Origin of the sequence: Streptomyces lucensis JCM 4490 (genome assembly GCF_014650035.1) — a bacterium.
Taxonomy (GTDB): domain Bacteria; phylum Actinomycetota; class Actinomycetes; order Streptomycetales; family Streptomycetaceae; genus Streptomyces; species Streptomyces lucensis.
On record NZ_BMUE01000004.1, the window covers coordinates 227,257 to 342,124 of the forward strand.

Genomic DNA, 114,868 nt, shown 5'->3' on the forward strand with positions numbered 1-114,868 from the left:
ATGCGGTGCGAGACGACCGCGCGTGCCGCGACGACGCCGTTGCGGTTGACGGCCTCGACCCAGTCGTTGTCCTTCACGCCGGTCTTGGCCGCGTCCTGCGTGCTCATCCAGATGGTCGGCCCGCCCCGGGACAGGGAGAGCATGAACAGGTTGTCCTGGTACTCGGAGTGGATCGACCACTTGTTGTGCGGGGTGAGGTAGCGCACGGTCACGCCGAGTTCGCCCGTCTCGCCGATGCGGGGCTCGTCGAAGAGCGCGTGCATGTTCAGTGGCGGTCGGTAGACCGGGAGTTGTTCGCCCAGCGCGGTCATCCAGTCGTGGTCGAGGTAGAAGTGCTGCCGCCCGGTGAGGGTGTGCCAGGGCTTGAGACGCTCGACGTTGACGGTGAACGGGGAGTAGCGGCGCCCGCCCGTCTCCGACCCGGACCACTCCGGGGAGGTGATGACCGGCACCGGTGCGGCCTGGGTGTCGGCGAAGGTGATCCGCTTGCCCTCGTGCTCGGCGGCCAGGTCCGCGAGCTGCGTGCCCGTGCGGGCTTCGAGCGTGTGGAAGCCCTGCGTGGCGAGGTGGCCGTTGGTGGTGCCGGACAGCGCGAGGATCGCCTCACAGGCATGCGCGTCGCGGGCGATGGAGGGACGTCCGTCGGCCGCGCCGCCGCGCACGGTGCCGTTCTTGTGCCGCAGGTACTCCAGCTCGCGGTCGACCCTGAAGGTGATGCCCTTGGTGGTCGCGCCCAGGCTGTCGAGCAAGGGGCCGAGGGCGCCCATCTTGTCGGCGACGGCCGCGTAGTCGCGTTCCACCGTCACCAGCTTCGGCATCGTGCGGCCGGGGACCGGCTCGCACTCCCCCGCCTTCCAGTCGAGCACACGGCCGTGCGGGTTCGCCATCTCGTCCGGGGTGTCGTGCTGCAGCGCGGCGGCGACCACGTCCTTGCGGACGCCCAGGTGTTCGGCGGCCTGGCGGCTGAACTCCTTGGCGATGGTGTGGAAGGCGTCCCAGTCGGTGCGGGTCTTCCAGGGCGGGGCGATCGCCGGGTTGAAGGCGTGCACGAAGGGGTGCATGTCCGTGCTGGACAGGTCGTGCTTCTCGTACCAGGTGGCGGCGGGCAGGACGATGTCGGAGAAGACGGTCGTGCTGGTCATCCGGAAGTCGAGGGTGAGCAGCAGGTCGAGCTTGCCCTCGGGTGCCTCTTCCCGCCACACGACGTCGCTGGGGCGTGCGTCCGGTGGCGCCTCGGCCGCCCGGACCGAGTGGTCGGTGCCGAGCAGGTGCTTGAGGAAGTACTCGTTGCCCTTGGCGGAGGAGCCCAGCAGGTTGGCCCGCCAGATGGTCAGTACGCGTGGGAAGTTCTCGGGGGCGTCCGGGTCCTCGCCGGCGAACCGCAGCCGCCCCGCCTTCAGCTCGTCGACGATGTGTGCGGTGACCGGGCGGCCCGCGGTGTCGGCTTCGTCGGCGAGGTCGAGGGGGTTGCGGTCGAAGGTCGGGTAGGACGGCATCCAGCCCATCCGCGCCGACTGCGCGATGACGTCCGCCGTGGTCTTCCCCGCGAACGGGCCGCCCGGGCCCGGACCGGCCGCCGCGAGGGTGTCGGCGGAGAACGGGTCGTAGCGGAACTGGTCGGCGTGCAGGTACCAGTAGGCGGTCTGGATCATCTGGCGGGCCGGCCGGTTCCAGTCGGCGGCGGTCGCGATCGCCGAGTATCCGGTGATCGGGCGGACCTTCTCCTGGCCGACGTAGTGCGCCCAGCCGCCGCCGTTCACGCCCTGGCAGCCGGTCAGTGTGGTCAGCGTCAGAAACGCCCGGTAGATGGTGTCGGAGTGGAACCAGTGGTTCGTCCCCGCCCCCATGATGATCATCGAACGTCCGCCGGACTCCTCGGCGTTGGCGGCGAACTCCCGCGCGATCCGCGCCGCCTTCTGCGCGTCCACTCCGGTGATCGCCGCCTGCCAGGCCGGCGTGTACGGGGCCTCCGCGTCCTCGTACGAGGACGGCCACCGGCCGGGCAGACCGGCACGAGCCACCCCGTACTGAGCGAGCAGCAGGTCGTACACCGTGGTCACCAGCCGCCCGGCCACTCGCCGGACCGGTACTCCGCGCACTTGCCGGTCCGCGCTGCCGTCGGGGGCGTCGAAACGCGGCAGCCCGACCGCGACCGGCGCCTCGCCGCCGCCCTCGGCGGACAGCAGCGGATCGGTGCCGCCGAGGTCGAGGTTCCACCGCCCGGCGCCGGACTCGCCGTAGCGGTCGCCGAGCGTGCCATTGGGCACCACCGGCCTGCCCGTGGCCGCATCCAACAGCACCGTCCGGAACTCCGCGTGCTCGGCCTGCGCGTATGCGCCGCCGAGGTCGGCGGCGGTCAGGAACTTGCCCGGCCGGTAGGTCCCCGGCTCGCTCCCTTCCTCGTCGAGAGCGACCAGGAACGGCAGGTCCGTGTACTTCTTGACGTAGTCGGTGAAGTACGGCGTGGCCCGGTCGACGAAGAACTCCTTGAGGATCACATGCCCCATGGCCATCGCCAGCGCCCCGTCGGTGCCGGGCTGCGCCGCGAGCCACTCGTCGGCGAACTTGACGTTGTCGGCGTAGTCGGGCGACACGGCGACGACCTTCTGGCCCCGGTAGCGGGCCTCCGCCATCCAGTGCGCGTCCGGCGTACGGGTCACCGGGAGATTGGACCCCCACATGATCAGATACCCGGCGTCCCACCAGTCCCCCGACTCCGGTACGTCGGTCTGGTCGCCGAAGACCTGCGGGGAGGCGACCGGCAGGTCGGCGTACCAGTCGTAGAAGGACAGCATCGCCCCGCCGAGCAGCGAGTAGAAGCGGGCCCCGGCCGCGTGGGAGACCATCGACATCGCCGGGATCGGCGAGAAGCCGGCCAGCCGGTCCGGGCCGTACTCCTTGATCGTGTGCACGTGCGCGGCGGCGATCATCTCGACCGCCTCGTCCCAGCTCGCCCGTACCAGGCCGCCCTTGCCGCGGGCCTTCTTGTAGCGGCGGGAGCGCTCGGGGTCGGAGACGATGTCCGCCCAAGCGGCCACCGGGTCACCGAGGCGGGCCTTGGCCTCCCGGTACATCTGAAGCAGCACACCGCGTACATACGGGTAGCGGACCCGGGTGGGCGAATAGGTGTACCAGGAGAAGGCGGCGCCACGGGGGCAGCCGCGCGGCTCGTACTCGGGGCGGTCCGGACCCACGGACGGATAGTCGGTCTGCTGGGCCTCCCACGTGATGATGCCGTCCTTGACGTACACCTTCCACGAGCACGAACCGGTGCAGTTCACGCCGTGCGTGGAGCGCACCACCTTGTCGTGCGACCAACGGTCCCGGTAGAACTCGTCCGCCTGGCGGCCACCGCTCCTGTGCAGGGTCCGCAGGTCGTCGGAGACCTCCGCCCGAGTGAAGAAGCGGCGACTGCGCACCAGCGCCTCCGCCAGATCGCCGTCCATGCCCGCCCGTGTCCGTTGCGGGCTGGTCTCCGTGCTCACCGTGCCACTCCGCTCCGGGCGCCGCCGCCCGTTCGAATCGTGATCGGTCCCGGCTGTTGGCGACTCTACGACCGCTGTCCCCCGGAACGTCAACAGCCACTCCACGAACACCACGCGGCACGGTGAAGATCGTCTGCGTGCGGGGCCGGTCACCCGGATTCACGGGGCCACACGCGCGCCTGCAGGCCCGTGTGCCCCCGCTCGGCTGAACGGGGGCACACGGGCCTACGGGGTCGCTCCCCCTGACGGGGGCGGACTGCGGCCGGTCAGGCAGCCGGCTGGGGCAGGGTGCTGCCCGCCTTGGCGCGCGTGGCCTCGACCGCTTCCCATTCCTCGGTGCTGAGATTCGCGAGGGCGGCCGGGAAGACACCGTCCTGCTCCTTGAGGATGTGATCGCGCAACACGGCCATGGCCTCCACCAGGCGGTCAGGCCAGGTGGGGTCCGCAGGCGTCGCACCGCCGGCGGCCTCGGCCAGCACCGCCTCGATGCGGCGGTGCTCGGCCTCCAGGGCGGCGATCTGGTCGGGGAAGTCGGCGGCCAGAGCCGGGAACAGGCCGTGCTCCTCGACCGCGGTGTGCGGTTCGAGCACTGCGGCGATCTCCCGGGCGACCTCCGCCATCCGGGCCACCCCGCCCTCCTGATGAGCGGGCCGGAGGTGACTGATGAGGCGCACCACCTCGTCGTGCTCCCGGGTCAGCTCATCGATCGACGCCAGCGACTGACACCCGCAGTACTCACACACCGGACTTCTCCTCGTTGCTCGATCCGTCCTGATCCACTCGACCGCCGTCAGACCGCCGCTGTTCCTCGGCCCGGCGTTCTCTTCCGCTCGCCCTTACGCGGTGGTGCCTGCGGTGCGGTGGCCGTGCCGACGGCCGGTGCCCTGCTTGCGCTCGCCGCCTTCGGCTGCGGCGCGGACAGCGGTGAGGGTGAAGGCCAGCGCCGCGGCGGCCACGACCGCGAGCAGGGCCAGACCGGCGGCGTACGTCCCGTACTCGCCGTACAGCGAGCCCATGACCAGCGGCGGCAGGAAGCCGCCCAGGCCGCCGGCGGCGCCGACCACGCCGGTGACGGAGCCGACCTGGTCGGCCGGGGTGCGCAGGGCCACCAGAGCGAAGGTCGCTCCGCTGCCCGCGCCGAGCGCGGCGGCCATGGCCAGGAAGGCGATGGTGCCCACCGGTGCCAGGGCCGGGGTGAACGACTGCACGGCAGCCCCCGCCACCACCACGCTCAGCGAGGCTGCCAGCACCCGCACCGGGCCGAGCCGGTCCGACAGCCAGCCGCCGACCGGGCGCATCGCGACGGCCAGGAGGACGAAGCCGGCCATGCGGTTGGCGGCGTCGGCCTGGGTGAGGCCGTAGCCGGTCTTGAGGTAGGTGGGCAGGTAGACGGAGAAGGCCACGTAACCGCCGAACGCCACCGCGTACAGCGCGGACGCCTGCCAGGTGATGCCCAGCCGGACGGTGGCCGCGAGGCGGCGGGCCAGCGGCTCGGTCGGAACGGTGCGGCCGGGTGCGTCACGCAGCAGCAGCGCGGCGGTCACGCCGTACACGGCCAGAACGACGGCGGTGATCAGGAACGGGGTCGACATGCTGTGCGCGTCGACCAGCTTCACGGTGGTCAGGGCGCTGATGGCGGTGCCGCCCATGCCCGCGCCGAAGACGCCGATCGCCAGCCCGCGCCGCTCGGGCGGGAACCAGGCGTTGACCAGCGGCACTCCGACCGCGAAGGCGGTACCGCCGATGCCGAGGAAGAAGCCTCCGATGAGAAGCGCGGTGAGCGAGGAGTGGCCGGCCAGGCCGAGATAGAGCACCGGCACGATGGTGGCAGCCGACACGATCGGGAACATCACCCGGCCGCCGAACCGGTCGGTCAGCGCGCCGACCGGGATGCGGCCGAGCGATCCGACCACGACCGGAACCGCCACCAGCAGCGACTGCTGGAAGGAGGACAGCTCCAGGCTGTCCTTGAAGCGGGGGCCAAGTGGGCTGAGCAGTGCCCACGCCCAGAAGTTGACGGCGAACCCGATGGTGGCCAGGGCCAGCATCAGCCAGGCCCGGCCGGGCACCGGAGCGCCTGGGCCCGTCCTGTCGCTCTCCCTCGTCGACGACTGGACCATGGTGTCCGTCCTTCCCTCTTGTCCCTCTTACGCTGGTCATGTGACAGCAGGGCCCGCGGGTCTCTCACCTGTCGATCGGCGCCCTCGACCACTGTCCACTTCCGGGCATCCGCGCGGCATGGGCCAAGGGTCCCTGTGGGCGGGCAGACGGTCCCGGGCGGATCATGCCGTCCAGCCCTCCTCGGGACCTGTGCCCCGTACAGCTCGTTCGGTCCTGGGCTGCTGCCGCTGCTGCGCGCCTTTCGCACGCTCGAGTGGCGAACAAGTCCGCCAGGGACCAGAAGGACCTGAGATTGGGCCGGACGGCCCGTACATACAGGCCGTATTCTCACCGTCGACCGGCTTCGCGAAGGCTAGCCTCACCTTACTGACAACGGTGTGGCCGGCGGATCTCGTCCGGCATGGCGTAGCGGAGACGCGGATGAGCGTGGGTGGAAGGGGCGCCGTACAGGCGGGACGCCAAGCGGTTGTGCCGGAGAGCGCGCTGTGTGCCCTGGCCGATCTTGTGCCCGGTGCTCGGGCCACGGTGGTCGAGGTCGTCGCGGACGGTGCGCCGGACACGGCCCGCCGCCTGGGCGCCCTCGGATTCGCACCCGGGACGGTGGTGGAGGTCGTACGCCGTGCCCCGCTGCGTGACCCGGTCGTCTACCGGGTCAAGGACTACGAGGTGTGTCTGCGCCGGGCTCAGGCCGCATGTGTGTTCACGACCGAGGTGGAGCTGTGACCGCCGGCTGCCACGAGCCCGGCGGTGCGGGAGCGGTCGTGGCCGAGGATGCACGTATCGCGCTGGTCGGCAGCCCCAACGCGGGCAAGACCAGCGTCTTCAACGCCCTCACGGGCCTGCACGCCAAGACCGGCAACTATCCCGGCGTGACCGTGTCCCGTTACGTGGGTAGCTGCCGGGCCGGCGGGCGCGGTCATGTGATCGAGGATCTGCCCGGCACGTACAGCCTGGAGCCGATCAGTCCGGACGAGCAGATCACCGTCGATGTCCTGGACGGCCGCCTGGACGGCACACCACGGCCGGACGCGCTGCTCGTCGTCGTGGACGCCACCACCCTGCGCCGGTCGCTGACGCTGGTCGCGCAGGTCCTCTCCCGCGCCCTGCCGACCTGCGTGGTGGTCACCTTCACCGACGAACTGTCCCTGCGCCAAGGCCACCTGGACCCCGATGCACTCTCCCGGGCGCTGGGCCTCCCGGTGCTCCCCGTCGTCGGCCACCGCGGCCTGGGCATCGGGCAGGTGCGCGAGCGGATCGCCGCATGGCGGTCCTGGCCGGTCCCGGCCCTCGCACCGCCCACCGACCCTGCCGAGCTGGACGCCTGGGCGGAGTCGGTTCTCACCTTCGCCGACTACCGCCCCGCCGAGCGCCACAAAGCCACCCAGCGTCTCGACGCCGTGCTGCTGCACCCCGTGTGGGGCACGGCCGTCTTCTTCGCGGTCATGATGGCGTTCTTCCAGACCGTGTTCAATCTCGCGGCGCCGCTCCAGGGCTACGTGGAGTCGTTGTCCGGACGGCTGTCCCACCTGATCGCCGGCCACGTCACCAACCGGTGGCTGTCCGGCCTGCTGGGTGACGCGATCATCGGCGGCGTCGGCGGCGTCCTCGTCTTCGTCCCGCAGATCATGCTGCTGTTCCTTCTCCTCGCCCTGCTCGAAGGCGTCGGCTACCTGTCACGGGCGGCGTTCCTGATGGACCGGGTGATGGCGCGTGCCGGGCTGGAAGGGAGGGCGTTCGTGGCGCTGCTGTCGTCGTTCGCCTGCGCGATCCCCGGCATCCTGGCCACCCGCACCCTGCCCTCGGCCAAGGACCGCCTCGCCACCATGATGGCCGCCCCCCTGATGACCTGCTCCGCGCGCTTGCCGGTTTATGTGCTGCTGATCGGCCTGCTCGTCGAACCGTCCGCCAGGATCGGCCCGTTCGGCGCACAGGGGCTGATCATGTTCGGCCTGTATCTGCTCGGCGCCGTCTCCGCGATGACCGCCGCCTGGGTGATCAAGAAGGTGACCGACCGCGGCGGGGCTGCCATGCCGTTCTTCATGGAGATGCCCCCCTACCGGCTGCCCGCGCCCCGCGCGGTACTGCTGGCCATGTGGTCCTCCGCCCGGGCCTTCCTGCGCAAGTGCTCGACCGTCATCGTCGCCGCCTCCATCGCACTGTGGCTGGCGCTGAACCTGCCGCTGCACTCCCCCGCCCAGCTGCAGGCGGCCGGCGTCGACACCGGCGACTCCGTCGCCGTGTCCGCCTACACCGTCGACCACAGCTACGCAGCCGATCTCGGCCGGCTGGTCTCCCCCGTCTTCGACCCGCTGGGCTTCGACTGGCGCATCAACGTCGGCGTCCTGTCGGCACAGTCGGCCCGCGAGACCTTCGTCGCCACCCTCGGGCAGGTCGCCGCCGCCCAGAGCCCCGACCATCCGACGGACGCCCTGCGGACCATGACCAACCAGGACCGATCCCACGCGGGACAGGTGATCTTCACCGCGCCCACGATCGCGGCACTCCTGGTCTACTTCGCCTACGCGTTGCAGTGCATGGCCACCGTCGCGGTCATCCGGCGGGAGACCGGCACCTGGAAATGGCCGACGATCGCCTTCACCTACCTGACCGTGACGGCCTGGCTCATGGCCTACCTCGCCCACACCATCACCGCCGCTGTGACGGGTGGGTGAAGCACCCGTGGTCCCCCTGCACCCCCAGCCCGTCCCCGACCACCCCGACCGGTTGCGCTGGATCGTCCCCGCCGGTCTCCTCACCTGGACGGGAGCGCCCGCCTCGGTGCCGGCGCCGCTGGCGGCACTGCTCGCGGACGGCACCCTCGCCCACGTCAGCGTCGAACCCGGCGTCGTCGTCACCCGCCTCGGCGAAGGCCGCTCCTGGCGCGCGGACGGGGCCCGGGTCCGCACCGCGTTGCACAACGCCCTGGAAGATCCCACTGGTTGGAGCCCGGCGGCGGACGCCGAAGGGCCCCGCGACGACACGCCGCTCCACACGGCCGCGCTGAACCTCATCGCCGGACCGGTGGGCGAACGGGCCCGCTCGCACGGCGGTGCCATCGAGCTGGTCGGCGTGAGCGACGGCGTTGTCACCGTACGCCTCGTCGGTGCCTGCCACGGCTGTCCCGCCGCCCGGCTCACCCTCCACCACGGACTGGAGCGCCCGCTGCGCCGGCAATGCCCCCAGCTCATCGAGGTCCGGCACGTCGGACCGGGCGGCCGTCGCTCCGACGGCGGCCGGTGAACCAGGTCCGTACGACCGCGGCACCGGTGTTCGGCCCTATCAGAACAGCGCCGGCAGGAGGGCTTCGATCAGATGGGGTCCAGGCTCGGCGAGGGGCTGGTGCAGCTAGGTGGTGAGGTCATCGGCGGTGGTGGCACGCGAGGCCGCGGTCGGCGCACCGGTCGGCGACAACGGCCGTTCAGCGTGCGGGACGGGGCCGTCCATGTTCCTTGGTCGCTCACTCGTGCCACCGTGTTGCTCTCATGGGGTGGCTGCCGATCACAGCAGGCTGCTCCAGTACGACCAGAAGCGGGTGAGGACGAGCAGCACGATCACCCCGTACCAGGCACCGAGCAGCATCCAGTGCGTGTCCTGGAGGAACTCCAGCACGCCACGGGGAAGGGCGATGATTCCTCGTTGCAGGCAGTGCAGGGAGACGTACCAGAAGAGGGCGATGGTGACGGCCCAGACGACGACGCAGTAGGGGCAGAGCTTGCCCAGCTCGTAGAGCGACTGACCGATCAGCCAGTGCACGAACACGACTCCCACCAGGGCCCCGGCGTCCAGCGCGAGCCACAGCCTGCGGTGCAGGCGCGCCCCGGAGAGGACGGCGATGCCGAGGGCGGTCACGGCGGCGAAGGCGCCCAGTCCGAGCAGCATGTTGGGGAAGCCGAACAGGCTGCCCTGCGGGCTGGACATGACGCTGCCGCAGCTCACGACGGGGCTGATGTTGCATGGTGGCTGGTAGCCGGGATCGCGGAGCAGACGCCAGTCGTCCACGGTGAGCTGGAAGGAAGCCAGCCAGCCCAGGACTCCGGCCGCGAGCATCGCCCAACCGGTGCGGCGACTGGCGCCGACCGGGGGCGGACGTCGGCCTGTTGTGGCGTCCGGCACCAGGGCGGGTCCGTGGGTCATGCGGCTCTCCGGGAGCCTGAGGTCGACCGGGGCCGTCCCCCGGCCGTCGGAGCCGGTGCCGGTGTGGCCCGCCTGCGGTAGACGAGATAGGGCCGGGCCAGATAGCCGATGGGCACGCTCCACACGTGCACGAGGCGGGTGAAGGGCCAGCCCGCGAAGAGCAGGCAGGCGGTCAGCGCGTGCAACTGGAACAGCAGCGGGGCACCGGTGATCGCCTCTGGCCGAGGCTGCAGGGTGAAGATGCCGCGGAACCAGACGGAAATGGTCTCCCGGTAGTCGTAGCCCGCGCCGAGGACGTTGTGCGCGGCGGTCGCGGAGATGCCGAGCAGCACTGTGGCGGACAGCAGCGGGAAGAGCACCTTGTCGCTTCGGTCGGTGCCGAGGCGAATGCGGCGGGTGAGCAGCCGTCGGGCGCACAGCATGCCGAGCCCGGTGACCATGGCGACGCCCGCCACCGAGCCCGCCCACACGGCCGTGGTGTGGTAGGTGTGTTCGCTGATGCCGCCCGCCTCGGTCCAGGAGGCGGGCACGGCGAGCCCCACGACGTGCCCGGCGATCACCATGAAGGCGCCGAGGTGGAACAGCGGGCTGCCCCAGCGCAGCCAGCGGTGTTCCAGAAGCTGGCTGGTGTGGGTGGTCCAGCCGAACTGGTCCTGGCGGTAGCGCCAGACGTGCCCGACGACGAACACGGCGAGGCAGATGTAGGGGAAGGCAACCCACAGCAGTAGGTCGGTGCCGCTCGCCGGCGTGGCGGTCGGAGAGGAGAGGGCTGTGGCGTTCATCGACTGCCTTCCCTGCGGGTGGTGGTCGGGGCGGCCGGCTGCACACGGGTCGGTGGGGCGGCCGTCGGCGGCACGAAGGTGCCCGGTGGGGCGAACTCCCCGTCGCCGTATGTCCCGTACGGGTCGAGGCCGACCTCTTCGTTCGGCGGGCCCTCGGCGACGAGCTGGGCCACCGCCGCGCGGTCCGCCTCGGTGGGCGGCGGCAGCAGGGTGAGCAGTGCGGCCAGGATGTGCCGGTACGGCGAGTCGGCGTCGGTCAGGGCGCGGTGGATCAGCTCCAGACCGCGCCGGTGCTGACGCAGCGGTGCTTCTCCGCCGCCCGGGCCCGCCAGGGCGGCGAACTCCAGGACGACCGGGAGGTGGTCGGGCAGTTCACCCCTGTCGGTGTCCCATCCGGCGGCCCGGTAGCGCTGGTTCAGGGTGAGCAGGGCCATGCCGCGGCGGCGGGTGTCGCCGTGCAGGTAGTAGGTGAGGTAGAGGCTGCTCTTGCGGCGCAGGTCGAACATCTCGACGTAGTGGCGTTCCAGCGCCTCGGGGTCCTGTGCGGCGAACCAGTCGGTGAACCGGACGAGGTGTTCCGCCCCGGGCGTGGCCGGCAGGGCCTCCACCACGGTCGTCAAGTCGCCCCTGGCCGCGACCAGTTCCGGGTCGGGGTACTGCAACAACAACGACACGAGCCGCAGTGTCAGCGCGCGGCCCGCCGCCTCCTCGGGTGTGAGCCGGGCCGGGCGGCGTACGGCTGCCCGGACGCGGGTGCGGACGAGGGCGGGAATCGTTGCGGCGAGCGGGCTCACGGACGGCCTCCGGCGGTGGTGTGGCGGCGCAGGGTGGGGATGCCGAGCATGACCTTGCGGGGCTCGGCCTCGCCGGACGTCTCGACCGGGCAGCGGTTCTCCATCGCGGTGAGCGCGGCGGCGTCCTCCTTGTGGGCGGCGGGGACGACGTACCGGTCGGCGTACTTGGCGACGGCGAGCAGCCGGTGCAGGTCCTGCCCCTCGCCGGCGGTCAGGCCGACGGCCTTGAGCACCTTCTCGTCGCCGGCCTCGCCGAGGGTGCGTTCACGCATGTACGAGCGCAGCGCGGTGAGTTTCATCAGCACACCGGCTACGACGTCGGTGTCGCCGGCGGTGAACAGTTCCGCCAGGTACTCCAGCGGGATGCGCAGCCGGGTGACGGCGGCGAACACGTGGTCGGGGTCGTCCTGGTTTCCGCCCGCGGCGTCGACGGAGTCCAGGACCGGGGAGAGGGGCGGCACGTACCAGACCATCGGCAGCGTGCGGTACTCCGGGTGCAGCGGCAGCGCCACCTTGTAGCGCATGACCAGGTCGTACACCGGGGAGCGGCGGGCCGCCTCCAGCCAGTCCTCCGGGATCCCGGACTCCCGTGCGGCCGCGATCACGCCGGGGTCGGACGGGTCGAGGAAGACGCCGCGCTGGGCCTCCAGCAGGTCCCGCTCGTTCGCGGTCGCCGCGGCCTCGCCCACCTTGTCGGCGTCGTACAGCAGCAGCCCGAGGTAGCGCAGCCGGCCGACGCACGTCTCCGAGCAGACCGTGGGCTGCCCCGCCTCGATGCGCGGGAAGCAGAACGTGCACTTCTCGGCCTTGCCGGTGGCGTGGTTGACGTAGACCTTCTTGTACGGGCACGCCGTGACGCACATCCGCCAGCCGCGGCAGCGGTCCTGGTCCACGAGAACGATGCCGTCCTCGACCCGCTTGTACATGGCGCCGGACGGACAGGCCGACACGCAGGCCGGGTTGAGGCAGTGCTCGCACAGCCTGGGGAGGTGGAACAGGAAGGTCTGCTCGAACTCGAACTTCACCTTATCCGCCCATGCACCGGTCAGGTTGGGGTCGGCGCCCGCGTGCTCGGGCGCGCCGCCGAGGCCGTCCTCCCAGTTGGCGCCCCAGGTGATGGCGGTGGGCCTGCCGGTGAGGACCGAGCGGGGGCGGGCGACGGGCATGTCCTTCTGGGCGGGGGCACTGACGAGGTTGTCGTAGTCGTAGGTGACCGGCTCGTAGTAGTCCTCGATGGAGGGCAGGTCGGGGTTGGAGAAGAGGGACAGCAGGCGCTTGACGCGGCCGCCGGAGCGCAGGACGAGGCGTCCGCGCTTGTCGAGCATCCAGCCGCCCTTCCAGTGTTCCTGGTCCTCGTAGCGGCGGGGGTAGCCGACGCCGGGCTTGGTCTCGACGTTGTTGAACCAGGCGTATTCGACGCCGGTGCGGTTGGTCCACGTCTGCTTGCAGGTGACCGAACAGGTGTGGCACCCGATGCACTTGTCGAGGTTCATCACCATCGCGACTTGAGCCATCACTCGCATGTCAGTACTCCACTTGCTGGCTGCGGCGGCGGATGACGGTGACCTCGTCGCGCTGGTTGCCGGTCGGGCCGTAGTAGTTGAAGGCGTAGGTGAACTGGGCGTAGCCGCCGGCGAGATGGGTGGGCTTGAGCAGCAGGCGGGTGAGCGAGTTGTGGATGCCGCCGCGCTTGCCGCTGACCTCGGTCTTCGGCACGTTCACGTTGCGGTCCTGGGCGTGGTACATGTACACCGTGCCCTCGGGCATGCGGTGAGTGACCACGGCGCGGGCGGCGACGACACCGTTGCGGTTGTACGCCTCGATCCACTCGTTGTCCTTGACGCCGATCCGCTCGGCGTCCTCCACGGACATCCAGATCGTGGGACCGCCACGGGACAGGTCGAGCATGTACTTGTTGTCCTGGTAGTTCGAGTGGATGGACCACTTCGAGTGCGGGGTCAGGTAGCGGACCGTGACCTCGGTACGGCCGTTCTCGTGCAGTTGCTCGTCGCCGTAGTGCCTGGGCGTGTTCAGCGGGGGCCGGTAGACGGGGAGTTGTTCACCGAGCTCGGCGATCCAGTCGTGCTGGACGAAGAAGTGCTGCCGGCCGGTGAGGGTGTGCCAGGGCTTCTTGTGCTCGGTGTTGATGACGAACGGCGAGTAGCGACGCCCGCCGGTCTCCGAGCCCGACCACTCGTAGGAGGTCATCACGGCTCGCGGCTGGGTGCGGGTGTCGGCGAAGGTGATCCGCTCGGCCTCGCGTTCGGCGGCGAGTTCCACCAGGCCGTCGCTGCCGGTCTGCCGCTCGAGTTCACGGAAGCCCTCGGTGGCCAGGCGGCCGTTGGTCGTGCCGGACAGGGCGAGGATCGCCTCGCACATGTGGGAGGCGGTGGCCAGGGAGGGCCGTCCCGCGGCGACTCCGTCCCTCACCGTCCCGTTGCGGCGCCGCAGCTCGTCGATCTCCTGGTTCGGGTGGACGGTGACGCCCTTGGTGGTCGTCCCCAGGGTGTCGAGCAGCGGTCCGACGGCGCGCATCTTCTGCGCGACGGCGGCGTAGTCCCGTTCGATGACGGCCAGCTTGGGCATGGTCCGCCCGGGGACCGGCTCGCACTCGCCGGTCTTCCAGTCCCGTACGACTCCGCCGGGCTGGGCGAGTTCGTCGGGGGTGTCGTGCAGCAGCGGTACCGCGAGGACGTCGGTGCGGGTGCCCAGGTGCTCGGCGGCCAGCTCGCTGAACCGGTCGGCGAGGGTCAGGAAGGTGTCGTAGTCGGTGCGGGCCTGCCAGGGCGGGGCGATGGCGGGGGTGAAGGCGTGCACGAAGGGGTGCATGTCCGTGCTGGACAGGTCGTCCTTCTCGTACCACGTCGCGGCCGGCAGGACCACGTCGGACAGCAGGCCGGTGGAGGTCATCCGGAAGTCCATGCAGACCAGCAGGTCGAGCTTGCCCTCCGGGGCCTCCTCCCGCCAGACGACGTCCTTCGGACGGCCCTCATGCGGTGTCTCCTCGGAGCGGACCGCCGCGTCGGTCCCCAGGAGATGGCGCAGGAAGTACTCGCTGCCCTTGCCGGAGGAGCCAAGCAGATTCGCCCGCCACACGGTCAGCACGCGCGGGAAGTTGGCCGGGTCGTCGGGATCCTCAACGGCGAACCGCAGCCTGCCGGACTTCAGTTCGTCGACGATGTGCTCGGCGACCGGCCGGCCGGCTCGTGCCGCTTCGTCCGTCAGGTCCAGCGGGTTGCGGTTGAAACCGGGGTGACCGGGCGTCCAGCCCAGCCGCACGGCCTGCGCCAGGCAGTCCGCGAACGCCTTTCCCTTGAACCGTCCTTCGCCCAACGGGGAGGCCAGCTCGTCGGGTCCGAACGCCTCGTAGCGCCACTGGTCGGAGTTCAGGTACCAGTACGAGGTGCCGGCCATGTGCCGGGTGGGCCGCTGCCAGTCGAACGCGAACGACAGATGCTGCTGCCCGGTGACCGGGCGGACCTTCTCCTGGCCGACGTAGTGCGCCCAGCCACCGCCGTTGACCCCCTGGCAGCCGGTCATGGTCGTCAGCGCCAGGAAGGCACGGTAGATGGTGTCCGAGTGGAACCAGTGGTTGGTACCGGCACCGAGAGCGATCATGGAACGGCCGTTGGTCCGCTCTGCGTTGCGGGCGAACTCCCGGGCGATCCGGGCCGCCTGCTCGGCCGGGACGGAGGTGATCGTCTCCTGCCAGGCCGGGGTGTACGGCTCGGCCGCGTCGTCGTACGAAGACGGCCAGCTGCCCGGCAGACCGGGACGCCCCACCCCGTACTGGGCGAGCATCAGGTCGAAGACGGTGGTGACCAGGCGGCCGCCGATCGTGCGGACCGGGACACCGCGGACCATGGACGAGCCGCCCTCCGTGGCGCCCTCGTCGAAGCGGGGCAGCGCGACCTCGGCGGTGTCCTCGGCCCGGTCCAGCAGGGTCAGCGCGGGCACGGTGTCGCCGAGTCCGAGATTCCAGCGGCGCTGGTCCTCCTTGGCCCAGCGGAAGCCGAGCGAGCCGTTGGGAACGACGGGTTCGCCGGTGACCGCGTCCAGGAGAACGGTCTTGGACTCGGCGTGCTCCGTGCCGTGCCCGAGGTCGGCCGCGGTCAGGAAACCGTCGGGCACCAGGCCGCCCCCGGTGCGCTCGCGCAGGGTCACCAGGAACGGGGCGTCGGTGAACTTGCGCAGGTAGTCCTGGAAGTACGGCACCTCGCGGTCGACGAGGAACTCGCGCAGGATCACATGTCCCATGGCCATCGCCAGCGCGCCGTCCGTGCCGGGGTGCGGAGCCAGCCACTCGTCGGCGTGCTTGACGTTGTCGGCGTAGTCGGGGCTGACCGCGACGACCTTCGTACCGTTGTAGCGGGTCTCGGTCAGGAAGTGCGCGTCCGGGGTGCGGGTCACCGGGATGTTGGAACCCCACATGATCAGGTAGCCGGCGTTCCACCAGTCCGCCGCCTCCGGGACGTCGGTCTGGTCGCCGAAGACCTGCGGGGATGCGATCGGCAGGTCCGCGTACCAGTCGTAGAACGACAGCAGGGTGCCGCCGATCAGCGAGTGGTAGCGGGCACCGGCCGCGAAGGACGCCATCGACATCGCCGGGATGGGTGAGAAGCCCGCGACGCGGTCGGGGCCGTACGTCTTGGTGGTGTGCACCTGGGCGGCGGCGATCAGCTCGCTCACCTCGTCCCAGTCGGCGCGGACCAGACCGCCCTTGCCGCGGGCCCGCTTGTACGCCCGCGTCTTCGCCGGGTCGGAGGTGATCTCCGCCCAGGCCGCCACAGGGTCGCCCAGCCGCTTGCGGGCCTCGCGCCACAGCTTCAGCAGGGCGCCCCGTACGTACGGGTAGCGAACGCGGCTGGGCGAGTAGGTGTACCAGGAGAACGACGCCCCGCGCGGGCAGCCGCGCGGCTCGTACTCGGGGCAGTCCGCGCCGATGGACGGGTAGTCGGTGGCCTGGTGCTCCCACGTGATGATGCCGTCCTTGACGTACACCATCCACGAGCAGGAGCCCGTGCAGTTCACACCGTGCGTGGAACGCACCACCTTGTCGTGGGCCCACCGGTCCCGGTAGAAGCCCTCCCACTTGGGGTCGCCCGTGCCGAACACGGCGCGTCCGTCGGTGGACACCTCGCGGCGGGTGAGCAGCCGCCGGGTGGCCAGCGGCCAGCCCGCGCCGGCACCCGGCACCTGACGCGGTGCGTTCTGATCGTTCTCCATGGCCAGGAACGCTAGGCGGAGCGGCACCTGGCGCGCCTGGGGCCGGCGGTCCCCGCGGGATGCCCCTCCGGCCCCATCCGGCCGGCCGGAAGAGGGACCAATGGCCCATGAACGGGGCCCGGTCGACCGGGTGGTCGGTCGGCACCAAAGCTGCATGCTGGGCATTGATCGAATCGCGGATGCCCATCTGTACGACCGCATTCCGTGCCTGTCAGGCGGCCCATTCCCCCGTCCCGGCCGCCGCAGGTGTAGCGCGTACGGCGCGTGGCGCCCGGTTCGGTCGTGCGTCCGGCCGCGCCCCGCGGCCGGACGCGGCATCCGCCCCGAGAACCGGCACCCGGAATGCCATCCCCACCCGCATCGGCCGGCCGCGCCGGCCCGACCTGCTGGAGACACGACCATGAGCGTGCTCACCCTCGCCTCGGACCCTCAGGACGCCACGGCCCTCGAAGGCGCTGAGGCCCACCACGCCCGCCTGGCCGGAGCACTGGCCGGCCGGGTGAAGATGCTGCTCACCGCCGTGGACCGGGACCCGAGTGCCGCCGGGAAACTCCACGCCGGGCTGGTGGCCTTCTGCGACCGCTCGCTGCTCCCGCACGCCGCGGCCGAGGAATCCGCGCTCTACCCCACCGCCCATCGCATGCCAGAGGCCCGCCTGCTCATCGAGGGTCTGATCGGCGAACACCGCTGCCTCACCGCGCTCGTCGACACCCTGCGCGCCGCGCCCGTCCCGGCGGACGCGGCGGCCGACGCCCGGGCTCTTCAGGTCCTCTTCGAAGAGCACGTGGCCAAGGAGAACGGCCTCGTGCTGCCGCTGCTCGCCATGGCACCCGAGGTCTCCCTCGCCGGGCTGCTCACGGACATGCACCACCGACTTGCCGACGACACGCGCACCAGGGGCGCCGGAGAAGGCCATCACACGGAGGAAGGACACGACATGCGTGAAGATCAGGTCGAGGAGGCCGGCGGCTGCGGCGGCGTGTGCGGCTGTGGAGGGGCGGAGGAGGCCGCCGAACCCGAGCTGGACGTGCGGGAGGTGCCGCACGCCCTGCGCCACGCCACCGTCTTCGGCGCGCTCGACGCCGTTCCGGTGGGCACCGCGATGGTGCTGGTCGCCCCGCACGACCCGCTGCCGCTGCTCGCCCAGATCGAGCAGCGCAACCCCGGGGCCTTCTCGGTGGAGTACCTCGAACGCGGCCCGGAAGCCTGGCGGTTGCGCCTCAGCCACCGCTGACGTGCACCCCCAGGCGAAGCACGAAGCCGGCTCCATCCGTTGTGGAGGCATGGCGAACTCGCACGCTCACAAGGAAAGAGAGAAGAACACGTCATGAACGGACCACACCGGCGTGCCGCCACCCTGCTCGGAACGGTCGGTATCGCCCTGTCGGTCGCCGGACCGGTCATGCTTCTACGCGGGCGCGGCGGCAGGAAGGAGATCCGCACCGAACTGGCTGCCCAGAAGATCACCTTCCCTGGCCACGGGCTGCCCGCCGACCTCGCCCGCCACGCCGGCACCACCGTGGAAACCGGCCCCGCGGCACACGCCTACGCCCGGTTCATCAACGGCAACCTCGCCCACGCCACCGGCGGCCGTACCTACGCCGAGATCACGGCGGAACTGCACGCCGCCGGGGGCGACGACGAAAAGCTCGCTGAACTGCGCCAGACCGCTTTCATGGGGCAGACCCTGCGCGCCTCACTGATGTCCGCATACCAGGCATGGCACCTCACGACCCTCGTCACGGGTCTCGGCGCCGCACTGACCGGTCTGGGCGTCGCACTCGTCGCCACCGCGGACGCCCTGAGGCCCCGCGCCGCGCGCCACCGCTGAACGTACCGCGGCGCAGGGAGCCGGAAGCAGCGGCTCGCTTCCGCCCGGGCACGCGGCCCCGGATCTCCACGCGGCCGGTGCGGCCCATCCGAGTTCTGGACAGTCCGCCAGCTCCCTGAGCCAAGCGTGAACCAGGGACCCTTGCCCCGCCTTCACAGGACCATCGGCCGCCGCGCCGCCCACGGCCCCCGGTGGATGCTGACAGCCGACCGATCCTGGAGGTATCCCGTGTACGACCGTTCCGAACCCCCGCTCGGCCGATCGCGCCGCTGTCGCTCGCGGTGGACGCCGCGCATGGTCCGGCCCGGTCACCGTCCGGCCGCCCGCCTGGTCCGCCCTGGCTCCAGGGCGGCCGGACACAGCCTCCGCGGCCCGGGGAGGGCGGCGCGATGAGCACCACCACCGCCCGGGCGATCCGCCGCCAGCGGCACGAAGCCACCGAGCGGCCCTTCATCGTCATATGGGAGTCGACCCGCGCCTGCCCGCTGGCCTGCCGTCATTGCCGGGCCGAGGCCGTGCCCGACCGCGACCCGCGCGAGCTGGACACGGCCGCCGCCAAGGACCTGCTGGACCAGGTGGCAGCCTTCGGCCGGCCCGCCCCGCTGTTCGTGATAACCGGCGGCGACCCGTTCCAGCGCCCCGACCTGACCGAACTCATCGCGTACGGCAGGGAGACCGGAGTCCGGGTGGCCGTCTCCCCGTCCGGCACTCCGACGCTCACCGAGGAGCGGCTGCGGGCCGTGCACGCCGCGGGCGCGAGCGGACTGTCGCTGGGCCTGGACGGCTCCACCGCCGAACTCCACGACGACTTCCGCGGCGTGCCCGGCGTGTTCCGCTGGACCCTGGACGCCTGGGACGCCGCCCGCGCGCTGGGCATGAAGGTGCAGATCAACACCACCGTCGCCCGGCACAACCTGCACGACCTCCCCGACATCGTCCGTCTGGTCGCCGAGCACGGAGCGATGCTGTGGAGCGCCTTCTTCCTGGTGCCCACCGGCCGTGGCCGCAGCCTCGGCGCGCTGACGCCGGACGAGGTGGAGGACGTCCTCAACTTCGTCTACGACGTGGGCCTGACCGTGCCCGCCAAGACGACCGAGGCCCACCACTTCCGCCGTGTCGCGCTGCAGCGGCAGGTCCTCGCCGCCGCGGGTGACGACCACGCGGCGGTCCTCGGGCTCGGGCCCCTGTACCGGGAGTTGCGCAAGCGGGTCGCCGCCCTGGGTCTCGAATCCGGAGCACGGCGGGTGCGCCGACCGCCGCTGGACGTCAACGCGGCCCGCGGCTTCGTCTTCGTCTCCCACACCGGCACCGTCCACCCCAGCGGCTTCCTCCCGCTGAGCGCGGGAAGCGTGCGTGAGACGCCGCTGACGTCGATCTACCGGACCTCACCGCTGTTCACCGGCCTGCGCGCCGCGGACATGCTGGGCGGCCGCTGCGGGCGGTGCGAGTTCCGGCAGGTCTGCGGCGGCTCGCGGTCACGGGCCTACGGGGTCACCGGCGACCCGTACGCCGAGGAGCCCTGGTGCGGTTACGTCCCCGGTTCCTTCCCCCACCAGCGGGAACTGGCCGCGCTGCTGTCCGGCGGCGCCGAGGCCGCCCCCTTCGCGCACCACCGTTCGGCCGCCGCCCCGGGCGGTGAGGAGCACCGTGTACCGCAAGAACGATGACCACCCGGCCGCCGGAGGTCCCCCGCCCAGCAGGTTCAAGGCGTCCGGTCTGCGCAGCCGTCATCTGGCCGCCCACGTCCTGGTCGCCGCGTGGGCCGTCCTCGCGCTGCTCGCGGCCATGGCCCAGCAGACCCTCCCGGTGGCCCGCTGGCTGGCCGTCCACCTGTTCCTGCTCGGCGCGGCCACCACGGCGATCGTGGTGTGGAGCGAGCACTTCGCCGTCGCCATGCTGCACGCCTCCCGGCCTGACCAACGGTGGGGCAACGCCCGGCTGGCCGCCGTCAACGTCGCGGTCGTCGGGGTGCTCACCGGCGTCTGGGGCGACGTGCCCGCGCTGATCGGTGCCGGATGCGCACTGCTGGTCATCGCGATCACCGCACACCTGGTCGTCCTCGTGCGGCTGGGTCGAGGGGCGCTGGGTGGACGGCTCGCCCCGATCGCCGGCTACTACCGGGCCGCCGCCGGGGCGTTGGTCATGGGCGGTGTGCTGGGCTGGCTGCTGGCCACCGGCAAGGCCGGTCCGCGGTACTACACCGGGCTGAAGCTGGCCCACGTGCACATCACGCTGCTCGGCTGGATCGGGCTGCCCGTGCTGGGCACGATGTTCATGCTGTGGCCCACCGTGCTGGGCGTACGCATGAAGGAGCGGACCACCCGGGTGGCGCGGTGGGTGCTGTGGCTCACCGGCGGCGGACTGCTGCTGGCGGTCGCCGCGCTGACGTTCGGGTGGCGCTGGCCGGCCGCCGCGGGCCTCGCCCTGTACGCGCAGGGAGCGGCCGTCGCCGTCGACCTGCTCATCCGCACCGTACGCGGCGGCAAGCCCGTGTCCGCGGCAGCCGCCTGGATGCTGGCCGCGGCCACCTGCTGGCTGCTCATCGCCGTGACGGCAGACCTGACGCTCCTGGTCACCCGTCCGCTCCCGGCAGCGCAGACCGGCATCGACGCCCTGGTCCCCGTGCTGCTCATCGGTTTCGTCGCCCAAGTGCTCGTCGGCGCCCTCACCTATCTGCTGCCCATCGTGCTCGCCTCCGGCCCCAAGGAACGTGCCGGCCTGCGGGCGGTGCTCGAACGGGGCTGGCCGCACAGGCTGCTGCCGTTCAACGCCGGCGTGGCCCTGCTGGCGCTGCCCCTGCCCGGCCCCGCCGGCACGGCAGGCGCTCTGCTGGCCGCAGCAGCCGTGGTCGCCTTCCTCATGCTGACCGTCGCGGTGATCATCCGCAGCGGCCGGTCACTTCTGAGGGACACCGGCCGGAACGGAGGGGCACGGGGTCCCGTCCTGTGGGGCTCCGTCGCGGGGGCCGTACTGATCGTGCTGGCCGTGCTCGTCGCCGGCAGCGGAGGCGGCACCGGCGGCGAGCCCATCGCCGCAGGAGCCGGAGGTGCGGGAACCGGTACGAGCCGGACGGTCTCCGTCACCCTCGCCGACATGCGGATCCGCCCGGCTCGGATCGAGGTCACGGCGGGCACTCGTCTTCGGCTGAGGGTCACCAACACCGATGCCCAGCGCCACGACCTCAAGGTCCAGGACGGGCCCGCCGCCCCGCTGCTCGGCAAGGGCGAGACCCGCGTACTCGACCTCGGACAGGTCACCAGGAGCCGCGCGGCATGGTGCACGATGCCGGGCCACAAGGCAGCCGGGATGTCCATGGACATCGTCGTGACCGGCGGCACGCACAAGTCGAGCGCACACCCCGGCCATTCCACGACCGCCACCACCGACCGCGGCCTGGACCTCGCCGCCGACTTCTCCACCGGCTGGCAGCCACGCAGCGCCACTCTCTCCCCCGCACCCGGCGGGACGGTCCACAAGCTCGAACTGCACGCCGCACACACCACGGTCGAAGTCGCTCCCGGTGTGAAACAGCAGATGTGGACCTTCGGGGGGACCGCACCCGGCCCCACTCTGCACGGCGCCGTGGGCGACGTCTTCGAGATCACCCTCGTGAACGACGACCACGGCATGGGCCACGGCATCGACTTCCACGCCGGCTCCCTCGCCCCGGACGGGCCCATGCGCACCATCCGGCCCGGCGAGCGCCTGGTCTACCGCTTCCGCGCCGAGAGGGCCGGGGCGTGGCTGTACCACTGCAGCACCGCACCCATGCTGCAGCACATCGGCAACGGCATGTACGGCGCCGTCGTCATCGACCCGCCGGGCCTGGCGAAGGTCGACCACGAATACGTACTGGTTTCCTCCGAGCTCTACCTCGGCGCCCCGGGCAGCACCGCCCAGGTGGCGAAGATGCGCCAGGACACCCCGGACGCCTGGGTGTTCAACGGCGTCGCGAACCAGTACGAGCAGCGTCCCCTGAAGGCGAAGGCCGGCGAGCGGGCCCGCTTCTGGGTGGTCGCCGCAGGCCCCAGCGACGGCGTCGCCTTCCACGTCGTCGGCACCGTCTTCGACACCGTGTACAAGGAAGGCGCCTACTCACTGAAGCCCGGCCATGCGGGCGGCTCGCAGGTGCTGGACCTGGCCGCGGCCCAGGGTGGCTTCGTCGAGACGACGTTCCCCGAGCCCGGCCACTACGCCTTCGTGGACCACGACATGCGCCACGCCGAAGCCGGTGCCCACGGCATGGTGGAGGTGAGCGAGTAGTGGGCACCGTCGGCTGGTGGTCGCTGGTCCGGTTCGCGCACGTCGCGGGCGCCGCCCTGTGGGTCGGCGGCCAGCTGGCCCTCTCCCTGGTGATCCTGCCGCTGGCCCGTCACCTGCTTCCTCCTGAGGCCAAGGACCGCTTCACCTCCGCGGCCGGCCGCCGGTTCGGAATGCTGACCGGGGCAGTGTTCCTGCCCGTGCAGCTGGCCACCGGCTGGGCCATGGCCTGGCACAGGGGAGTCACCTGGGCCTCCCTCACCGAACCAGGCTACGGCCGCACCCTGGCGACCAAACTCGCCCTCTTCGCGGTGGTGATGCTCGCCGCCGCGGGCCATGGAATCGCCCACGCCAAGGGCCGCGCCGACCTGGCCCGTGCCCTGGCGGTCGTCTCCCTCGTCGGCTCACTCGGAGTCGTCCTGCTCGCCACCGCCCTGCCCGCCACATGAACCCCGACCACGACGCAGACACAGGAGGCGTCATGCGCACCCAGGTCCTGCCCGAGCCGGCCACCGTCGAGTCGCTGTTGGCGGCCGCCGTGGCAGCCCCGTCGATCCACAACACCCAGCCGTGGCGCTTCCGCCTGGATCCCGACAACCAGGTGCTGGAGGTCCACTCGGCACGGGAGCGCACGCTGCCACTGGCGGACCCGGTGCACCGCGCCCAGTACCTGTCCGTGGGCGCCGCACTGTTCAACCTCCGCCTTGCCGCAGTCCATCAGGGGTGGCGGCCTGAGGTGACACTGCTGCCGGACACGCGACGGCCAGGGCTGCTGGCCACCGTACAGCTGACCGGCCCCCTCGCCGCGCACGAGCACCCCTCCGACTCCGACCTCTACGAGGCCGTCCAGCGGCGGCACACAAGCCGGATGCCGTTCACCGGCCGCCCCGTGCCCGAGTCGATCGTCGCTGAGATGACGGCGGCCGCACACGCCGCGGGCGCACGGCTGCACGTGCCGGACATCGCGGGGACACGCAGGTTGCTGCACCTGACCGCCACCGCCGAGGACCGCAACCACGCCGACCCGGCCCGCACCGCCGAAACCCGCGCCTGGATCAACGCGCCGGCCTCGAACGCTCCCTACGGCATCCCCGTCACCGCCCTCGGCCCGGCCGACGCGGCCGGACGGATGCCGATGCGCGACTTCACCGGACTGCCCGCCCTGCGCCTGCCCGCCCTGTGGTTCGAACGCCATGTGCAGCTGGCCCTGCTGTGGACCGGCCACGACCGACGACAGGACTGGCTGCGAGCAGGACAGGCCCTGCAGTACGTCCTGCTCACCGCGACCGCCCGCGGCCTGCGGACGTCACTCCTGCACCAGGCCATGGAATGGCCCGACCTGCGGTCGGCCATGGCCCTCCCCCAGCACAAGCGGTGCCATCCGCAGGTGCTGATCCGATTCGGCTACGGCCCTGACGGCGGCCGCACACCGCGAGCGAGCGGTCAGGCCGGGCTCAGCCACCGGAGCCGGCCCGCACCCTTTCCTCGGCGGCCGCCAGCAGCTCCGGGTCGGCCGGCGGAGCAACGTCGGGGTGGCGTTCGGCCCACCTGACGACGTACGGGCAGAGCGGGACCACCGGGACGCCCTCGCGCCCGGCGAGGGCGTACAGCTCGCGGGCGAGGGAACCGGCGATGCCGCGTCCCTCGTGGGCGGGCTCGACGATCGTGTGAACGGGGACCAGGGCGCGTGCCGGAGACTCCAGCACGAAGTACTCGACGTACCCGACGACTTCACCGTCGCCGACGGCTTCGAGGCGGCCCGCCGCCCGGTCGTCGCGGATCTCGGTCTCACTCATGGCGCGTACGCTCCCGGTCCCTGTCCGGCCCGTGGATCAGGCCCCTACGGCCTGCGGGCTGCGCTGCTGGTCGGTGCCGGGCACCGGCTCGGACGGGTCTGCGCCGAGGGACACGATCCGGTTGTCGCCGTCGACGTGCACGACCCGGGGCTCGAGCGCCCGCGCCTCGGCATCGCTGACCTGAGCGTAGCTGATGATGATCACCAGGTCGCCCGGGTGCACGAGATGGGCGGCGGCGCCGTTGATCCCGATCACCCCGGACCCGCGCTCGCCCTCGATGACGTAGGTCTCCAGCCGGGCGCCGTTGTCGATGTCGACGATGTGCACGAGCTCGCCCGGCAGCAGGTCGGCGGCGTCGAGCAGATCGGCGTCGATGGTCACCGATCCCACGTAGTGCAGGTCGGCCTGGGTGACGGTGGCTCGGTGGATCTTGGACTTGAACATGGTTCGCAGCATGGAGTAGCTCCCGGTTTGTCTGCTCCCTGCCTGTCTGCGCAGGTCAAGGGCGGTCTTCGGAGGCTACATCGTTTCGCATGTTCGGTCAGCTGTTGCCAGGTGTTCCAGAACTCACACTGACCCGTTGCCGACTTTTCTGACGCCGCCACAATCGGACGAGCACTCGCTCACGGGCTCTCGGCGCGCTTTCCGTCCAAGCGGCCTACGTCGGTCGACTCCACAGCCGCCAAGTAGGCGGGCAACGCCTCAGTGGCCCGCTCGAAGGAGGTGATCCTTGCTTTCCCTGCGGCTTTGCGAGTCTGTCGCCGGTCAGCGAGCCTGTCGTCCAAGTTCTGCGCAGGCCATCCTCCGCACGATGCCCTCCCGAGCCACTCCGGCACAGTGGATGCGCGTGCGCGCGATCGCGTTCACGGGGGCGGCAGGACGCCGGCAGCGTCGCGCCGGGTGGCCTCGCGGGCACTTCGCGACCGCCTCGGCGTCATCGGCGATCACCTGGGTCACCGCGCGCTCCCGCCGCCGGCGAAGGGGACCTGGGCGGCGGGGGCCACCTGCTGCCCGTACGGGTGCCGCCACAGACCCTGCGCCTGAAGCTTCGGCAGCACGCCCTCGCCGAACCAGTACGCCTCCTCCAGATGCGGATACCCGGAGAAGATGAACTCCTCGATCCCCAACGCGGCGTACTCCTTGATCCGCTCGGCAACCTCTGTGTGACTGCCGACCAGGGCGGTCCCCGCCCCGCCCCGCACCAGCCCGACGCCCGCCCACAGATTGGGGTGGATCTCCAGCCCGTCCCGGTTGCCGCCCCCGTGCAGGGCCAGCATCCGCTGCTGTCCCTCGGACTCACTGCGGGCGAGTCCGGCCTGAACCTGACGCACGGTCTCCGCGTCGAAGCCCGCCAGCAGCCGCTCCGCCTCGGTCCACGCCTGCTCGGAGGTGTCGCGGGTGATGACGTGCAACCGGATTCCGAAGCGGACGCTGCGGCCCTCCTGCGCGGCCAGCTTCCTGATCCAGGCGATTTTCCCGGCGACCTGCGTCGGCGGCTCACCCCACGTGAGGTAGACGTCGACATGCCGCGCGGCCACCTCCCCGGCGATCGGCGAGGAGCCCCCGAAGTACACCTCGGGCACCGGGTCGGGCACCCGGGCCAGCCTGGCGTCCTCAACCCGGAGGTGCTCGCCGGACAGGTCGACGGTCTTGCCCTCCCACAGCCCCCGGACGATTTCCAGGAACTCGCCGGTACGGCGGTACCGCGCCTCCTTGTCCAGGAAGTCCCCGTAGGCCCGCTGCTCGTGGCTCTCACCGCCGGTGACCACGTTGAGCAAGAGCCGTCCGCCGGTCTGCCTCTGGAAGGTGGAGGCCATCTGCGCCGCGAGCGTCGGCGAGACGAAGCCGGGGCGGAAGGCGACGAGGAACTTCAGGCGCTCGGTGTTCTGGCTGACCAGGGCGGTGGTCAGCCACGCGTCCTCGCACCACGCGCCGGTCGGCGTGAGCGCGCCGACGAAGCCCAGGTCCTCGGCGGCGCGGGCGATCTGGCTCAGGTAGGCGACCGTCGGTGGCCGGTCGCGCCCGGACTTCGTGGCGGGGGTGCCGTGGCCGCCGCCGACGACGTGGCGGCTGTCGCCGTTGGTGGGCAGGAACCAGTGGAAGGTGAGGGACACGTGGGGCTCCGATCAGTGGTCGTCAGCGTTCGTCAGAGGAGGCCGTGCCGGGGCGGCTTGGTGCCGTTGAGCACGTATCGGCCGATGTGCTGGACCTTCCAGCGGGCCGGGTCGTGCAGGGTGTGGGTGCGCGCGTCGCGCCAATGGCGGTGCAGGCCCAGGGAGTCGAGCGCCGAGCGGGTGCCGGAAACCTCGAAAAGGGCGCTGGCGACCTCGACGGCGGCCTCGGCCGCCGTCACCTTCGCGGTGGCCACCGCGATCGATGCCTCGGCGGCCGAGTCGTCGGTCAGATCGGCGCGGGCGTCGTCGACTGCGCGGGCGGCCTCGCGAAGCAACGCTTCGGCAGCTCTTTCTCTGATCGCCAGTTCGCCGAACCGCTGGATCAACAGCGGATCCTCCGCGGCGGTCGCGTGCCCTTCGGCGGCGCTCTCGAACCAGGGGCGGCTCTTCGTACGGACGAACTCCACCGCCTCGGTCAGGGCCCCGGAGGCGATCCCGGCGTCGATGGCCGTGTGTAGCAACTGCGCCATGGCACCATGGAGTTGCGGACCCTGGAAGGTGAGGTGGTGGGGCACGACGCGGTCGGCGGGCACGGGCACCGACTCCAGGCGGACGGTTCCGCTGGCGGTGGTGCGCTGTCCCATCCCGTCCCAGTCGTCCACGATCGTGAGGCCGGGCGCGTCGCGCGGGACGTAAGCCACGTGCAGCGTGTCGTCCTCGAAGCGGGCGAGGACGGGGATCCAGTGGGCGAACAGCGCGCCGGTGGAGTAGTGCTTGACGCCGTCGAGGACGTACGCCCCGTCCGGGCGCCGGGCGAGGCGGGTGCGGATGTCCTGGACGTGCTGGGTGCCCGCCTCGGACTGAGCGTTGCCGAACCGCTTGCCGGCCAGTACCTCGCCGAAGAAGAACTCCTGCTGCTCGTCGGTCCCCTGCCGGCGCAGCACGTTGAGATACACGAAGTGGCTCTGCGGGATCTGGGCCAGGCTGGCGTCGGCCGCGGCAAGTAGCCGGAAGATCTCGGCGAGCGTGTCCGCACGGACGTCCGCGCCGCCGAACCGGGCGGGCACGGTCACGGCGAGCAGCCCGGAGGCGGACAGCCGTTCCAGCTCCGCGTGCGGGAGCCTGCGCCGTGCGTCCCGCTCGGCGGCGCCCTTACGGAAGTCCGCGGCCAGTTCCGCAGCCACGGCAAGGGCCTCGGCGTCGTCCGCGATGACGTGCGCGACGCTCATCCGGCGGCCGCCAGCAGCGTCGTCCGCCCGCCCAGCGCGGCCGAGAACTGGTCCGTCACCTGTGCGAGAGCCTCGGCCGATCCCGGCGCGACGGTCAGTGTTCCGTCCTTGCCCACCGTGATGTCCTTGTCGAGCGTGAACCATCCCGGCGTGATGTGCGCAGGGCCCATGGAGGCCAGCACCGGGCGCAGCGCGTAGTCGATGGCCAGGACGTGGGCGGTGGAGCCGCCGGTGGCCAGCGGGAGGACCGTCTTGCCCGCCAGCGCGTACTGCGGGAGCAGGTCCAGCAGCGACTTCAGCAGTCCGGAGTAGGCGGCCTTGTAGACGGGGGTACCGATCACCACCCCGTCCGCCTGCTCGAACAGGGCGGTGGCCCGGACGATCGCCGGGTGACCGAAGTCGGCCCCGAGCAGCGCCTCGGCAGGCAGGGTACGAATATCCAGCGCAATCACCTCGTGCCCCTGCGCGATGAGCCGCTCGTCCAGGTGGCACAGCAGCCGAGCGGTGCGGGAGGCGGCAGAAGGGCTTCCGGAGACGGACAGGACAGTGGCCATGGGAGGACCTTTCGGTTCGTCGTTTCGTGTGCGGGCCGCGGTCAGGCGTGGGCGGCGGCGGGCTCGGACGCGGCTTCCTGTGCCTCCAGTTCGCGCACCAGGGGCAGCACCCGCTTGCCGAAGTACTCCACCTCCTCCAGGTAGTGCAGGAAGCCGAGAAGGAAGAGGTCGACGCCGAGCCTCTTGTAGGCGACGATCCGCTCGGCGATCTGCTCAGGGGTGCCGATCAGACCCGTGCAGAAGCCGTCGTTGTACTGGACGAGGTCCTCGAAGCTCGAGTCCTGCCACATGCCCTTGCCGTCGGCGGTGGACGGACCGGCCTGCTGGACGGCGTCGCGGAAGCCGTGCACGGCCTGCATGTCGGCCTTGGCGACGATCTCGCGGAGCGTGTCGCGGGCTTCGGCTTCGGTGTCGCGGGCGATGAGGAAGCCGTTGAGGCCGAACTTCGGCGGTGTACGGCCCGCTTGGGCGGCTGAGGCACGGACGTCGTTGATCTGCTCGGTGACCCCGCCGAAGTCCTTGCCGTTGGAGAAGTACCAGTCGGAGACGCGGCCGGCCATGGCGCGCGCGGCGGTGGAGTTGCCGCCCTGGAAGATCTCCGGGTGCGGGCGCTCGGGGGTGTTGAGTGGCTTGGGCTTGAGGGAGAAGTCGCGCAACCGGTAGAAGTCACCGGCGAGCTCGGCATGGTCCTCGGTCCAGATCTGCCGCAGGGCGCGGATGAACTCCTCCGAGCGCCGGTAGCGCTCGTCGTGCTCCAGCCAGGGCTCGCCCAGCGCGGTGAACTCGCCCTTGAACCAGCCCGATACGACGTTGACGGCGAAACGGCCGTTCGACAGGTGGTCGGCGGTGGCCCCGAGCTTGGCGAGGACACCCGGGTGCCAGAGGCCGGGATGCACGGCGGCGATGACCTTCAGCCGCTGCGTGGCGAGCAGCAGGGCCAGGCTGAAGCTGGTCGACTCGTGCTGGTACTCGGCGCCGTAGCTCGCCATGTAGCGGACCTGGCTGAGCGCGTAGTCGAAGCCGTTGTTCTCGGCGAGGACGGCGAGTTGGCGGTTGTAGTGGTAGCCCCAGTCGGTGCGCTGCTCGATCTTGCTGGTGACCAGACCGCCACTGACATTCGGCACCCAGTAGGCGAAGCGGACGGGATCGGATCCGGGGTGTTCGGAGGATGCGGGCATGGGAACTCCTGGCAGGAAATGCTGCGCGGGCAGGACGAGTGAGCTCCGCGGAATTCAGGCACGCTGGAGCGGCGTATCAGGGAAAGCCGTCGTCACGACGGAACAAGCCGGGGCGGAATTCACTCAAGGAAGTCACGGAGGGAGGGGGTGGGAGGGTTTCCCTCGGGTGCGCTCAGACCCGACAGCGGCAGAAGGCCCTCGTCCCGCAGTGCGGGCGGACTCCCGCCGCTCCGGGAAGTGGCAGCGGCGGGAGTCGCTGGCGGACCGCCCACGGAAAGCGGTTCAACCGTGGAACTGGTTCGCCGGGACCGGGAGGCCGTAGTGCTCGCGCAGGGTCGTGCCCTCGTACTCCTCGCGGAACAGGCCCTTGCCGCGCAGGATCGGCAGCACATGCTCCACGAAGGCCGCAAGGCCGGACGGCAGGGCGGGCGCCATGATGTTGAACCCGTCCGCGGCACCGCCCTCGAACCAGGCGATGATCGTGTCCGCGATCTGCTCGGGCGTGCCCACGAACTCGAAGTGGCCGCGCCCACCGCCGAGCCGGGAGATGATCTGGCGAACCGTCAGCTGCTCGCGCACCGCGAGATCGATGATCAGGTCGGAACGGCTCTGCGAGCCTTCCAGCTTCGGCCTGGCGAGGATGGAGTCCGGCAGAGGGTCGTCGAGTGCGAAGACCGACGGCTCGGTCTCGAACACGGCGGCCAGCTGGCGCAGTCCGTACTCCGGCACGCGCAGCTCGTCGAACTCCCGTGCAAGCTCCCGGGCCTCCTCCTCGGTGGACCCGATGTACGGGACGATGCCCGGCAGGACGATCACACCGTCCGGGTCGCGTCCCGCGGCCCTGGTGCGGGCCTTGATGTCGGCGTAGAAGGCGGCGGCGCGTTCGTACGTCGTGTGGGCGGTGAAGATCGCCTCGGCGTGGCGGGCCGCGAAGTCCTTACCGTCCTCGGAGGAGCCGGCCTGGACGAGCAGCGGGTAGCCCTGCGGTGGACGCTCCACGTTGAGCGGGCCGGCCACCTTGAAGTACCGGCCCTGGTGGCCGAGCCGGTGCAGCCGCGCGGGGTCGGCGTAGCGTCCCGTGGCCCTGTCCGCGAGGACGGCCTCGGCCTCCCAGCTGTCCCACAGCGCCTTGGCGACCTTCAGGAACTCGTCGGCGCGGGCGTAGCGCTCGGCGTGGCCCGGGCGGGCGTCGAGGCCGAAGTTGGCGGCCTCGTCAGCCCCGGCCGAGGTGACGATGTTCCAGCCGGCGCGGCCTCCGCTGACGTGGTCGACGGACGCGAGCCGGCGGGCGAGGTTGTACGGCTCGTTGTAGGTCGAGGACACGGTCGCGATAAGGCCGATCCTGCTGGTCGCCTGGGACAGGGCGGTGAGCAGGGTCAGCGGTTCGAGCTGGCCCGGCGGCCGGAACTCGCCGGTTCCGATGAGGGCGGGGCCGTCCGCGAGGAACAGCGAGTCGAACTTGGCGCTCTCGGCGAGCCGGGCCAGCTCGATCCAGTGCCGGAGGTCGAAGTCGGCCCGCGGGTTGCTTTCAGGGAGCCGCCATGCTGCTTCATGGTGACCCGCCTCCATGAGGAAGGCGTTGAGGTGGAGCCGCCGTCTCGCGCTCATGAGGTGACCTTCAGCTTGGAGCTGTCGTAGCCGGCCGGGAGGAGGTTGTCGGTGATCGACTTGATGTCGACCTTCTTGGTGATCTGGCCCGCCTCCAGGAAGGCGTCGGCGAGCTTCTGCTCCAGCTCGATGTCCGACCGGTCCACCGGGGTCACCCGGTTCGAGTAGGCGGCCACGGACGCCTTGGCGTCGTCCAGCGGGATGCCCTGCTCCTTCGAGAGCGCCTGCGCATACTTGTCGGGATTCTTGACGGCCCAGGCGAACTCCCGCGAGAGCCTCTTCAGGACGTCCGTGAGAGCCGCGCGTTTGGTCTTGTCCTTCAGGGACGTGTCACTGGCGACGTAGTAGCTGCTCGTCTGGTCGATCGGCGGCAGACCCTTCACCAGGATCCGCGCACCGTTCTTGACCGCGATGGCCGACTGCGGGTTCCAGATCGACCAGGCGTCCACCTTGCCGGTGTTGAACGCCGTCGCGCCTGCCGCCGGGTCGAGGAAGACCAGCTTGGCGTCCTTGGGGGTGAGGCCGACGCTCTTCAGCGCGTTCAGGGCGAGACCGTGGGCCGAACTGCCCTGCGGGACAGCGATCTTCTTGCCCTTGAGGTCGGCCGCCGTCTTCAGCTCCGAGCCCTTCGGCACGATGATGTTCTCCACGGCCTGGTCGGGCGTGAGCGAGCGGTTGACGGCGACGACCTTGAAGCCGTACTCCTTCGCGGCGCCCGTGATCGGTGGGACGTCGCCGACGCTGCCGAGGTCGATGTCGCCCGAGGCGGCGGCCTGCACGAGCGGCGGCCCGTAGGTGAACCGGGCGAACTTCACCTTGTAGGGCGCTTTGTCGAACACGCCGGTCAGCTTCGCCAGCTCCTGGCTGCCGTCACCGCCGTTGTCGCCGATGGTGAAGGTGTACTTGCTCCACTCGGGGTGCTTGGCGTCGCTCGTGTCGGCGGCGTTGCTCAGCGGCGCGTCGGTGTCCGACGACGACGATCCGCAGGCGACCAGGGTGCCCGCCAAGGCGAGCGAGCCGACGGCGCCGATGAGTCTGGTGGTCCTCTTTCGCATGGGTAGTCGTGCTTTCTGTGCTGGGTGAGGGTGTTCGGGGAAGTCAGTGCTGGCTGGCGAGGCCGAGGTCTTCCAGGAGCCGGGCGCGGAGTTCCTCGCGTGCGACGCTCACCTCACGGTCCGCGGCAGGCAGGTGCACGTCGTGCGAGGTGCCGATGCGGCCGTTGCTCATGACGACGATGCGGTCCGCCAGGGCGATCGCTTCGTCGACGTCGTGGGTGACGAGCAGCATGGCGGCGTGGTGCCTGGTCCGCAGCGCGCGTACGAGGTCGTGCATGCGCAGCCGTGTGATGGCGTCGAGGGCCGCGAACGGCTCGTCGAGAAGCACCAGTTCGGGCTCCGAGACCAGTGCTCGCGCGAGCGACACCCGCTGGGCCTCGCCTCCGGAGAGCTCCTTGGGCCATGCCTTCGCACGGCCCGAGAGTCCGACCTCGGCGAGCACGTCGCGGGCCCGCTGGTCGGCGTCGGGTCCGTGCAGGCCGAGCGTGACGTTGCGCAGGACCCGTTGCCACGGCAGCAGCCGGTCGGACTGGAAGACGATCGCACGCCGTGCCGGGACCTCCACGCGCCCTCCGTCGGGCCGGTCCAGTCCGGCGAGCAGACGCAGGAGAGTGCTCTTGCCGCAGCCCGACGGGCCGAGCAGGATCACCAGCTCCTCGTCGGCGATCGTGAGGTCGAGGTGGTCGAGCACCACCCGGTCACCGAACCGACGGACCACCTGCTCGACGGCGACCCCGGTCTGCCGACGGGGCTCGGTCGCGACTGCGCTGCTCATGACGCCTCATAACTGGGTCGCCACCGCAGCAGCACCCGCTCGAGAGCCCGGACGAACTGGTCGGCGAGCAGACCGAGGAGCGAGTAGATCACCAGCCCCACGAAGACCTGGTTGGTCTGGAGATAGGTCTGCCCCTGCGTGATGAGGAAGCCGAGTCCCTTGTCGGCGTTGACCGTTTCGGCGGCGACGAGGCCCAGCACGCTGTACGCGAGGGAGAACCTCAGACCGACCAGGAAGCCCGGCAGGGCTCCGGACACCAGCACCCGCGTCACCAGGCGCCAGGTGCCCGCGCCCGTCGTGCGTGCCATCTCGATCAGCCGCTGGTCGACGCCCCGGATCGCGGCGAACAGGTTGAGATACATCGGGACGCCGGCTCCGAAGGAGATCAGCAGCACCTTCGTGAGCTCGTCGATGCCGAACCACACGATCATCAGCGGCAGCACCGCGAGGAGAGGGATCGTGTTGAGCACCTGCACCAGGCCGTTGAACAGGTACTCACCGCTGCGCAGCAGCCCACCGAGTACGCCGGTGCTGACGCCCACCGTCAGCCCGATGGCGAGACCGGTGCCGGCCCGCTGCAGCGAGATCGCCAGGTCGGGCCCGAGAACGCCCTGCTGCCACAGATCGGCGGCGGACTTCACGATGGAGGTCGGTGCCGGAGCGTAGGTCTTCGCCAGCACTCCGGCCCGGGCGAGCACCTCCCAGGCGATGAGGATCGCGACGGGAGTCGTGTAGATGCCCAGCGGCCAGCGCAGGCGCTCGCGGAGTGTGCTGATTGGCGTTCGACGGCGGGCGTCGCGCGGCAGGAACACCTCGCGTTCCCGCGCGCTCGTCGTCCCGGTGTCCGGGCTCTCGCTGACGGCGGGCGCCTTGAGGCTGAGCTCGGTCATGCCGCCACCTCCAGCACGTTGCTGTAGTGCGAGGCGTCGCCGACGAGTTGCTCGCTGTGGCGTCCGTCGACGCCGACCGGAACGTCTCCGGAGATCGTCACCCGGTTCAGGCGGCGGGGGTGGTCGTCGTAGTTGTCCACCCCGTAGTGCTGGGTGATCCGGTTGTCGAAGATCAGCAGCTGGTTGGGCGCCCAGGCCCAGCGCAGGATGTTCTCCGGACGGGTCACATACGACTGGAAGAGGCGAAGCAGTTCGGCCGACTCGCTGCCCGACAGACCGACGATCTGCTTGGCGAACCCGCCGACGAACAGACCGCGTTCGCCCGTCAGCGGATGTACCCGCACGACCGGGTGCTCCGCTTCGTACGGCGTCGAGACGAAAATCCGGTCGTACTCCTCTCGCTGTGCCGTCTTGGCCGAAGGGCGGGCGTAGTCGTACCGGTTGGTGTGCACGACGCGCAGCGAGTCCGCGAGGACCCGCAGCGGTTCGGGCAGGTCACGGTAGGCCGCGGCAGCGTTCGCGATGAGCGTCTCGCCGCCGTACGGCGTGGTCACGACCGACCGCAGCGTGGTGGCCTGCGGCGGGTTGACCACGAAGGAGACGTCCGTGTGCCACTCGTTGGCCTTGGACGTCTCGCTGTCGACGGCGAGCACGTTCGTCGTACCGTCGGCGGCCGGCACGTTCGGGTGAGCGGTGGTGAGTTCGCCGAACCAACCGGCCACACGTTCCTGACCGGCATGGTCGAGGTTCACGTCGTCGAACACGATCGCCTTGTGCTCGTTGAGGGCGTCACGCAGCGCCGTGACCGTCAAGGGGTCGGGCGGCGCGGTGAGGTCGACGCCCTCGACGACCGCGCCGATGCGGCCGGTGAGTTTGCGGATGGACGGAGGCATGAGGGGGTCCCTCCCGGACAGATCGGCACGCCAAAGGGTGCTGGAAATAGGGGCGTTGGGTATATGGGCTGGCACTGCGCAGGACTGCTCGACCACGTGCGGAACGCTGGGCTGGGCGGACCGGAGAGAAGAGCACCTGGCTGCAGGACCGCTACAGCCGCGTTCTCAGCGACCGCGTCGGCGTGCGCGAACAGGCTCCCGGCTCACACGAGAAGGAGAGGAGAGGGGGAGCCCTCAGGAGGTGGAGACGACGATCCCGCGGAGAGGCATCGCAGTGTCAGCGGCTTTGCACCGCCGCTGCCAGGCACGCGCCATGGGCGCACACCGGCCGCCGCCGGGGAGCACTTCCCGGGTCAGCGACAACAAAACGCGCTGGAGACGTGCGCCAGATCGATGTGGCGCCGCCGGGTCAGGTCCACGCGCGGGTTCATGGTTCGGGAGTTCAGCAGATGTCCACCAGGCTGGTCAAGGAGTTCCCGGGCAGGTCTTGCATTGCGGACACGGAGAACGTCTCCGCCTGCTCGGGACACACTCACGTCACCTTCTGGCAGCAACGAACGTGAGGGCACACCCACGGGGTCGGGCACGATCGCCCCGCAGGTCGCCGGTGTCCTGGCCGCTGCACGAACGGCATGGCGTCTTCCGCCGCACCGGCACCCTCCGCTCGGTTGCCTACCGCCCGGGCGCCCCGGGACCGGACTCCCCGACGGCCGTGGCCCAGGCTCTGCGTGACGCGGCGGCGTTCGAGTGAGCGTCGCCGCCGCGCTGCCGGTGACTGCGCGGAGAGTCAGCTCGGAGCGAAGAGGCGTCCCGTGTTCTGCAGGACGTACCCTGCCACGTTCGTGCCGAGGGTGATCCCCACCTCGTCGGCCGACCGGCTCTTCAAGGAGTCAGGGACGCTCTCCTTCTTCCTTCCCGTGATCTCGTCGTCCGCCATTCGTCATGCGAGCCATGCGGACTCCTTGTGACGCAGGCGTGGGGAGACGTCCGAGTGGCCCGCGACAGCTGACGTGCCCGTGGTGCCGGGTACGGCGGAGTGCCCCAGGTGCCGGTGCACGAAGTGGATGGCCATCGCGCCCTCACCGGCCGCGGAGGCCACCCGCTTCACCGAGCCGCTGCGGACGTCCCCCACCGCGAAGACCCCGGGCAGGCTGGCCTCCAGGGTCATGCACGAGCGCCCGCGGCCGTGCCACACCTCGGGGGAGACGCAGGCTTCCTGGGCCTCCGGCCCGGTGAGGACGAAGCCGCGGGAGTCGAGGGCGATGGTGCCGGCGAGCCACTCGGTGTGAGGTTCGGCGCCGGTGAACACGAACAGGCTCCGTACCGCGAGCCGGCGGTGCCCGCCCGTGCGGTTGTCGACCACGTCGAGCTCCTCCAGCGCTTCCTGGCCGATGACCTCGGTGACCTCGGTGTGCAGCATGACCTCCACCCGCGGATGGCGCTCGACCTGGTCGACCAGGTAGCGGGACATGTTGGCCTCGAGGCCGGCTCCTCGGACCAGGAGGTGCACCTTCGGCGCGTAACCGGCGAGGAACAGCACCGCCTGGCCGGCCGAGTTGCCTCCGCCGACGACGGCCACCGGGTCGGTGCGGCACTGCTGGGCCTCGTAGACGGTCGCCGAGTAGTGCACGCTCGTTCCCTCCAGACGTTCGATGCCGGGCACCTGGAGCCGGCGGTAGCGGGCACCCATGGCCAGGACGACGGCGCGGGCGGCGATCTCGCTGCCGTCGGCGAACGCCACGACATAGTGGTCGTCGTCCTTGGGATGGAGGCCGGTCGCCTCCAGTGGAAGGCTGATCCCGGCGCCGAATTTCTCGGCCTGGAGCACAGCGCGTTCGGTGAGTTCGGCGCCGGAGATGCCGGATGGGAAGCCGAGCAGATTCTCGATGCGGGACGACGTGCCGGCCTGGCCGCCGGTGGCCATCGCCTCCGCCACCGTGGTGCTCAGACCCTCGGAGGCGGCGTACACCGCGGCAGCGAGGCCGGCGGGTCCGGAGCCCACGATGAGGACGTCGCCGTGACGGTTCCCGGCGGGTAGTGACGGCAGGCCGATGAGCCGGGCCAGTTCCGCGTTGCTGGGGTTGCGCAACAGGGTGGTGTCCCGCCAGATGACGAGTGGTGTCTCCGCCGGGCCGACGCCGAACCGGCGCAGCAGCTCCTCGGCCTCCTCGTCGGTCTCCAGGTCGATCCAGCGGTGCGGCAGCCGGTTGCGGACGGCGAACTCGCGCAGCCGCCTGGTGTCGGGCGAGTAGCGGGAGCCGATGATGCGGAAGCCGGCGCCCTGTCCGACGAGCAGCGCGCGACGGCACAGGCAGGCGCGCAGCACGACGTCCCCGATGGTGGGGTCCTGGGACACCAGGTGGCGCAACTGGTCCAAGGAGACAGCGAGGACCTCGCCGGGCTCCCTGGCGACAGCGGTGTAGAAGGCCACCTGTCCGTACAGCAGGCCGAGTTCGCCGATGAAGCGACCGGGGCCGTGCACGCGCAGCACGTGCTCCTCGGGAGTGCCGTGGTCCTCGACGACGGCGACGGTACCGCTGAGGACGACGAAGAACGTCTCGCAGCGCTTCCCTTCCCGGATCAGCACGTCGTTCGGAGCCATGCTCCGGCGTTGCCCGTGCTCCTCCAGACGTGCTGTCTGGTCCTCCGTGAGGCGCGGATACGCGCCGTAGATGTCCGGGGTCTCCCAGAAGGCGGCCTCGTCCGCTTCCTTCGGCACCGGTTCTTCGCCCGGCACCGACCGGTCGCCGGACATCAGACGAACGCCTCGTGCACGAAGCACCAGCGCCAGTCCTCGCCGGGCTGGAACGACTGCACGATCGGATGAGCGTCGGCGGCTGCGTGCCTGCGCGCGTGCTTGTTCGGCGACGAGTCGCAGCAGCCGACGTGGCCGCAGGTCAGGCAGAGCCTCAGGTGGACCCATGGGGAGCCGAGCATCAGACACTCCTGACACCCTTCCGGGGTCAGCGGCTGGACCGGCCGGACGAGCGCGAGGTGGGGGTCTGCGTGCATGGTCATCCGGATCACCCTTTCCGGGCGGTGATCGACTGTTCCACCCACCGGCGCAGAGCGGGGGCGGGCGCCGCCCCCGCCTGCCGGGCGACCGTCTCGCCCCGGTCGAGGATCAGCAGTGTCGGTACGGCCTGGACCTCGAAACGCTGCGACAGTCGCGGGTTCTTGTCGACGTCGACCTTGACGAGTTTGATTCGGCCGGCCAGATCGGTGGCGACCTTCTCCAGTGCGGGGCTGACCATGCGGCAGGGGCCGCACCAGGTGGCCCACAGGTCGACCACGACGGGGACGTCGGCCCGCTCGGCGACCTCGGCGAAGTCGTCGTCGCCCGCGTCCACCGTCCACGGTAGGGGCTGCTTGCAGTGGCCGCACTTGGGGCGGCCCTCCGCGGCCACGGGCACCCGGTTGGTGCGCCCGCAGTTGGGACAACTGACGGTCGTCGCCTGCATCGTGCTCATGCCGCCCGCGCTCCCTTCACGTCCTCGGGCTGGTCGTAGGTGACCACCAGTTCCCCCGCCTCGGCGTCGACGCGGACCGTCGCGCCGTCCTGGACGTCACCACGCAGAAGGGCGCGCCCCACCATCGTCTCGACCTCGTGGGAGATGTAGCGGCGCAGCGGCCGGGCCCCGTACACCGGGTCGTAACCCTGGTGGGCGATCAACTCCCGGGCAGCTTCGGTGAGTTCAACAGTGATGCGGCGTTCGGCGAGCCGACGGCGCAGCTCGTCGAACTGCAGCTCCACGATCCGCTCGATCTGCCGCTCGCCGAGCGGCTTGAACAGCACGATGTCGTCGACGCGGTTGAGGAACTCCGGGCGGAAGTGCCCGCGCAGCTCGCCCATCACCAGGGCGCGGGCGTCCGGCTTGATCTCGCCCTCGGCGGTGGCGCCGTCGAGGAGGTGCTCGGAGCCGATGTTGGACGTCATGATGATCACGGTGTTGCGGAAGTCGACGGTGCGGCCCTGGGAGTCGGTGATGCGACCGTCGTCGAGGACCTGCAGCAGGGTGTTGAAGACATCGGTGTGCGCCTTCTCGATCTCGTCGAACAGCACGACCGAGTAGGGCTTGCGGCGTACGGCCTCGGTGAGCTGACCGCCTTCCTCGTAGCCGACGTATCCGGGTGGTGCGCCCATGAGCCGGCTGACGGTGTGCCGCTCCTGGTACTCACTCATGTCGAGGCGGACCATGTTCTCCTCGGAGTCGAACAGGGCCGCCGCGAGGGTCTTGGCCAGCTCCGTCTTCCCGACGCCGGTGGGGCCGAGGAAGATGAACGAGCCGATGGGGCGGCGCGGGTCGCGGATGCCGGAGCGGGCGCGGATGATGGCGTCGGCGACGAGTTTGACGGCCTCGTCCTGGCCGATGACGCGCTCGCGCAGGATTTCGTCGAGGCGCAGCAGCTTCTCGCGTTCGCCCTCCTGGAGGCGGGCGACGGGGATGCCGGTCCAGGCCGCGACGATCTCGGCGATCTCCTCCTCGGTGACGACCTCGCGCAGCAGCCGGTTCCGCCCCTGTTTGGCGGCCAGTTGCTCCTCCTCGGCCTTCAGCCGGCGCTCCAGGTCCTGGAGGCGGCCGTAGCGGAGTTCGGCGGCGCGGTTGAGGTCGTAGGCGCGTTCGGCCTCCTCCGCCTCGTGGCGGACCTGCTCCAGTTCCTGGCGCAGCTCCTGCACGCGGCGGATGGCCTGCCGTTCGGCCTCCCACTGGGCGCGTTTGGCGTCGGCCTCGCCGCGCAGGTCGGCCAGTTCCTTGCGCAGTTCCTCCAGGCGGGTTTTGCTGGCGGCGTCGGTCTCCTTGGACAGGGCCGCCTCCTCGATCTCCAGGCGGGTGACGCGGCGGGTGATCTCGTCGAGTTCGGCGGGCATCGAGTCGATCTCGGTACGCAGCCGGGCGCACGCCTCGTCGACGAGGTCGATGGCCTTGTCGGGCAGGAACCGGTCGGTGATGTAGCGGTGGCTGAGGGTGGCCGCGGAGACCAGCGCGGTGTCCTGGATCTTCACGCCGTGGAAGACCTCGAGGCGTTCGCGCAGTCCGCGCAGAATGGAGATGGTGTCCTCCACGCTCGGCTCGTCGACCAGGACCTGCTGGAAGCGGCGTTCGAGGGCGGCGTCCTTCTCGATGTGCTTGCGATACTCGTCGAGGGTGGTGGCGCCGATCATGTGAAGTTCGCCGCGGGCGAGCATCGGCTTGAGCATGTTGCCCGCGTCCATGGCCCCTTCGGCGGCGCCCGCGCCTACGACGGTGTGGAGTTCGTCGACGAAGAGCAGGATGCGTCCCTGGGCGGCCTTCACCTCGGACAGGACGGCCTTGAGGCGTTCCTCGAACTCGCCGCGGTACTTGGCGCCGGCGACCAGGGAGCCCATGTCGAGAGCGAACACCGTCTTGTCGCGCAGACCCTCGGGCACGTCACCGCGAACGATGCGCTGGGCCAGGCCCTCGACGATGGCGGTCTTGCCGACGCCGGGATCGCCGATGAGGACGGGGTTGTTCTTTGTCTTGCGGCTGAGGATCTGGGTGACGCGGCGGATCTCCGCGTCACGGCCGATGACCGGGTCCAGCCGCCCGGACCGAGCCTCGAGGACGAGGTCGCGGCCGTACTTCTCCAGAGCCTCATAGGCCACTTCCGGGTTGGCGGAGGTGACGCGCTGGTTGCCGCGGACCTGGGTGAGCGCGCTCAGGAACGAATCCCGGGTCACGCCGTGCTCCTTGAGCAGGCGTCCGGCGGCGGTCGCCGAGCCCTCCTCGGCCAGGGCGAGCAGGAGGTGCTCCACGGACACGTACTCGTCCTTGAGGCGTTTGGCCTCCCGCTCGGCGGCATCGAGCAGGCGGGACAGGCGCTGAGTGACGAAGACCTGGCCGGGGGCCGCGCCGGGACCGGTGACCTTCGGGCGGCGGGAGAGTGCCTCGCGCACGGCCGCGCGCAGCTCCTTCGGCTCGGTGCCGGCCTGTTGCAGCAACCGTGGGATCAGACCGTCCTCCTGATCGAGAAGCGCGAGCAGCAGGTGTTCCCCGTCGACCTCGGTCTGCCCCATGCCGACGGCTGCGCTCTGGGCCTCCTGGAGGGCTTCCTGCGACTTCTGGGTGAGACGGTTCATGTCCATGGGGGTGTTTCACTCCTCGTACCGCGGCCGCGCAGGGCGGCTTCGAGCAGGCTGATGCGGTCGAGCAGGTCGAGCACCAGGCCGATGGATGCGTAGTTGAGGCAGAGTCCGGTGCGCAGCCGCTGGACGCGGGCGAGGGCGGCCGGTGCCGTGGGTTCGAACACCAGCCCTCCGGAGGCGTCACGCTCGGCCTCGACCAGGCCGAGAGCGACGAACCGGCGGATGAGGTCGGGATGGACCCCGGAGCGGCGGGCCACGGTCTGCAGGGAGAGCTTGGGCACCGGCACGATCGCGTACCGGACGCTTGCCGACGCGGGAGCTGTCAGCCGAGACGCCTGGCGCGCCCCGGCGCGTGGGTCACTCATCGTGTCCTCCTGGGGTCGAACGAGGAGACGGCGGCGAGCTCCTCGAAAAGTGCGCGCTCCCGGTCGCCGAGCCTGGACGGCACCATGATCCGGAGCTCGGCGTAGAGATTGCCGTTCGTGCCGCGCTGGTTCGGCATGCCCTCACCGCGCAGCCGCAGCCGCCGGCCGCTGGACGAGCCCGCGGGCACGCTGACCTTCGCCGTCGCCCCGCTCGGCGTGGGCACCGGAACCGTCGCGCCCAGCGCGGCCTCCCAGGGTGTGACCGGAAGCTGCACGTACACGTCCCGGCCGTCGAGGCGGAACTGGGGGTGCGGCTGGATCCGCACCCGCAGGTACAGGTCCCCCGCAGGGGCGTCACCGTTGCCCCGGCCGCCCTCACCCGCCAGCCGGATACGCTGCCCGTCGGTGACACCCGGTGGCACGTCGACCTCGTAGCGCCGCGGCTGTCCGGTGGGACCGGCGAGCGTGACGGTGCGATGCCCTCCGCGGTAGGCCTCCTCGACGGTGAGCGGCAGTTCGGCCTCCTGGTCGGCTCCGGGGACACGCACCCGTCCGGCGCCCCCGAAGAACGAGCCGAACAGGTCGTCGACGTCGACGCCCTCCGCGCCGAAGCCGCCGGTGGCGTACCGGACCCGGGGGCCGCCCCCGGTGGACCAGCGGAAGCCGCCACCGGGTCCGGCGCCTGCACCGACCCGCTCCTCCCAGTCCTCGGGGACCTTCCGGAAGTCCTCGCCGAAGCGGTCGTAACGGGCCCGCTGGTCGGGGTCGGACAGGACGCTGAAGGCCTCGTTGATCTCCTTGAACCGCTCCTCCGCCGCGGGGTCCTTGTTGACGTCCGGGTGGTACTTGCGGGCCAGCTTGCGATACGCCCGCTGGAGATCGTCCTTGTCGGCGTCTCGCGGGACCCCGAGAACCTCGTAGAAGTCGCGTGCCATGGCCGCTCACTCCCGCTTGGCGACGGTCACGGCGGCCGGCCTCAGCTGCCGCTCGGCCTCGCCGTAGCCGGGGCGCAGCACCTGCGCCACGGTGTTCGGTTCGGCGTCGGGATCCTGGACCACGCCGACGACTTCGTGCCGGGAGGGGTCGAACGGGACGCCGGTCTCGGCGTGACGCTCGTAGCCCAGGCGTTCAAGGATGGACACGGCCTGGTCGCGCACGGCGCGAACCCCCTCGACGATCGCCCCGGGGTCGGAGCCCGCGTGGTTCAGGGCCAGTTCCAGGTTGTCGACGACGGGAAGGAAGGCCGCGGCCGTGCGGGCGCGTTCGAGCGCGCGCTCCCGGTCCAGTTCCCTGGCGTGTCGCTTGCGCAGGTTGTCCAGGTCGGCGAGGGCACGTCGCCAGCGGTCCTCGACCTCTTTCAGCGCGGCCGCGTACTCGTCCTCGCCCCCAATCGGACCGGTGGCCGCGTCGGGGCCCGGTTCGGGCTCCGTGGTCGGCGGCGCGGGCTCGGGCAGGTGGCCCTGCGGCGGTTGTGCGGCGCCTTCGGGCGGCGGGTCGGACGAACGGTCCTGGGGAGGGATCGGCATGGCGGGCACCTCAGCCCTTGTCGAACTCGGCGTCGATCACGTCTTCGTCGGCGCCGGCACCGCCCTGCCCGGAGCCGTCCGGGCCTGTGGTGTCCGACGGACCACTCGCCGCCGCCGCTCCGGCCTGGTGGGCGGCGAGCCCGGCATGGACCTGCTGGAGTTCGGAGATCAGCGGCCTGACCTTGTCCACTCCGGCCTCGTTCTTGACCGCGTCGCGGGCCTCTGCCACCAGCATCTCGGCGCGGGCCTTCTCGTGCGCGGGCGCGGCCTCGCCCAGTTCGTTCAGGCGCTTTTCGACCTGGTAGGCGATCGCGTCGAGTTCGTTGCGGGCGTCGACGGCCTCGCGCAGTGCCTGGTCCTGGCCCCGGTTGCTCTCGGCCTCCTGGACCATGCGTTCGACCTCGCTCCGGTCCAGGTTGGAACTCTCGCTGATGGTGATGCCCTGTTCCTTCCCGGTGTCCTTGTCGCGCGCGCTGACGTTGAGGATGCCGTTGGCGTCGATGTCGAAGGTGACCTCGATCTGCGGTTCGCCCCGCGGCGCCGGGCGGATGTCGGTGAGCTGGAACCGGCCGAGGACCCGGTTGTCGGCGGCCCGCTCGCGCTCGCCCTGGAGGACGACGATGTCGACGGCGGGCTGGTTGTCCTCGGCGGTGGAGAAGGTCTCGCTGCGGCGCACGGGGATGGTGGTGTTCCGCTCGATGATCTTGGTCATCACTCCGCCGCGCGTCTCCACGCCCAGGGACAGGGGGGTGACGTCGAGCAGCAGGACGTCCTTGACCTCGCCCTTGAGCACCCCGGCCTGGATCGCGGCGCCCAGGGCCACGACCTCATCGGGGTTCACGCTCATGTTGGGTTCCTTGCCGCCGGTCAGCCGGCGCACCAGCGCCTGGACGGCGGGGATGCGGGTGGAACCACCGACGAGGATGACCTCGTCGATGTCGTTCTCACCGACCTTGGCGTCGTCCATGGCCTGCCGGACCGGACCGAGGCAGCGCTCCACCAGGTCGCCGGTGATCTGCTCGAACGTGGACCGCATGATCGAGTCGGTGAGATGCTTGGGCCCGGAGGCGTCGGCGGTGATGAACGGCAGGCTGACCTGGGTCTGGGTGACGGAGCTGAGTTCGGTCTTGGCCTTCTCCGCCGCCTCGAACAGGCGTTGCAGCGCCTGCGGGTCCTTGCGCAGGTCGATGCCGTTCTCCTTCTGGAAGTCGTCCGCGAGGTAATCCACCAGGCGCCGGTCGAAGTCGTCGCCGCCCAGATGGCTGTCACCCGCCGTGGAACGCACCTCCACCACGCCGTCGCCGACATCGAGGATGCTCACGTCGAAGGTGCCGCCGCCCAGGTCGAAGACGAGGACGGTCTCGTGCTCCTTCTTGTCCATGCCGTACGCGAGGGCGGCCGCCGTCGGCTCGTTGATGATCCGCAGCACTTCCAGTCCCGCGATCCGTCCGGCGTCGCGGGTCGCGGTGCGCTGGGCGTCGTTGAAGTAGGCGGGCACCGTGATGACCGCCTCCGTGACCCGCTCCCCCAGCTGCTTGGAGGCGTCGTCGGCGAGTTTGCGCAGCACCAGGGCGCTGATCTCCTCAGGCGCGTACAGCTTGTCACGCACCTTGAAGCGGGCCTCGCCGTTCTCTCCCGGGACGACGTCGTAGGCGACGGCCTTGGCCTCGTCGGGGATCTCGTCGAAGTGCCGGCCGATGAACCGCTTGGCCGAGTAGATGGTGCCCTTGGGATTGAGGATCGCCTGGCGGCGGGCCAGCTGGCCCACCAGGCGCTCGCCGGTGTCGGTGAAGGCCACGACGGACGGTGTCGTGCGGTTGCCCTCGCTGTTGGGCACGACGGACGGCTCGCCGCCCTCCCACACGGCGATCACCGAGTTGGTGGTGCCCAGGTCGATGCCCACTGCCTTGGCCATGAGGAACTCCTTCCGCGGCGGTCGACGTCCGTCGGCGACCGTTCATCCTCCGGGCCCTGTCCGCCCGGCTTCGAAACTCGTTCAGCTGGAGGCGGGGCCGCTGCGCGGGCGGCCGCCTCTGGAGTAGGCACTCTCCGTGTTCGCGCCAGATCTGCTGTCCAGCCCGGCGACCAGCCGGACGGCCTCATCGGCGACGTCCTCGTCCACCACGACGTCGTACCGGCTGGGCTCCATCGAGCGGACCGAGGCGAAGTCCGCGGGTTCGCTCGGTCATGGCCACTCCTTCCGCCGACGAACCGCCGAGCGGTTCCGACAGGCCCCAGGGTGGCTGTTCGCCCGGTCACCCCGCCTGCGCCCAGCGGGTCGAAAAGTGACACCGGCGGTCGGTCTGCGAGGACAGGAGGCGGGACAGCGATTCGGGTTCGCGGCTCGCGGCGGGGCACCTCACGGTTCGGCCCGGCACGAGGGAGAGGGGCTCGCGGATGTACTTCTCCGAAGCCCAGAGGTGGCGACGTTCGACGCGGCCGCGCGACGCCACGGACCGGGGGCCGTACGGAGGCGACCGCCACGGATGACCAGCCCGTGGGGTGGAGAGCGAGCCCACGGCCACCGTGCACCGCCCCGCTCTCTCCGCGGCGACCTGGCCGTTGGTTCAGCCGGGCATGGGGTGGTGTGCCCGGGCGAACTGCTCCACGACGGCGGCGCAGAAGGCGGGCAGGTCGGCCGGGCCGCGGCTGGTGACCAGCTGCCCGTCGACGACCACCTCCTGGTCGTCGACGACCTCCGCGCCGGCGTTACGCAGATCGGTGCGGATGCTTGGCCAGGACGTCAGGCGGCGGCCGCGCACGGCGTCGGCTTCCGCCAGCGTCCACGGGCCGTGGCAGATCGATGCGACCGGTTTCCCGCCGGCCATGAAGTCCCTGACGAACCGCACGGCGTCGCGGTCCATGCGCAGCTGGTCGGGGTTCATGGTGCCGCCGGGCAGGAGCAGCGCGTGGTAGTCGTCGACGGAGGCGTCGGCGACCAGGCGGTCCACGGGGAAGGTTCCTGCCGCGTTGAGGTCGAACTGGCGGGCCTGGATCTCGCCGGGATGGAGCGAGACGATCTCGGTCTTCGCCCCTGCGCCCTGCAGCGCACCGCGCGGCTGGTCGAGTTCCACGCGCTCGACGCCGTCGGTGGCCAGAATCGCCACCCGCATCCCCTGCAGTTCCCGTGTCACGGTACGGCTCCCTTCACGAGTCGCTGGTTGTACGACGCGAGCGGCAGGGACACCCGGCATGGCCCGTCCGGATCCCTTTTCCGGACCGGGGACTGCAAGCCGCGGCCTCTGAGCCGCAGATTTTCGTCGTGGTGATCTTCCCCAGGACATCCGTGTGCTTTTCGACACGCGCGTCGAGGACCTCGGTATGTCGGTTCAGATCGGTGACATGCACCGGGGCGCGACTGCTACAGCAGCCGGTCGAAGACCGCGGTCACGCCGTCCCAGTGGCTGGTCTGCGGGTTCTTGACCTCCGGGTACAGGATTTTGAACGTCTCGGCGAGGGCGACGCTGAGACCGCCGATGATCTCGGGGTAGCGCTCTTCGGTCTCCTGGGTGGGTGGCCTGTCGAGCGGAGGGTGCGCGGCGAGCTGTTCCAGGTTCGGCTTCAGATCGACCTCCTCGTCGAGCCGCCGGAACCGGTGGATGCTTTCCTGGAGGCCCTTGGTGATCGGTAGGTCCCACGGTTCGACGGTGTCCCGGCCATTGGCCTTGGCCGAGGCCTGGCCGACGACCAGGAGGTCGTAGAGCTTGGCGTCGACGAAGTCGCCGTAGCGCCTGAGGTCGTTCTTGTCCACGTCGAGGCCTGCGGCGGCGCGGAAGAACCTCTCGAACTTCGACACAGCCATCACGGTCATGCCTCTCGCCTCCTCACCGGGAACCGGACGGCGTCGTTTCGCTGCAGCCAGCGCCGCCATCGGCTGTTACCGGTCGAGATTCGCAGAGCCCGCCTGCTGAGCGCCTCCGCACCCCAGGCCGAAAAAAGACACCCGCTCCTACCCTGGCAGAGCAGCATGCAGTGCGCAGGCATCCCCAGGCCAGCCGTACAGGCCCTGGAGCAAGCGGGGTCGGCCAGCGCGGTGTCTGACGAGGTCATGCTCATCTCTTGGGTGGGCCGGCCGGAAACGCGACGGCGGAAAGCCGACCGCGCTCACAGGCACGGCGCCCCTTCCTCGACACCATCACCCGGCGCGCCCCTGTCCCCCCGGAGAAGGCGGAGCCCCTCACCCGCGCCACCCTGGAAACCTTGGCCGAGCGGCTCACCAGGGGTGAGGCGGAGGACCTCGCGTCCGAACTGCCCAGGCCGCTGAAGGAACCGCTGGTCTCTCCCACTCCGGAGGCCGAATCCTTCGGACTCGACGAGTTCATCAACCGGGTGAGCCGGCGGGCAGGGGTGAGCCCGGACGAGGCCCGCGAGGGTGTACGGGCCGAGCTGAGCACCCTGAGGGACGCGGTCAGTGACGGCGAGTTCCGCCACGTGATATCCCAGCTGCCCCGGGACTTCGAGGCCCTCGTCGGCGCCCCGGGCTAGACGGAGCCAGGCCGGCGCCATCATCGGGCGGGCGTGAGCTTGGGCGAGACCGCCGGCCGCAATGTCAAGAAGTCCGTCCTCGAGCTGGGTGGCAGTGATCCCTTCATCGTGCTGGACGGTCACAACCTCGAGCGCACCGTGTACGCCGCGTTCCTCGGCCGGATGGGCAGCACCGGGCAGTGCTGCGTGGCGGCCAAGCGCTTCATCGCCCTTGCGGACGTCTACGACGCCTTCGTCACCGGGCTGCGTGATCGGATGAGCGAGGTGCAACCGGGAGATCCGGTCGACCCCGCCACCACGCTCGGCCCGCTGTCCTCCGAGGCCGCGGCCGAACTCCTGATGGAGCAGGTTCGTGACGCGGTGGACAAGTGAGCCACGGTGGTGCTGGGCGGCGGGCGGCCCGACCTGCCGGGCGCCTTCGTCGAACCGACCCTTCTCACCGATGTCACACCGGAGATGCGGGCCCAGACCGTGTTCCGGGCGCCGGGAAGCCCGTGCTAGATGTTCTGGAACTCGTTCGGCAGTTGCGACATCACATCCTGGAACTCCGCGCCGGGGACGGCCTCTCCCAGAGTCATGAAAACCGCCGCGACGCCCCGGCGCGACACGGTCTCACCGACGTCTGCACGCTCACTCACTCGCCGGACGAACTCGGCAACGCCGAAATTCTCGGCGACGTCCTCCGGTGGGACCAGCGGCGGGGCGATCTCGGCAGGCAGGACGCCGGCCAAGTGCCTGGCCTCGCCGCCGGTGATCCGCTCGCCCAGCGTCAGCATCGTGGCCCGGGTCAGCTCTCTGGCCTGCTCCTCGGGCTCGTGGGCCCGCCGACTGACGAGCCGGATGAAGTCGTCGCTGTCCATGGCGTCTCCAATCCTGCGACTCGTGACAGGTACCGCGCATGCCCTACCCGAAACGGTGAACGACATGCCGGCGCCAACCTCGCGGCCGGTGCCCAAAGCGCCGGTCACCGCCCGTCCTCTTCCCTTTCCTCGGTAAAGGGGCGCACCGCGCCCAACAGAACCCCCAACGCACCGGTGAGCATCCCTGCCTCGGCGACGCGTCGCCGCGACCGGACGGCTGCGCCGGTTCGGTACGCGATCCGAGGATTGGATGCGAGTCACGCGGCAACTCCCGTGTTATCCGCTGTGCGCGCTTGACCTTCTCACTCAAGTGGCCCGCCTTCCGTTGACCTCACCGCACGTGGGGAGCACTCATGAAGACAGACACCCGTTCCGCCTCCCGCCTCCAGGACGATCCGCTCGTCAGGGGCCTCGGCTGGGCCAGTGCGCTCCTGGGCGTGCCTCAGGTCCTCGCCCCGGCCGGCTTCGCCCGGGCCTTGGGCGTGGGCGACGCCTTCCGGCACCGCTCGGCCACGACCGCTGTCGGTGTGCGCGAGCTGGCGGCGGCGACCGGGCTGCTGGGGCGGCCGCATCCCGCCTGGCTCTGGGGGCGCGTCGGCGGCGACCTCATGGACCTGACGATGCTGACCCGGGCCCTGAGGAACCATGACGGTCGCGGCCTGGGCCGCACCGTTGCCGCGACCGCCGCGGTCACCGCTGTCACGGCCACGGACGTCTACGCGGCTGTGACCCGCACCCGTAGGAGCAACCCCATGGAACTGACCGCGGCCACCACCGTCACGCAATCCCCGGACGAGGTCTACGCCGTCTGGAGGGACCTGAAGCGACTGCCGGACTTCATGGCGCACCTGGACGAGGTGCGCGTCACCGGCCCGCGCACCAGCCACTGGCGGGCCTGCGCGCCGTTCGGCAAGGCGGTCGAATGGGACGCCGAGACCACGCAGGACGTCCCCGGCCGGCTGATCGCCTGGCGGTCGGTGGACGGCGCCGACATCGACAACTCCGGCGAGGTCCGCTTCGAGCCCGCCCCCGGCGGCCGGGGCACGGAGATCCGGGTGACCCTGCGCTACGACCTGCCCGGCGGGGCGGTAGGCAAGGCCGCGGCGCGCTACTTCGGCGAGGAACCGCACCAGCAGCTGGACGACGACCTGCGTCGCTTCAAGCAGATCGTGGAGACCGGCGAGGTCGTCCGCTCCGAGGGCGCGCCCGGCGGCAAGCAGGCCCGCGGTGAGTTCCCGCAGCACCCGGCCCGACCGCTGACCGAGGACGAACTGAAGGAGGCCCTGGCATGAAGGCGAACTGCTGGACGGGACGCAACTCGGTCGAGGTGCAGGACGTCCCGGAACCGTCGATCCTGAACAGCCGCGACGCCATCGTGAAGATCACCTCCACGGCCATCTGCGGATCCGACCTCCATCTGCTCGACGGCTACGTCCCCACCATGGAAAAGGGCGACATCATGGGCCACGAGTTCATGGGAGAGATCGTCGAGGTCGGCCCCGGCGTCAACGACAAACTCCGCGTCGGCGACAGGGTCGTCGTCCCCTTCCCCATCGCCTGCGGCGCCTGCGCGTCCTGCCGCGCGGAGCTGTACTCGTGCTGCGAGAACACCAACCCCAACGCCGGCATCTCGGAGAAGCTCTTCGGCCACCCCACCGCCGGCATCTACGGCTACTCCCACCTCACCGGCGGCTTCGCCGGCGGCCAGGCCGAGTACGCCCGCGTGGTGCTCGCCGACGCCAACGTCCTGAAGATCGGCCCGGAGCTCACCGACGAGCAGGTGCTGTTCCTGTCCGACATCCTGCCCACCGGGTACATGGGCGCCGAAATGTGCGACATCCAGAAAGGCGACGTCGTCGCCGTCTGGGGCGCCGGCCCGGTCGGCCAGTTCGCCATGGACAGCGCCCGGGTCCTGGGCGCGGAGAAGGTCATCGCGATCGACAAGGAGACCTACCGGCTCGACATGGCCGCCGCCCAGGGCTACACCACCATCAACTTCGAGGACACCGACGTACGCTCGGCACTGCTCGAACTCACCGGCGGCCGGGGCCCCGACAAGTGCATCGACGCGGTCGGCCTGGAGGCCACACACGGTGCCTCCCACGTCCACCTCTACGACCGCGCCAAGCAGGCGGTCCGCTCCGAGACCGACCGGCCACACGCGCTGCGCCAGGCCATCCTGTCCTGCCGCAGCGGCGGCGTGGTGTCGGTCATCGGTGTCTACGGCGGACTGATCGACAAGTTCCCGGCGGGCGCCTGGATGAACAGGTCACTGACCCTGCGCACCGGACAGTGCCACGTACAGAAGTACATGAAACCGCTGCTGGGCCTGATCGAGCAGGGCAGGATCGACCCCACCCGGGTCATCACCCACCGGCTGCCCCTGGCCGAGGCACCGACCGGCTACGACCTGTTCAAGAACAAGAAGGACCACTGCGAGAAGGTCGTCCTCAAGCCGTGAGGGACTCGCCGATGAACTGCGGCCCCCTCGCGGCGCCCAGCGGCCGGACTCTTGGTGGCAGGAGCTCACCGGAACGCTGGAGAAGGTGTCGGCTGTAGACACCGACCGCGTCGCCGTACGACAGCCGGGATGGGGCCGCGCGCCGGAGGGGACGAAGACACGCTCCCCGCCTGCACGCTGCCCCGGCGGGACGCCGGTGCCCGCGTCCGTACCGTCGGCTGGGGGGGGAATGAGGCTCGGTGCGGCTGGCGCACTGTCTGTCCCTCGCTCACACGCGAGCCGATCGCTGGGAACCGAAGGAGGCCGCAGATGAACACCCTTCCGCATTCCACCGCGACCCAGAGCCGCCCCACGGGACCAGGTGTCGACATGAGGCTGCTCGGCATCTATCTCAACGACCACCTCGCCGGCGCCACCGCCGGGACCGAACGCGCCACCCGCCTGGCGCGCGCCGCCTGCGGGTCCGCGCTTGGCCGCGCGATCGGGCCCGTAGCAGCCGACATCGCCCAGGACCGGACAGCGCTGCTGGACATCATGAGGGATCTCGGCGTTCCCGTTCGCCGCTACAAGGTGTGCGCGGGCTGGGCGGGCGAGAAGCTGGGACGGCTGAAGCCCAACGGCCGCCTGCTACGCCCGTCACCGCTCGGCACCATGCTGGATCTGGAGGCCCTACGGCTGGGGGTCGAGGGAAAGGCGGCCGGGTGGCAGGTCCTGCGCCGCCTCAGCGCCGCCGACGAGCGCCTGGACCCTGCCCGGCTCGACACGCTGCTCGAACGAGCCCGGCGGCAGCAGGAAAGAATCGAGGAGTGGCGCGTCCGCCAAGCCGAGGAGGCACTGGCCACCACAGTCGGCTGAGCCGCTGCGGCCCGGCCGTCAGCTGTCCAGCTCCTCCTCGACTGGAGGTTTCGGCACCTCGCGCAGATGCTGGGACTGTCCCGGCCTGCCGCCCTCCCGGGCCTGCTCGGCTCGCTGTGCCGGGCTCAGCCCGAGGTCGGAGGCGGGGTCCACGCGGACCGACCGGGCCACCTCCTCACGGTTGGCGTACTGCTCGGCCGGGATGCCGCGCAGCGCCTTGACGACATCCGGCGCGGCGCCCGACCGGCTCGCCGCTTCAATCAGCTTGTCCTTGCCCGCGGGGAAGTCGACATCCTTGATGGCCTCCACCACGTCCCGGGCGCTCGTACTGTGAGTCATGGCCCCTTCTCCCTCATCGGAATCCGGAATCCTGGGCCACCCGGGTAACCGGCAGAGGCCACTCACTCACCTCCTTCACCCGCCGGATTTCCTTCGAGCGCCGCGGCCACGGCTGGATTTCCGCCTGCCGCCCGAGCACGGACTTGAAGACCTCCACCCGCGTTCCCTGCGCCAGCCAGGGCACGGATGCGGGTACGAAGACCGTGGTCCGCAAGCGACGCGTCGTGACCGACCTGCCGGCCTCTGGTCACCGCGGCCGGTATCCGGGACTCCGCGGCCGGCACCCGGCTGCTCGACCAGGTCGCCGCCGGCCGTCCTGGCATCCGCAGGGCGGCCCAGACGCCCCTGCGCCGCCCGGCCCACCCACTGCAGCGCTGTTGACACCCCTCCCCCAGGAGTTCCAGCGAGGCGTCAGCCGGGCCCGCCCAGCACGATCTTCCACACTCGGGTCGCCACCTGGAGGTTCAACCGGTCCTCGACGTTCGCGAGGTCGTTGCCGCTGATGTCGCGGATGCGCTGGAGCCGATAGCGCAGCGTGCTGCGGTGGATGGCGAGAGATTCAGCGGTCTCGTCGTAGTTGCCGCCGCAGTCGAAGTACCGGGACAGGGTCTCCACCAAGGTCGCGTGGTGCCGGGAGTCGTAGTCGATGAGCTGCCCGAGCCACTCCTGGACGAACGTCTCCAGTTCCCGGTAATCATTGCCGGGTCCCAGGATGCGGTAGAGGCCGAGCTCGTCGAAGAACGTCGTTCCGTAGCGGTCTCGGGAGTGGCGGCGCACGTCCAGGGCGCGCTGCGCCTCCCGGTAGTGGTGGGGGATGTCGTTCAGGGAGTCGGAAGGGGCGCTCACCCCGATCGTCCCGGACCGTGTTCCGGTCTCCCGGACGAGCGCCTCGTACAGCGCGTGGGCGTGCGGCCTGCCGTCGGCGACCAGGACGACCTGGCCGGAGCGTCGGGTCAGTAGCGAGCGCATGCCCACGGCAGAGGCCGCCCGCCCCACGGTCTGCGCGAAGGAATCGTCGGCGGTCCGGTTCGGCCACTGCACCACGACGACGTAGTGGCTGCGGTGCAGGTCGTATCCGACTGCCTCGGACCGGGCGTAGGCGCTCGCCTCGTCCGTCCCTGCCAGGAGGTCGTCCACCAGCTCGCGGTGCAGCCTCAGCTCCACTTCGGCCAGATTGCGCAGGTGCGTCAGCGCGGGGGCGAGTGACGCGGCAGCGTGTTCCAGCGCGAGCACGGTGTGCTCGTCGGCCTCGTTCCGGGCATCGACCAGGGCCAGCACGCCCAGGATCTCGCCGTGCGGGCGGATCAGGGTGATCAGCCGGTCCCTTATCCGCACAGGTCCGGCCTGACGAGCGACGGCGTGCAGCATTTCGTCCTGGCGCACCGGGTCCGGTTCGGGATAGGGGACGGGGCGGCTGGGGCCGGTCCAGGACCTCAGCCGACCGAAGCGGTCCTCGACCAGCGCGGGAAGTCCAGTGAGCCCGTGCAGTGCGCGGGTGACAGCTTCCTCGCCGCCACCCGAGGCAGCGACGCCGGCCATGAACGCGTGAACGGCTCGCTCGTAGCCCAGCTTGGCCACCACAGAGATCAGCTGCCGCTGGAGGGCTGTGCGTTCCTCCCTCAGTCGGTGCAGCTCCAGCGCGTCCTCGAGTCGGCGGCGATGTGCGAAAGCGACTGACAGTGCGGCAGCGGTGTGCCGGACGAGCGTGGCGAGCAGAGATCGCTCGGCCTCGGTGGGCCGAGAGCGGGACGTCACCACGAGGTAGCCGTGGAGTCCCTCCAGTCCGCGCAGCCCCAGGGCCCGGCCCCGCGGCCTGCCTGGTACGGTCACGTTGCCGTCCTGACCGGCCAGCTCCCGCACCCTCCGGCTCACGGCCAAGGCAGGCATCTGCCCGTCCCTCGGACTGGGGACCAGGTCGCCGCTCACATTGAGGTATCCGGCCTCGGCGCTGTACGGCCCCGCGGCGGCTATGTGGTCCATGGCCAGGCGCAGGATCTCGACTTCGTCCGGAGTGCCGAACAGGGCGCGGGAGAGCGCGGCCAGTTCGTGCAGGGCATGGTCGGCTGGGGTGCGAGCGAGCGGGCGGCGCCCTCCGCGCGCGGCCGTGGGGTGCCGCCCGGCGCTGCGCCGCGGAAGGCTGCCCTTCCGGTGGGAGTAGCGGTGGTACAGGCTGTGCGCCCGACTGCCGGCCATGGGACCACTCCGTCCCTCGAAGCCTTCAGAGAACCGAGCGGCATGTCGCGTACCCGCTCACGGGCCGGCTACCCGAGATGTGTGGATCCTTTCTCTCCCACTCGCGGGGCGACCGGACCTGTGCGTTCCTGACTCGCCAGACGCAGGCGTGGAGCCACCCGGTTGCTAGGCGTCGTCGCCCCGCTCGCCCTCGGCCTGGGAGGGCTCGCTCCGGGGGACGTCCGGATGCCGTTCCGTTGCGGTGCGCTCGCCCGTCTCGTCCCGCTCGCCCTCGGCCTGCGAGGGTGTGCGCGAGTACCAGGCGTCGTAATCAGGGGCTCCGGATTTCATGACGGGCCTCCTTCGTCGCTCACGTCCATCCTCCCAGCTTGGCCCGGACCTCCTCGACGTGCTCCTTCTCCGACATCGCCTCGACGTACCCGGAGGCGTGGCCGATCGACTGGTGCTCGAAGGGTGTACCGCTCGGCACGGCGATGTCCCTCAGCTTGCGGAACACCGTGTCGGCCTCGCTGCGCAGCGCCTTCGAAAGCGCCCGGGTGTGAGTCATCATCCGCACCCGGGCGAGGGCGGGGTGCGGCGTCAGCCGCCGGCCACGGCGCGCACCGCCTCCTCGACCGGGGTGGACCCGCTGATCAGCTGGAGAATGCGCCCGGCGGTCCTGGGCTCGTGGAGCAGGGCGGCGAGCACCGCAGCCACGTCATCGCGCGGCACTTGGCCGCGGTCGGTGTGCTCGGCGAGCGTGACGCGGCTGCTACCGGGGTCGTCGGTCAGCGTTCCCGGGCGCAGAATCGTCCAGTCCAGTCCCGGACGGGAGGCGATGTCGGCGTCCGCCTCGCCCTTGGCCTTCAGGTAGGCGGCGAACACCGGGTCGGTGCCGGGCGGCGGCGGACTGTCCACGCCCATCGCGGAGATCACCAGGAAGCGGCGCATCCCGGCGTGCTCGGCCGCGTCGGCGAGCAGGATGGCCGCGTTCCGGTCCACCGTCTGCTTGCGGGCCGCGCCGCTGCCCGGTCCGGCGCCCGCGGCGAACAGTGCCGCGTCGGCGCCGCCAAGGTGGCCGGCCACCTCGTCCACCGAGGCGTGCTCCAGATCGCACACCACCGGTTCCGCGCCGTCCGCGCGCAGGTCGTCGGCGTGGTCCGGGTTGCGGATCAGCCCTGTGACGTCGTCGCCGCGCGCCGAGAGCAGCCGGGTCAGCCGGCGCGCGATCTTTCCGTGTCCACCCGCGATCACCATGTGCATGGGGTCATTCTTGCCATAGGCAACCGCTCACGCCGGGCTGCGGGACTGCCACGGCAGGTCGGGTCCCACGGTTGCCGGAAGTCGGCGTACTCGCGCGCCGCGCCGGTGCGCGAGACCACCCGGCCACCGGGTCGCGCCGCAGGTGCTCGGGGGTTCGCGAGCGCGATCCTGTCGTCAGGAGCGCGCGAGCCGGGCCGCGAGATAGGGCGCGGTGGCGCTGCGGCGGGCCCTCGCGACCTTGGCCGGCGGACCCGTCGCGACCACCCGCCCGCCCGCGTCGCCGCCGCCCGGACCGAGGTCGATGACCCAGTCGGCGGTGGCGATCGTGGCCAGGTCGTGCTCGACGAGGACGACCGTGTTGCCGGCGTCGACGAGCCGGTGCAACTGTCGCAGCAGCAGCGCGATGTCCGAGGGGTGCAGCCCGGCCGTCGGCTCGTCGAGCAGGTAGAGCGCGTGGCCGCGGCGGGCTCGCTGCAGTTCGGTCGCCAGTTTGATGCGTTGCGCCTCACCGCCGCTGAGTTCCGTCGCGGGCTGGCCCAGCCGCAGGTACCCCAGTCCCACCTCGCGCAGCGTCTCCAGACTGCGGGAGGCGGCCGGGACGGCGGACAGGAACTCGGCGGCGGCGTCGACGGACAGCGCCAGTACTTCCGCGATGTTCTTGCCGCGGTAGGTGACTTCCAGCGTTTCGGCGTTGTACCGGGCGCCTTCGCAGGTCGGGCACGGCGCGTAGGTGCCGGGCAGGAACAGCAGTTCGACCGCGACGAATCCTTCGCCCTGGCAGGTCTCGCACCGCCCTTCGGGCACGTTGAAGGAGAACCGCCCGGCCGAGTAGCCGCGCGCCCTGGCTTCGTCCGTCGCCGCGTACAGCCTGCGCACCGCGTCGAACATCCCGGTGTACGTGGCCAGGTTGGACCGGGGAGTCCGGCCGATGGGCCGTTGGTCGACCAGGACCAGCCGGTCGAACGACTCGACCCCCGACGCGTCCTGGACGTCGACCTCCAGCTGCGCCTCGTCGGGTTCCTCGGGCACGAGTCCGAGGTGGCCGCGGACGACCTCGGCGAGCACCTGCGTCACCAGCGTCGACTTTCCGGAACCGGACACGCCCGTCACCGCCGTCAGTACGCAGAGCGGTACGTCGACGGACACGTCGCGCAGATTGTGGCGGGAGACGCCGCTGAGGTGCAGCCAGCCGTGCGGTGTGCGCGGGCGGTGATCGAGCGGCTGGGCGCGCCCGAACAGGTACTGGCTCGTGGCCGACTCCCGGACCCGCTCGAGACCGGTGACCGGGCCGCTGTACAGCACGCGTCCACCGCCCTCCCCCGCGCCGGGGCCGATGTCGACCACCCAGTCCGCCCGCCGTACGACGTCCATGTCGTGCTCCACGACGAACAGCGAGTTGCCCGCCGCCTTGAGGCGGTCCAGCACGTCCAGCAGCGGTTCCGCGTCGGCCGGGTGCAGGCCCGCGGAGGGTTCGTCGAGGACGTAGACGACGCCGAACAGCCCCGAGCGCAACTGGGTGGCGATCCGCAGGCGCTGCGCCTCGCCGGGCGACAGGGTCGTCGAGCGGCGCCCGAGGCTGAGATATCCGAGGCCCAGGTCGAGCAGTACGTCGACCCGCGCGACCAGATCGCCGCAGATCCGGACCGCGACCTCGGTCGTCTCCCCGGATCGGGCGGTCGACGTGGTGGCGTCGGCCTCGGACCGCCCCGCGACGGGCCGCAGCAGCGCCACGACCTCGGTGAGCGGCATCGCGTTGATCTCGGCGATGCAACGTCCGGCGAAGGTCACGGCGAGCGCCTCGGGCCGCAGTCCGCTGCCGTGACACTCGGGGCAGGGCACACTCCTGACGAACCGGAGCGCCCGTTCGCGCATCTTCTCGCTCTTGGAGTCGGCGAGGACGTGCATGACGTGCTTGCGCGCGCTCCAGAACTTGCCCTGGTAGCCGTAGTCGACGCGGCCCTCCTCCGGCTCGATGTACACGGAGGGCTGCTCGTCCGTGTACAGCAGCCAGTCCCGGTCCTTCTTCCTGAGCCTGCGCCACGGGCGGTCGATGTCGATCCCCAGGCCTTTCACGACACTGCGCAGGTTGGCGCCCTGCCAGGCGCCCGGCCAGGCGGCGATCGCCCCCTCGCGGATGCTCAGCGAGGGGTCCGGGACGAGCAGGTCCTCGGCGACGTCGTGCACGACGCCCAGTCCGTGGCACTCCGGGCAGGCGCCGGCCGCGGTGTTGGGTGAGAACGACTCGGCTGCCAGCCGTGCGGCGCCGGGCGGATAGGTGCCGGCGCGGGAGTACAGCATGCGCAGCAGATTGGACAGCGTGGTGAGGGTGCCGACCGTCGAGCGCGAGCTGGGCGACCCGCGTCGCTGCTGCAGGGCCACGGCCGGTGGCAGTCCGGTGATCTCCTGCACGTGCGGTGCGCCGGCCTGTTGCAACAGTCTTCGGGCGTACGGTGCCACGGACTCGAAGTAGCGCCGCTGGGCCTCCGCGTAGAGCGTGCCGAAAGCGAGCGAGGACTTGCCCGAACCGGAGACGCCGGTGAAGGCGACCATCGCGTCCCGCGGAACGTCGACATCGATGTTCCGCAGGTTGTTCTCACCGGCGCCCCGGACACGCACGAAGGGGTCGGTCGCGTCCTCGTCCACCGTTCCTGACTACCCGATCGCGCCGCGAACCGCGCGACAGGCGCCGTCACCGGGCCCCGCTCCTGGGGGCGGTTGAGAGTGCTTCACCGTGGATGTGCCGACCGGGGGGCACGAGGAGATCCGACCGAACCGCCGGCACCTGCTGGCAGGAGCCAGCGTGTCACGCGGCGTCGGCGTTATCTCGCGGGGCATCCTGTGGCCACGTGCGATCGCGGGGGCAGCCGACGATAAGGAGTCATGCGGGTGTCGTCCCAGGACGTTACGGTCGTGGCTCTTCTGGCGGATCCGGATGCGCCGACGGAGATCGCGCAGCGCATGGCCCGGATGCTTCCCGATCGGCTCGCCGACAGGTCGGACCAGGGACGACGGTTCGACGTCGAGGTGGTCAGTGAGCCCTTCACCGCAGGGACCGAGGACCTGTCCACGTTGACGCGCCGGATCGTGGACCGCGGAAGTGAGGGGAACTGGGACATCGTCGTGGCCCTCACCGACCTTCCGCTGCACTCACACGGGCGCAAGCTCGTGGTGGATCTGAGTCACGAACACGGCTTGGCGCTGCTGTCTCTTCCCACGCTGGGGGGCTTCCGGCTGCAGACCAGGGCCCGGCAGGCCGTGGAAGAAGCCGTGCTCAGCTTGGCGGGCCCGCAGGCCACCGGGCCCGAGGGGCCTCCAAAAAGTCAGCCGCTGCGGGGGCCCTTCATCGGTCGTCTCGCGCCCATCCATCCGGGCCAGGTCGGTGAGGAGGAGATCGCCGATCTCCGGTACGTCGTCAGCGGGCCGCGCGGTTACCTGAGGGTCCTCTTCGGTATGGTCCGCGCCAACCGGCCTTGGCGGTTGGTGCCGGGTCTGTCGAAAGCCCTGGCGGCCGCACTCGCCACGGGAGCGGTCGCCACCGTGAACTCCACCATCTGGACCCTGGCCACGTCCCTGAGCACGCCACGCCTGGTGATCGCCATGGTCGGGTCCGTCGCGCTCATGATCGGCTGGCTGATCGTGGACGCGAATCTGTGGCATCGAACGGATGAGGTCTCGCATGAGGCGAGGAAGAGGGCGGCTCTCTACAACGCGTCCACGGTCATGACCGTCGGTATCGGGGTGGTCGTCTGCTACGTGGGGTTGGTGGTCATCAACCTGGTGTGGGCGCTGTTCATCCTCAACGACCGGGTGTTCGCTTCCACGACACGAACCCCGCTGCACACCACGGAGTACTGGACCTTGGCCTGGTTCGTCGCTTCGGTCGCCACGGTGGGCGGCGCGCTGGGATCGGGCCTCGAGAGCGATGAGGCGATCCGGGCAGCCGCCTACTCCAAGCGCGAACAGGAGCGTCGCAGCGTGCTGCAGGACGACCACCGTGACTAGCTGGTGACCTGACTCGGAGAGGCGTCCACGCTTCGGTGGCCGTCCCCGGTACGAAACAACCGCTGATCGATCGGTGAAGGGTCGTTTCGTGCCGCATGGGGACGGGGACCCGCACCGCACGCCGCCGAGTGCTGAAGCTCGCCGAGCGGGCCGGCGGCAAAATCACCGTTCCCCTCACCAAGGTGAACGGGCCCTGAGGCGTGCCGGAGCCACGGACCCCGTCGCAGCACTTGCAAGAGTCGGGTTCTTCGCGCCCTCTCCATCACCGCCAGGCCGCGACACCACGGGAAGTCACCATGAAAGCAGCGGTATACGAAGGACCGCGAACGGTCACAGTGAAGGACGTACCGGACGCGAAGATCGAACACCCCTGCGACATCATCGTCAAGATCACCACCACCAACATCTGCGGTTCGGACCTGCACATGTACGAGGGCCGCACCTCGTTCGAATCCGGCCGCACCCTGGGCCACGAGAACCTGGGCCAGGTGGTGGAGGTCGGCTCGGCCGTCCGCAAGGTCCAGGTCGGCGAGTACGTGGTCCTGCCCTTCAACATCGCCTGCGGCTTCTGCAAGCAGTGCGAGCAGGGCCTGACCAACTACTGCCTGACCATGCAGCCGGAACCCGCCCTCGCCGGAGCCGCCTACGGATTCGCCGACATGGGCCCCTACCAGGGCGGCCAGGCGGAACTGCTGCGCGTGCCCTACGGCGACTTGAACGCCCTGCGTCTGGGCGAGGACGCCGCCGAGCGGCAGACCGACTACGTCATGCTCGCCGACATCTTCCCCACCGGCTATCACGCCACCGAGATGGCCCACGTCAAACCGGGCGACCAGACCATCGTCTTCGGGGCCGGTCCCGTCGGGCTGATGGCGACCTACTCCGCCCTCCTCAAGGGCGCCGGCCGCGTCTGGACGGCCGACCACCAGCCCGACCGGCTGCGCAAGGCGGAGGAACTCGGGGCCATCCCGATCAACACCGCCGAGCAGAACCCGGCGGACGTCGTCAAGGAGGCCACCCTCGGTCTGGGCGCCGACAACGGCTGCGAATGCGTCGGCTACCAGGCACACGACCCCCAGGGACACGAGGACGCCAGCCTCACGCTCAACGGCCTGATCGACTCGGTCAGGTTCACCGGCCACATCGGCGTGGTGGGCGTGTTCCTTCCCCAGGATCCCGGCGGCGCGGAGGCCCAGGGTGAGCTGGAGGCGCAGGGCAAGGTTCCGATCGACTTCGGGATGATGTGGTTCAAGGGCCAGCACATGGGGACCGGGCAGGCGCCGGTGAAGAAGTACAACCGGGCCCTGCGCGACCTGATCGCCGGCGGGAAGGCGAAGCCGAGCTTCGTCGTCTCCCACGAACTCAGCCTGGACGAGGCCCCCACCGCCTACGAGCACTTCGACGCCCGTGACGAGGGCTGGACCAAGGTGGTCCTGCACCCCGACGGACACGGCAACGGCCACAAGCGGTAGGAGACCCGGGGCCGTCGTGCCCCCTGTCTCTCCTGGACCGGTCCGGGGGACGGCTGGCGATCTGCCCGTCCCCCGGACGGGGCCGGGGGCAATCGCCGCGCTCCGGCCGGACCTGGACCAACAACGATTGCCCGCGCCCCGGCCTGGAGGACGGACGGCGGACGTGCAGAAGTGTCCGCAGTGGCAGCACCCCGTCCAGCGGCTGCGGTCGCCAGCCGGCCAGCGGGCCGTGTGGGAGGCTTCCTTGCCCGACGGTTGCCGCACCTCGACCAGGCCGACGCGACGCGGCAGGGCGTTCCGGCCAGGCGGACACCCGTGACGTGGCTGCGGGCCTTCGGGGAAGTCGCGCGATCTGGACTCAAGGTCGAGGAGACGCGACTGGAGCCCCTGCTGGCGCTGCGTGCGGCCGCTGGGGTGGCGATCGTCATCGGGCCGGCGCTGTGGCTGGTCTCCCCTGCGTATGCCGCGTCCGCCGCCCTCGGCGCCTACTCCGCGGGTGGGGCCACCTTCCAGCGCAGCTGGCGTCCCCGCAAGGTGGTCGCGCTCGGCGCGGGCGCGGGTCTGGCGCTCAGCACCTTCGTGGGCTACCTGGCGGCGGGGCGACTCGTGACGTTCCTGCCGCTGCTGGCCGTATGGGCCTTTGCCGCGGGAATGGCGTGGGCCGTCGGATCGACCGCCGGGATCGTCGCAGCGACGACCGTGGGCAGCATGCTGGTGACCATCACCTTGCCCACGAGCATCGGGCGAGCCCTGGAGCACGCCGGGGTCATCGCACTCGGGGGCGTGACGCAGGCCGTGCTGATCCTGCTGTTCCCGATCCGGCGTTGGGGAGCGCATCGTGACGCGCTCGCCGACGCTCTGGCCGCCGTGGCGGACTACGCCCGCCGGTTGCGGCACGACCCGGCCGCCCCGTTCGACCCGGAGCCGTTGATGACGGCACGGGACGCGGCTTCCGTGACGCCGTCACAGGCCCGCACCCGTCCCCCTGTCCTGCACGGCCCCCGGGGACTCGCCGAGCGCATTCGGCCGGTGGTCGCGGCGCTCGCCGACCCGGACGTGGGCGCTCCGGCGGAGGGACCCGGGCGGGACCGCGCGCGGGAGTTGCTCGACGCCGCCGCCGACGTCCTGGACGCGGCCGCCCGTTCGATCCGACGCGGCACTCCCGCCGAGGTGCGGCCCGAGAGCACCGACGTCCTGCGCGTCGACGAGGAGCACGAGGTGCTGGAGGGCCCCGCGCGGCAAGCCGCCGGGCGGCTCGTGCAACTGCTCGGCGAGGCGTTGGAGATCGCCCGGAGCGGCTGCGCGCGCGGAAGGACGCCCGCGCCTCCCAGCCCCGCGGGCGCCCAGTTCCTGGTGCGCCCGACAATGCTCCGGCTGGTCCCGGTCGTCGTCCGGGCGGTCCGCCGTGAGACCCGCCGGGACTCACCCGTGTTCCGGCACGCCGTCCGCCTGGCGGCGGTGACCGTGCTCGGCTACCTGATCGCCGCCCGGCTACCCCTGGGCCACGGCTACTGGGCGCCCATCGCCTCGGTGATGGTGATGCGGCCGGACTTCCACCGGACGTACGCGCGTGCGGTGGCCCGTCTCGCCGGGACCCTGGCGGGGGTCGCGCTCGCCACCGGCGTGGTGCGGGCCCTGGGCCCGGACGCCCATGTGTCCGGCGCGCTGGCGGTGGTCTCGGCGGGCCTGTCGTACACGCTGAACCGTACCGGTTACGCCTACTCCCAGTGCTTCACCGCCGCGTACGTCGTCTTCCTGCTCGGCATGGGCGGCCAGGCATGGGAGCAGACGGTCCCGGAGCGGGTGGTGCTCACCCTGCTCGGCGGGGCCCTGGCGATGCTGGCCTACGTGGTGTTCCCCGCATGGGAGACACCCCGGCTGCCGGGCCGGCTTGCGGACTGGCTCGCCGCCAACGGCCGCTACGCGGCCGCGGTGCTCCGCGACTACGCCGAACCGACCCAGGAGCGTCACGCCGACATGCGCAGGGCACTGCTGGAGAGCAGGGAGGCACGTGCCGCCTGGCAGGAGGCATACGACCGGGCACGGCAGGAACCGGTCCGCCCCAGGGGTCTGACGTCGCGCGAGGCGCAGGAGGCGCAGGAGGCGCTCAAGGGGTTCGGCCGCGCGGCGATGCTCATGGAGAGCCACGTCCCGCGGGCCGACAGCCGTTTCGTCCCCGAGGCGGAGCGATTCGCCGAGGCCCTGGAGACGGACACCGCGAAGGCGGCCGTCGCCGTGCGCGAACACAGGAATCCGGACTGGGGACGCGTGGAGGAGGCGCTCCACGCGTGGGACGCCGCCGCCGGCAACGGGAGCCCGGTCGTGCGGCGCGAAGCGGAACTGCAGAAACGGGCCTTGGAAGACCTCGCGACAGCCGTGAGCCGCACAGCCCTGGAACGCGACGTCGGCTCTGCCCGCGAGGAGCAGCGGGTGCGGGCGACCCTGGCTGCGGAAGGTAACGGATCAGGGCCCGCGCACCGGGGTGGGTGACGGCGCCGGCGACGGAGAGCGCCGCGCCTCATGGAACGGGAATGGGCGATGGGCGGCGCAGGAGGCCCCTGCCGCGGGCGCAGGTCAGCAGACCGGACGCCATCCCGGCTGCTGCTGACCACCCTTTGCCGGCCTGAGGGGCCGCCCAGTGAACGCCGGCCCGGCCGGCCCGGGGGTGACCGGATACAGTGCGCGGGACGGCAGCCCGGTCAGGGAGGGGAAGCATGACCGACACCAGCAGCACCCGGCCCGCCGAGGGGGAAGCGCGGGCACCGCGGCCGAGCCGGCTGCACCGCCTGATGCGCTACATACCCCTGATCGCCCCGGTCCTGCTGTGGGCCGTGCCCTGCTGGGTGCTCCTGTACACCGGCCAGCACTGGCCGCTGCCCGTCACGCTGGTCGGCACCGCGCTGTTCGCCCTCGGCCTCGTCGGCATGCCGCTCGCGATGGTGCGCGGCCACGGCCGGCGCCAGCAGGACCGGGCGGCGATCGCCGGTGACACCCTGTTGGGGGCCAGTTGGGTCCTGTTCACCTGGTCCGTTCTTCTCGGCGCCGTCCTGCGGCTCGTCCTGACCGCGGCCGACGTCGGCGGGAGTCAGGACCGGGCCCGAATCGTCACGTGGGCGGTCCTCGGCGTAAGCGCCCTGATGCTCGCCTGGGGGTACGCCGAAGCCCGTCGTGTGCCCCGCGTGCGCCGGCTCGACGTGCGACTCCCCCGACTCGGCGCCGGGTTGGACGGCCTGCGCGTAGTCCTCATCACCGACACGCACTACGGCCCCCTCGATCGCGCCCGCTGGTCGGCACGGGTCTGCGAGACGGTGAACACCCTGGAAGCCGACCTGGTCTGCCACACCGGCGACATCGCGGACGGCACGGCCGAACGCCGCCGCGCCCAGGCCGTTCCGCTCGGTACCGTGCGGGCCACCCGGGCCCGTGTGTACGTCACCGGCAACCACGAGTACTACAGCGAGGCCCAGGGCTGGGTCGACCTGATGGACGAGCTGGGCTGGGAGCCGCTGCGCAACCGCCATCTGCTGCTCGAACGCGGAGGCGACACCCTCGTCGTCGCCGGCGTGGACGATGTCACCGCCGAGTCCTCCGGCCTGGCGGGCCACCGCGCCCACCTCGCCGGAGCCCTGGACGGCGCCGACCCAGGCCTGCCCGTCCTGCTCCTGGCACACCAGCCCAAGTTCGTCGACCGGGCGGCGGCCGCCGGCATCGACCTCCAGCTCTCCGGCCACACCCACGGCGGCCAGATCTGGCCCTTCCACCATCTGGTCCGCCTCGACCAGCCCGCCCTCGCCGGCCTCAGCCACCACGGCACCCGCACCCTCCTCTACACCAGCCGGGGCACGGGCTTCTGGGGCCCGCCGTTCCGCGTCTTCGCGCCCAGTGAGATCACCCTGCTCGTCCTGCGCAGCCCGCACGTGCCCACCTCGCCGTAGACGGCACGGGCCGACACGTCCGCTTGGAGGGTGCTCGAGCTTGAGGGGTGCGGCGTCGACAGAAGCTCTGTTCTGACGTCTTCTGCGACCGCGGTGCCCTGTCCATCCAGAGCCAGGTCCGCACGACCCACGCAGTGAAGGCCCGGTGGACACCGGGCCTTCACGTCTGAGTAGCGGGGACAGGATTTGAACCTGCGACCTCTGGGTTATGAGCCCAGCGAGCTACCGAGCTGCTCCACCCCGCGTCGGTACGGTGAACTGTACGGCACCGACCAGGATCTACCCAATCGAGTTGTAGCGGGAGTAGCGGCGGTGGCCGCCTTCGGAGCGCAGGGGGGCGATCAGGCGGTGTTCGCCGAGGGCGCGGAGGCCTCTTCTTTCGGGACGCGTCAGGGGGCCCGGGTGCCAGGACGGCACCGGGCCCCGAGCTTTCAACACCATCTACCGGCGCTCTGCGCCGGACGCGGGAGGTTGATCACCGGCGCTTCCGAACCATCGGTCGAGGGGTCCCACGCCTTACGGCCGCCGCCTGCTGGGCGAGTCCGGGGTCTGCCGAATTGCATTCGGCTCGCACTGAAAGGCGGCAAGCGAGCGGAAAGGCCGCCCTTTTCCCTCACCTCTGTCATGCGGGGTGCTCCGCGTGTTTCATAGAGGTGTGGTCCGTGGTGCGCGACCATACCGACGCGGCACAACATCTTCTCCAGCACCGAGACAGGAAGAAGGACGGGCATGTCCGGCAGTGAAAGCGAGAATCCGGCAATCCCTTCACCGACGCCCACACCGACTCGACGGCCCAGGACGAACCGGGACTGGTGGCCGAATCAGCTGGACCTCCAGGTTCTCCACCAGCACTCTCCCCGGTCCAATCCGATGGACGAGGACTTCGACTACGCGAAGGAGTTCGCGACCCTCGACGTCGACGCGCTGAAGCGCGACGTCTTCGAGGTGATGACGACATCCCAGGAGTGGTGGCCCGCCGACTACGGTCACTACGGGCCGCTCTTCATCCGGATGAGCTGGCATGCCGCGGGGACGTACCGCATCGAGGACGGCCGCGGCGGTGGCGGCAGCGGCGCACAGCGCTTCGCACCCCTCAACAGCTGGCCGGACAACGCGAGCCTGGACAAGGCGCGCCGTCTGCTGTGGCCGGTCAAACAGAAGTACGGCCGGAAAATCTCCTGGGCCGATCTGCTGGTCTTCGCCGGAAACTGCGCCATGGAATCCATGGGATTCAAGACGTTCGGGTTCGGATTCGGACGGCAGGACATCTGGGAACCCGAGGAGATCTTCTGGGGACCCGAGGACACCTGGCTCGGAGACGAGCGTTACAGCGGCGACAGGGAACTCACCGGTCCGTTCGCCGCCGTGCAGATGGGACTGATCTACGTCAATCCGGAGGGGCCCAACGGGAATCCTGACCCGCTGGCCGCCGCCCGGGACGTCCGGGAGACGTTCGGCCGCATGGCGATGAACGACGAGGAGACGGTCGCGCTCATCGTCGGCGGCCACACCTTCGGCAAGTGTCATGGCGCGGTCGACCCCAGTTACATCGGCCCGGAACCCGAGGCCGCCGCCATCGAGCAGCAGGGCCTCGGCTGGCGGAACACCTACGGCAGCGGTGCGGGCCCCCACGCGCTCACCAGCGGTCTGGAGGGTGCGTGGACCACCGAGCCGACCAGGTGGGACAACGGCTATCTGGACAATCTCTACGGGTACGAGTGGGAGCTGACGAGCAGCCCGGCCGGCGCCCACCAGTGGACTCCCACCGATCCCGCGGCCCGGGACATCGTGCCCGACGCCCATGACCCGTCGAAGCGGCACGCCCCCATGATGCTGACGACGGACCTCGCGCTGAAGGTGGACCCGGTCTACGGGCCGATCACGAAGAGGTTCCACGAGAACCCGGACGAGCTGGCGGTGGCGTTCGCCAAGGCGTGGTACAAACTGCTGCACCGCGACATGGGCCCCGTCTCGCGCTACCTCGGCCCGTGGATTCCCGAACCGCAGCTGTGGCAGGACCCGGTTCCCGCCGTCGACCACGAACTGGTCGGGGACGAGGACGTCGCCGACCTCAAGGGCAGGATCCTGGCCTCGGGCCTCTCCCTGTCCCAGCTGGTCACCACCGCCTGGGCGTCGGCGGCGAGCTTCCGCGGCACCGACAAGCGCGGCGGGGCGAACGGAGCGCGCATCCGGCTCGCGCCGCAGAAGGACTGGGAGCTCAACGACGTCCCCGAGGTGACCGAGACGCTGCGCACGCTCGAGGGGATCCAGGAGGACTTCAACCGGTCCCGGACGGGCGGGACGCGTGTCTCACTCGCCGACCTGATCGTTCTCGGCGGGTGCGCGGCCGTCGAGCAGGCCGCGAGGAACGCCGGGTACGACATCAGGGTCCCGTTCGCACCGGGGCGTACGGACGCCACGCAGGAGCAGACCGACGCGGCGTCGTTCGCCGTGCTGGAGCCCAGGGCGGACGCCTTCCGCAACTACCTTCCGGAGGGCGAGAAGCTGTCGCCGGAGACCCTCATGCTGGACCGCGCCAACCTGCTGACGCTCACCGCTCCCGAGATGACGGTGCTGGTGGGCGGCATGCGGGCCCTGGACACCGGCTTCAGGGGGTCCTCCCACGGTGTTCTCACCGACCGGCCGGGGCTCCTGACCAACGACTTCTTCGTCAACCTGCTCGACATGGGCACGGAGTGGAAGGCGTCGGCCACGGACGAGAACGTGTTCGAGGGCCGGGACCGCGCCGGCGGCGAGGTCAAGTGGACCGCCACCGCCGTCGACCTGATCTTCGGCGCGCACTCCCAGCTCCGGGCCGTCTCGGAGGTCTACGCGTCCCGGGACGGGGGAGAGAAGTTCGTACGCGACTTCGTGGCGGCGTGGAACAAGGTCATGAACCTCGACCGGTTCGACCTCGCCTGAGTCCGGCGTCCCGGCCGGCCCTCGGCGGCCGGCCGGGACGTGGAGGACAGGTCCGGCCGGCGGTCGGCGGGCGTGCCGACTCACCCGTGCGCCGTGTCGCCGCCGCCGGTCAGGGCAGGGTCCACAGCCGGACCGTGGCGAGGTAGAAGACGACGGCCCAGAAGGCGATCGCCAACGCGACGACGGCGAGGCCACGGAGGTTGGACCTCACCGCCGGTTCGTCCGGCGGCGGCCGCAGCCATCGCCCGAGCAGCGGGTTCACGTAGTAGGGCATCGTCAGGAAGCTCATGATGAGGCTCGACAGCAGGTTGCCCACGAGCAGGCCGATCCAGAGCGGCATGTGCAGCGGGGACAGGGCGAGCGTCAGCAGCACGACGGTCGGGTACAGGCCGACCCAGATGGCGAGGGAGGTCCTGGTCTCGGAGGGCGGTGGCGCTGCCTGTCTTCCGTTGCCCTCGAAGGCGAACCAGCTGCCGAACGAGTTGTCGATCGTGTGCAGCGCGAAGTCGCTGAACTTCTCTCCCTCGGCCAGGATCCGCTGCCGCTGGGGCGACGTCAGCCAGGCGTCGAGGTGCTCGGCGCTGTCGTAGCGGTACAGCGTGGTCCACTCCTCCTGGAGCCCCTCGATGGGGCGGAAGAGCTCGGTCCCGCGGAACCCTTCGAACTTGCTCTCCTCCTCGACCAAGCGGTGCTGCCAGTCGAGGAAGGCGTCCACCTGGTTCGGGGCGACGCGGTGGGTGACCACCACGGTGACCAGCGGATCCAGGGACCGGGTGCCGCTGCTGACCACCTGCTGGGTCGCCGGACCGTCGAAGTACCTGGCGCCGACGTCGAGATACGTCTGCCTGGTCCCGCTGTTGATCCACGCCTGCAGGTGCGCCACCGAGTCGAACCGGTACACCACGACCCACTCGGGTTGCAGCGGTGTCGGCGGGGAGATCTCGGCGCCGAGGAAGCCGGGGTAGTAGGTGGCCGCGGTGTTGAGGTCCTCCTGCCAGGACTCGTACTCCCGTTCCAGTCCGGGCAGGACCTTCTGGCCGATGATCGCCGTCGCCGCGGCGGCCGCGCTCCTTCCGGTGTCCATGCGGCTCAGCCCGCCGGCACCGACTGCTCCGCGGGGAGTCGGCCGTATACGCGTTCCGGGGTCAGCGGCAGGGCGCGGAAGCGGACGCCCGTCGCGTCGTGCACCGCGTTGGCGAGCGCGGGGGCCACCGGGTTGATGCAGCACTCGGCCATCCCCTTCGCCCGCATGGGCCCCACCGAGTCCGACGAGCCCACCAGGAGGACCTCGGTGCGGGGGACGTCGGCGTAGGCGGGGATGCGGTAGTTCCGCAGGTTGGGATTGACCATCACGCCGTTGGCGTCGACGTGGTGGTTCTCGGTCAGCGCGAAGCCGATCCCCTGGGCGACGCCGCCCTCCACCTGTCCCCGGACCTGCGCCGGGTTGATGATCACTCCGGCGTCCGCCGCGTGCACGCTGTACAGGATCCGTATCTCGCCCGTCACGCGGTGCACGGCGACCCGGAAGCCCTGCGTGTTGGAGGTGACGCTCCGGGGCGAGCCGTACGCCTTGCGTGCGGCGGTGAAGCGGATGCCGCGCGTGCGGGCCAGCGCGACGAGTTCGGCCAGCGGGACCCGCCGGTCCCCGCAGACGACACCGTCGTCGTCCATCGCGCACATGACGACATGGACGCCGGTGTGCGCCGCGGCGAACTCCAGGATCCGGTCGCGTACGGCGTTGGCCGCGCGCAGGACCGCGTTGCCCGCGACGAAGAGGCCGGCGCTCGCGAAGGCGCCGGTGTCGAATCCCGTGCGGTCGGTGTCGGACTGGACGAGGCGGATCCGCGAAGGCGTCGTGCCCAGCTGGCTGGCCGCGATCTGGACGTGGGCCGTGGAGGTTCCCTCCCCGAACTCGGGGGTTCCGACGGCGAGTTCGTAGATGAGGTCGTCGCCCAGGGTGACCCAGGCCTCGGAGATGTGTTCCGTCGGGGGCGCGGTCTCGTGCAGGGAACTCGCCACGCCGGCTCCGACGAACCACTCGGGGCCGGGAGGCGGCAGGCCGGCGGTACGGGCCAGGGCGTCGCCCACCATGTCGACGCACTTGGCGAGCCCGTCCTCGGTGAAGACGACGTCGTCGGGGCCGTCGTGCAGGGCGACCAGGGGCTCACCCGGCCGGACGATGTTGCGCCGGCGCAGTTCCAGCGGGTCGAGGTGCAGGGCACGGGCCAGTTCGTCCATCGCCGACTCGACCGCGAACGCCGGCTGCGTCATCCCGTACCCGCGCAGCGCCCCGCTCGGCACGGTGTTGGTGTAGACGGAGTACGCGTCGTACTTCTTGTTGGGGCAGCGGTAGATCATGACGGCGGCTCCGCCCGCGTACAGCGTCTCGCCGCCGTGGTTCCCGTAGGCGCCGGTGTTCGACACGTTGCGCACCTGGAAGGCGGTGAGCGTTCCGTCGGCCTTCGCGCCGAGCCTGACGGTCAGGGTCATCGGGTGCCGCGGGGAGGCCGTGGTGAACTCCTCCTCACGGGTGTACTCGAGACAGGTGGGCCGTCCGGTGTCGAGGGTGGCCAGTGCGACGAGGTCCTCGGCGATCACCTCCTGCTTGCCGCCGAAGCCGCCGCCGACGCGCCTGCAGAACACCCTGAGCTGATCCGGGCGCAGCGCGAACAGGTACTCCAGTTTGACCTTGGCGATCGACGGTGACTGCGAACTGGTGCGGACGTTCAGCCTGCCGTTCTCCATCCAGGCGAGGGCGCCGTGGGTCTCCAGGTGCGCGTGCTGCACGCGCGGTGAGAAGTACGTGCCCTCGTGGACCACGTCGGCCGCGGCGAATCCGGCGTCGACGTCCCCGATGTGCGAGTGGAGTTCGAGCAGGATGTTGTGGGCGGGGTCGCGGACGAACGGGTCGTGGGAGCCGTGCAGCCGGGGTGCGCCGTCGGCCATGGCCGCCTCCGGGTCGAACACCGCCGGCAGCACCTCGTACTCGACGGCGAGACGCCGGCAGCCCTCCTCCGCCGCGCCGACCGTGTCGGCGAGGACCGCGGCGACGCGCTGGCCGGCGAAGCGGACCGTGTCGTCGAGGATGTAGGTGTCGTCCGGGTCGACCAGGTGGTCGGTGTGGATAGCCGTGGTGAAGCGTCTGCGGGGCACGTCCTCCCAGGTGTAGACCCGGTGCACGCCGGGCACCGCGAGGGCGGCGCTCCTGTCGATCGAGAGGATGCGGGCGTGCGCGTGCGGCGAGTGCAGCACCTTCAGGTGCAGCATGCCGTCGATGTGCGTGTCCATGGTGAACTCGGCGTGCCCCGTCACCACGTCATGGCCGGCCGGAGCGCCGACGCTCGTCCCGACGGCCTTGCCCGGCGCGGCCTGCTCCACCGCGCTGACGCCCATCACGGCGTCCTCGATCGCCCGGTATCCGGTGCAGCGGCAGAGGTTGCCCTTCAGCGCCCTCGGCAGGTCCGCCTTCTGCTCCTCGGTGAGCGTCGCCGACGTCATGATCATCCCCGCGGTGCAGAAGCCGCACTGGAAGCCGGGGGCGTCCTCGAACTGCCGCTGCATCGGATGCGGGGCGCCGGGCCGTCCGAGGCCCTCGATGGTGGTCACCTCGTGGCCGTCCGCGCGGAACGCGGGGGTGATGCAGCTGTGGACCGGCGCGCCGTCCAGCCACACCGTGCAGGCGCCGCAGTCGCCCGCGTCGCACCCCTTCTTGACGCCGAAGTGACCGAGTTCGCGCAGGAAGGTGCGCAGGCACTGGCCGGGCGCCGGCTCCTGGCCGAACTCCCTGCCGTTGACGATGTAGTTCATGCCAGGTCCCCTGCCGTGAGTTCGCGGCGGATCTCCTCGGCGAAGTGCCGTGTCAGGTGCCGGCGGTGGTCGGGGGTGCCGTTGGGATCGGCGAACCAGACACCGGCCGGCAGGGCGTCGATGCTCTGCCGCAGGGTGCGGGCGTCGGGCAGGGAGTCGAAGGCGATGCGGACCGGCCGCGTGGTGCCGGCCGTGACGGTGAGGGCCAGGTCGCTCGCTCCCCGCCGTTGCGTGCCCACGAGGAACACCGTCGAACGGCCGAGCCGGGTCAGTGTGAAGCGGCGGTGCGCGGTGCGTCCGCGCAGCGCGTACCCCGGGATGGTGACGCGCCGGAGGATCTCGCCGGGGGCGAGGACGTTGCGGTGGTCGCCCGTGACGAAGTCGAGGGCGTCGACGAAGCGGACGGAGCCGTCGGGCGCCCACAGCTCGTACCGCGCCTCCAGCGCGACGGTCAGCGTGATCATGGGGCCGGCGGGCAGGGACATGCAGATGTTCCCGCCGACGGTCGCCGCGTTCCAGACCTTGAACGACGACAGGAAGGCCTCGCAGCTCTTGCGGAAGAGGATCGCGGCGGTCCAGTCCCGGGGCCACGGGAAGGCGTACAGGTCGCGGATCGTGCAGGTGGCGCCGATCTCCAGGCCGTCGTCGGTGGGCACTACGGGTTCCCAGGGCAGCGCCGTCAGGTCGATCAGCCGGCGCAGGTCCGGCTGCTCCGCGGAGTAGAGCCACGTTCCGCCTGCGAGCCAGGCGTCGCCGTCGTGCCAGTCCGCGCCCGGCCGCTCGGACGGTCGCCGGACTACTTCGGTGATGGTGTTGAGGTCCATGAGCCGACCTACGGGGGAACGGAGTGCGGGAAGGCGACGGCCCCCTGGCCGTGCTGGAGCGGGTCTCCCGCTGGTCGAGCGGGTACCGGCCGCCGTCCCGTGCCGTTCGGGGCGGCTTAGCCGCCCGAGGGACCGGCAGGCCCGGACACGTTTGTCACAGTTTATCCCAGTCCTGTTCGCCGGGCAGGGCGCGGACGGACCGACGGCACCCCCCGCGGGCACCTTCGCCGCGCCGACCCGCGAGCTGTGCTAAGCTTCTGGTGTTGCAGTTGTGGTACCCATGAACCTATGTGCGCCTGACGGGAATGTTTCTCCATCGGGCGCATTAGTTGTTTTCCGGCTTCTCCGGATGGGGCCTCTGCCTACAGAAGGAGAATGTCATGGCACAGGGAACCGTGAAGTGGTTCAACGCCGAAAAGGGTTTCGGCTTCATCCAGCAGGACGGCGGCGGCCCCGACGTCTTCGCGCACTACTCGAACATCCAGTCCCAGGGCTTCCGTGAGCTCCAGGAGGGCCAGCGGGTCTCGTTCGACGTCACGCAGGGCCAGAAGGGCCCGCAGGCGGAGAACATCGTCCCCGCCTGATCGCCGGACGCGTAATCCGCTCACCGGGGTTCGCACCGTCATGGTGCGGACCCCGGTTTGTGCTGTTCTCAGAAAGGCAGTCAACTGCATGACCCGCAGGCCCCAGAAGCCGAACCGGCGCGCCTCGTCGCCCCGCCCGTCCGCGTCGTCGCCGAAAGAGTTCCGGCTGCCGGAGAGCACGACACCCGCACTTCCCGCCGTCGAGGACTTCGCCGCTCTCGACATGCCCGCGGGGCTGCTGAAGACCCTCACCGCGCAGGGCGTGACCACGCCGTTCCCCATCCAGGCGGCCACGCTGCCGAACTCGCTCGCCGGCCGTGACCTGCTGGGCCGGGGACGCACCGGCTCCGGCAAGACCCTCGCGTTCGGGCTGGCGCTGCTGGCCCGTACGGCCGGGCTGCGAGCGGAGCCCAGGGCCCCGCTCGCCCTCGTGCTGGTGCCCACGCGTGAGCTGGCCCAGCAGGTGACGGACGCGCTGACCCCCTACGCGACGGCCGTGAACCTCCGGCTGGCGACCGTGGTCGGCGGGTTGTCCATCACCAAGCAGGCCGCCACGCTCCGGCGCGGCGCCGAGGTGGTCGTGGCGAGCCCGGGCAGGCTGAACGACCTGGTGGAACGCGGGGACTGCGTGCTCGACCAGGTGCGCATAACGGTGCTGGACGAGGCCGACCAGATGACCGACATGGGCTTCCTGCCGCAGATCACGAAGCTGATCCAGCAGGTGCGGCCCGACGGGCAGCGGCTCCTCTTCTCCGCCACCCTGGACCGCAACATCGACCGGCTGGTGCAGCGGTTCCTGACCGACCCCGTGGTGCACTCCGTGGACCCGTCCGCGGGAGCGGTGACCACCATGGAGCACCACGTGCTCCACGTGCAGGACGAGACCGACAAGAAGGCCGTCGTCACGCGCATCGCGGCCCGTGACGGCCGGGTCATCCTCTTCCTGGACACCAAGAGGTCCGCCGACCGGCTCGCCAAGCGGCTGCTGGCCGTCGGTGTCCGCGCGGCGGCACTGCACGGGGGCCGCTCGCAGCCGCAGCGCAACCGCACCCTGGAGCAGTTCAAGAACGGCGAGGTCACCGCCCTGGTGGCGACGAACGTCGCGGCCCGGGGCATCCACGTCGACGACCTCGACCTCGTCGTCAACGTCGATCCCCCCACGGACCACAAGGACTACCTCCACCGGGGTGGCCGCACGGCCCGCGCCGGCGGTTCCGGCAGCGTGGTGACGCTGGTCCTGCCCGAGCAGAAGCGGGACGTGACCCGGCTCATGTCGGACGCGGACATCCGCCCGCGGACGGCCCGTGTCACGTCGAGCGACGCCGCACTGGCCACCATCACCGGCGCCCGCGAGCCCTCCGGTGTGCCCGTGACCATCGAGATCCCCCGGCCTGCGACGCCGGAGGTCTCCCGCGCGGAGCGCAAGCCCGGCGCCAAGCCCGGCGGTCGGTCCGGCCGCCGGCGCCGCGGCGGTGGTGGCGGCGGCGGCGGCGAGGGCAAGACTGCGACGGGTACCGACAACAGGGCGGGGAGCCGGGGATCCGGCCGTCCCTCCGTGGGCGGCTCGACGGCCGGCACCGCCGCCGGCAAGGCAGTCCGCGCGTCCGGGCGGCGTTCGGCGGCCGACGGGGCCAGGGGCGGCGCTGCCGCATCGGGCGGCCGCGGCCCGGACCGCCGGGGCGGCCGCCGCACCTCCGCCGGCTGAGGAACCGGCCGGCGTCCCTCGCGGCCCGGCGGGAGACCGTCGTCCGGCGTGCGCCCTTCAGGGGGCCGCGACGCCGGGCCGGCGGTCCCGCGGTGCCGGGCTCGCGGTGCCGGGCTCGCGGTCCGTGGCCGTCAGGCGTTGGAGCCGCCGTGGGTGTGGCGCAGTCCTGAGCGGCTGCCGTGCCAGTCCAGCACCATGGTGGTGGCGTCGTCCGCCAGCTGGCCCCCGCACGCGGCGTGGACCGCCGCGATCATGGCCTGGACCACTTCGCGGGGGTGTTCGCCGCGTGTGTCGTGGATGAGTGCCGGCAGGTCGACCGCGGCGGCGCGGCGATCGTGCATGCCGTCGGTGATCAGCACCAGGCGGTCGCCCGGCTCCAGGAGGAGCCGCTGCACCTCGTAGGTGACCGGGGCGGGCATCCCGAACGGCATATTGATCTTGAGGGCCAGCTCCTCCACGCGGTCGCCGCGCAGCCGCAGCGGCCAGGGATGACCTGCGTTGACCAGTTCGCAGACGCCGCTGTCCAGCTTCACGCGCAGCAGCTGGCCGGTGGTCATGCCGCGGGCGTTGCCGGTGATCGCCCGGTGGGCGGCGTACGCCTGGTCGGTGAGGCTGCGGCCTGAGCGGCGGGCTCCGCGCAGGGCGGCGACGGTCAGCGTGGCGAGCAGCGCGGAGGCCGTGTCGTGGCCCATCGCGTCCGTGATCGACAGGTGCAGGGTGTCCTGGTCGAGGGCGTAGTCGTAGGTGTCGCCGCCGATGTCGTCGGCCGGGGCCAGGCCGCCCGCCAGGGTGAACTGGGCCGCCTCGCAGCAGGACGCCGACGGCAGCAGCTGGTGCTGGATCTCCGCCGCCAGGCTCACGACGGTGGTGCGCCGGCCCCAGTGGTACAGGTCGGTGAAGCGGCGGTCGGTGACCACTATGTAGGCCAGCGCGTGCGCTGCCTCCACCACCGCGTCACGGACCGCGTCGTCCATGTGCGGCACCACGAGGTCCAGCACGCCGATGCAGTCGCCGCGGTTCGTCACCGGCGCCAGCAGTCGGTAGCCGCCCTCCCCGTCGTCCTCCTGGTAGAGGCGCTGGGTGCGCAGCACCCGGTCGTAGAGGCTGCCCTCCAGCTCCATCCGCTCCGCCTCGCCGCGTCCGTTCCCCGCACGGTCGGCTCTGGGCAGGCGGATGGCCTGTCTGCCGATCATGTCGACGAACAGGAACGACACCTCCGCCGCCGACAGCCGCTTCTCCAGGTTGCGGGCCACCACGTCCACGGACTCCACCGGAGCGGCGTCCTCCGCCGCTCGCAACACCTCGTCCAAGCCCAAGACCTCACCACCGATCACAGGCACCTCCCCGATTCACACACCCCGGGTTCCCCGCAGCCCCGGCCTGGATGCGGGCCCCGGCCCAGCTCTCACCACGGCGACTTGCCGAGGCACCGGGCAGTCAACTGTCGAATCAGCTTGTCGACAACGTCAACGAAGAGTGGTCGCAGCACTGCGTTCCTGTCGTCGTTCGGTACCTCCGCGAGGCGGTCAGCGACATCGGGCGGGCGGCGGCAGCGGGCACGGCAGGCGGGCCGATCAGGAGAAGCGGGTCAGGACGTCATCGGGGTGACTTGGTCAAGCGGTTGTGTGCTGGAGGGAATCCAGGTCGGCCAGTTCGTCCTCGGAGAGGCGTAGAGAGCCGGCCACCACGTTCTGGGCGAGGTGGTCGAGGTCGCCGGTGCCGGGAATGGCCAGGACGTGCGGGCCGCGATGCAGCGTCCACGCCAGCCGGACCTGGGCAGTGCTCACTCCCCGGGCGTGAGCGAGGGTGTGCACCGTGCCGCTGTCGTCGGCAGGGGCGCCGGCGGTTCGTCCAGTACCTGCGATCGAGTAGAACGGCACGAACGCGACGCGTTGTTCACCACAGATGCGCAGGAGGTCTTCCTGTTCGGGCGAGGCGCCGATGCCGTACATGTTCTGGACGCAGACCACCGGTGCAATGGCCTGGGCCTCGGCGAGGTGGTGGGGACGGACGTTAGAGAGGCCCAGGTGGCGGATGAGTCCGGCGTCACGCAGTTCGGCGAGCGCGCCGAAGCGTTCGGCAATGGAATCGGTGCCGACGATGCGCAGGTTGACCACGTCGAGGTGGTCACGGCCGAGCTGGCGCAGGTTCTCCTCGACCTGGCAGCGCAGTTGCCCAGGGGTGGCGTGTGGCAGCCAGGCACCTGATGGGTCGCGGCCGGGTCCGACCTTGGTGGCGACGACGAGATCGTCCGGGTAGGGCGCGAGGGCGCGATTGATCAGTTCGTTGGCGGAGCGCAGCCGTGAGAAGTAGAACGCGGCGGTGTCGATGTGGTTCACGCCGAGCTCGATCGCACGGCGCAGCACCTTGATCGCCTGATCGCGGTCGCGCGGGACGGCGTCGGGCGCGAACGCCTCGCCGTGCTGAGTGAGGCGCATCGCGCCGAAGCCGATCCGGTTGACTACGCGGTCGCCGAGCTTCCAGGTGCCCGATGCCGCCGCGTTGATCGTCTGTGAGGTCATGGCGGGATGATCGGCGCACGGTAGCCTGGCGGGCCATTGATTAACGCATACCTGAATCGATTGAGGGGCAGTTGTCGTGGCGGAGCTGGCGTTCTCAGCGAACGATCTCGCGATAGTGCGGTTCGCCATCTCGCCGATGTGGGAGGTCGCGCCCAGCTTCCGCCTGCTGACATCGAACACGGCGCATCCGGTCCACCGGCGCTGGGTCGAGCAGGTGCGGCCACGCGTGCTGGCAGCCGGCCTGGACCGCGGGTGGCTTGCCGAGCTGATCGGATCCTCCGGCTACGTGCCCGACTTCCTCAACCCGGCACCCGACCAACCGGCCCCCGCACCGGCGTCGGAGTGGGAGGCGATCTTGGCCTCACCCGCAGACCGGGTACGCCAGGACCTTGACCACCTCGCTCGCCACCAAGGACATCTCGGCCCACGCCTATCGAGCCTTCGTGCCGATCCGCCCTCCGGGCTGACCAAGGTCACAGAAGAAATCGAAAGGTATTGGGAGTTGGCGCTCGCCCCTTACTGGGCACGGATCAGGGCGGTACTGGACGCCGACATCTTCCACCGGGCCCGCACAGTCGCCGAGCACGGAGCGGGCCACGCCCTCAACGACCTGCACACCTCGGTGAGCTGGGACGACAACGCACTCACGCTGGTTCACCGGAAACAAAACACGCCCCGCCAGTCCGCAGGCGCGGGACTGCTGCTGATCCCGTCCGCATTTACCGGCCCCGGCCTGCGCACCCGGGTGCGACCGCCGGACCCACCACAACTCGCCTATCCAGCAAGAGGCATTGGCACACTATGGGAAACGCGGCCTGCCATCGGCGCCTGCACCCTCGCCCCCGTCCTCGGCCGCTCACGAGCTCTGTTACTGACCGAACTGGATACCCCGGCCTCCACCACTGAACTGGCCCACCGCACCGGACTGTCGCCGGCCGGGGTGTCCCAAAACCTCGTCGCGCTACGCAACGCGGGTCTGGTCAGCGCCCACCGCGTCGGCCGTTCCGTCCTCTACGCCCGTACCGCTGCCGCGGAAGCCCTCCTCGAAGCCGCCTTCACCTGAAGGCCCAGACAACACCCCCCGGAGGACTTCGAGCCCGGATCACTTAGCACTGCGGAAGCGTGCCGCCCACCTCTCGGCGGACGGCACGCCATCTCGTCGTTCAGCGCTCCGACGCGAACCGTACGAACTGCCCCCAGCCTTCGCGGCCGACGGCGAAGGCCGGGCGGGCCACGTCCTTGGAGTCGCGTACGTGGACGGCCTGGTCGGCGATCGCGACCTCCACGCAGCTGTCGCCCTCGCTGCCGCTGTAGCTGGACTTGAACCAGGCGAGTTCCGACTTACCGCTGCTCATAGCTCTCCTCGCAGTCGCTCCAGCAGGTCCCGGGATTCTGTGGGAGTCAGGGCCTGCGAGCGCAGTGTGTCATAGCGTTGGCAGAGCACAGTCACCTCTTTCGCGTCGGAGATCAGCCGCCCGTTCTTCTGTCCCTCGGAGTACCCGAGCCGTCGCCCCTCCGACGTCTCCAGAATCTGTAGGGGCCCATCCAGACACGCGTGCAACCGAGCTTCTACCGGCACCACCTGAAGCGTCACATTGCGCGGGGCGGTGAGTTCAAGGACATGCTCCACCAGGCCGCGCATCGCCTCCGCATCCCCGAATAGCCGCCGGAACACATGCTCCTCGACGATGAAGCTGAACGGCACTGTCGGCCTCTCCCGCATCATCGCCTGCCGCTCCATTCGTGCGGCGAGCTGCATCTCCAGCTCCTCGTCCGTCCGCAGCGGGATCGTCCCCTCGAACACCGCCCGCGCGTACGCCTCCGACTGCAACAGCCCCGGCACCAGCCGGCACTCATACGTGCACAGGCTCACCGCCTCCCGCTCCAGGCGAGCCCACCGCCGGAACCACGCCACCAGCCCCGCCTCTCCCCGCGTCAGATGCCGCGCGGCCTTCCGCAGTGCCCCCGTGTTTCCCAGGGCCTCCTCCGCCCGCTCCACGAACGCCTCGTCCGGCATCCGGCGCCCCAACTCCACCGACTCGACCGTGTGCTTGGAGTACTGGACCCGAGCGCCCAGGTCGACCCGGCTGAGCCCCGCGTGCTCGCGCAGCGCCTGGACGACGGCGCCGAACGTCCTCAGGCTGTCCGACGGATGCGGCTCCCGCTCCCACTCCCCCGCCGGAACCGCCCGCGCACCGGCTCCGCCTCCGGCCGCCTCCCCCTCGACTCCGACCACGTCCATCCGCCGCCCCTTTCCTCTCCTCCGGACCGCACCACGACGGCTCCTCGCGCCGTCCGCGTTCACCTCCAGCCTGACGGATCATCAGACGTACCGTCCACTCTTCGTGTCCGTACGCTGACTCAGCGTACGGGGTGCCACACTCGTCCCCGCCCCCGTCCGACCGCCACCCTGAGGTCACGGAGAGCCAGGAGAAACCGTCCGCGCACACCGCTCACCTGCGGAAACAGCGCGGCGGCCGCCCTCGCTCCCGTGAACTGCCGCCCGCCACGGGCGGCGGCGGCCGGTCCTGGCCGTGTTCGGACGAACTGGAAGGTGCAGTCATGCGGAACGGAACCAACCTGTACGCGCTCGACATCAGCGGGGCCTCTTTCACGAAGGCGTGCGGCGGCCCCTGCACCGAGGGATGCGTGACCCTGGCCCGGATCGGCGAGGACGCCTGGGCCCTGGGCGACAGCAAGCGGCCGGACGCGCAGCCGCTGCGGTTCACCACCGAGGAGCTGGACACCGCCGGTATCGACCCGGCGCGCTTCGGCCTCGGCGTCTGACCCTCCCCTCCCCCCTCTCTTCCCTACCGCCGGCCGGGCCGGGCCCTCCCCCGTGCCCGGCCGGCGCTCCTCGAAGCGGGAACAGCCCATGCACCACCACGCCTACCTCTGGACCGGCCCGAAGGCGCGCTTCGACGACGAGGCCCTGCGGCGGCCCCCGCACCCCGATCCGCCCCCGGCCGGCGGCAGGCCGGAACTGATCGAGCGCTACCGCCAGGTGGCCGCGGAGTTCCGGACGTCGGACCTCCCGCCCCTGGAGACGGCGTACTGGCTCGTCAAGCCCCGCTCACTGGTGCGGGGCACGTGGGACGAGGCGAAGGAGGCGGCGGCCTGGCTCGGTGAGCGGCTGGCCGAGTACGCGCCCCGGTTCGCGTCGGAGAGCGACCGGGACACCGCGCGCCTGGCCCGCCTGGTGGACTCCGCCGCCGAGCGGCTGGACTCGGGCGCCGACGTGTCGTACGGCTGCTACCTCGAACGTCCCGCGTACCTGTCCCTGTCCGTGGTGACCTGCTCCCCGAACCGCACCATGCCCGAACTGGCGTGCCCATGCGCGTAGTCGATGACCGGGGTCTGCCCGGACCGCACCGGGACCGCCCTTCGCGCCGCCCCGCGCCCACCACCCGGCGTGCCGGAGAACCCGGCGCACCCTCGGCTCCCCGCCTCCGTACGCTGACCCGGCGTACGGGGCGCGGCGCTCGTCACCGCCCGTGCCCGGCCGCCACTCTGGCGTCATGAACCACGCGACACCCCAAGTCGGCGCTCCCGTCCGCACCTTCACGCAGCTGCTGTCGTCCACGCGGCGCGGCGCCCGGCTCGCCCGGCTGCTCGCCGTGACCGAACTGCGGTCCTGGGGCGCCCCGCAGGACCTGACGGAGCGTGCCGAACTCGTCGTCGCGGAGCTGGCCGCCAACGCCGCCCTCCACGGCCGGGTGCCCGGCCGCTGCTTCCGGCTCACGCTCCACCTCGACCCGCCCACCGGCCGCCTCCGCGTCGAGATCAGCGACGCCCACGGGGACCTCCACCCGCACATCGATCCCCTGGGCGTCGACCCCGACGCCCTCTCCACCTCCGGGCGCGGCATGGCACTCGTCGCCGCCCTCGCCGACCACTGGGACACCGTCCCCTACCCGCCCAGCGGCAAGACCGTGCGGGCAGTGCTGACGGCGCCGGCCGGGGTGTGAGCGGGCGCTGACCGGCACTGTGCGGATTACTCTGCGGTTCCGGATCACCGCTACCTGTACGCAAGGGGTTTGGGCATGGCAGAGGTCGTACTGTTCCATCACGCGCAGGGGCTGACCCCCGGAATCGTCGCCCTCGCCGAGGAGCTTCGCGCGGCCGGTCACACCGTCCACACGCCCGACCTGTTCGAGGGGCGCACCTTCGGCTCCCTCGACGAGGGGATGCGCTACGTGGAGCAGGTCGGGTACGGCGAGATCACCGAGCGCGGCGTCCGCGCGGCCGAACCGCTGTCTCAGGACAGCGTGTACGTCGGCATCTCGCTCGGCGTGCTGCCCGCCCAGAAGCTGGCGCAGACGCGGGCCGGCGCTCGGGGCGCGCTCCTGGTGGACGCCTGCATCCCCGTGGCGGAGTTCGGTGCGGCATGGCCCGGCCATGTGCCGGTGCAGGTGCACGCGAAGGAAGCCGATCCGTTCTTCGCCGAGGACGTCGACGCCGCCCGTGCGCTCGTCTCCGGCAGCGCCGACGCGGAGCTGTTCCTGTACCCCGGGGACGAGCACCTGTTCGCGGACGATTCGCTGCCGTCCTACGACCCGGAGGCCGCCAAGCTCCTGACTCGGCGGGCGATCGAGTTCCTCGAGTCGCGCTAGCGACAGGGGGCGCGCCTGTCGCGTTAGGCACGGAAGTTGACCGAGAACGTGTTCACCATCTACTTGAATGACGTACCGTCACTGCCGCTCGCGGAAACGGCCGCTGATCCCGCGCCACATGACGGCCCGTCGGTTCCTCGGCGGACCGTCCGCGCAGGTGAGCACCCCGCGCGGCTACGCCTGAACGGGCAGCGCGGGGAACACGACCACCGAGCCGTCCTTGTCACGGGCGGCCTCGATCGCCACGACCGTCGGCCGTGAAGACGGGACGCACACTCTTTGCCGCAGGAACACGAGAGCCCCCGTCCTCCTGGTCGCGGAGGCGGGGGCACCGCGTGTGCCGGGGCTCAGGTCTGGCAGCGTCAGGTCTGGCAGCGTCAGGTCTGGCACTGGGAGGTCGCTGCGCTGCTCCAGTTGGACCAGGCACCCCTTGCGGGCCTGACATGGACGCGGATCTCGACCTTGACGTTGACCGGGCCGCAGACGCGGTCCGTGGAGCCGATGGCGATGGGGCCGACCGTGGACCGTCGCTGGACGACGGTACGCCCGTTGCCGATCTTCACCCAGTGACCGCCCGAGACGACGCGGAAGTACGCCTCGTACTCCACCCAGGAGGCATGCGGGCGCGTGTTCGTCAGGACCGTGTGCGCGGTGATGTTGCGCATGAAGACGTGGCCGTCCTTCCACCGCTCCGCGCTGATACAGCCGTTACCGGTGATGCCCTGGGTCGAGACGGACCCGCCGCAGGCGACGGCGGCGGCCTGGGCGTCGGCGGGGAGGGCAAGTGCGGCAACGGCAGCAGCGGCCACGACAGTTCCCGTACGTTTCAGCATTCAGGTGCTCCTTCGGGTTGGGTGCGGTCGGCGAGCAGCGGCGCTGCGGAGGACAGGACGGCTACCCGGCCGTCTTCGGTGCGGGCGACGACCACGGAGGCGTCCTGAAGCCGGGGCACGGGCTCGTTTCCGTGAGGTGGGCGGTGAGGGTGTCGGCGAGTTGGGCCGGGGTGTTGTCGTCCGTGTCGATGATGACGCCTGTGGGGTCATCGGCGGCGTTTTTGCCGGAATTCGTACCGGGTCGTGTGAAGCCGGCCGGGGATGTCGACCAGGCGCTGGAGTTCCGCGCCGTGTCCGTCCTGGGCGCGGCCGAGGGCACGGTCCCGTTCGCCCGTGAGATCACCCCGCGTGAGGCGGACCCGGTGCAGCACGACGCCGATCTGCTCCGGGAACGCTGTCTGCTCTTCGTCGCCTGCACGCGCGCCCGCGAAGCGCTGAGCGTCACGTGGAGCGGGACTCGGAGCCCGTTCGTGCCGGACGCGGCCTGACCGGCGGCCCAGCCGTCACTCCCGTGGCGCGAGGGCCCCGGTGGCGAGGCCCTCGCGGGCGATCTCGGCGAGTCGCCGGCTCAGCTCGTCGGCCTTGCGCAAGCCCTCCTCGAACGCGGTGAGCGCCCGGAAGGCGGAGCCGTACCGGCGCTGGTCGTCGATGCCCATGCGGGGGATGCGGGAACCCCTGCCGTCGAGGCGGTACGTCCCGCTGGCGCTGGTGGACCGGCGGGCGTTGACGGAACTGCGCACGAACCCCTGCAGATAGTCGGTGTCGAGCTGCTCGCTGGCCGAGACCGGCTCCGGCCCCTCGTAGGCGACGAGTCCGGCGCGGGCCAGATCCGCGATGCTGGTGGTGGCGGCGTCCAGCGAGCCGGGTCCGCCACCGGCCACCAACTCGGGCAGCAGCGCGGCGAGTCGGCGGACCAGGTCCTCGAGTTCCTCGCGCAGGGCGGCGTACTCCCCGGGATAGTCCCGGTGCCGGGCCCGGAGATGGGTGCCGGGCGTCAGGTCGACGGTGTCGTCCAGGAGTTCGATCAGAGGAACGTCGGCCACCTGATCGGGGCGTGGCTCCAGGCATCCGTCGGGGCCGTTGCCGGTCAGGTCGACCAGGCGCACGGTGTCGTTCGTGTCCGCGCCCGCCTTGTCCCCGGGGCGCCGCAGGCACCACAGGTGGACGGGCAGCGCGTGGGAGGTCGCCGTCCCCGGGGGCAGGGCGACCACCTGCCGCAGGATGCCCCGGCGTACGAGTTCCGAGCGGATGCGGCGGCCCGCCTTGCGGTAGGCCGCCGACGCGGGCATGACCATGAGGACGTGGCCGCCCGGTCCGGTGTGCGCGTAGGCGTGCTGGAGCCAGGCGAGTTCCCCCTCGGCCTTCGACGGAACGCCGAGTTCCCAGCGCGAGTCCAGCAGCAGTTCCTCCCGCCCCCACTCGGTCACACCCGCCGGTGGGTCGCAGACGACCAGATCCGCCTTGAGGTCCGGCCACGCGTCCGCCCGCAGGGAGTCACCCGCCACGATGCGCACCGCGGTCCGGCCCAGCAGTCCGGCGCGGTGCTCCGCGAAACGGGCGCTGTCGGCGTCCGACTCCTGGCCGTAGCAGCGCGTCGCCGTCCCGGAGGCGACGGACAGGGCCAGCACCCCGATCCCGCAGGCGGGGTCGAAGACCGTCGCGTCGGCCGGCAGTTCGGGGGCGAAGTGGCGCACCGCGCGCACCACGCGCTCGGGGGTCACCTGGTCCGAGCCCGCCCGCCGAGCGGAGTCCATGAAACGTTCCGTCAGTCCGTTCACCAGGTCGACGGGCTGCCCGGCCCGCGCGAGATCCCGTACCCGGGTGGCGACGGCGTCCGGGAGATCCGGGCCCGGCTCTCCCGCCAGTGCCGCGGCCACCGCCGCGAGGCCCGCGATCATCTGCTCGCCGTACGCGGCCCGCATCGCCTGCCACAACTCGACCTCGGGTGAGACCTCCTGGCCCTTGCGCTGCTTGTCCAGCCATTCCTGGACCTCCGCGAGCGCGTAGAGCGGACTGTTGGCGGCGCCTCCCGCCGGCGCGGGGAAGTCGTCGTAGCGCCGGCGCCAGTTGGAGACCGCCGCCCGCGTGACTCCGGCCAGCCGAGCGATCTCGGAACCGGTGACCAGGGGCCCGACCGGGGAAACGGCGTTGTCCGTCATCGCTCCAGCGTACACGGCGCATTGATTCACTGCCATGACATTTTTCGTTGACACCGTACACGTACTTTTGCCTGCCCGGTGTCCGCCGCCCGGTCTCCACCATCCCGCCTCCGCCACCCGGTCTGCGTCATCCGGTTTCCACCGTCGGCCGCATCGTCACGCGTCCGCCGCCCGCACTCGTTCCGGATACCCCCCGGGGTACCGTGCTACGGTGGAAATACCCCGGGGGGTAATTGCGTCAGAAGGGAACGTCTCCGTGTTCTTCATCGACACCATCGAGCTCGACGGCCTGGGCAACCGGCACTACCTGGCCGGCGGCAGCCGGGCGGCCGTCGCGGTGGACCCGCCCCGTGACTTCGACCAGGTGCTGGAAGCGGCGGCCCGGCGTGGCGTACGGATCACCCACGTCGTGGAGACCCACATCCACAACGACTACGTCACCGGCGGTCTTGAGCTGGCGCGGGTCACGGGTGCCGCCTACCTGGTGCCCGCCGGTGCGCGGGTGTCCTTCGCCCGGGTGCCGGTGGCCGACGGCGACCGCGTCATTGTCGACGCCGGGCTCGAACTGCTGGCCGTCGCCACCCCGGGACACACCCCGCACCACACCTCCTACGTGCTGCGGGAGCAGGACCGGCCGGTGGCGGCGTTCACCGGTGGTTCCCTGCTGATCGGCACGGTCGGCCGCCCCGACCTGGTCGAGCCCCGGCTGACCGAGCGGCTGGCGCGCGCCCAGCACGCCTCCGCGCACCGCCTGGCGGCCGAGCTGCCCGACGAGACGTCCGTCCTGCCCACGCACGGCTTCGGCAGCTTCTGCTCCTCCGCGCAGGCCGAGGGGGACGCCACCACCATCGGCAAGGAGAAGGCGGTCAACGCCGCGCTGACCCAGGACGTGGACACCTTCGTCGCCGGGCTGCTGGCCGGCCTGGACGACGTCCCCGCCTACTACGCGCACATGGGCCCGGCCAACGCCGGCGGTCCCGCCCCGGTGGACCTGACCCCGCCCGCCGTCGCGGACGCCGGCGAGATCGCCGCCCGGCTGGCGGCCGGTGAATGGGTCGTCGACCTGCGCAACCGGGTCGCGTTCGCCGAGGGCCACGTCGCCGGCTCGTTCAACTTCGAGGGGGACGGCAAGATCGCCACCTACCTGGCCTGGACGATCCCGTGGGGCAAGCCGGTGACCCTGCTCGCCGAGTCCCCGGAGCAGCTGGCCGCCGCCCAGCGGGAGCTGGTGCGCGTCGGCATCGACCGGCCCGCCGCCGCCGCGACCGGCGCGCCCGGGGACTGGGTGGCCGAGGGCGGCTCCCTCGCCTCCTTCCCCCGGTCCACGTTCGCGGGCCTGGCCGAGCACGGCACGGACGGGATCGTCGTCCTGGACGTGCGGCGCGACTCCGAGCGGGCCACCGGGTACGTCGCGGGCTCCGTGCACATTCCCGTCCACGAGCTGCACGGACGGCTCGGCGAGGTTCCGGCCGGCACCGTGTGGGTGCACTGCGCGGGCGGCATGCGCGCCGCGATCGCCGCCTCGCTGCTGGACGCCGCGGCCCGCGACGTGGTGGCCGTCGACGACGGCTTCGACTCCGCCACCGGCGCCGGACTGACCGTGGTCACCGGCTGAGCCGGCCCGCCGGGCCCCCTGAGACTTTCCGAGAGGTTGTGTGATGTCCCTCTTCCGCCGCGGTGAGAACCGCGTCACCGTGGACGAAGCCCACCGGCGCACCCGGGGCGCCGATGCCCCGGCCGTCCTGCTGGACGTGCGCGAGCAGACCGAGTGGAACGCCGGGCACGCGCCCGGCGCGGTCCACGCACCGCTGTCCGGCCTGACGGCGGAAGCCGCCCTGCCCGGCGTGGTCCGAGGACGGCCGCTGGTGGTGATCCGCCGCGGCGGGCACCGCTCACGGCAGGCCGCCGCGCTGCTCGCCGCCCGTGGCGCGCGGGCGGTGGACGACACGGGCGGCATGGCCGCGTGGGCCCGCGCGGGGCATCCGGTCGTCGACGCACACGGGAACGACGGCTCGACGGCATGACCCCTCTGATCCTCGCGCTCGTCGCCGGTGCCGTCGTCGGCCTGGCCCTCGGCGGGCTGGGCGGCGGTGGCAGCGTCCTGGCGGTGCCCGCCCTGATCTACCTGCTCGGCTTCACCCCCGCGCAAGCGACCACGGCCAGCCTGATCATCGTCACCCTGACCACGGTCACGGTGCTCGTGGGGCACGCCAGGGACGGCAACGTGGCCTGGCGGACGGGGCTGCTGTTCGCGGCGGCGGGCATCGCGCCCGCGATGCTCGCGGGCGCCGCGGCCGGGCGCCTGCCCCAGAGCGTGCTGACCCTCGCCTTCGCCGTCATAGCGGCGGCGGCCGCCCTGCGCATGCTGCGGCCCGCGCCCGCCGGGACGGCCGACCGGGTGCGTCCCGGCAGGGCCGGCGCCGCGGGCGCCGGGCTCGGCGCGGTGACCGGGTTCCTCGGCGTGGGCGGCGGTTTCCTCGCCGTGCCGGCCCTGGTCGGCGTGCTGAGCCTGCCCATGCGCCGGGCCGTCGGCACCAGCCTGCTGGTCATCGCGGTCAACTCGCTGGCCGCGCTCGCCGCCCGGGCCGGCACCGGCACGCACCTGGACTGGGCGGTGATCGCGCCGTTCACCGCGGCGGCGGTCCTGGGCGCCTGGGACGGGAAACGGCTGTCGGCCAGGATCGCGGGCGGGACGCTGCGGCGCCTCTTCGCCTGCGTCCTCCTCGCGGTCGCCGCCTTCATGCTCACCGACGCGCTCCTGTGACCCGGCCACGTCGGCACGGTCCGGTCCCGTGAGCACTTCATGACCATCCGCACCGACTTCCCGCACCGGCACCCCGCACCGGCTTCCCTCGGGGCAGGGGCACTCCCCCTCCCGCCCCCTCCCCTCCCGAACAGCACCGACACGAAGGACGGCACCGACCATGCCCACCCCCGCCAGCCTCGACCCGCACGAGGCCCGCTCCCGTCTCCACGAGCTCACCGTCATCGACGTCCGCACGCCCGGCGAGTACGCCGGCGGTCACATCCCCGGCGCCCTGAACATCCCGCTCGACCAGCTCGACCGCGCGCTGCCGGACATCCGGAGCGCCGCCGGGCGCGGCGAGGTCCTCGTCGTCTGCGCGTCGGGTGCCCGCTCCGAGAACGCCTGCCGGACACTCGCCGAGCACGGCGTCCACACCGCCACCCTGTCCGGCGGCACCGGCGCCTGGGCCGCCCAGGGCAACGACCTCCGACGCCCGCACGGGGGCACCGGGGCCACCTGGGGCATGGAGCGCCAGGTCCGCCTCACCGCCGGGTCGGCCGTCCTGCTCGGCCTGGCCCTCGGCGAGGCGGTCCACCCGGCCTTCCGGCTCCTGTCCGCGGGCATCGCGGGCGGCCTGGTGTTCTCCGCGGTGACCAACACCTGCGGCATGGCCGCCCTCCTCGCCAAGCTGCCCCACAACCGCCCCCGCCAGGCCGAGCTGGACGCGACGCTGGCCCGCCTGCGCGAGAGCTGACACGGGTCCGGCGACCGGTCGTGCCGGGCGGCGTCCAGTCTCGCCCGGCACGGCCGCCGGCGCTCACCCGTGGCAGTCGGGGAGGCGCGGCCGGCTTCCCGGTGCGCCCGTTCGGGGCACCCGTCGATGCGCCTGCGTGTGTTGGTGACCGGCGACGCCGAAGTCTACGGACCGTGGGTCACCGGACTACGACGACGGCGAGGGAAGATGATCGTTTCGGTGGTGGCGATGCCCGCGGGGATCGCCGCTCGCACGGACCTGGCGGAGGCACGCCGGCGTCTCACCGCATCCGACTTCCTGCTCGTCGACGTCCAGCTGACCGACGGCGCGGACGCCGGGGGCCGGACGGTCGTCGACGGGCTCGGTCTGGCGGCCGAGTGCCCGCCGTGGTTCGGCGAGGCGGGCACACCGGCACGGGCCGACTTCCTCGGTGACCGGGTCGCTCTCGTCGTGCCCGCCGTCGACGGCGGCCGGGTGGTTCACCTGCATGTCCTGGCCACCGAGCGGCACCTGATCGTCTTTCACCGGGGGCCGGCCGAACCGGCCGAGCCGCTGGAACGCCTCTACGCGCGGCTCGGGGAGGAGCACCCTCCCGACACGGCGGCCGTGCTGTTCCTGCTGCTGCACGAGGCCCTGGAGACGTTCCGGCGGGCCGCGGTGGAGGCTCTCCTGGCGGTGGAGGACCTGGAGGACGACATGTTCGACCACCGCCGCCCCGAGCAGGTGTACCGGCTGGCGCGGCTGCGGCGCCGTGCCGCGAGCCTGCACCACTTCCTGCTCCCCTACCTCCAGGCGATGGACGAGGTCTTCACCCGCCGGATGCTGAACCGGGACTTCCCGGAGGAACGCAGGCGGCTCGCCACGGAGTTCCAGCACGCCGGCCGGCTCGTGCTCGCGGACGTCCAGGCCCTGCAGGAAGGCACCCGGCGCGCCTTCGCCAGCTATTCGTCCCTGGTGTCGGGCGAGCAGAACGGCGTGATCAACCGGCTGACCATCGTGTCGATGATCTTTCTGCCGCTCACGTTCCTGACCGGGTACTTCGGCATGAACTTCAGCTATCTCACGGACGAGATCGAGAGCAGGGCCGTCTTCTGGCTCCTCGCCGTCGGACTGCAGGCCGGGGTCCTGGTCGCCGCCCTCTACGTCCTGCACCGCACCCGTCTGTGGAGAAGACTCCGCGACGACGAGGACCCGGGGGACCGGTCGTAGGCCCGCCGTGCCAGTCGTTGGTGACGCCGTGCCAGTCGGTGGCGACGCCGTGCCAGCCGGGGACGACCCTGTCAGTCGCCGGGTCGAGGCCGTCAGTTGGGGGCGAAGGAGAAGCTGCGCCACAGGCCCGTGGCCCTCACCACCTGGTCCGACCCCCCGATGTCCAGGTAGTTGCCCTGCCCGCCCCTCGGCACCGTGCAGTTGGGTGTCGTGAAGAGGAGCAACCTGCTCTGCGTCTGGTTGTGGACGTGGGTCACGCCCTCGGAGAAGCGGTGGCATCCCTCGATCGGCGGGTTGGAGAAGGTGTCCACGAGCCTGACACCGTTGCGCGCCATGATCTGACCGGACGCCTGGTCCTGGCAGGCGGTGAGCGAGATGCCGAAGACGCCGAACACCGCGACGCCGATGAGCGCGGCCAGCGGCCGTGAGGCGGGCATCGAGCCTCCTGGGGTACGGGGAAGCCGGCGGGGACGTCGTCCTCCTTCACTATCCGCCAGATCCGGCCGACCCGCATGGTGAGGACCACCGCCGCGGCCGATAGTGGAGGTGTGACGTCCCCCGTCGTCGGCACAGGGAGGTCCGTTGGCCGCAACGGTCGGCGGTTCGCGCGTGGTGATCGTGATGGGTGTGTCCGGGTCCGGCAAGTCCACCGTCGGCACCCGGCTCGCCGAGCGGCTCGGTGTGCCGTTCCTGGAGGGGGACGACCTCCACCCCGTGGCCAACCGAGTCAAGATGGCGTCCGGGCAGCCGCTCGACGACGCCGACCGGCGGCCCTGGCTCGCGGCGCTCACGGAGTGGATCCGGCGTACGGCGTCGAGCGGACACGGCGGTGTCGCCGCGTGTTCCGCGCTGAGACGCGCGTACCGCGACGAGTTCCGCCGCACGGGCGCGAACGTGTGGTTCGTGTACCTGGCCCTCGACCGTGAGGTGGCCGAGGAACGCATGGCACGCCGCACGGGCCACTTCATGCCGGCGGAACTGCTCGACTCCCAGTACGCCACGCTGGATCCGCTGCACGCCGGCGAGCCGGGCGTCACCGTCGACGCGTCCGGGAGCCCGGAGCGCGTACTGGCGGCGGCGGTACGGGCCGTGTCCCGGCCGGACCGGTGACGGCACGCAGTGCGGGCCGTGACCGCGCCGGCTGCTGCCGCAGGAGGTCAGGATGGATCTGATCCACTTCCGCGTCGTTGTGCCGCCCGCCCTCACCCGGGCGGCCGTCGAACTGCTCGCTCCGAACGACCGCGTCTTCAACCTGGTGCTCGTGAGGGCCGCCGACGCCGCGGACGGCGACGCGCTGGAGTGCGACGTGATGCGGGGCGCCGCGAACGGCGTGCTGGGCGAACTCCGCGAACTGGGGGTGGACCGCGCCGGATCCATCGCCGTCGGCGACGTCGACATGATGTTCTCGCAGCACGCCGAACGGATCGAGGCCGAGCAGCCGGCGGCGCTGGTCCACGCGCCGCTGTGGGCGGCGGTGGAGGCCCACATCCGCGCGGGCGGGACCTATCCGCCGTCCTTCTACCTGTTCCTGGTGATCGCCGGACTCATCGGCTCGGTCGGCATCGTGACGAACTCTCAGATCCTCGTCGTGGCGGCCATGGTGGTGGGCCCCGAGTACAGCGCGATCACCAGCGTCGCACTCGGTGTGGACCGCCGTAACCGCCGCAGGATCTGGGCGGGGACCCGCGCGCTGACCGCCGGCTTCGCGCTGGCCATCGCGGTCACCCTCGTCTTCGCCGCGCTGGTGCGCGTCGCCGGCCTGCAGTCCACGGCCTTCGAGCTGGGCGTGCGGCCCGTGTCCCACCTGATCGACACGCCGGACTTCTTCTCGGTCGCCGTCGCCGTCCTCGCCGGTGTCGTCGGCATCGTCTCGCTCACCGAGGCACGCGGCAGCGCCCTGCTCGGAGTCTTCATCTCCGTCACGACGATCCCCGCGGCATCGGACATCGCCGTCTCGGTCGCCTTCGCCGACTGGCACCAGGCGTGGGGCTCACTGGTCCAACTGCTGCTCAACGTGCTCGTCCTGGTGGTGGTCGGGGTCCTCACCCTGCGCCTGCAGCGCCTCCTGTGGCGGCGCGCGGCCCGCCGTGCCGGTGCACCCGGCTGACGGCGCCCGGGCGCCCCTCCGGCCCGACGAGCCGGAGCGGGGCCCGCGGCCTACGCTGATCGAGGGGGGCGCGTTCGGGTGAATCGCACGCCGGAAGGGGCCCCGATGGACGACTACCCGCTGATCGAGAACCACGGCCTGATCGGCGATCTGCAGACCGCGGCGCTGGTGACCACCGAGGGGGTGGTCGACTGGTTCTGCTCGCCGCGGTTCGACTCGCCCAGTGTGTTCGGGGCGCTGCTGGACAAGGACAAGGGCGGGCACTGCACGGTGCGGCCGGCTCACCGGACCCATGCCACCAAGCAGCTGTACCTGCCCGACACGGCGATCCTGGTGACCCGGTTCATGACCGAGGCGGGCGCGGGCGAGGTGCTCGACTTCATGCCCGTGACCGGTACGGCGACCACCGCCCGCCACCGGCTGGTCCGCCTGGTCCGCTGTGTGCGCGGCACCATGACGTTCCAGGTGGAGATCGCCCCGCGGTTCGACTACGGGCGCACACCCCACCAGTTGCACATCACCCCGCACGGGGCGGTCTTCGCCGCGGCGGACGGCACGCAGCTCACCGTGCACCCCGTCCGGGAGCCGGAGGACGAGCAGCTGGTGGACGTCCTCACCGACCGCGACGCCGACCTGCACCTCTCGCTGACCCTGAAAGCGGGCCAACAGCGCGGCCTGGTGCTGGAGATGGGCGGCGAGGGGCCGCCCAGGGAGGTCCGCCGCGAGGAACACGAACGGCTCTTCGACGAGACGGCGGCGTTCTGGCGCTCCTGGCTGGCGCAGTCGCGCTACACCGGCCGGTGGCGGGAGGTGGTGGAGCGCTCCGCGATCACGCTGAAGCTCATGACCTTCGCCCCCAGCGGCGCCCTGGTGGCCGCCCCCACCGCGGCCCTCCCGGAGCAACTGGGCGGTGAACGCAACTGGGACTACCGCTTCACCTGGATCCGCGACGCGTCCTTCTCCGTGTACGCCCTGCTCGGACTGGGCTTCACGGAGGAGGCGCGGGCCTTCATCCTCTGGCTGAGCGACCGGGTCAAGGAACGGGTCGGCAGCGAGGGGAGCACGGGCCCGCTGAACATCATGTACAAGGTCGACGGCTCCTCCGACCTGGACGAGACGATCCTCGACCACTGGGAGGGCTACGCGGGGTCCGCGCCGGTCCGGATCGGCAACGGCGCCGCCACCCAGCTCCAGCTGGACATCTACGGCGAGGCCCTGGACAGCATCTACTTCGCGCACCGGCACGGCTTCCAGGTCGGGCACACGGGATGGAACTCGATACGGGCGGACCTGGAATGGCTGGCCGACCACTGGGACCAGGCGGAGGAGGGCATCTGGGAGACCCGCGGCGGCCGCCAGGACTTCACCTACGGCCGGGTGATGTCCTGGGTGGCGTTCGACCGGGCCCTGCGGCTCGCCGAGTCGAAGGGGTGGCCCTCGGCGTCCGGACGCTGGCACAGCGAACGGGACGCCGTCTACGAGCAGGTGATGGCCAAGGGGTGGAACGAGGAACGGCAGGCCTTCGTCCAGCACTACGGCAGTGAGGTACTGGACTCCTCGCTGCTGCGCATGGCCACGGTCGGGTTCCTCACCCCCGGGGATCCGATGTGGGGCGCGACCCTGGACGCCATGGAGCAGGAACTGGTCAGCGACAGCCTGGTCTACCGCTACAACCCGGACGCCTCGCCCGACGGACTGCGCGGCTCGGAGGGCACCTTCTCGCTGTGCACGTTCATGTACGTCGACGCCCTGGCGCGGGCGGGGCGCACCGACAAGGCGCGGCTGGTGTTCGAGAAGATGATGGGGTACGCCAACCATCTGGGCCTGTACTCCGAGGAGATCGACCCGACGGGCCGCCAGCTCGGCAACTTTCCGCAGGCGTTCACCCATCTCGCCCTCATCGACTCGGCCATCACCCTGAACGAGGCGCTCGACCGGCGGTAGTCCACCTCTCCTCATGCCTCGGCGGGCTCAGGGCCGAGGAGGACGAGGGTGTCCCCCCGCTCCGCGGCGACCGGTCCGGTCGCGGTGACGGGTTCCAGCCGGCCGTCCCGGCGCACCACGAACAGGGTGTCGTACCCGGGTGGAGGCGGCGCCGACGCGGGCCGCGCGTGGAACCGCTCGCCCCGCTCGTGGCGGGCCGCGAGGGCATGACGCGGGAGCCGGGGGCCGAAGAGGGTGCCGCCGGCGGTGTAGGGGGCGACGACGCCCTGGCTGCCGGGCGGCGGACCGACGCGGTGGACCGGTCCGTCCACGCTGTCCTGCATGACGATCGAGGCGAGCGTGTTGAAGTCGTCGTCGTCCGTGAGCAGGAAGACCGCGTTGACTCCCTCCAGCCGGGCCTGCGGATCGGTCGCCACGGCCATGAGTTCGCCCGCGGCCAGCTCGATCCCCGCCTGCTCGATCCGCCTCCGCTGCCCCGCGTCCCCCGCCCACATCAGCACGTCGGCCCCGGCGTCGCGCAGCGACCGGGCGAGGTCGACGGCCCAGGGAGCGCCGCCCACCAGGAGCGGGCGGGAACGGGTGGGCCGTGCCACGCCGAGTCTGGCCGCGACCGGCCTCGCGGTCAGCCCGTAGACCAGGACCGTCGCGACGATCACCAGGAAGGTGACGGGCAGGATCCGGTCGGCGCCGGCCAGGCCCGCGGCGACCAGTGAGCCGGCGAACGTGGTGGCGGTGGAGGCGGCGACGATGCCCCGCGGCGCCATCCAGCCGACGAAGGCCCGTTCCGGGGTGAGCAGATCGGTGCGGAGGGTGGACAGCAGGGCGGCCAGGGGCCTGGTCAACAGGACCAGTACGACGACCAGCGTCAGCGCGGGCAACAGGACCGGGACGACGGACCGCGGCGTCACCGTGGCCGAGATGGAGACGAAGAGCAGGCCGATGATGAGCTGAACGAGGGTCTCGAAGAACGGCCGGCGTGCGGGCATGTCGAGCCCCGGCAGGTTCGCGACGGTCAGCCCGGTGACGATCGCGGCGATGAGCCCGGTGTCGTCGTACGCCATGTCGCACACCGCGGCCACCAGGACGACGGTGGCGAGCTGGGCGAGCGTGCCGAGCGTCTCGCCGAGGCGGAGCCCGCGCAGGGTGAGCCAGAGCAGCGCGGCGCCGGCCGCGCCGCCCAGCAGCCCGACGGCGAGGCCGGCGAGGAACGCGCCGACGCGGAAGTGACCGGTCTGGAGTCCGCCGGTGACGATGGAGTGGAACATGACGGCGCCGAGGATGCCGCCGACGGGATCGATCAGCGATCCTTCCCACATCAGGACGCGCCGCACCTTCTCCGACGGGCCGACGTGTTCGAGCAGGGGCCCGACGACGGTCGGCCCGGACACCACCAGGATCACACCGATCATGCTGGCCACGGCGGCCGGCACCCCGAGCAGGGCCGGCCCCAGGGCCATGACGGTTCCCCAGGTGAGCAGTACGCCGAGCACGAGGAGCCGCAGGACGGCGGTACGGGTGGCGCCCTTGAGGTGGCGCAGGTCGAGGCCCAGTCCGGCGTCGTACAGGATGAGCGCGACCGACAGCGACACCAGGGCGGGGAAGTCCGGCCCGATCAGCCGTTCGGGATCGACGACGTCGGTGAGGGCGCCGGCGGTGAACCCGGCGGGCAGCAGCACGATCAGGGCGGGGATGCGCAGCCGGTGCGCGAGGATCTGGGAGCCGACGGCGAGGGCCACGGTCAGGCCGAGGCCCAGCAGGATCTCGTCCTCGCTCACCGGGCTCCCGCCGGGCACGGCGGGCGCGCGGGGCGCCGGCCGGCCACCGGGTCAGCCCTCGTCACCGGCCGCGTCGCGCCGCAGGTCGGCGTCGCTGAGGCCCTCCAGCTCGCCGTGGGTGTCGAGCCAGTACAGCAGGACGACGGCGGGGACGACGAGCACGAGGGCGACCAGGGTGACGAACCCCAGCCAGCGCAGCGTGGTGTGGGCGCCCGCGCCCTCGGCGACGGTCAGCGAGGTCGGGACGAGGTAGGGTCGCTGCGCCATACCCCAGGCGATGACGGCCGACGCGACCACGCCGACCGCCGTGACCCGGGACCACACCCCGGAGGGACGGGTCAGCAGCAGCCAGGCGGTGGTGAGCGTGGCAAGGACGGCCACGACGACGAAGACGAGCCCGACGCCGTGCGTGAGCCCGTGCCACACGTGGGGCGCGTCCCCGTGGGTGACGATCAGGGTGATGACGGCGAGCACGGCGACGGCGGCGAGGGCGCCGAGGGCCCGGTGGCGGAAGTACCGGTCCAGGTCGGGTGCGTCGAAGCGCCGGGCGTCCGCGGCGAGGAAGACGGCGCCGAGCGTCGCCGTGGCCGCGATGGCGAGCAGACCGAACAGCAGTGACGTCGGGTTGGCCCACACATGGGTCGACGCCGTGGTCGTGGCGGTGACCCGGCCGGAGGCCACTCCCCCGGCCGCAGCGCCGAGGAAGAACGGCGTCAGCAGCGAGGAGACCGCGAAGAGGGCCCCGTACAGGCGCCGGCCGGCCAGCCGCCGCACGGGCCTGCGCAGGGCGAAGCCGGCGCCGCGCAGCACGATGCCCAGAGCGGCCAGCGTCAGCGGCAGCCACATCGTGGTGAACACCCGCTGGAAGAACACGGGGAAGCCCGTCCACATGATGACCAGCACGAAGATCAGCCAGACGTTGTTGACCTCCCAGACGGGCTCCATCGCGCGGTCGATCAGCCACCGTGGGCGCTTGCCGCGTTCCGCCCCGCCGGCGGTCAGGTCCCAGAAGCCGGCTCCGTAGTCCGTTCCGCCGCCGCAGGCGTAGGCGGCGACGGCGAGCAGCAGCACGACCGCGATGACCCCGGCGATCACGGCCGGCTCCCGGCGGAGCGCGGTCCGTACGGCGTGTCCGTCTCCGGCGTCTCCCCGGGCGGCCCGCCCGCCGCGTCGGCGAGCCGCCAGCGCGAGCGCATCTTCAGCAGCACCGCGAGGAAAGACCCGAAGACGAACACGTACAGCAGGACGACCAGTCCGAAGGTGATCCACAGGCTGGTGGAACGGGTGGCCGTGACGGCTTCGGCGACCCGCATGTTCTGGTACACGATCCACGGCTGGCGGGCCACTTCGGCGGTGATCCAGCCGCACTCCACGGCGACGACGGAGGCGACGCCGGCGACGGCCGCGCCCCGGTAGAACCAGGGGGACGCGGGCGTCCTGCGGCGCAGCAGCCACGTCGCCCCGTACCACAGCGCGAGCAGCACCAGCAGGGAGCCGATGCCGACCATGGTGTCGAAGGCCCAGTGGGCGATGGTGGCCTGCCTGGCCGTCGGCCGGTCGCTCGCGGGCACCGAGGTCAGCCCGGTCACCTTGGTGTCCGCGTGGAAGCCGGCGAGGATGGAGTCGAGTTGCGGGATCCTGATGCCGCCGGAGATGCCGCCGTCCGGACGCAGCCGGCCGTAGAGGTACTCCGGCTGGTGCGTGTCGGTCTTCCAGACGATCTCCATGGCGGCGAACTTCACCGGCTGCTTGCGGAATACCTGCCGGGCGATGGAGTCGCCGAGCACGAACTGCACGGGGGTGAGGACGGCGGCGAGCGTGAAGGGGACGGTGAAGCCGAGCCGGTGGTAGCGGTCGCGGCGGCCGCGGAGCCGTCCGACGGCGTAGACGCCGGCCACGACGTAGCCCGCCGTCACGAACATGGCCACGACGAAGTGCCAGTACTGCGGGCCGAACATGGGGGTGAAGATCGCCTTCCAGATCTTCACGTCGACCGGGTTGCCGGCGGAGTCGAGGGTGAAGCCGCGCGGGGTGTTCATCCACGCGTTGGCGGCGAGGATCCCGAAGGCGCCGAGCAGGGCCGTCAGGGGCAGCGGCAGCCCCAGCAGGAAGTGGGTGCGGGCGGGGAGCCTTCGCCAGCCGAAGAGGTAGACGGCGATGAGGACGGCCTCCAGGAAGAACGCCCAGGCCTCGACGCCGAACCCGATGCCGAAGACGTCGCCCCACCGGCCCATCATGCCCGGCCACAGCAGCCCGAACTCGAAGGACAGGACGGTGCCGGTGACGACGCCGATCGCGAACTGGACCGCCATGACGGCCGACCACCGCCGGGCCAGCAGCAGGGCGGTGGCGTCGCCGCGGCGCAGGCCGTAGCCGTGCATGATGAGCGTGATCAGCGGCAGTGCCACGCCCATGGGGACCAGGATGATGTGGGACGCCAGGGTGAAGGCCATCATCGATCTGGCCGGCAGCGTCTGCGGCGGGACGTCCGCCAGCAGCAGGACCGTGTGCATGTGGGCTGTCTCCGGGGGCCGGCGCGGGCGAGGGGGGTCAGCCGCCGGTGGCGAAGCCGGGGAAGAGCGTCATGCCGCCGTCGACGTACAGGGTGGTGCCCACGACGTAGTCCATGAGGTCGGAGGCGAGGCCGACTACGGCGTGGGCGATGTCGTCCGGGTCGCCGATCCGCTTGTAGGGGATCAGCCGCATGAGGTCCTCCTGCGCCTCGGCGGTCTCCCAGGCGCTGCGGTTGATGGGCGTCTTGATGGCGCCGGGGGCGACCGCGTTCACGCGGATGCGTTTGGGGGCGAGTTCCTGGGCGAGGGTCGCCATCATCATCTGCACGCCGCCCTTGGAGGAGGCGTAGTTGACGTGTCCGGCCCAGGGGATGACCTGGTGGACCGAGCTCATGCAGATGATCTTCCCGGCGGCGCGCGACACCTCCGGGACGACCCCGCGGCGCAGGAACTCCTTGGCCGCCTCGCGGGCGCAGAGGAACTGCCCGGTGAGGTTGACGTCCAGGACCTTCTGCCACTGGGCGAGGGTCATGTCCGTGACCGCCGCGTCCCGCTGGAGTCCCGCGTTGGCGACCAGGATGTCGATCGTGCCGAACTCCTCGACCATGCGCCGCGTCATGGCGACGACCTGGTCCTCCTGGGAGACGTCCGCCTCGTAGGCGGCCGCGCGGACCCCGAACCCGGTGATCTCCTCGACCACCTTCTCGGCCTCGTCCGCGCCGGCGACGTAGTTCACCACGACGTCGGCCCCGGCCCGGCCCAGGGCGACGGCCGTCGCCCTGCCGATCCCGGAGTTGGCGCCGGTCACCAGAGCCTTCTGGCCCCGCAGCAGTTGGGCGGGGATCACGCTCGGGGGTGCGTCCTCGGTGGAACTCACGATGTCCTGCTCCTCCACTGCGTGCCCGCGCCCCCGGGCCCGTCGCCCGGAGGTCCGGGCACCAGACAAGCACCGGCGCGGGACGCCGGCACGCCGGGGCGGACCGCGTTGCGCCGCCTGGCTGAGTTCGTCGCCCGGTCGGAGTCCCCGGGCGCCCGCGAACGCTCAGCCCAGCCGCTCAAGCAGGTGGTCGCCCACCCGGAGGGCGTTCGCGATGGCCGTCAGGGACGGGTTGACCGCGCCGATGCTCGGGAAGAAGCTCGTGTCGACGACGTAGAGGTTGTCCAGGTCATGCGCCTTGCAGTCGACGTCCAGGGCCGAGGACGCCGGGTCGGTGCCGAAGCGCACCGTGCCCGCCTGGTGCGCCGTGGCGCCGATCGGCATGCCCTTGTGCAGGTAGATGCTGTGGGACAGCAGCCGGTGCTCGTGCATGCCGAGCCGGCCCAGCATGTGCTGCAGCTTGTGCCGCAGGCGCTTCAGGCCGGCGACGTTGTTCCCCTCGTCGAGGGTGAGCCGGATCTGGCCGTCGTCCTCCAGGGTCACCCGGTTGCCGGGCTGCGGCAGGTCCTCCCCGCACAGCCAGAAGTCGACCGCGTGGTGCGCCAGGACCTCGAACGGCATGTCCGGCGTCACGGCTCCGGCCCAGCGCGGCGCCTCGCCGTGGATCTGCTCGGAGTCCGACTTGCCGAGCATCTGGATGCCGCCGAGGGGGTAGTCCCAGTCGTCCGCCCCGAGGTACCAGTCGTGCAGGGCCAGGGTCTTCTGGAACCGGGTGTCGTTGGGTTCCTTCGAGACGGCCATCAGGGCCAGGTTGTTGTGGCGCATGTAGTTGCGGCCGACGACGTCCGAGCTGTTCGCCAGTCCGTGTGGATGCCGGTCGTTGGCCGAAGCGAGGAGGAGGGCGGCGGAGTTGACGGCTCCGCAGGCCACGACGACGATGCCAGCTGAGAACCGGGCCTCCTGCTCGTCCGGGAGCTGGGCGACCACCGTGGTGACGCTGTGCCCGGTGCCGTCGGTCTCCAGCCGTGTCACCCGGGCGTTCGTGATCATCTCCACGTTCGGGTGGCGCAGGGCCGGTTCCACGCAGATCACCTGGGCGTCCGACTTGGCGCGGAGCAGGCAGGGGAAGCCGTCCACCCGGTCGCAGCGGATGCAGGCGCTGGAGTGGGTGGCCCGGCCGTGCTCGTCCTGGGTGAGGTTCACCCCGATCGGCAGGTGGAAGGGGTGCAGGCCCTGCTTCTCCAGGTCCTGGCTCAACTGCTCGATGCGCGCCTCGTGTTCGACCGGAGGATAGGCGTACTGCGCGCTGCACGGACCTTCCCAGGGGTCCTCGCCGTGCCGGCCGTGCACCAGGTAGAGGTGCTCCGCCTCGGTGTAGTACGGCTCCAGGTCGTCGTAACCGATGGGCCAGGCGGGCGAGATGCCGTCGTGGTGGCGCAGCTCGCCGAAGTCCTCGGGACGCAGCCGGAACAGGGCGGCGCCGTAGAACTTGGTGTTGCCGCCGACGTAGTAGTTCACCTCGGGCGGGAACTCGTTGCCGTGGCTGTCCAGCCAGAACTCCGGCGCCCGGTACTTCGCCTTGACGAACACGGCCGTGGAGTCCCAGTTGTCGCGTTCGCGCGGCAGCCAGTCGCCTCGTTCGAGGACGAGGACCCGTTTGCCGGACGGGGCGAGGCGGTGGGCCAGTGTGCCGCCGCCGGCTCCGGTACCGATGACGATGACGTCGTACGAAGGCGTGGCGTCCACGGCAACCACCGTCCTTGCTAGCGTGGTCTGCGGCCGTTGCGGTTCTTCCCTCTTCGAACGTACGCGCTTCCTTCCCCTGCGGCACCCGGGAGGGCGGGCACCGGCACGGTCACAGCACGGCGATCGGGTTCACCGGGGAGCCGGTCGCCGCCGGGAGCCGCAACGGGGCGACCACGCACAGGAAGTGCGGGCGCTCCAACCGTTCGCACTCCTCCGCCAGTTCCTCCAGGTCCAGGTAGTCCAGCAGGTGCAGGCCGAGAGCGTTGACCGCCAGCACGTGGACGGGGAAGGCGACCTCGGCGACAGCGCTCGGCGCGGCGTCGTTGTTGCCGTCCGAACCCAGGACGGACACGCCCCGCTCGGCCGGGAAGCGCATCGCCGTCGGGTGGAGGCCGGCCCGCTCCCGCGTCACGTCCCAGGGGCCGAGGGTGCGCCGGCGCAGGCGGTGCCCCACGCGCACGAGCAGCAGGTCCCCCGGTCCGACCGTGGCCCGCTGGGCGGTCTCGGCCGCGGCCAGGTCCTCGGCGGTCACCTGGTCACCGGGATCGAGCCACGGCACGCCGCGCAGGCGCGGGATGTCCAGCAGCACCCCGCGTCCGACGATGCCGTCGCGCACCAGGTCGAGGGTGAGCGCCCCGGCGCCGTCCGGTGTCACGGTGCTCGCGGGGACGCCCCCGTACAGCTCGCCGTCGAAGATCACGTGGCAGAGGGCGTCGAGGTGGCTGTCGACGTCTCCGTGCACGTTCATGGCGAAGCGGTCGCGCGCGAAGTCGAGCCCGTGGCCGCCGGTGACGGGGCGGGCCGGTGCGGTCATGCGGTGGGAGGCGGGTTCCGGGCTGTCCGGGCCGGGCCGGGTCTCCACGGGTGCGGCCAGCGACACGGCGCGCCCGCACCGGACCTCGGCGGCGGCCGCCACCACCCGCTCGGGCGTCAGCCGGTCCAGCGCGCCGCGTCCCCGGGCCCCGCCCTCCGGGGCCGGCTCGCGCAGCCGGCGGTACAGGTCGCGGAAGGCCGCCTCGGACATGGGCCCGGGTGCAGGGAGCCGCGGGCCGGCGGGGCCGTGGTGCGTGGTCATCAGCGCCTCCTGCCCGCCGGTCCCGGCCGGTGTCCGGAGCCGGCGCTCCAGGTGGCGGCGGGCCGGGCGGCCGGTGGACCGGCCGGCTTGCCCATCGGCGGCACGGCGCGGCCGGGAGGCAGCAGCTCCACCGTCACGAAGGCGATCACCGCCGCCAGAATCACCACGGGGGTCATCGCCGCGCTGCCCAGCACCATGACGACGAGCACCACACTGCTGACCGGGAGCCGCAGCGCACCCGCCGACGCGGCCGCCATGCCCGCCGCCATGCCGGGTACGACGCCCAGGCCGGGCAGCGGGGCGAGCAGCACTCCGGCGGCGGCGCCGAGGAACAGCGCGGGGAAGGTGGGGCCGCCGCGGAGGCTGCCGAGGCACAGGGCGTACGCCACTGCCTTGCAGAGCAGAACGGCGACCAGGGCGCCCGCGCTCCAGGCGTGGGGATCCGCGGCCAGCCGCGCCAGCGCGACCTGGCCGGAGGAGGCCACGTCCTGCGGCGACCGGTCGACGGCCAGGGCGTACACCGAGGCACAGGCCCCCGAGGCGACGGCGACCAGCACCGTGCGCGGGACCGGGTTCGCGGAGACGAACCCCGCGGCCGCGCGACCGACGGACAGCAGCAGGTGGACGCCGGCGGCGACGCCGACGGCCAGCAGGACCGACCACAGCACGTCCCCGGCGTCGAGGCGGGGGAACGGAACGCCCACCTTCAGCGACAGGCTTCCCGGCGAAAGGCCCGTCCAGCGGCCGAAACCGCTGAAGACCAGCGATCCGACGCCGCTGGACAGCAGCGCCGGGATCATGACCGCGAACAGCTGCGGGCCGCCCACACCGGCCACCTCGATGAGGATCACCGCGCCGATCAGCGGGTTGCCGAAGATCGCCGAGAGGGCCGCGGCGGCGCCGGCCGCGCCGAGCAGTGCCGTGCTCTGTGGCGTGACGGGGGCACGGGCCAGGTCCCGGAAGAGGAGCGCGAGGCCGCCTCCGAGGGCGATGAGCGGCGCCTCCGGGCCGAGCGCCGCGCCGAGCGGGAGACTGGCCGCGGCCGCGAGCAGCACTCCCGGCAGCGCCTGTGGCGCCAGCCCCGCGGCGTGCAGTCCCGAGGCGGGGACGTGCCCGCCGGCCCCGGGCAGATGCCTGACGACCAGGCCGACGACCAGACCGGCGAGCGCCAGCAGCGGCAGCGGCCACCACCACGGGGGGCTGCTGCGGCCCAGGTGGGCGGGCAGTTCGCTCCACAGCACGTGCTCCAGCTCGTGGAGCCCGGCGAGGAACCAGAAGGCGGCCAGCGAGACCGGGACACCGATGAGCGCCGAGAACAGGAGCACCTTCTGGTATCCACGCTCACGCAGCATCTCCCGCAGCCGGTCGGCCTCTTCCGGCTGCGTGCCGGCGGCGGGGGCGGGGGACGGATCCGAGCGCGTCACGGCATGGTTCCTCCCGTATCGGCCGGAGAGCATGCTCTCGTGCGTCGGGCTCAGGGAATCCCTTCCGTCATTGCACCACCCGGCCACCGGCCCCGCATGTCCGGCCGGCGTCGTGACACATCGTCCGCGAGGGGTACTGGGGCAGGCATGAACGATTCCAAGCCCCTAGCGGTGGTCACCGGGGCGTCCAGCGGCATCGGTCTCGAACTGGCCCGGCAGCTGGCCGAACGCGGCTACGACCTGATCATCAACGCCGAGGACGACGCACGGCTCGAGGACGCGGCGCGGCGGATCCGCGCCGAGGGCGCGGAAGTCGAGACGGTCCGCGCCGATCTGCGCGACTACGAGGAGGCCGAGCGCTTCTACGCGGCGGTCACGGCCACGGGGAGGCCGCCCGCCGTCGTCGCCCTGAACGCGGGCGTGGGCCGCGGCGGCGCCTTCCTGGACGCTGACCTCGCCGACCAGCTCGAGATCGTCGACCTCAACGTGCGCTCCACCGTGCACCTGGCCAACCGGGTGCTGCGGGACATGGCGGCACGGGACGAGGGACGCCTGCTGGTCACCTCCTCCATCGCCTCCACGCAGCCCGGCTCCTTCCAGAGCGTCTACAACGCCTCCAAGTCCTTCCTGCAGTCCTTCGCCCAGGCCCTGCAGAACGAACTCAAGGACACCGGCGTGACGATCACGTCCCTGATGCCGGGTCCCACCGAGACGGACTTCTTCCACCGGGCCGACATGGACGACACCCGGGTCGGCACGATGTCGAAGGACGACCCGGCGCAGGTGGCCCGCCAGGGCCTGGACGCCCTCTTCGCGGGCAAGGAGAAGATCGTCGCCGGCTCCGCCATGACCAAGGCCCAGGGCCTGGCCGGCAAGGTGCTCCCCGACAAGCTCAAGGCCGAGGCACACCGCAGGATGGCCGAACCGGGCTCGGGCGAGTCCGGCGGAGCCGGCTGAGTCTCACCGCACGACGATGATCACGGTTCCCCCGCCGTCGAACCGGTCGAAACCATCAAACCGGTTGAAACGGTTGAAACGGTCGTTCCCGTGATCGAAGCAGAACCACCGGTGGTGGAAACAGGAATCACGCTGGTCGAAGCAGCCCCGGCCGTCGCCGTCGAAGCAGCGGTCGGTGGTCACCCGGGTGTGGACGGCAGGTGCTGCCGCGGCCGTGCCCGCCGCGCCGATCGCGGCGCCGCCGGCCATCACTAGGCCGGCGGCGGACGCCGCGAGAACGCGCCGCACGCCTTGTGCTCGCATCAGGGACACCCCTTCCTTCCGTCGTCCCGCACCACTGTCGGCGGCACGGGGCGAACGGCCGCGGCCATGGGGACGGGCACGGCACGGTGGCGGGCGACCCGTCAGTGCGTGCCCGGGCTGCGGCCCTACTTGGCATACGTCGGCGGCACCGTTTGGGATTGCGGCGTGCGCCCTGCGCCGGTCCCCGGCGGCTCGGGGGCGCCGCAGCCGCGTTCACCGGCGCTGCCACTCCTCGGCCGGGAGCCGGTAGGAGCGCACCCGGTCGAGGGTTATGCCGGACATGATCGGGTGCTCCTCGTCGGTGTGCACGGCGCGTTCACGGGCGCGGGCACGGGTGCAGGCGCGGGCGGGCGGAGGTGCAGGAGCGGGCACGCCGCTGCTCCCGCCACGGGGCGCCGTGCCGCGGCGCGACGGTCGGCCGGGCGTGCTCGCACCCGCTGCCGGCCGGGGTGTTCATCCGGCGGCCGCCAGCAGGGCCGTACGGCTGCCGAGGGCTTCGGAGAACCGGTCGACGACCTGGGCGAGGGCCTCGGCCGGGCCGGGCGCGACGGTCAGCGTGCCGTCGTCGCCCACCGTGATGTCCTTGTCCAGCGTGAACCAGCCCTGGACGATGTGGGCGGCGCCCATGGAACTGAGCACCGGGCGCAGCGCGTAGTCGATCGCCAGGACGTGCGCGGTGCTGCCGCCGGTCGCCAGCGGGAGGACGGTCTTCCCGGTCAGCCCGTACTGGGGCAGCAGGTCGAGCAGTGACTTCAGCAGCCCGGAGTAGGCGGCCTTGTAGACGGGCGTGCCGATCACGGAGGCGTCGGCGCGGTCGAACAGCGCCGACGCCTCCGTGATCGCCGGGTGCCCGAAGTCGGCTCCGAGGAGGGCTTCGGCGGGGATGGTGCGGACGTCGAGCGGGATCACCTCGTGTCCCTGGGCGGTGAGACGCGCGTCCAGGTGGCGCAGCAGCCGGGCGGTGCGGGAGGTGGCGGAGGGGCTTCCGGAGACGGACAGGACGGTGGCCATGGCGGACCTTTCGGGGCGTGGGGACGGCTACTTGCCGGTCTTGGGCTTGTCGGGCGGGCTGATCTGCGAATGCGCCGTGTCCCCGGTCCCCGCCGGGGTCACGGAGGTCATTCGGCCACCGCCGGGAAGGGCCGCGCGCTCCGTGCCGCCCGTTCCGCGTCGCGCCCGGCGACCTCCTCGCGGACGAGCGGGATCACGTAGCGGCCGAAGTCGATCGCGTCGCCCAGCTACGACGCGGATGTACTCGCGGGTGCGGGCGTAGCGCTCGTCCTTGGAGAGGGTGTCGCCCTCGCGCCCCTGCTCGTGGTCGTTGCCGCCGGTGATGAAGTGCACGGTCAGCCGGCCCTGGCTGATCCGGTCGAGGGTGGCGAAGGTCTTCGCCGCGAAGGTCGGGTAGGAGACGTTGGGCCGGTGGGCGAGCAGTATCCCCAGGCGGTCCAGCCGGCTCGCGATGTACGCGGCGGCCGGCGCCGGATCGGGCGAACCGGACCCGTAGGCGAACAGCACGCGGTCCCACCCGTGGTCCTCGTGCGCCCGGGCGAGCCGGAGCGTGTACTCCTTGTCGAAGGCGGCGCCGGAGCGCGGGGTCGTCTCGGAGCCGTCGTTGGTGGCGGCGATGCCCAGGAACTCCACCGGCATGGGAGATGGCCTTTCTCAAGTCCTTTGCGCCGCTCTCAAGTTCCCTTGCGCCGCGGTCGGGGGGCGGGCGCGGCGAAGCGGCCCTCGGCGCGGCCGGGTGCGACGGCGCGCCCGGGGTGCCGGGAGCGGGTGTGAGCGGGTGTGGTCGGGTGTGATGACACAGGGACGGCGGGCTCCCGGCGGAACGGATCGGCGGCGGCGCGTGTCCGGTGCCGCGGAACCGTCCGCGCGTGGGCCGGCCCGGAATCAGCATCGCGGGTTCAGCGCGGTGTCACCGCGGGGTGGGGACACTGTGCCGGCGCGGTGTCACCGCTGGGGCCGGCGCGTGCGACGACGGTGCGGCGAAGGGAGGAACCCGACCCGCGACGGGGTGGCCCGGGGAGCGAGGGGCCGGTCAGGCGGCCCGCTGCCGTTTCAGGCGCAACACGCGGCGGACCACACCCGACCGAAGTCGATGTGGTCACGGGTGACCAGGCGTCGCTCAGCGTTCATGCGGTCAATTGAGCAGTACATCGCCGATCCCGTCAACCACGGACCGGATGCCGGACGGGCGCTCAGGACCGCGTTCCCTATGATTCCTATCGAATTACTCGGGAACTGTTGACGCTCCCCCGGCACGGTGCGCAGGATGATGCGACAGGGCCCCAACGCCGCACTCAGCGGCCCGACTTGAGGAGACCCCCGCCATGGGCGTTGCCCCCGCGCCGTCCGGCCCCGTCCCGGAATCCGACGGGGCCGGGCCCGGCCGCGCGCACTGGCTGCACGTGGCCCGCGAGGCGGCGGACGACCTGGCCACGGATGCCGTGGCCCGGGAGCAGGCGGGCAAGACCCCCTTCGACGAGGTGTCCCGGCTGCGCGAGGCGGGACTGCTGTCGCTCCTCGTGCCGGCCGCCCTGGGAGGAGGCGGCGCCGGCTGGCCCACGGCCTGCGCGGTGGTCCGGGAGGTCGCCGCGGCCGACGGCGCGATCGGCCAGCTGCTCGGCTGCCACTACTTCCTGTCGTGGAGCGCGCGGTTCTTCACCACCCCCGACCGGGCCGCCCGGGTCGAACGCCGGTCCGCGGCCCACGAGTGGTGCTGGGGCGGCGGGTTCGCCGCCCGGGAAGCCACCCTGACGCTGACCGGGACGGACGGTGGCCACCTGCTCGACGGCCGGCAGAACTACGCCACCGGGGTCCTGGTGGCCGACCGCCTCGCCGTGCGCGCCGTACGGGCCGGCACCGGCGAGCCGGTCGCCGTCGTCGTCGACCCCGCACAGGACGGCGTGCGGATCGACGGCGACGCCGACACCTTCGGCCAGCGGCTCGCGGCCGGCGGGAGCGTGAAGTTCGCCGCCGTGCCGGTCGCCGACGACGACGTACTCGGCTCCCTGTCCGCGGACGAGGACGTCCTGTCGCCCCCGACCGCCCTGGTGTCGCCGGTCGGGCGGCTGCTGTCCGTCCAGCTCCGCCTCGGCCTGGCCGAAGGAGTGCTCGCCGAGGCCCGGGAATACAGCCGGACGGGCCACTCGCCCTGGCATCCCGCCTGGCCGGCCGGCTCCGCCGGGGACCCGCAGACGCTTTCCGTCTACGGGGAACTCACCGTCCTCACCCGCTCCGCGTCGGCGCTCGCCGCCCAGGCCCTGGAAGCCGTGCACGGCGGGCTGGCGCGCGGCGACGACCTCACCTACGACGAGTACGCGGAGATCTCCGTCCTGGTGGCCATGGCCGAAGCCGCCGCGTCGCGGGCCGCGCAGGAGTCCACCGCCCGCGCCCTCGACGTCATCGGCTCCCGGTCCGCCTCCGCGCGCCTGGGCTTCGACCGCTTCTGGCGCAACGCCCGGACCCACACCCTGTACGAGCCCGTCGCACACCGGCTCCGCGACGTCGGGGACTACTTCCTCAACGGCGCGCACCCGCCGTTCACTCTGCCCGCCTGACCTCCACGGAAGCGGACCGCCGACCGTCTTCCCGTATCGCGAGACGGGCTCGTCCAGCATGCGAACGCCCCCTTGGGGCGGCGGCCACCTTCTGCCACGATCCCTAGCACCCAGGTAGGAAAACTAGGGAACGACGGGGGTGTGGCCATGCGATCGCTCGACCGCGCGTTCCCCCCGCCCTCCCCGCTGACCTCACGCCGCCACATCGACTTCGGCCGCGTGTCCAGCGCCATCTGTCGGCCCGCCTGAGACGTCCGCCGGAACCTGCCGGCGCCTTTCTCCCCCACGGCCCGCTCCCCGGTCCGCGACGGCAAACGTGCCGCCCGGAGCCGGCGAGCGGAGCACCGGTGCGTGCCCACAGGCCTCACCACCCCTCTCCCCACGCCCTCCTGATCACCCGTCACCCGAAGGGACACCCCCGTGTCTGCCGTACGACCGCTGACCACCCTGCGCACCATCGCCGCGCTAGCGGCGCTTCCCCTCCTGCTGACCGCCTGCGGCTACGGCTCCGACTCCACCGACGACGGCGCGCAGAGCAAGGTGGCCGCGAGCGGGAAGAAGCTCTCCGTCGACCAGGTGAAGATCGGCTACTTCCCCAACCTCACCCACGCCACCGCTCTGGTGGGGGTCAAGGAAGGGCTGTTCCAGAAGGAGCTGGGCGGCACCACGGTCAAGACCTCGACCTTCAACGCCGGTCCCTCCGAGATCGAGGCGCTGAACGCCGGGTCCATCGACATCGGCTGGATCGGCCCCTCCCCCGCCATCAACGGCTACACGAAGTCCGACGGCAGGAACCTGCGCATCATCGGCGGTTCCGCCTCCGGCGGCGTCAAGCTGGTGGTCGACCCGAAGAAGATCAAGTCCCTGGACGACGTCAAGGGCAAGAAGATCGCCACGCCTCAGCTGGGCAACACCCAGGACGTCGCCTTCCTCAACTGGATCGCGGAGAAGGGCTGGAAGGTCGACGCGCAGAGCGGCAAGGGGGACGTCTCCGTCGTCCGTACGGACAACAAGGTGACCCCGGACGCCTTCAAGTCGGGTTCGATAGACGGCGCCTGGGTGCCTGAGCCGACCGCGTCCAAGCTGGTCGCCGAGGGCGGCAAGGTGCTGCTCGACGAGTCGACGCTGTGGCCCGGCAAGAAGTTCGTGATCACGAACATCATCGTGTCGCAGAAGTTCCTCAAGGAGCACCCGGACGTCGTCGAGGCCGTGCTGCGCGGCTCGGTGCGGACCAACGCGTGGATCAACGCCAACCCGGACAAGGCGAAGGCGTCCGCCAACGCCGCGCTGAAGGACCTGTCGGGCAAGGCGCTGCCCGCCGACGTCATCGACCCGGCCTGGAAGTCGGTCACCTTCCTCGACGACCCGCTGGCCTCGACCCTCGGCACCGAGGCGCGGCACGCGGTCACGGCGGGCCTGCTGGAGAAGCCCGACCTCAAGGGCATCTACGACCTCACGCTGCTCGACAAGGTCCTCAAGGCCGAGGGCGAGAAGGAGGTCGACGACGCCGGACTCGGCGCCGAGTGACGGCCACCTGAGCCGTCCGGCCGCGGCAGGGGGCCGTTCGACCCCATGCGGACGGCCGTCTCCGAGCGCAGGATCGTAGGTGGCCCGAGGAAAGGAGGGCCGGCATGCGCCGGGAGACCATCCGCAAGGAGAGCCTGCCGCGGACCGCCCCCCACCTGGGCGACTACGGCAAGGAGTGCGCGGGCTTCTCGTGGCAGGCGGCACGCGGCGGGCTTCAGGGGCTGCCCGGCGGCCGGGGACTCAACATCGCCCACGAGGCCGTGGACCGGCACGCGGCGTCGGATCGTGCGACAGCGGTCGCGCTGCGCTGCGTCGGGCGGGACGACCGCGTCACCTCGGTGACGTACGCGGACCTGTCCCGCTCGACGGCGCGGTTCGCCAACGTGCTCCGCGGCCTCGGGATCGGTCACGGCGACCGGGTCGTGACGCTGCTTGGGCGCTGCCCCGAGCTGTACACCGTGGTCCTCGGCACGCTGAAGAACACCAGCGTCCTGTGCCCGCTGTTCCCCGCCTTCGGGCCGGACCCGGTGTTCCAGCGGATGACGCTGGGCGACGCGCGGGTGCTGGTCACCACGGCCGAGCTGTACCGCGGGAAGGTCGCCGCCCGGCGCGGCGCCCTCGCCGCGCTGAGCCACGTACTGATCGTCGGCGAAGGGGCGGACGACCTGCCCGGCACGCTCGGCCTCGCGGCGCTGATGGCCGACGCCGCCGACACCTTCACCATTCCGCCGACCTCCCCCCACGACATGGCGCTGCTGCACTTCACCAGCGGCACGACGGGCGTCCCCAAGGGCGCCGTGCACGTGCACGAGGCGGCCGTCGCGCACTACGCGAGCGCGCTGTACGCCCTCGACCTGCACGCGGACGACGTCTTCTGGTGCACGGCCGACCCGGGCTGGGTGACCGGGATGTCCTACGGGATCATCGCGCCCCTCCTGCACGGCGTGACGGTCGTGGTGGACGAGGGCGACTACGACGCCCGCCGCTGGTACCGCGTCCTCGCCGAGCAGCGGGTCAGTGTCTGGTACACGGCGCCGACGGCCCTGCGCGAGCTGATGCGGACGACGCCGAGGGCCGGCCCGTACGACCTGCCCCGCTCGTTCGACCTGAACGCGCTGCGGTTCGTGGCGTCGACGGACGAGCCGCTCGACCCGGAGGCGGTCGTGTGGGGGCGGGACGTGCTCGGGCTGCCGGTGCACGACAACTGGTGGCAGACCGAGACCGGCGCCATCATGATCGCCAACTTCGCCGGCTGCGACATCCGCCCCGGCTCGATGGGACGCCCGCTGCCCGGTGTGCGGGCGGCGGTGCTGCGGCGCGGGGAGGACGGCCGGGCCGAGGTCGCCGGCGGGCACGTCACGGTGCTGGAGGAACCCGGCGTGGTGGGTGAGCTGGCGCTCCGGCCCTGCTGGCCCTCCATGTTCCGCGGTTACCTGCACGACGAGCCGCGGACCGCTGCGGCCTTCGCGGACGGCTGGTACCTCACCGGCGACCTGGTACGACGCGACGCCGACGGCTGGTACTGGTTCGTGGGCCGTGCCGACGACGTCATCACCTCGGCAGGACACCTCGTCGGCCCCTTCGAGGTCGAGAGCGCCCTGATGGAACACCCCGCGGTCGCCGAGTCCGGGGTCGTCGGCCGTCCCGACCCCGTGGCCGGGAACATCGTCAAGGCGTTCGTCACGCTGCGGCCGGGCTTCGACGCGACCACCGCGACGCGGCGGGAACTGCTGGCCTTCGCCAGGCGCCGGCTGGGTCCCGCAGTGGCGCCCCGCGAGATCGCCTTCGACCAGCACCTGCCGCACACCCGCAGCGGCAAGGTCATGCGCCGCCTGCTGCGGGCCCGGGAGCTCGGCCTGCCCGAGGGCGACACCTCCACCCTGGAGCACTACGCCCCGCAGGCCTCCCGCGCGTCCGGGGCAGCCGCTGCCACCCCGGAGGCAAGACCATCCGGACCGGACAACTGCTGACGCCGAAGTGACGGCGTGACGCGGCCGGTGGCCGTCAGGCCGCTCCGACGCCCTCCGCCGCCAGGCAGCGGCGCAGATGGTCGAGGCCGCGCCGCGTGTGGCTCTTGACCGTGCCGAGCGGCCAGCCGGTGACCTGGGCGATCTGGGTCTGCGTCAGGTCCTCGTAGTAGGCCAGGTGCAGCACCTGGCGCTGCGCGGTGCTCAGCTGCCGCAGGGCCCGGCCGACGAGCAGCCGGTCGAGCGCGGACTCCGGCTCGCCGGCGTCCTCGCCGGCACCGTGCGCCGGGGACTGTTCGCCGGCCAGGGCGACGAGACGGGCGCGACGCGCCCGGGTCGCCAGCGCGTCGGCCACCTTGCGCCGGGTGATGCCGACGAGCCAGGCGGCCGGTGTCCCCCGCTCCGGGACGTAGCCGCGGCGGCCGCGCCAGGCGTCGGCGAACACCTGCTGGGCCACGTCCTCCGCCTCCCGCGCGTCCCCGAGCGCCTGGTTGGCCAGCCCGTGCACCAGCCCGCCCCACTGGCGGTGGAGCGCGGACCAGGTCGCGTCGTCCGCGGGGAGCGCGGCGCCGTCCGGGACGGCCGGGATTCGGTCCATGACCATCTCTCTCCTCGGCTCGCGCCTCGCCGGACGGGTGATCGTCCGGTGTGATCAGCGTGCGCCGCGGGAGAACGGCCCCACAAGTCGCATCGTTGCTGCATCGGATGGCCCGGGCCGCCTGGTCACGGCTGTCTGCCGCGGGCCCGCCGGAAACGGTCCAGGCCGTCGGGGAGAGCGACGACCGGATCCGGGTAGCCGAGGGCCGCACGCTCCGGACCGGGCAGCTTCCACGGCTCGTGCACCGCGGGGGCGGGGAGCGCGGAGAGTTCGGGGACCCAGCGGCGGACGTAGGCACCTCGCGGGTCGTACTTCTTGCCCTGTGTGACCGGGTTGAGGACCCGGTTGGGCCGGGTGTCGGTGCCGGTGCCGGCCATCCACTGCCAGTTGAGCTGGTTGTTGGCGAGGTCCCCGTCGACCAGCCAGTGCAGGAAGTGGGCGGCGCCGATCCGCCAGTCGACGTAGAGGGTCTTCGCCAGGAAGCTGGCGGTCAGGAGCCGGGCCCGGTTGTGCATCCAGCCCTCATCGCGCAGCTGCCGCATGGCCGCGTCGACGACCGGGTAGCCGGTGCGGCCCTCGCGCCAGGCCTCGATGTCGGGGCCGGCGGTGCGCTCGGTGCGCCAGCGGTCGCGTTTGGTGCGGTAGTCGGCGTGGGCGGCTTCGGGGCGCGCGGCGAGCACCTGGCGGTGGAAGTCGCGCCAGGCGAGCTGCCGCACGAGCGCCTCGGCGCCGGGGCCGCCGCGCCGGCGGGCCCGGTGCACCAGTTCCACCGGGGACAGCGTGCCGAAGTGCAGGTGGGCGGAGAGGCGCGAGGTGGCGTCGGCGGCCAGGTCGTCGTGGGTGGTGTCGTAGGCGTCCAGGCCGCGGCGCCAGTAGGCGCTCACCCGCCTGCGGGCCTCGCTCTCCCCGCCGGGCGGCAGGGCCGGGGACGCCCCGGTGATCGCTCCGGGTGCGGGGAGCGCCTCCCCGTGCACCCGGTCGGGCACGGGCACCCGGCGCGGGGGGCCACCGGCCGGCCGCAGCGCGACCTGCGCCCAGTGCCGGTAGTACGGGGTGAAGACGGCGAAGTGGTCGGAGGAGGCCGGGGTCAGCGTGCCGGGCGGCACCGCGACGGTGACCGCGTCGTGCACGAACAGCCGGCGGCCCGCCGACTCCAGGGCGGCGCGCAGCCGCCGCTCCCGGTGGACGGCGAACGCGCTGTGCCCGTCCGACATGTGCACCTCGTCGGCGTCCGCCTCGGTCACCACCCGGCACACCTCCTCCACCAGGTCGCCGGAGCGCACCACGAGCCGGCCGCCCCGCTCGCGCAGCGAGGCGTCCAGGTCCGCCAGGCAGCCGTCGAGGAAGGCGCGGCGGTTGGGCGCGGCGAACCCGGCCGCCTCGACGGCACGGTCGCGCACGAACAGCGGGACGACGGCGTCGGCCGCGTCCAGGGCCGCCCGCAGCGGTGGATGGTCGTACAGGCGCAGGTCGGCGGTGAACAGGACGACCGAGACGTGCATGGGGCCAGCCTCTTCCTCAGGGGCGCCGGGGTGCGGTGCTCACTCCGCTGTCTTCCGTCCCGGCCGCCGCCGCGGATGCGCCTTTGGCGCGCCCGTGCCCCGCGGGCGCCGCGCGTTCGGCGGCGCGGACGATGTTGCGGGCCATGCCGCCGAAGACGACCGCGTGGAAGGGCGAGACGCTCCACCAGTACAGGTGGCCGAGCAGTCCGCGGGGGTGGAACACGGCCCGCTGCCGGTACCTGACGCGACCGTCGGTGTCCACGCGCATCTCCAGCCAGGCCAGGCCGGGCAGCCGCATCTCGGCGCGCAGCCGCAGCAGGCGGCCGCGTTCGATCTCCTCGACGCGCCAGAAGTCCAGGGAGTCACCGGCCCGCAGCCGCTGGGCGTCCCGGCGGCCCCGGCGCAGGCCGACGCCGCCGACGAGGCGGTCGGCCCAGCCGCGTACCGCCCAGGCCAGGGGGAAGGAGTACCAGCCGTTCTCCCCGCCGATGCCCTCGATGACCCTCCACAGGGCCTCGGGGGCGACGTCGGTGTCGCGTTCGCGCACGTCGGTGTAGAGGCTGCCGCCCGCCCAGTCGGGGTCGGTGGGCAGCGGGTCGCTGGGGGCGCCGGGCACGGAGGCCGACGACCACCGGGTGGTGACCTTGGCGTCGCGGACGCGCTGCAGGGCGAGTGTCACGGCGCGGTCGAAGCCGAGGGGATGCCCTGGCGGACTCGGCAGGTAGCGTTCGATGTCGTTCTCGCGGCACACCACCTCGTGCCGCAGGGACTCGGTCAGGGGGCGGGCGATCGAGGCGGGGACCGGTGTCACGAGGCCCACCCAGTGGCTGGACAGGCCGGGGGTGAGGACGGGGACGGGCAGGATCAGCCGCCGGGGCAGCCGGGCCACGGCGGCGTAGCCCCGCATCATGTCGAGGTACGTCAGCACGTCCGGGCCGCCGATGTCGAAGGTGCGGTTCACGTCGCCGGGCAGTCGTGCGCAGCCGGTCAGCAGACGCAGCACGTCCCGTACGGCGATGGGCTGGATGCGGGTGTGCACCCAGCGCGGGGTGACCATCACGGGCAGCCGCTCGGTGAGGTAGCGCAGCATCTCGAAGCTCGCCGAGCCGGAGCCGATGATCACGGCGGCGCGCAGCACGGCCGTCGGCACGCCCGAGTCGAGCAGGATGCGGCCGACCTCGGCGCGGGAGCGCAGGTGCGGTGAGAGTTCCCGCTCGGGCACCGACGCGGGGGTCAGCCCGCCCAGGTAGACGAGCCGTCCGACGCCGGCCCGGTGGGCCTGCTCACCGAAGACGCGGGCCGCGTCGCGGTCGGTGTCCTCGAAACCGCGCCCGGTGCCCAGGGCGTGCACGAGGTAGTAGGCCACGTCCACGCCGTCCATGGCGCGGGCCACCGACCCGGGGTCGGTGACGTCGCCCTCGACGATCTCGACCCGGTCGGCCCACGCGTGGTCGCGCAGTTTGGCCGGGGTGCGGGCCAGGCAGCGCACGCGGTGGCCCGCGTCGAGCAGTTCCGGCACCAGCCGGCCGCCGATGTATCCGCTCGCGCCGGTCACCAGGCAGGTCAGGCCGCCGCCCGTCGGGTGCCGGGCCGGTGTGGTGTCGTCGTCGCTCATGATCGCCTGTGCCGCCCGCCGCTCGCCGGTGCGCCGCCTCCCGGCGCGTGTCCTCCCTCTCTACGGTGCGAGCGGTGCGGCCGGATGCGCCTGGGCGCGTGGGCCGGACGGGTGACGGCCAGCGGCCC

General features: G+C 71.6%; 98 protein-coding genes, 1 tRNA gene and 3 pseudogenes (1 of these 102 cut by a window edge). 39 read left to right on the top strand and 63 right to left on the bottom strand.

Annotated features, from left to right (window positions below; genetic code table 11):
• The 3 genes from IE177_RS12220 to IE177_RS12230 form a co-directional block, all read right to left on the bottom strand.
• A protein-coding gene (locus IE177_RS12220; protein WP_190015470.1) for a nitrate reductase subunit alpha crosses the window boundary here: on the bottom strand, positions 1-3,446 show its 5' portion. 244 nt of this gene lie to the left of the window's left edge; the window shows 3,446 of its 3,690 coding nt (coding positions 1-3,446); the start codon lies at positions 3,444-3,446; its stop codon lies beyond the left edge, outside the window.
• A gap of 305 nt (positions 3,447-3,751) precedes the next feature.
• Entirely contained in the window at positions 3,752-4,228 is a 477-nt protein-coding gene (locus IE177_RS12225) for a hemerythrin domain-containing protein (protein ID WP_190015293.1), read from the bottom strand.
• Positions 4,229-4,321: 93 nt separating this feature from the next.
• Positions 4,322-5,605 (bottom strand): MFS transporter, encoded by a 1,284-nt coding sequence (locus tag IE177_RS12230; RefSeq protein WP_373305072.1) that lies wholly within the window; start codon positions 5,603-5,605, stop codon positions 4,322-4,324.
• A 421-nt stretch (positions 5,606-6,026) separates the two neighbouring features.
• On the opposite strand from IE177_RS12230, the gene IE177_RS12235 reads away from it, so the two are divergent.
• The 3 genes from IE177_RS12235 to IE177_RS12245 are packed head-to-tail and all read left to right on the top strand — an operon-like array spanning position 6,027 to position 8,846.
• Positions 6,027-6,329, top strand: coding sequence for a FeoA family protein (locus IE177_RS12235; protein ID WP_190015294.1), 303 nt, complete (start codon positions 6,027-6,029; stop codon positions 6,327-6,329).
• Between the two features lie 38 nt (positions 6,330-6,367).
• Positions 6,368-8,278: a ferrous iron transporter B gene (feoB, locus tag IE177_RS12240; RefSeq protein WP_229816016.1), complete on the top strand. Its 1,911-nt coding sequence runs from the start codon at positions 6,368-6,370 to the stop codon at positions 8,276-8,278.
• Positions 8,271-8,846, top strand: coding sequence for a NifU family protein (locus IE177_RS12245; protein ID WP_229816017.1), 576 nt, complete (start codon positions 8,271-8,273; stop codon positions 8,844-8,846). Before feoB ends, IE177_RS12245 begins: the two co-directional genes overlap by 8 nt.
• A gap of 258 nt (positions 8,847-9,104) precedes the next feature.
• Here IE177_RS12245 and IE177_RS12250 read toward each other — a convergent pair whose 3' ends face one another.
• From IE177_RS12250 to IE177_RS12270, 5 genes are read right to left on the bottom strand one after another with little or no spacing between them, the layout of a single operon-like run.
• Positions 9,105-9,740, bottom strand: coding sequence for a vitamin K epoxide reductase family protein (locus tag IE177_RS12250; RefSeq protein ID WP_229816018.1), 636 nt, complete (start codon positions 9,738-9,740; stop codon positions 9,105-9,107).
• Positions 9,737-10,522 (bottom strand): respiratory nitrate reductase subunit gamma, encoded by a 786-nt coding sequence (narI, locus tag IE177_RS12255; protein WP_190015296.1) that lies wholly within the window; start codon positions 10,520-10,522, stop codon positions 9,737-9,739. Before narI ends, IE177_RS12250 begins: the two co-directional genes overlap by 4 nt.
• Positions 10,519-11,316, bottom strand: a complete 798-nt coding sequence (narJ, locus tag IE177_RS12260; protein ID WP_190015297.1) for a nitrate reductase molybdenum cofactor assembly chaperone — start codon at positions 11,314-11,316, stop codon at positions 10,519-10,521. The genes narI and narJ overlap by 4 nt, the downstream gene beginning before the upstream one ends.
• Positions 11,313-12,839: a nitrate reductase subunit beta gene (narH, locus tag IE177_RS12265; RefSeq protein WP_190015298.1), complete on the bottom strand. Its 1,527-nt coding sequence runs from the start codon at positions 12,837-12,839 to the stop codon at positions 11,313-11,315. The genes narJ and narH overlap by 4 nt, the downstream gene beginning before the upstream one ends.
• Position 12,840: 1 nt before the next feature.
• Positions 12,841-16,542, bottom strand: a complete 3,702-nt coding sequence (locus IE177_RS12270) for a nitrate reductase subunit alpha (RefSeq protein ID WP_190015299.1) — start codon at positions 16,540-16,542, stop codon at positions 12,841-12,843.
• Positions 16,543-16,942: 400 nt separating this feature from the next.
• Here IE177_RS12270 and IE177_RS12275 point away from each other — a divergent pair, with 400 nt between their 5' ends.
• From IE177_RS12275 to IE177_RS12300, 6 genes are all read left to right on the top strand, one after another.
• Entirely contained in the window at positions 16,943-17,776 is an 834-nt protein-coding gene (locus tag IE177_RS12275) for a DUF2249 domain-containing protein (protein WP_190015300.1), read from the top strand.
• A 93-nt stretch (positions 17,777-17,869) separates the two neighbouring features.
• Positions 17,870-18,373: a hypothetical protein gene (locus tag IE177_RS12280; RefSeq protein ID WP_190015301.1), complete on the top strand. Its 504-nt coding sequence runs from the start codon at positions 17,870-17,872 to the stop codon at positions 18,371-18,373.
• Between the two features lie 389 nt (positions 18,374-18,762).
• Positions 18,763-20,040, top strand: coding sequence for a TIGR04053 family radical SAM/SPASM domain-containing protein (locus tag IE177_RS12285; RefSeq protein ID WP_190015302.1), 1,278 nt, complete (start codon positions 18,763-18,765; stop codon positions 20,038-20,040).
• Positions 20,021-22,636: a multicopper oxidase domain-containing protein gene (locus IE177_RS12290; protein ID WP_229816019.1), complete on the top strand. Its 2,616-nt coding sequence runs from the start codon at positions 20,021-20,023 to the stop codon at positions 22,634-22,636. Before IE177_RS12285 ends, IE177_RS12290 begins: the two co-directional genes overlap by 20 nt.
• A complete protein-coding gene (locus IE177_RS12295) occupies positions 22,636-23,082 on the top strand; it encodes a hypothetical protein (protein ID WP_190015303.1) in 447 nt (148 codons plus the stop codon). The genes IE177_RS12290 and IE177_RS12295 overlap by 1 nt, the downstream gene beginning before the upstream one ends.
• A gap of 32 nt (positions 23,083-23,114) precedes the next feature.
• Positions 23,115-24,185, top strand: a complete 1,071-nt coding sequence (locus IE177_RS12300; protein ID WP_190015304.1) for an Acg family FMN-binding oxidoreductase — start codon at positions 23,115-23,117, stop codon at positions 24,183-24,185.
• On the opposite strand, the gene IE177_RS12305 is transcribed toward IE177_RS12300, so the two are convergent.
• The 23 genes from IE177_RS12305 to IE177_RS12415 all read right to left on the bottom strand — a co-directional run bounded on the left by IE177_RS12305 (position 24,088) and on the right by IE177_RS12415 (position 46,533).
• On the bottom strand, positions 24,088-24,429 hold the full coding sequence (locus IE177_RS12305) for a GNAT family N-acetyltransferase (RefSeq protein WP_190015305.1): 342 nt from the start codon (positions 24,427-24,429) through the stop codon (positions 24,088-24,090). The genes IE177_RS12300 and IE177_RS12305 overlap by 98 nt on opposite strands.
• A gap of 36 nt (positions 24,430-24,465) precedes the next feature.
• Positions 24,466-24,885 (bottom strand): aspartate 1-decarboxylase, encoded by a 420-nt coding sequence (gene panD, locus IE177_RS12310; protein WP_190015306.1) that lies wholly within the window; start codon positions 24,883-24,885, stop codon positions 24,466-24,468.
• A 497-nt stretch (positions 24,886-25,382) separates the two neighbouring features.
• A complete protein-coding gene (locus IE177_RS12315) occupies positions 25,383-26,543 on the bottom strand; it encodes an LLM class flavin-dependent oxidoreductase (RefSeq protein ID WP_190015307.1) in 1,161 nt (386 codons plus the stop codon).
• Between the two features lie 32 nt (positions 26,544-26,575).
• Positions 26,576-27,772 (bottom strand): SfnB family sulfur acquisition oxidoreductase, encoded by a 1,197-nt coding sequence (locus tag IE177_RS12320; RefSeq protein ID WP_190015308.1) that lies wholly within the window; start codon positions 27,770-27,772, stop codon positions 26,576-26,578.
• Positions 27,769-28,326 carry an NADPH-dependent FMN reductase gene (ssuE, locus tag IE177_RS12325; protein WP_190015309.1) on the bottom strand — a complete coding sequence of 186 codons (558 nt, stop codon included), beginning with the start codon at positions 28,324-28,326 and terminating at the stop codon, positions 27,769-27,771. Before ssuE (IE177_RS12325) ends, IE177_RS12320 begins: the two co-directional genes overlap by 4 nt.
• Before the next feature lie 41 nt (positions 28,327-28,367).
• Positions 28,368-29,504: a dimethylsulfone monooxygenase SfnG gene (gene sfnG / locus IE177_RS12330; protein WP_190015310.1), complete on the bottom strand. Its 1,137-nt coding sequence runs from the start codon at positions 29,502-29,504 to the stop codon at positions 28,368-28,370.
• Between the two features lie 282 nt (positions 29,505-29,786).
• On the bottom strand, positions 29,787-31,112 hold the full coding sequence (locus tag IE177_RS12335) for an LLM class flavin-dependent oxidoreductase (RefSeq protein WP_190015311.1): 1,326 nt from the start codon (positions 31,110-31,112) through the stop codon (positions 29,787-29,789).
• A complete protein-coding gene (locus IE177_RS12340) occupies positions 31,109-32,167 on the bottom strand; it encodes an aliphatic sulfonate ABC transporter substrate-binding protein (protein WP_190015312.1) in 1,059 nt (352 codons plus the stop codon). Before IE177_RS12340 ends, IE177_RS12335 begins: the two co-directional genes overlap by 4 nt.
• Positions 32,168-32,210: 43 nt before the next feature.
• A complete protein-coding gene (locus IE177_RS12345; RefSeq protein ID WP_190015313.1) occupies positions 32,211-32,942 on the bottom strand; it encodes an ABC transporter ATP-binding protein in 732 nt (243 codons plus the stop codon).
• Positions 32,939-33,832, bottom strand: a complete 894-nt coding sequence (locus tag IE177_RS12350; protein WP_190015314.1) for an ABC transporter permease — start codon at positions 33,830-33,832, stop codon at positions 32,939-32,941. Before IE177_RS12350 ends, IE177_RS12345 begins: the two co-directional genes overlap by 4 nt.
• Positions 33,829-34,725, bottom strand: coding sequence for a TauD/TfdA dioxygenase family protein (locus IE177_RS12355; RefSeq protein ID WP_190015315.1), 897 nt, complete (start codon positions 34,723-34,725; stop codon positions 33,829-33,831). Before IE177_RS12355 ends, IE177_RS12350 begins: the two co-directional genes overlap by 4 nt.
• Before the next feature lie 787 nt (positions 34,726-35,512).
• Complete coding sequence (locus tag IE177_RS12360) at positions 35,513-35,662, bottom strand: hypothetical protein (protein WP_190015492.1); 150 nt, start codon at positions 35,660-35,662, stop codon at positions 35,513-35,515.
• A gap of 3 nt (positions 35,663-35,665) precedes the next feature.
• Positions 35,666-37,480, bottom strand: coding sequence for an FAD-dependent oxidoreductase (locus IE177_RS12365; RefSeq protein WP_190015316.1), 1,815 nt, complete (start codon positions 37,478-37,480; stop codon positions 35,666-35,668).
• Positions 37,480-37,743: a UBP-type zinc finger domain-containing protein gene (locus tag IE177_RS12370; RefSeq protein ID WP_190015317.1), complete on the bottom strand. Its 264-nt coding sequence runs from the start codon at positions 37,741-37,743 to the stop codon at positions 37,480-37,482. Before IE177_RS12370 ends, IE177_RS12365 begins: the two co-directional genes overlap by 1 nt.
• 5 nt (positions 37,744-37,748) lie before the next feature.
• Complete coding sequence (gene trxA / locus IE177_RS12375) at positions 37,749-38,195, bottom strand: thioredoxin (protein ID WP_190015318.1); 447 nt, start codon at positions 38,193-38,195, stop codon at positions 37,749-37,751.
• Positions 38,192-40,831 (bottom strand): ATP-dependent chaperone ClpB, encoded by a 2,640-nt coding sequence (gene clpB, locus IE177_RS12380; protein WP_190015319.1) that lies wholly within the window; start codon positions 40,829-40,831, stop codon positions 38,192-38,194. The genes trxA and clpB overlap by 4 nt, the downstream gene beginning before the upstream one ends.
• A complete protein-coding gene (locus IE177_RS12385; protein WP_229816020.1) occupies positions 40,822-41,196 on the bottom strand; it encodes a chaperone modulator CbpM in 375 nt (124 codons plus the stop codon). Before IE177_RS12385 ends, clpB begins: the two co-directional genes overlap by 10 nt.
• Positions 41,193-42,131, bottom strand: coding sequence for a DnaJ C-terminal domain-containing protein (locus tag IE177_RS12390; RefSeq protein ID WP_190015320.1), 939 nt, complete (start codon positions 42,129-42,131; stop codon positions 41,193-41,195). Before IE177_RS12390 ends, IE177_RS12385 begins: the two co-directional genes overlap by 4 nt.
• A gap of 6 nt (positions 42,132-42,137) precedes the next feature.
• The gene (locus IE177_RS12395; RefSeq protein ID WP_190015321.1) at positions 42,138-42,722 is read right to left on the bottom strand and encodes a nucleotide exchange factor GrpE; all 585 of its coding nucleotides are present in this window, start codon (positions 42,720-42,722) and stop codon (positions 42,138-42,140) included.
• 10 nt (positions 42,723-42,732) lie between these two features.
• Positions 42,733-44,637 carry a molecular chaperone DnaK gene (gene dnaK, locus IE177_RS12400; protein WP_190015322.1) on the bottom strand — a complete coding sequence of 635 codons (1,905 nt, stop codon included), beginning with the start codon at positions 44,635-44,637 and terminating at the stop codon, positions 42,733-42,735.
• Between the two features lie 81 nt (positions 44,638-44,718).
• Positions 44,719-44,871, bottom strand: coding sequence for a hypothetical protein (locus IE177_RS12405; protein WP_190015323.1), 153 nt, complete (start codon positions 44,869-44,871; stop codon positions 44,719-44,721).
• Positions 44,872-45,289: 418 nt separating this feature from the next.
• Positions 45,290-45,856, bottom strand: coding sequence for a type 1 glutamine amidotransferase domain-containing protein (locus tag IE177_RS12410; RefSeq protein WP_190015324.1), 567 nt, complete (start codon positions 45,854-45,856; stop codon positions 45,290-45,292).
• Between the two features lie 227 nt (positions 45,857-46,083).
• Complete coding sequence (locus tag IE177_RS12415; protein WP_190015325.1) at positions 46,084-46,533, bottom strand: DUF1931 family protein; 450 nt, start codon at positions 46,531-46,533, stop codon at positions 46,084-46,086.
• 248 nt (positions 46,534-46,781) lie between these two features.
• On the opposite strand from IE177_RS12415, the gene IE177_RS12420 reads away from it, so the two are divergent.
• The gene (locus IE177_RS12420) at positions 46,782-47,207 is read left to right on the top strand and encodes a DUF2267 domain-containing protein (RefSeq protein WP_229816021.1); all 426 of its coding nucleotides are present in this window, start codon (positions 46,782-46,784) and stop codon (positions 47,205-47,207) included.
• 24 nt (positions 47,208-47,231) lie between these two features.
• Positions 47,232-47,672, top strand: a pseudogene (locus IE177_RS12425) (aldehyde dehydrogenase family protein); the annotation flags it as partial.
• Positions 47,673-47,704: 32 nt separating this feature from the next.
• Here the strand turns inward: IE177_RS12425 and IE177_RS12430 are convergent.
• Positions 47,705-48,067, bottom strand: a complete 363-nt coding sequence (locus tag IE177_RS12430) for a DUF2267 domain-containing protein (RefSeq protein WP_190015326.1) — start codon at positions 48,065-48,067, stop codon at positions 47,705-47,707.
• A 353-nt stretch (positions 48,068-48,420) separates the two neighbouring features.
• Between IE177_RS12430 and IE177_RS12435 the strand changes: the two genes are divergently transcribed.
• The 3 genes from IE177_RS12435 to IE177_RS12445 all read left to right on the top strand — a co-directional run bounded on the left by IE177_RS12435 (position 48,421) and on the right by IE177_RS12445 (position 51,383).
• Positions 48,421-49,359: an SRPBCC family protein gene (locus tag IE177_RS12435; RefSeq protein ID WP_190015327.1), complete on the top strand. Its 939-nt coding sequence runs from the start codon at positions 48,421-48,423 to the stop codon at positions 49,357-49,359.
• Positions 49,356-50,528 (top strand): zinc-dependent alcohol dehydrogenase, encoded by a 1,173-nt coding sequence (locus tag IE177_RS12440; RefSeq protein WP_190015328.1) that lies wholly within the window; start codon positions 49,356-49,358, stop codon positions 50,526-50,528. Before IE177_RS12435 ends, IE177_RS12440 begins: the two co-directional genes overlap by 4 nt.
• 309 nt (positions 50,529-50,837) lie before the next feature.
• On the top strand, positions 50,838-51,383 hold the full coding sequence (locus tag IE177_RS12445) for a hypothetical protein (RefSeq protein ID WP_190015329.1): 546 nt from the start codon (positions 50,838-50,840) through the stop codon (positions 51,381-51,383).
• An 18-nt stretch (positions 51,384-51,401) separates the two neighbouring features.
• On the opposite strand, the gene IE177_RS12450 is transcribed toward IE177_RS12445, so the two are convergent.
• From IE177_RS12450 to uvrA, 6 genes are all read right to left on the bottom strand, one after another.
• A complete protein-coding gene (locus IE177_RS12450; RefSeq protein ID WP_190015330.1) occupies positions 51,402-51,722 on the bottom strand; it encodes a DUF2795 domain-containing protein in 321 nt (106 codons plus the stop codon).
• Between the two features lie 411 nt (positions 51,723-52,133).
• On the bottom strand, positions 52,134-53,915 hold the full coding sequence (locus tag IE177_RS12455; RefSeq protein ID WP_190015331.1) for a helix-turn-helix domain-containing protein: 1,782 nt from the start codon (positions 53,913-53,915) through the stop codon (positions 52,134-52,136).
• A gap of 165 nt (positions 53,916-54,080) precedes the next feature.
• Positions 54,081-54,245: a hypothetical protein gene (locus tag IE177_RS12460; protein WP_167545802.1), complete on the bottom strand. Its 165-nt coding sequence runs from the start codon at positions 54,243-54,245 to the stop codon at positions 54,081-54,083.
• A gap of 19 nt (positions 54,246-54,264) precedes the next feature.
• The gene (locus tag IE177_RS12465; RefSeq protein WP_190015332.1) at positions 54,265-54,462 is read right to left on the bottom strand and encodes a hypothetical protein; all 198 of its coding nucleotides are present in this window, start codon (positions 54,460-54,462) and stop codon (positions 54,265-54,267) included.
• Positions 54,463-54,494: 32 nt separating this feature from the next.
• Positions 54,495-55,157, bottom strand: a complete 663-nt coding sequence (locus IE177_RS12470; protein WP_190015333.1) for an SDR family oxidoreductase — start codon at positions 55,155-55,157, stop codon at positions 54,495-54,497.
• Between the two features lie 174 nt (positions 55,158-55,331).
• Positions 55,332-57,800, bottom strand: a complete 2,469-nt coding sequence (gene uvrA, locus IE177_RS12475; RefSeq protein ID WP_190015334.1) for an excinuclease ABC subunit UvrA — start codon at positions 57,798-57,800, stop codon at positions 55,332-55,334.
• 237 nt (positions 57,801-58,037) lie between these two features.
• On the opposite strand from uvrA, the gene IE177_RS12480 reads away from it, so the two are divergent.
• The 4 genes from IE177_RS12480 (at position 58,038) to IE177_RS12495 (ending at position 64,566) form a co-directional block, all read left to right on the top strand.
• A complete protein-coding gene (locus IE177_RS12480) occupies positions 58,038-59,159 on the top strand; it encodes a hypothetical protein (RefSeq protein WP_190015335.1) in 1,122 nt (373 codons plus the stop codon).
• A 296-nt stretch (positions 59,160-59,455) separates the two neighbouring features.
• Complete coding sequence (locus tag IE177_RS12485) at positions 59,456-60,631, top strand: glutathione-independent formaldehyde dehydrogenase (protein ID WP_190015336.1); 1,176 nt, start codon at positions 59,456-59,458, stop codon at positions 60,629-60,631.
• Between the two features lie 315 nt (positions 60,632-60,946).
• The gene (locus IE177_RS12490) at positions 60,947-63,121 is read left to right on the top strand and encodes an FUSC family protein (RefSeq protein ID WP_190015337.1); all 2,175 of its coding nucleotides are present in this window, start codon (positions 60,947-60,949) and stop codon (positions 63,119-63,121) included.
• A gap of 224 nt (positions 63,122-63,345) precedes the next feature.
• The gene (locus IE177_RS12495; RefSeq protein ID WP_190015338.1) at positions 63,346-64,566 is read left to right on the top strand and encodes a metallophosphoesterase; all 1,221 of its coding nucleotides are present in this window, start codon (positions 63,346-63,348) and stop codon (positions 64,564-64,566) included.
• A gap of 171 nt (positions 64,567-64,737) precedes the next feature.
• Here the strand turns inward: IE177_RS12495 and IE177_RS12500 are convergent.
• Positions 64,738-64,811, bottom strand: a tRNA-Met gene (locus IE177_RS12500).
• Positions 64,812-65,295: 484 nt separating this feature from the next.
• On the opposite strand from IE177_RS12500, the gene katG reads away from it, so the two are divergent.
• Positions 65,296-67,488, top strand: a complete 2,193-nt coding sequence (katG, locus tag IE177_RS12505; RefSeq protein WP_190015339.1) for a catalase/peroxidase HPI — start codon at positions 65,296-65,298, stop codon at positions 67,486-67,488.
• A gap of 109 nt (positions 67,489-67,597) precedes the next feature.
• Here katG and IE177_RS12510 read toward each other — a convergent pair whose 3' ends face one another.
• From IE177_RS12510 to IE177_RS12520, 3 genes are read right to left on the bottom strand one after another with little or no spacing between them, the layout of a single operon-like run.
• On the bottom strand, positions 67,598-68,572 hold the full coding sequence (locus tag IE177_RS12510) for an antibiotic biosynthesis monooxygenase (RefSeq protein WP_190015340.1): 975 nt from the start codon (positions 68,570-68,572) through the stop codon (positions 67,598-67,600).
• 5 nt (positions 68,573-68,577) lie between these two features.
• Positions 68,578-71,295, bottom strand: a complete 2,718-nt coding sequence (locus IE177_RS12515; RefSeq protein ID WP_190015341.1) for a molybdopterin-dependent oxidoreductase — start codon at positions 71,293-71,295, stop codon at positions 68,578-68,580.
• On the bottom strand, positions 71,292-72,119 hold the full coding sequence (locus tag IE177_RS12520) for an FAD binding domain-containing protein (RefSeq protein WP_190015342.1): 828 nt from the start codon (positions 72,117-72,119) through the stop codon (positions 71,292-71,294). Before IE177_RS12520 ends, IE177_RS12515 begins: the two co-directional genes overlap by 4 nt.
• 380 nt (positions 72,120-72,499) lie before the next feature.
• On the opposite strand from IE177_RS12520, the gene IE177_RS12525 reads away from it, so the two are divergent.
• Together IE177_RS12525 and IE177_RS12530 are read left to right on the top strand one after the other, a co-directional pair.
• A complete protein-coding gene (locus IE177_RS12525) occupies positions 72,500-72,703 on the top strand; it encodes a cold-shock protein (protein ID WP_016578941.1) in 204 nt (67 codons plus the stop codon).
• A gap of 88 nt (positions 72,704-72,791) precedes the next feature.
• Entirely contained in the window at positions 72,792-74,408 is a 1,617-nt protein-coding gene (locus IE177_RS12530; RefSeq protein WP_190015343.1) for a DEAD/DEAH box helicase, read from the top strand.
• 131 nt (positions 74,409-74,539) lie between these two features.
• Here IE177_RS12530 and IE177_RS12535 read toward each other — a convergent pair whose 3' ends face one another.
• Positions 74,540-75,739, bottom strand: a complete 1,200-nt coding sequence (locus IE177_RS12535; RefSeq protein ID WP_190015477.1) for a PP2C family protein-serine/threonine phosphatase — start codon at positions 75,737-75,739, stop codon at positions 74,540-74,542.
• Between the two features lie 282 nt (positions 75,740-76,021).
• Complete coding sequence (locus tag IE177_RS12540; protein WP_190015344.1) at positions 76,022-76,930, bottom strand: oxidoreductase; 909 nt, start codon at positions 76,928-76,930, stop codon at positions 76,022-76,024.
• A gap of 85 nt (positions 76,931-77,015) precedes the next feature.
• On the opposite strand from IE177_RS12540, the gene IE177_RS12545 reads away from it, so the two are divergent.
• Positions 77,016-77,993, top strand: a complete 978-nt coding sequence (locus tag IE177_RS12545; RefSeq protein ID WP_229816032.1) for an ArsR/SmtB family transcription factor — start codon at positions 77,016-77,018, stop codon at positions 77,991-77,993.
• 100 nt (positions 77,994-78,093) lie between these two features.
• Here the strand turns inward: IE177_RS12545 and IE177_RS12550 are convergent, their stop codons facing one another.
• Together IE177_RS12550 and IE177_RS12555 are read right to left on the bottom strand one after the other, a co-directional pair.
• Complete coding sequence (locus IE177_RS12550; RefSeq protein WP_190015345.1) at positions 78,094-78,285, bottom strand: DUF397 domain-containing protein; 192 nt, start codon at positions 78,283-78,285, stop codon at positions 78,094-78,096.
• Entirely contained in the window at positions 78,282-79,172 is an 891-nt protein-coding gene (locus IE177_RS12555; protein ID WP_190015346.1) for a helix-turn-helix domain-containing protein, read from the bottom strand. Before IE177_RS12555 ends, IE177_RS12550 begins: the two co-directional genes overlap by 4 nt.
• Positions 79,173-79,492: 320 nt before the next feature.
• Between IE177_RS12555 and IE177_RS12560 the strand changes: the two genes are divergently transcribed.
• From IE177_RS12560 to IE177_RS12575, 4 genes are all read left to right on the top strand, one after another.
• A complete protein-coding gene (locus tag IE177_RS12560; RefSeq protein WP_190015347.1) occupies positions 79,493-79,717 on the top strand; it encodes a DUF397 domain-containing protein in 225 nt (74 codons plus the stop codon).
• Positions 79,718-79,805: 88 nt separating this feature from the next.
• The gene (locus IE177_RS12565; RefSeq protein WP_190015348.1) at positions 79,806-80,273 is read left to right on the top strand and encodes a hypothetical protein; all 468 of its coding nucleotides are present in this window, start codon (positions 79,806-79,808) and stop codon (positions 80,271-80,273) included.
• A 175-nt stretch (positions 80,274-80,448) separates the two neighbouring features.
• On the top strand, positions 80,449-80,898 hold the full coding sequence (locus tag IE177_RS12570) for an ATP-binding protein (protein WP_190015349.1): 450 nt from the start codon (positions 80,449-80,451) through the stop codon (positions 80,896-80,898).
• Between the two features lie 75 nt (positions 80,899-80,973).
• On the top strand, positions 80,974-81,543 hold the full coding sequence (locus IE177_RS12575) for a dienelactone hydrolase family protein (RefSeq protein ID WP_190015350.1): 570 nt from the start codon (positions 80,974-80,976) through the stop codon (positions 81,541-81,543).
• Positions 81,544-81,920: 377 nt separating this feature from the next.
• Here IE177_RS12575 and IE177_RS12580 read toward each other — a convergent pair whose 3' ends face one another.
• Positions 81,921-82,376 (bottom strand): hypothetical protein, encoded by a 456-nt coding sequence (locus IE177_RS12580; protein WP_190015351.1) that lies wholly within the window; start codon positions 82,374-82,376, stop codon positions 81,921-81,923.
• A 269-nt stretch (positions 82,377-82,645) separates the two neighbouring features.
• On the opposite strand from IE177_RS12580, the pseudogene IE177_RS12585 reads away from it, so the two are divergent.
• Positions 82,646-82,864, top strand: a pseudogene (locus tag IE177_RS12585) (3'-5' exonuclease); the annotation flags it as partial.
• Positions 82,865-82,879: 15 nt separating this feature from the next.
• Here IE177_RS12585 and IE177_RS12590 read toward each other — a convergent pair.
• Positions 82,880-84,535 carry an N-6 DNA methylase gene (locus IE177_RS12590; RefSeq protein ID WP_190015352.1) on the bottom strand — a complete coding sequence of 552 codons (1,656 nt, stop codon included), beginning with the start codon at positions 84,533-84,535 and terminating at the stop codon, positions 82,880-82,882.
• 256 nt (positions 84,536-84,791) lie between these two features.
• Between IE177_RS12590 and IE177_RS12595 the strand changes: the two genes are divergently transcribed.
• The 5 genes from IE177_RS12595 to IE177_RS12615 all read left to right on the top strand — a co-directional run bounded on the left by IE177_RS12595 (position 84,792) and on the right by IE177_RS12615 (position 89,244).
• Complete coding sequence (locus tag IE177_RS12595) at positions 84,792-86,150, top strand: MBL fold metallo-hydrolase (protein ID WP_190015353.1); 1,359 nt, start codon at positions 84,792-84,794, stop codon at positions 86,148-86,150.
• A gap of 43 nt (positions 86,151-86,193) precedes the next feature.
• Positions 86,194-86,559 carry a rhodanese-like domain-containing protein gene (locus IE177_RS12600; protein ID WP_190015354.1) on the top strand — a complete coding sequence of 122 codons (366 nt, stop codon included), beginning with the start codon at positions 86,194-86,196 and terminating at the stop codon, positions 86,557-86,559.
• On the top strand, positions 86,556-87,299 hold the full coding sequence (locus IE177_RS12605) for a sulfite exporter TauE/SafE family protein (protein ID WP_190015355.1): 744 nt from the start codon (positions 86,556-86,558) through the stop codon (positions 87,297-87,299). Before IE177_RS12600 ends, IE177_RS12605 begins: the two co-directional genes overlap by 4 nt.
• A gap of 160 nt (positions 87,300-87,459) precedes the next feature.
• Entirely contained in the window at positions 87,460-88,035 is a 576-nt protein-coding gene (locus IE177_RS12610) for a rhodanese-like domain-containing protein (protein ID WP_190015356.1), read from the top strand.
• Positions 88,036-88,242: 207 nt separating this feature from the next.
• A complete protein-coding gene (locus tag IE177_RS12615; protein ID WP_229816024.1) occupies positions 88,243-89,244 on the top strand; it encodes a CorA family divalent cation transporter in 1,002 nt (333 codons plus the stop codon).
• Positions 89,245-89,336: 92 nt separating this feature from the next.
• Here IE177_RS12615 and IE177_RS12620 read toward each other — a convergent pair whose 3' ends face one another.
• Positions 89,337-89,681: a hypothetical protein gene (locus IE177_RS12620; RefSeq protein ID WP_190015357.1), complete on the bottom strand. Its 345-nt coding sequence runs from the start codon at positions 89,679-89,681 to the stop codon at positions 89,337-89,339.
• 145 nt (positions 89,682-89,826) lie between these two features.
• Between IE177_RS12620 and IE177_RS12625 the strand changes: the two genes are divergently transcribed.
• The 3 genes from IE177_RS12625 to IE177_RS12635 all read left to right on the top strand — a co-directional run bounded on the left by IE177_RS12625 (position 89,827) and on the right by IE177_RS12635 (position 93,295).
• Positions 89,827-90,354 carry a gluconokinase gene (locus tag IE177_RS12625; protein ID WP_268253159.1) on the top strand — a complete coding sequence of 176 codons (528 nt, stop codon included), beginning with the start codon at positions 89,827-89,829 and terminating at the stop codon, positions 90,352-90,354.
• A gap of 52 nt (positions 90,355-90,406) precedes the next feature.
• Positions 90,407-91,351, top strand: a complete 945-nt coding sequence (locus IE177_RS12630; protein WP_190015358.1) for a DUF389 domain-containing protein — start codon at positions 90,407-90,409, stop codon at positions 91,349-91,351.
• A 105-nt stretch (positions 91,352-91,456) separates the two neighbouring features.
• Positions 91,457-93,295 (top strand): glycoside hydrolase family 15 protein, encoded by a 1,839-nt coding sequence (locus IE177_RS12635; protein ID WP_190015359.1) that lies wholly within the window; start codon positions 91,457-91,459, stop codon positions 93,293-93,295.
• An 11-nt stretch (positions 93,296-93,306) separates the two neighbouring features.
• On the opposite strand, the gene IE177_RS12640 is transcribed toward IE177_RS12635, so the two are convergent.
• From IE177_RS12640 to IE177_RS12670, 7 genes are all read right to left on the bottom strand, one after another.
• Entirely contained in the window at positions 93,307-95,070 is a 1,764-nt protein-coding gene (locus IE177_RS12640; protein ID WP_190015360.1) for a cation:proton antiporter, read from the bottom strand.
• Positions 95,071-95,121: 51 nt separating this feature from the next.
• Entirely contained in the window at positions 95,122-96,165 is a 1,044-nt protein-coding gene (locus tag IE177_RS12645) for a cytochrome d ubiquinol oxidase subunit II (protein WP_190015361.1), read from the bottom strand.
• Entirely contained in the window at positions 96,162-97,583 is a 1,422-nt protein-coding gene (locus tag IE177_RS12650) for a cytochrome ubiquinol oxidase subunit I (protein ID WP_190015362.1), read from the bottom strand. Before IE177_RS12650 ends, IE177_RS12645 begins: the two co-directional genes overlap by 4 nt.
• A gap of 37 nt (positions 97,584-97,620) precedes the next feature.
• Positions 97,621-98,460: an SDR family oxidoreductase gene (locus IE177_RS12655; RefSeq protein ID WP_229816025.1), complete on the bottom strand. Its 840-nt coding sequence runs from the start codon at positions 98,458-98,460 to the stop codon at positions 97,621-97,623.
• A gap of 165 nt (positions 98,461-98,625) precedes the next feature.
• On the bottom strand, positions 98,626-100,215 hold the full coding sequence (locus IE177_RS12660) for a GMC oxidoreductase (protein WP_190015363.1): 1,590 nt from the start codon (positions 100,213-100,215) through the stop codon (positions 98,626-98,628).
• 100 nt (positions 100,216-100,315) lie between these two features.
• Positions 100,316-101,281 (bottom strand): cyclase family protein, encoded by a 966-nt coding sequence (locus IE177_RS12665; RefSeq protein WP_229816026.1) that lies wholly within the window; start codon positions 101,279-101,281, stop codon positions 100,316-100,318.
• The gene (locus tag IE177_RS12670; RefSeq protein ID WP_229816027.1) at positions 101,281-102,705 is read right to left on the bottom strand and encodes a chloride channel protein; all 1,425 of its coding nucleotides are present in this window, start codon (positions 102,703-102,705) and stop codon (positions 101,281-101,283) included. The genes IE177_RS12665 and IE177_RS12670 overlap by 1 nt, the downstream gene beginning before the upstream one ends.
• Before the next feature lie 147 nt (positions 102,706-102,852).
• On the opposite strand from IE177_RS12670, the gene IE177_RS12675 reads away from it, so the two are divergent.
• The gene (locus tag IE177_RS12675; protein WP_190015364.1) at positions 102,853-103,662 is read left to right on the top strand and encodes an SDR family NAD(P)-dependent oxidoreductase; all 810 of its coding nucleotides are present in this window, start codon (positions 102,853-102,855) and stop codon (positions 103,660-103,662) included.
• Positions 103,663-103,665: 3 nt separating this feature from the next.
• On the opposite strand, the gene IE177_RS12680 is transcribed toward IE177_RS12675, so the two are convergent.
• The 4 genes and pseudogenes from IE177_RS12680 to IE177_RS12695 form a co-directional block, all read right to left on the bottom strand.
• Positions 103,666-103,965 carry a hypothetical protein gene (locus tag IE177_RS12680; protein WP_229816033.1) on the bottom strand — a complete coding sequence of 100 codons (300 nt, stop codon included), beginning with the start codon at positions 103,963-103,965 and terminating at the stop codon, positions 103,666-103,668.
• Between the two features lie 213 nt (positions 103,966-104,178).
• Positions 104,179-104,337: a hypothetical protein gene (locus tag IE177_RS12685; RefSeq protein WP_190015365.1), complete on the bottom strand. Its 159-nt coding sequence runs from the start codon at positions 104,335-104,337 to the stop codon at positions 104,179-104,181.
• A gap of 81 nt (positions 104,338-104,418) precedes the next feature.
• Positions 104,419-104,976: an NADPH-dependent FMN reductase gene (gene ssuE, locus IE177_RS12690; protein WP_190015366.1), complete on the bottom strand. Its 558-nt coding sequence runs from the start codon at positions 104,974-104,976 to the stop codon at positions 104,419-104,421.
• Between the two features lie 228 nt (positions 104,977-105,204).
• Positions 105,205-105,615: pseudogene (locus tag IE177_RS12695) on the bottom strand (LLM class flavin-dependent oxidoreductase); the annotation flags it as partial.
• A gap of 686 nt (positions 105,616-106,301) precedes the next feature.
• On the opposite strand from IE177_RS12695, the gene IE177_RS12700 reads away from it, so the two are divergent.
• From IE177_RS12700 to acsA, 3 genes are all read left to right on the top strand, one after another.
• The gene (locus tag IE177_RS12700) at positions 106,302-107,531 is read left to right on the top strand and encodes an acyl-CoA dehydrogenase family protein (protein WP_190015367.1); all 1,230 of its coding nucleotides are present in this window, start codon (positions 106,302-106,304) and stop codon (positions 107,529-107,531) included.
• A gap of 420 nt (positions 107,532-107,951) precedes the next feature.
• Positions 107,952-109,058 (top strand): aliphatic sulfonate ABC transporter substrate-binding protein, encoded by a 1,107-nt coding sequence (locus tag IE177_RS12705; protein ID WP_190015368.1) that lies wholly within the window; start codon positions 107,952-107,954, stop codon positions 109,056-109,058.
• A 104-nt stretch (positions 109,059-109,162) separates the two neighbouring features.
• The gene (gene acsA, locus IE177_RS12710; RefSeq protein ID WP_190015369.1) at positions 109,163-111,028 is read left to right on the top strand and encodes an acetate--CoA ligase; all 1,866 of its coding nucleotides are present in this window, start codon (positions 109,163-109,165) and stop codon (positions 111,026-111,028) included.
• Positions 111,029-111,062: 34 nt separating this feature from the next.
• Here acsA and IE177_RS12715 read toward each other — a convergent pair whose 3' ends face one another.
• From IE177_RS12715 to IE177_RS12725, 3 genes are all read right to left on the bottom strand, one after another.
• Positions 111,063-111,623, bottom strand: coding sequence for an RNA polymerase sigma factor (locus IE177_RS12715; protein WP_190015370.1), 561 nt, complete (start codon positions 111,621-111,623; stop codon positions 111,063-111,065).
• Between the two features lie 125 nt (positions 111,624-111,748).
• The gene (locus IE177_RS12720) at positions 111,749-113,125 is read right to left on the bottom strand and encodes a cryptochrome/photolyase family protein (RefSeq protein WP_190015371.1); all 1,377 of its coding nucleotides are present in this window, start codon (positions 113,123-113,125) and stop codon (positions 111,749-111,751) included.
• A gap of 16 nt (positions 113,126-113,141) precedes the next feature.
• Complete coding sequence (locus IE177_RS12725; protein ID WP_190015372.1) at positions 113,142-114,740, bottom strand: SDR family oxidoreductase; 1,599 nt, start codon at positions 114,738-114,740, stop codon at positions 113,142-113,144.
• Between the last annotated feature and the right edge of the window lie 128 nt (positions 114,741-114,868).

Bases quoted from the DNA above. Each gene is read 5' to 3' on its own strand.
- IE177_RS12590 (WP_190015352.1), bottom strand. From the start codon at position 84,535: ATGACGGACAACGCCGTTTCCCCGGTCGGGCCCCTGGTCACCGGTTCC.
- IE177_RS12350 (WP_190015314.1), bottom strand. From the start codon at position 33,832: ATGACCGAGCTCAGCCTCAAGGCGCCCGCCGTCAGCGAGAGCCCGGAC.
- IE177_RS12250 (WP_229816018.1), bottom strand. From the start codon at position 9,740: ATGACCCACGGACCCGCCCTGGTGCCGGACGCCACAACAGGCCGACGT.
- IE177_RS12635 (WP_190015359.1), top strand. From the start codon at position 91,457: ATGGACGACTACCCGCTGATCGAGAACCACGGCCTGATCGGCGATCTG.
- IE177_RS12285 (WP_190015302.1), top strand. From the start codon at position 18,763: ATGAGCACCACCACCGCCCGGGCGATCCGCCGCCAGCGGCACGAAGCC.
- IE177_RS12515 (WP_190015341.1), bottom strand. From the start codon at position 71,295: ATGAACTACATCGTCAACGGCAGGGAGTTCGGCCAGGAGCCGGCGCCC.
- IE177_RS12230 (WP_373305072.1), bottom strand. From the start codon at position 5,605: ATGGTCCAGTCGTCGACGAGGGAGAGCGACAGGACGGGCCCAGGCGCT.
- IE177_RS12495 (WP_190015338.1), top strand. From the start codon at position 63,346: ATGACCGACACCAGCAGCACCCGGCCCGCCGAGGGGGAAGCGCGGGCA.
- IE177_RS12365 (WP_190015316.1), bottom strand. From the start codon at position 37,480: ATGTCCGGCGACCGGTCGGTGCCGGGCGAAGAACCGGTGCCGAAGGAA.
- IE177_RS12665 (WP_229816026.1), bottom strand. From the start codon at position 101,281: ATGACCACGCACCACGGCCCCGCCGGCCCGCGGCTCCCTGCACCCGGG.
- IE177_RS12600 (WP_190015354.1), top strand. From the start codon at position 86,194: ATGTCCCTCTTCCGCCGCGGTGAGAACCGCGTCACCGTGGACGAAGCC.
- dnaK (WP_190015322.1), bottom strand. From the start codon at position 44,637: ATGGCCAAGGCAGTGGGCATCGACCTGGGCACCACCAACTCGGTGATC.
- IE177_RS12620 (WP_190015357.1), bottom strand. From the start codon at position 89,681: ATGCCCGCCTCACGGCCGCTGGCCGCGCTCATCGGCGTCGCGGTGTTC.
- IE177_RS12610 (WP_190015356.1), top strand. From the start codon at position 87,460: ATGCCCACCCCCGCCAGCCTCGACCCGCACGAGGCCCGCTCCCGTCTC.
- IE177_RS12275 (WP_190015300.1), top strand. From the start codon at position 16,943: ATGAGCGTGCTCACCCTCGCCTCGGACCCTCAGGACGCCACGGCCCTC.
- IE177_RS12355 (WP_190015315.1), bottom strand. From the start codon at position 34,725: ATGCCTCCGTCCATCCGCAAACTCACCGGCCGCATCGGCGCGGTCGTC.
- IE177_RS12430 (WP_190015326.1), bottom strand. From the start codon at position 48,067: ATGGACAGCGACGACTTCATCCGGCTCGTCAGTCGGCGGGCCCACGAG.
- IE177_RS12575 (WP_190015350.1), top strand. From the start codon at position 80,974: ATGGCAGAGGTCGTACTGTTCCATCACGCGCAGGGGCTGACCCCCGGA.
- IE177_RS12580 (WP_190015351.1), bottom strand. From the start codon at position 82,376: ATGCTGAAACGTACGGGAACTGTCGTGGCCGCTGCTGCCGTTGCCGCA.
- IE177_RS12715 (WP_190015370.1), bottom strand. From the start codon at position 111,623: ATGGACCGAATCCCGGCCGTCCCGGACGGCGCCGCGCTCCCCGCGGAC.
- IE177_RS12445 (WP_190015329.1), top strand. From the start codon at position 50,838: ATGAACACCCTTCCGCATTCCACCGCGACCCAGAGCCGCCCCACGGGA.
- IE177_RS12435 (WP_190015327.1), top strand. From the start codon at position 48,421: ATGAAGACAGACACCCGTTCCGCCTCCCGCCTCCAGGACGATCCGCTC.
- IE177_RS12480 (WP_190015335.1), top strand. From the start codon at position 58,038: ATGCGGGTGTCGTCCCAGGACGTTACGGTCGTGGCTCTTCTGGCGGAT.
- IE177_RS12450 (WP_190015330.1), bottom strand. From the start codon at position 51,722: ATGACTCACAGTACGAGCGCCCGGGACGTGGTGGAGGCCATCAAGGAT.
- IE177_RS12675 (WP_190015364.1), top strand. From the start codon at position 102,853: ATGAACGATTCCAAGCCCCTAGCGGTGGTCACCGGGGCGTCCAGCGGC.
- IE177_RS12680 (WP_229816033.1), bottom strand. From the start codon at position 103,965: ATGCGAGCACAAGGCGTGCGGCGCGTTCTCGCGGCGTCCGCCGCCGGC.
- IE177_RS12395 (WP_190015321.1), bottom strand. From the start codon at position 42,722: ATGCCGATCCCTCCCCAGGACCGTTCGTCCGACCCGCCGCCCGAAGGC.
- clpB (WP_190015319.1), bottom strand. From the start codon at position 40,831: ATGGACATGAACCGTCTCACCCAGAAGTCGCAGGAAGCCCTCCAGGAG.
- trxA (WP_190015318.1), bottom strand. From the start codon at position 38,195: ATGAGCACGATGCAGGCGACGACCGTCAGTTGTCCCAACTGCGGGCGC.
- IE177_RS12270 (WP_190015299.1), bottom strand. From the start codon at position 16,542: ATGGAGAACGATCAGAACGCACCGCGTCAGGTGCCGGGTGCCGGCGCG.
- IE177_RS12565 (WP_190015348.1), top strand. From the start codon at position 79,806: ATGCACCACCACGCCTACCTCTGGACCGGCCCGAAGGCGCGCTTCGAC.
- IE177_RS12650 (WP_190015362.1), bottom strand. From the start codon at position 97,583: ATGCACACGGTCCTGCTGCTGGCGGACGTCCCGCCGCAGACGCTGCCG.
- IE177_RS12485 (WP_190015336.1), top strand. From the start codon at position 59,456: ATGAAAGCAGCGGTATACGAAGGACCGCGAACGGTCACAGTGAAGGAC.
- IE177_RS12235 (WP_190015294.1), top strand. From the start codon at position 6,027: ATGAGCGTGGGTGGAAGGGGCGCCGTACAGGCGGGACGCCAAGCGGTT.
- narI (WP_190015296.1), bottom strand. From the start codon at position 10,522: ATGAACGCCACAGCCCTCTCCTCTCCGACCGCCACGCCGGCGAGCGGC.
- IE177_RS12460 (WP_167545802.1), bottom strand. From the start codon at position 54,245: ATGAAATCCGGAGCCCCTGATTACGACGCCTGGTACTCGCGCACACCC.
- IE177_RS12345 (WP_190015313.1), bottom strand. From the start codon at position 32,942: ATGAGCAGCGCAGTCGCGACCGAGCCCCGTCGGCAGACCGGGGTCGCC.
- IE177_RS12280 (WP_190015301.1), top strand. From the start codon at position 17,870: ATGAACGGACCACACCGGCGTGCCGCCACCCTGCTCGGAACGGTCGGT.
- IE177_RS12390 (WP_190015320.1), bottom strand. From the start codon at position 42,131: ATGGCACGCGACTTCTACGAGGTTCTCGGGGTCCCGCGAGACGCCGAC.
- IE177_RS12305 (WP_190015305.1), bottom strand. From the start codon at position 24,429: ATGAGTGAGACCGAGATCCGCGACGACCGGGCGGCGGGCCGCCTCGAA.
- IE177_RS12415 (WP_190015325.1), bottom strand. From the start codon at position 46,533: ATGACCGTGATGGCTGTGTCGAAGTTCGAGAGGTTCTTCCGCGCCGCC.
- IE177_RS12530 (WP_190015343.1), top strand. From the start codon at position 72,792: ATGACCCGCAGGCCCCAGAAGCCGAACCGGCGCGCCTCGTCGCCCCGC.
- ssuE (WP_190015309.1), bottom strand. From the start codon at position 28,326: ATGGCCACTGTCCTGTCCGTCTCCGGAAGCCCTTCTGCCGCCTCCCGC.
- IE177_RS12510 (WP_190015340.1), bottom strand. From the start codon at position 68,572: ATGGACACCGGAAGGAGCGCGGCCGCCGCGGCGACGGCGATCATCGGC.
- IE177_RS12720 (WP_190015371.1), bottom strand. From the start codon at position 113,125: ATGCACGTCTCGGTCGTCCTGTTCACCGCCGACCTGCGCCTGTACGAC.
- IE177_RS12455 (WP_190015331.1), bottom strand. From the start codon at position 53,915: ATGGCCGGCAGTCGGGCGCACAGCCTGTACCACCGCTACTCCCACCGG.
- sfnG (WP_190015310.1), bottom strand. From the start codon at position 29,504: ATGCCCGCATCCTCCGAACACCCCGGATCCGATCCCGTCCGCTTCGCC.
- IE177_RS12405 (WP_190015323.1), bottom strand. From the start codon at position 44,871: ATGGAGCCCAGCCGGTACGACGTCGTGGTGGACGAGGACGTCGCCGAT.
- panD (WP_190015306.1), bottom strand. From the start codon at position 24,885: ATGCTGCGAACCATGTTCAAGTCCAAGATCCACCGAGCCACCGTCACC.
- IE177_RS12360 (WP_190015492.1), bottom strand. From the start codon at position 35,662: ATGGCGGACGACGAGATCACGGGAAGGAAGAAGGAGAGCGTCCCTGAC.
- IE177_RS12320 (WP_190015308.1), bottom strand. From the start codon at position 27,772: ATGAGCGTCGCGCACGTCATCGCGGACGACGCCGAGGCCCTTGCCGTG.
- IE177_RS12570 (WP_190015349.1), top strand. From the start codon at position 80,449: ATGAACCACGCGACACCCCAAGTCGGCGCTCCCGTCCGCACCTTCACG.
- narH (WP_190015298.1), bottom strand. From the start codon at position 12,839: ATGCGAGTGATGGCTCAAGTCGCGATGGTGATGAACCTCGACAAGTGC.
- IE177_RS12370 (WP_190015317.1), bottom strand. From the start codon at position 37,743: ATGACCATGCACGCAGACCCCCACCTCGCGCTCGTCCGGCCGGTCCAG.
- IE177_RS12615 (WP_229816024.1), top strand. From the start codon at position 88,243: ATGATCGTTTCGGTGGTGGCGATGCCCGCGGGGATCGCCGCTCGCACG.
- IE177_RS12520 (WP_190015342.1), bottom strand. From the start codon at position 72,119: ATGGACCTCAACACCATCACCGAAGTAGTCCGGCGACCGTCCGAGCGG.
- ssuE (WP_190015366.1), bottom strand. From the start codon at position 104,976: ATGGCCACCGTCCTGTCCGTCTCCGGAAGCCCCTCCGCCACCTCCCGC.
- IE177_RS12630 (WP_190015358.1), top strand. From the start codon at position 90,407: ATGGATCTGATCCACTTCCGCGTCGTTGTGCCGCCCGCCCTCACCCGG.
- IE177_RS12560 (WP_190015347.1), top strand. From the start codon at position 79,493: ATGCGGAACGGAACCAACCTGTACGCGCTCGACATCAGCGGGGCCTCT.
- katG (WP_190015339.1), top strand. From the start codon at position 65,296: ATGTCCGGCAGTGAAAGCGAGAATCCGGCAATCCCTTCACCGACGCCC.
- acsA (WP_190015369.1), top strand. From the start codon at position 109,163: ATGCGCCGGGAGACCATCCGCAAGGAGAGCCTGCCGCGGACCGCCCCC.
- IE177_RS12700 (WP_190015367.1), top strand. From the start codon at position 106,302: ATGGGCGTTGCCCCCGCGCCGTCCGGCCCCGTCCCGGAATCCGACGGG.
- IE177_RS12340 (WP_190015312.1), bottom strand. From the start codon at position 32,167: ATGCGAAAGAGGACCACCAGACTCATCGGCGCCGTCGGCTCGCTCGCC.
- IE177_RS12725 (WP_190015372.1), bottom strand. From the start codon at position 114,740: ATGAGCGACGACGACACCACACCGGCCCGGCACCCGACGGGCGGCGGC.
- IE177_RS12335 (WP_190015311.1), bottom strand. From the start codon at position 31,112: ATGAGCGCGAGACGGCGGCTCCACCTCAACGCCTTCCTCATGGAGGCG.
- IE177_RS12605 (WP_190015355.1), top strand. From the start codon at position 86,556: ATGACCCCTCTGATCCTCGCGCTCGTCGCCGGTGCCGTCGTCGGCCTG.
- IE177_RS12465 (WP_190015332.1), bottom strand. From the start codon at position 54,462: ATGACTCACACCCGGGCGCTTTCGAAGGCGCTGCGCAGCGAGGCCGAC.
- IE177_RS12470 (WP_190015333.1), bottom strand. From the start codon at position 55,157: ATGCACATGGTGATCGCGGGTGGACACGGAAAGATCGCGCGCCGGCTG.
- IE177_RS12525 (WP_016578941.1), top strand. From the start codon at position 72,500: ATGGCACAGGGAACCGTGAAGTGGTTCAACGCCGAAAAGGGTTTCGGC.
- IE177_RS12440 (WP_190015328.1), top strand. From the start codon at position 49,356: ATGAAGGCGAACTGCTGGACGGGACGCAACTCGGTCGAGGTGCAGGAC.
- IE177_RS12550 (WP_190015345.1), bottom strand. From the start codon at position 78,285: ATGAGCAGCGGTAAGTCGGAACTCGCCTGGTTCAAGTCCAGCTACAGC.
- IE177_RS12555 (WP_190015346.1), bottom strand. From the start codon at position 79,172: ATGGACGTGGTCGGAGTCGAGGGGGAGGCGGCCGGAGGCGGAGCCGGT.
- IE177_RS12300 (WP_190015304.1), top strand. From the start codon at position 23,115: ATGCGCACCCAGGTCCTGCCCGAGCCGGCCACCGTCGAGTCGCTGTTG.
- IE177_RS12540 (WP_190015344.1), bottom strand. From the start codon at position 76,930: ATGACCTCACAGACGATCAACGCGGCGGCATCGGGCACCTGGAAGCTC.
- IE177_RS12385 (WP_229816020.1), bottom strand. From the start codon at position 41,196: ATGAGTGACCCACGCGCCGGGGCGCGCCAGGCGTCTCGGCTGACAGCT.